This is a genomic window from Streptomyces sp. GSL17-111 (assembly GCF_037911585.1).
Taxonomy (GTDB): domain Bacteria; phylum Actinomycetota; class Actinomycetes; order Streptomycetales; family Streptomycetaceae; genus Streptomyces.
Genome location: NZ_JBAJNS010000001.1, coordinates 2,660,001 through 2,771,075, shown reverse-complemented (window position 1 = coordinate 2,771,075; position 111,075 = coordinate 2,660,001). Strand labels below are relative to the sequence as shown.

Sequence of the window (111,075 nt, the reverse complement as noted above, 5' to 3'; positions counted from 1 at the left end):
ACTCTGATTCGCCGGTATCCCACTCCTGACCAGTGCGTGCGGCCAACCTGCGGCCAGGAATCAGGGCCCCTCCGGGCCGCCCTCGTGCTCCGCCAAACCCTGCTCGATCAGGGCGTTCATCCTGTCCTCCTCACCGTCCAGAACCTTGGCGTAGTAGCGCTGGAGTACGGCGACGCTCTGTCCCGCGCGGCGGGCTGTCTCGGCCAGGCTCACCCCAGAGCGGAGCCAGAAGGACACGCACGCATGCCGCAGGTCGTACGGGATCGCGGCCAGCGGGGAAGCGATCTGCGCGGGTGTGAGCGCCTTCCGGCGGGCCTCCTTCCACACAGCGCCGTACTCCTGCGACCGGACCGGACCACCCCGCACGGCGCTGAACAGTCGCCCGTCGGTCGTGGCCCCGGAGGCTTCCAGGTGATCGCGCAGGATGCCGACCAGCACGGGCGGAATGGGCACCGGGCGGACCGCACGGTGGGCCCGGTGCTTCAATTGCCGCTCCTCGTACGGCTTGCCGTCGTCCGTCCACGCCGACCCGACCTGTGGCCGTGCACCGGCGAGCATGAGTCGGCCCCATCCTTCCTGGGGAAGGTCGCACTGGTCGGCACTGAGCATCGATACCTCCTCGGGTCGCATCGCCGCGTAGTAGATGCACGCGAAGAACGCGACCAGGTGGGCACCCCGGGGCCCCTGCGCGCGGACCGCGTCCAAGAGGGACCGAGCCTGAGCCGGGGTGGCGACGCTCCGCACGTCCAGTTCCTCTGCGGCTTTGGGCGTTTCCCAGTGGACGCGATGCAGCGGGTTTCCGGGCAGAAGCTCGTGCTCGACGGCCAGTCGCAGGCAGTTGCTCAGCACGGCGCGACGCCGTCGGAACGTGTTCGCGGCGGCGGGCTTCCCGTCTTGCCGCTTGGCCAAGTGCTCAAGCACCATGCGCACGCGCTTGGCGCTGTCCAGTTCGGCCACGGTCGGTGCGTTGCGTTCCACCCACGTCAGTGCTTTGGCTTCCTGCTCCGGGGGCTTCTGCTCGTGGCGTCCGGCGTTGAATGCCCACTGGTAGAGGGCCCTGCGCAAGAGGTCGTCCGCAGGGCGGCCCTTCCCCTCCGGACACAGCGCCATCGTGGCGATGGTGAGGCTTTCGGCGATGCTGGCCCGGTGCTTGGCCGCTGCCGCCGGCCACTTCCGGGCCGCGTGCGCACGGGCATGGGCATACCAGCTCGTACGGTTCCGCTCACGCACTTCCGTAACGGGAAGCCCGGATTCGGTGTCGAACGGCTCGCCCTTGCGCGTCGCGGTCAGCAGCTCCGCGCGGCGTGCGTCGGCGAGCGTCTTGGTGGCGAACTTCTCCTGATACTCCTTGCCGTTCACCTGCCATCGCAGTTGGAACGGTGCAGCCTTGCTCTGGCGCTTTCGAATACTCCAAATGCGCACGTCGTAGCTGTGCATAGTTCTCCTCATGAGGGAGAGCCCCCGCCGCAGCGGGGGCTCTCGGAATGGACCAGATTCAGGCGGCGCTTTCGTCGCACTGCCCCCACCAGGCGTCGAGGTCTGCCCGGCTCACGCGGATCTGTCCGTTGGGCAGTTTCCGGAGCCGAGGGGCCTGTCCCCTGGCGCGCATGCGGTAGAAGGCGGCGCGGCTCATGCCGATCTCGTCGAGGACTTCGGGGAGTTTGAGCATCTGCGGACGGGCCATGGGGAGATCCCTTCGGGTGTCGCGGCGCTCTCTTGAGTTGGGTTGTGTGTCCGAGGTGGGGTTTTCTGCGTCACCGCGTCATCTGCGTCACGTGTGGTGTCTGACCTGCAGGTTTGTGGTGACGCAGGGCGTTGGGGTGCGTCATGGGGTGACGCGGGCGTGCGTCACGGGGGTGACGCGGGTGACGCGGGGTGACGCAGCCTGTTGGTGGTGCGTCACCGTTGTTGCGGCTGGTCAGGGGCCGGTTTGGGTGTGTGGGTGACGCGGGTGACGCAGGGTCTCTTCTCTTCGGACAAAAGAAGGGTGGGGTTCTGTTGTGGTGCGTCGTGCGGTGTTGATGAAGGAGCCGCTTCGCGGCGCGTCCATCGCAGGGCGGCGTTGCCGCCGGACAAGCAAGAGGAGCACCTCCCCCGGGTGGCGCCGGGTGCTCTTCTTGCTTGTTCCGTTGGTGCCGGTCAGTGCATCGGGTCCTGCTGGTGCGGCGGCGGCTCGGGCCGTCGGGTCATCTCGATGTAGCGCCCGTGCTTGGTGCGGCCCCAGTCGATGAGGACGCCCCGGGCGCCGAGGGTGGGCTGAAGGCGCTTGAGACGGTCGGAGAGGACCTTGCCCGTGGTCGGCCACCCCTTCGGCAGGGGGCGGCAGTCTTCGCCGGTGTAGAGGCCGCTGAGGAGGTGCAGCCATTCCGAGGACGTCATCCGCACCTCCGCGCCCGGGGCGAGCCCGGTGGCGTGCTTGAGGACGGTCTGAGCGAGGAGGTCGCCTTCAATGACGTCGTCGTTGAGGTCGTCCAGGCTGGCCCGGTAGGCGTCCAGCGCTCGCAGCCCGGTCGCGGCGTCGAGCTGGGCGCACAGGTGCGCGAAGTCGGCCATCCGCAGATCGGTGGGGATGTCCGCCTCGGCGGCCCGGACCTTGACGGTCAGGTCCAGCACTGAGCCCAGGATGACGGGCAGGGCCTCTTGGAACTCCGCCCACAGTTCCGCCTCGGTGCGCCGCACCCGGGGCCGCTCCAACCGCAGGGGCAGGAGCCGTTCCGCGAGGTCGGGGCGGATGACGCCGACGTCGATGCCGGTCAGCAGGAGCGGGCGGCGGTAGCGGGCGCGGACGACGTCGCCGTCGGTGTAGAGGGCGCGTTTGATGGTCTCGGCCCCGGTGACGATGCAGCACATCAGGTCGGAGAGGTCCGGCGCCAGGTGGGACAGGTTGTCCAGGGCGGTGACCCATCCGGCGGCGACGGCCGCGATCAGGTTCTCCTCATCCTTCGGGGCGCGGCGCAGGTCGCCGCTCATGCCCTCGATGATCCGCAGGAGCATCCGCCCGCCGGTGGACTTCCCCGCACCCTGCGGGCCGGTCAGGAACGGGGCGGGGACGGGCACGGACGGGCCCAGGCAGCCGATCAGCCAGGCGATGGCCAGGCACTCGGTCTCGGCGCTGGCGAAGTTGCACAACCTGAGCAGCAGGTCGATGCCCTTGCCGTCGGTGTCCTTCTCCGGCAGGGGGAGTTCGCCGGTGAGCTGGGTGCGCCGCCAGCACACCTCACGCGGGTCCGGGGTGGTGATGTCCCAGCCGGTGGGGTGGATGCGCACCGAGCGTCCGTCGTCGCGCCCCAGGTCCAGCCACGTCGCGCCGTCGAACCCGGGCGCCACCCGGATGTGGACGGGCTGGACGTCCTGGTTGAGGGCGAGTGCTTCGATCAAGTCGAGTGCCTCCTTGAGGGCGGTTCCGTTGAAGACGCCGTGCCCGTCGTGGAAGAGGCCGACCATGAGTTCCTGACGGTGGCTGCCCGTCGTCCCCTGGGAACGGATCGGACGCGCCACCGGGTGGCCGTTGCGCTGGGCGTAGACGGTGCCGTCGGCGGTGCGGAAGTACCGGAAGTGCTGGCGTGCGAAGTCGGTGATGACGTCGCGGGCCGGGGTCTTGTCGTCGTCGGCCATGGCTCACAGCCCCAATCGAGTGCGGGCGTTGGTCCAGGCGTCCGCGCAGTGCCGGGCGCTTTCGCCCTTGACCTGAGCGGCGGTGAACAGCCGCGCGATGTGGCCCTCGGTCAGGCAGCCGCACCGGCCGTGCGCGGACAGCACCGCCAGAAACGTGCGATAGACCGTGGCGTGCACCGCGCTGGACGCGCCGCTGATCCGCTGCTCCGCCATGGCGATGCCGCGCTCAAGGTAGGTCGGCGTGCGGTGCCGGCACTCCCCGCCCGAGCCCGGGGCGGGCACGGTGACCACCGGGCGGGCCGGGGGCGGCTCCTTCACCACCAGCGCACACACGGCCTCGGGCAGCGGCGCCAGGGCGCCGGTTCCGGGCCCCAGCCACCGGGCGTAGGCAGCGGCGGACTTCAGGTCTACCCCGGGCCGCACCCCGTTGGCCGACCGCATCGAGCCCCGGTAGATCCAGTGCTCACCCCGGGTCGTGGCCACCGTCCGGGTCGGCGGGAGGGTGGCGCGGGCCCATGCGATGGCGGCGGCGTCGTCGAGGTCCACGACGGTCACCCCGGCGCCGCCGGGGTGGTAGGCGACGGCGGCGGCCTGCTGCCATGCGGGCGCCCACGCTGGTGAGGTGAGGGTGTCCGGGTCGGTGGTGGCGGCGGCCCAGCCGTGACACGGGGCCGTGCACTGGCAGGGCCCTGCGGCCTTCATGTGCGGCCGGTCCCCGCACCGGCCGCCGGCACAGGACGGGCAGTTGCCTACCGGCAGCTTGCCTGCCCGCAGGGGCAGGACGGGGAGGCCACGCGCGGCCAGGTCCAAGGCTTCGTGTAGGAGCGCGGGGTGGGGATCATGGGGCATGCTGGGTTTCTCCTGTCCCTTCGGGGGTGGGTGGGGCGGCCCGGTCTTTGGTGAGAGTGGGGCCGCCCCGTGTTGTGTCAGGCGGCGTCGTCCAGCCCGTGGGGTTGGGCGGCGCTGTCGGTGTGTTGGGTGAGGGCGTGTAGGGCGGCGGTGGCCTGTTGGGGGACGACGCCGTTGCCCAGGGCTTGGAGTTGCGCGGTGCGGGAGAGTCCGGGGACGTCGGTGACGTGGCCGGCGGGCAGGCCCATGAGCCATTCCACGAAGGGCGGGTTCAGCCGTCCCACAGCGTCAACTGGCCCGGGTGGTCGCCGTCCGACGACGGTGGTCCATCGGGCGATGGCCGGGCTGTAGACGCCCCATTCCGGTGCGTGGGCGGCAGCGCCACATCGGCCCGGTTGTCCCGCTGGTCCGGTCCCGTGTTGCGGTCGTCCGTCGCACGTGAGGTCGGCAGGAGCTTGGCGAAGGACAGGTCGGACAGGGTGGGTGAGGTGCTGCGCGGGTTGCGGGCTGTTGCCTGTCTGGCTCCCTTGGAGTCGCCGACCACGGGTGTGGGCAGCAGGGAGACGGTGTGCCGCAGGTTCATCCCGCCGCGTGCCCGGTGGCCGGTGCCGTTCGCTTCCGACGTCGAGGGGGTGGGCAGCAGGGAGGCCACCACGGGGAGGGAGTCGGTGAAGCCCCGGCCCTTGGCGTCCCGTGCTCTGGGGGTGGGTAGGCCAGGCGAGGACGAACAGGCGCTTGCGCTGGTGTGCGGCGCCGACGTCGGATGCGCGAAGAGTCGTCCAGCGCGCATCGAACCCGAGGCGGGCAAGGTCGGCGAGGACGGTGTCGAATCCCAGGGAAAGGTGTCCTGCGACGTTCTCAAAGACCGCGAGGCGGGGTCGTAGAACGCGAAGGGCATCGGCGATGTGGGGCCAGATGTGCCGGTCATCCTCGGTTCCCTTCCGCTTCCCGGCGGTGCTGAACGGCTGGCACGGGTAGCCCCCGCACAGCACGTCCACCGCCGGGACGCGCCGCCAGTCCACGGTGGTGATGTCGCCCAGGTTGGTCGTGGCGGGGTGGTGGGTTGCGAGGATGCGGGAGGCGCCGGCGTCGTTGTCGGCCACCCAGGCCGTCACCGTGCCGAACGTCTCCTGCACGGCCATGTCCAGACCGCCGTATCCGGTACACACCGAACCCAGCCGCAACCGGGGCCGGGAGTCATGGGGCATGCTGAAAGACCTCCTGTAGTGGGAGAGAGGGCGGCCCCGGTTCTTGGTAGGAGTGGGGGCCGCCCTCGGCGTGTGTCGGGTCGCGAGGTGCCTGCGCAGCAGATGGCGCAGAGCCGTATTCGTGGGGTTCTCGGCGTGGGGCGGGTGGGGTCGAAACCCGATATCGCTGCTGGTCAGGAAGCTGTGGGGGCGATGTCGGGGGCGAAACCGGTTTCGGGTCGGGGTGAAACCTTGATCCCCTGCCGAAACCGGCTCGCGGCCCCCTACTCGGCGTCGTCCACGGCTTCGGGCAGGTCGGCCAGCCGGACGCCCTTGGCGCCGCCGCAGCAGTCCCGGATCGTCAGCTGGCGGGTGGGGACCTTGTGGGGCTTGAGCGCGGCCGACAGGGCGGTGGAGCGGGCGGCGGCGTCTTCCTCGTCGAGCCACGGCCCGTACAGGTCGGGCCGGTAGGCGGCCAGCGCCTCGACCAGGCGGTGGGAGTGGACGGCGTCGGCACCGTCCGGCCACACCCCGCGCAGGTGGTCGACGATGGTGGAGCTGTCCAGCTCCTCGACCTCGTTCCCGGCGGCTTCGCCGGACAGGGTGCCGGCGGCGGTGCGCATGGCCAGGGCGCGGCGGCCGATCTCCTCGGCTTCTGTCTGGCGGATGAACGCGGCCCGCACGGTGGTGCCTTCCCGTCCCCGGGCGAGGATGCCGGTGCCCTGTTCGGTGGCGCTGATCTCCGTGGCGCGCAGGCCCCGTTCGTGGGCGCCGGTGCCCAGCACGTTGTTGTTGGCGCGCCAGTCCATCACCGCGAGGCACAGGCGGGTGCCGACCGAGCTGGACACCGAGGACGGCAGTGAGGGGGCGTCGGGGTTCTGGGTGAGCAGGATGAGGATGATGCCGTAGGCGCGGCCCTTCTTGATGAGCTTGGTGCACAGCTCGGCGGCTTCGTCCTTGTAGTCGGGGTGGGTGAACAGCTCCTGTGCCTCGTCGACGACGACGACGCGGGGGCCGAGGTTCTGCTCGGGGTACTTCTCGGCCAGCTCCCGCGTGACGCGCCGTCCGTCGGGGGTCTCGGAGGAGGGCAGGGACTTGACGAACTTGGCGCGGCGCTTCTGCTCGGCGATGCCGGCGCGCAGGCCGGACAGGGTGGCGGTGAGGTCTTCGTCGTCGTCGCCGGATACGTAGCGGTGGCAGACGGGCTTGACCGAGTTCAGGTCGCCTGAGCCTTTCAGCTCGTACACCCAAAGCTCGGCGGTGGGGTCCAGGGCGACGCCGAGCACGATCGCCAGCGCGCAGGAGGTCTTGCCCGAGCCGGGGATGCCGCCGACGAGGAGGTTGGAGTACATGAGCGTGACCTCGACGAGGTTGCCGCGCGGGTCGAACCCGAAGGGCAGGGGCTTGAAGACGTCGGCGGTGCCGGTCTTCATCAGCGGCCACAGCTTCCGCGGGGCCTTGGCCGGGTCCTGCTGCGCCACCCACAGCACCAGGCGCCCGGGGTGGGCGTCGCGGTCTCCCTCGGGCCACACGGTGGAGATGGGGCGGCGCATGGCGGCCGCGAGTTCGGTGCGCTTCTCCAGCACCTTGGTTGCGGGGATACCGCGCGGCAGGTCGACCTCGGCGCGCCAGCCGGGCCCGTCGCGCTGGATCTCGGCGGCGAACGTGACCTCGGACTTCTTCCGGTCGCCGACACCGATGGCGGAGAGGGCGTCGAAGACTTCGGTGGAGGTGAGCGCCGAGAGCTGGTCGACGTGCACGTATCGGGTCACGAGGGGCTTGTCCTGGTCGCGTCCGGCGACGCCGAGGACGGACAGGAACGCGGGCACCGAGGCGGCCAGCACCCACGGCGGCAGCAGCAGGGCGCCCACACCGGCCGCCAGAGCGGCCGACCCGGCCACGACGGCGGAGGCGACCCGGCGGGGGCGCACCCGGCGGGAGTGCTCGCGGGAGAGGGCGAGCCATGCCTCGACGTCCCCGGAGGCGGCGGCCTTGGTCTCCACGGGCCGCGCTTCGGCGTCGACGACCCACCGCACCCACCGGGCCACCAGGCGGGCCCCGCCGCGCGGGGACCGCACGATGAGGCGCATGAGGTAGACGGGGGCGCGCACGGTGTGGAACGCGGTCAGGTGCGCGTAGTAGTTGGTGGTCCACTTGACCGCGTCGGTGAAGTCGGACGCCTTGCGCAGCCACGCGGGGATGACCGGCGGCGCGGACGCCAGGAACGCCCGACGCTGACCGAGGAACGTGCCGGTATCGGCGGCCACGTCGGGCCGGTCGACGGGGACCGGGGCGGTCAGCTCGGTGGTCATCTCGGTGACCGGCACCGTGACCGGCTCGGTGACCGGGGCGGCCGCCTCGTCGTCGAGGGTGGCCGGGGGTTCGGTGGGGGGCGGCGGGATGGTGGGGGCGCCGGTCATCTCGGCGACCGGCTCGGTGACCGGATCGACGTCGACAACGGTCACGTTGTTGTCCGGCTCGGTGAACTTGATGAGCCGCACCGTGGGTTCGGCGTGACCGTTGACGGGCTTCGGCCCGGTGGCGGGTTCGGTCATGATGGGTGCTCCTTCCGTTCGTCTCTCTGGCGGGTGGTTGGGGCCCGGGGCGACCGGCGTTGCTGCCAGGCTCAGGCGGTCGCCCCGGGGCGGATCTACCTGCCGGTGCGCTCGACGGCGCGCAGGTGCTTCTCGGCCGCGCGGCGCGCTTCCCGCGCGGCGGCCCGCTCACCCCGTCCGGCGGCGCGTTCGGCGACCCGGGCGGTGGCGACGGCGTTGCGGGCCTCGTCTAGGAGGCGGGCGTGGGCGGCGTGCTCCCGGCGGGCCCGGTCGGCGGCCACCTGGTCGATGCGGTCAATGCGCCGCTCGACCGCGCTGGTGTCGCCGTAGGCACCGCGTGCGCCCTTGAGCAGCAGGCGGGCGCGTTCGGCCTTCTCGGCGCGGGTGTAGGTGTACTCGGACATGTCGGCCTCTCGGTTGGTCAGTCGGTGAGGTCGTCGCCGCACTGCGCGCAGCGGGAGCGGCTGCCGGTGACGGCGTCCATCTCGTCGTGGAGCTGGATGAGCAGCACGTCACCGCCACATCCGGCGTGCTCGACGTTCTCGGCCTGGTAGGTGCGCTCCAGACCACCGCCCCAGTCCTCGGTGTTGATCAGGCGCCAGGCGATCTCGTCGACGTTGCTGGGCAAGGTGTCCTCCTTCGGTGCGGGCCGGAACTGTCCCGGCTCCCCACTCGCCCCCGGGGGGTCCGGGGGCGGACAGGCAGCCGTCAGGCGGGCCGCAACTCGTGGCCGTGGCACAGGACGGGGCCGATCAAGGGGCTGACGCGGTGGACGGTCCACCGGCCGCCGGTCAGCGGCCCCGGCTGGACTTCGTCGACGATCCGGCCCGTGCGGCCAGCGGCGCGCGGGTCGTCCTCGCACGACACGATCAGCACCTCGTCACCGGCGTTGAACATCACGACCCCCTCTCAGCGCTTGCGGCGCAGGGTCTTGGCGGCGGCCTGCCCCTCGGTGCCGCCGACGGATTTCACGACGTGCACCACCGCCCAGCAGGTGACCGCCACGGCGAGCGTGACGGCCAGGAGGGTGACGGCCATCGAGGCGAGCGCGCCGACGAGCAGCGGCCCGAAGAACACCCCCGCCGCGACCGTCCCGGCGCCCATGCCGGCGCCGAGGGCGAGCCGCTGCACGGTGCGGTCCGGGGGCGCCTGGTGGACGTGGACGACCTGCGGCATCTGCTGTGCCGGGGACGGCTCGGGGAGCGGCACCGGGCGCGTGTAGCAGCCGCAATCGGCGGTGTGCCGGTGCTCGGGCAGGTTGCTCATGTCGTCTTCCCCTTGGTGACGATCTGGCGCCGCAACTCGGTCGCGTCACGGCGGGACAGGCTGAGTTCTTCGCGCAGCCGGGTGATGGTGACCGGGCGTCCGGTGGCCTTGACGGCGGCGGTGTTCAGGCGGCGTGCGGCTTGCCGAAGCTGGCCCGGGGTCGGTTCGTCGGTGACCGGCTCGGTGACCACCGTCCGAGGCTCGGCGGCCGCCAGCACCGGGCGCGGCACGGGCAGCGCGGGGGGTTCGTCGTCGTGCCAGAACGGGCCCACCACCGGCACCCGCTCCACGTCCACCCGCACCGGAGCGGCAGGAGTGTCCGCAGGGGCGCCACCCTCCGAGGCGGCGGGCAGCTCCTCGACGTCGGGCGTCGAGGGAAGGGCCCCCGCAGCAGGGGACACCCCTACGTCGGTCGGGTTGCCGAGCATGTCGGCAAGGGCGGCGTCCGCGCCCTCGACGAGCCGGGCCCGCTGCACCTCCACCAGCTCGTCGGCCAGGGCCACGTCTCCGTGTCCCACCTTCGCCGCGAGCCGCCATGCCACCCGCTCGGAGCGCCACCGCACGAAGCTCGTCGGGTGCGACTGAGCGCGTGCCCGGTGGTAGGCGAGCCGTTGCACCGTGGCGGCGTTCTTTCGGCGGGCTTCCATGTCGACCCCGGTGCGGTACACCCACACCCGGCGGGCCAGCAGGCCCAGGCCCTCGGCGGCGGCCGACATGGCCAGCGGCGTCATGCCGTAGACGACGGCCTCGGTGAAGCCGTCCGCCACCGCGATGCTCGTCGCCGAGGCGGCCATGGGCGCCAGCCACAGACCGGCCCGCACCGGGGCCGGGGCCGTCTGGCCGAGCATGGTCAGCCCGACCATCACCAGGGCGAGGATCAGCGTCACGCCCTCACCGGCGGCGACCACACCAACGGCGGTCGCCGCACGGCCGAACGCCGTCACGATGTTGGTGTAGGTGCCGATCCCGCCGGCCACACCGGCCGCCACCATCGGCACCCCGGCAGCGACCAGAACGGCCACCTGCCCCCGGGTCAACTCCTTCATGCCGCCACCCCCCGGGTGCCCCTGCGTCCGGCGCGGCGGCCGTTGACGGTCCGCAGGCTGGGGGTGGGTCCGTCGGCGATGTGCCAGCCGCCGCCGTCGCGCTTGGCCGCGTACATGGCCTCATCCGCCCGCCGCAACGCCAGCGGCAGGTGCGGGGTGGGGTGTTCGGCGGTCAGGCTCGCGCCGATCGAAGCACCCACGTGCAGGGTGTGGCCCTGGTAGGCCAGCGGGGCGCACAAGGCGCCGTGCAGGCCCCGCAGGAGCCAGGGCACCGTGTAGTCGTGCGGGGCCGGGACGACGGCGGCGAACTCGTCCCCGCCCAGCCGTCCGGCGATCCCGCCCCGCCCCACCAGCACTTCGGTCAAGGCGCCGGAGGCGGCTGTGAGGGCGTGGTCTCCGGCGGCGTGGCCGTAGGTGTCGTTCACGTGCTTGAAGCCGTCCAGGTCGATGACCAGGACGGCGGCCGGGCCGTGCCGCAGGGTGCGGGTGGCGGCCCGTTCGAACGCGGCGCGGGTTCGGAGCCCGGTGAGGGGGTCGCGGCGGGCGGTGCGGAGCTGGCGGCGCAGCCACAGCCCGTGCACGCCCCACCCGGCCGCCACCGGCGCCGCCGCCACGGCGGCGGGAAGCAGGCTGCTCACGCGATCACCTCACCGTGACCGGTGGTGCGGTTGGCCAGGTCCCGGCGGGCGTCCAGCACCCGGCCCAGGTGGCGGCGCCAGCGCTGCCAGTCCAGCTCGGTGCCCGGCCGGTCCATCAGCGTGATCTCGACGTCCAGCAGCTCGACCTCCGCGCGGATGAGCGGCATCTCGGCCCCGATGGCCGCGAGGTCGGCGGGGGTCGGCTCGATGTCCGGCAGCGGGACTGCCGCCGGTGGGAGGATGGGCTTCATGGGTCGTGACTCCTTAGGTTGGACGGCCCGAACAGCGGCCCCGGTGTTCCAGCACCGGGGCCGCGCGCCGTCTGAAGGGGGAAGCACCCTGTTGTGGGGTGCTTCGGGTGGTCAGAAGTTGCGGGAGATCACGCCGTGGTGGTCGCCCTTGACGACGGTGATGTTGTTGCCGCTGAAGGTCCGGCCGCCGCTGTCCTCGCGGTCGGTGTGGGTCTCGCCCTGGTAGACGTCGCCGTTCAGCGCCACCGGGCCGCTGGTGCCGGAGATGACCTCGCCGACGTCGCCGGTGTGGTCGTCGCTGATGGTGATGCGGTTCTTCCTGGCCATGTCTGCTCCCTTGGGATCTGGGCCCGGCCGGTGGTGGCCGGAGTGCCCCGGGGCTGGATTCGATCCAGCGCCGTCACGGCCCCCGCGCAGGGCGGGGCCGGGGCTGAGCGGTGGTTCAGAAAAGGTCGGATGCCTGCTTCACCAGGTCCTCGACCGCGCTGATAGCGGCCGTGCGCCCGGCTTCCAGCGCCGCCGGGGTGTCGGCGTCGCGCAGGGCGTAGGTGGCGTCAGCGGCGGTGCGGGCAGCGCCGGTCAGGGACGGCGCCAGCAGCACCAGCGCGGTCATCGGCGCGGTGATCGCGGCCCGCGTCTCGTGCGACGCGGCCCGCGCCGCCTCCCAGTCACCGCCCGACAGGCGGGCCTGTTCGCGCAGCCACATCGCCCGGCGGTGATCTGCCAGCGCCGCCGACAGACCCGTGACCGCCTCCAAGCGCTGCTGCCGCAGCTCCCGAACTCGCTGCTCGGTGCGGTCCGCACGGGCGGACCGCTGCTGCATCAAGGACGCGGTCGCCGCACCGCCCAAGGTGCCGATGACCGCGATCAGACTCGTCCAGATGGACATGGGGACCCCTCCCGGGGCCGGACGTTTTCCGGCTCCCCACACCCCGCCCGTACGAGACGGGCGGAGGAGGCAACCGGCCGCAGCCGCTTGGCTGCGGAAGTTGGGATTGCGCTGTACCTCACGTGAACCCGCAGGTCGCGGGCCGCGTGGCCGCCTACTTGGCCGAGGAGAGGCGGCGTGATCCCCATGCAGTTGTCAAAGACCGGGCGCTTCCTTTCGACCCGCTTCCACGGAGCCGTCCGGGCGCAGCAAACAGAACCCAAGAGAGGGGTTCCTCTTGCTCAACTTGTTGGTACAAGTTGATTGAGTTGATGCTGACCTACAAGCAATGCCGGTGTCAAGCAACGGGAGCCCGCATGTACCAACAAGTTGAGCGAGTGGGTGATGATGGGGGTATGAGCAAGCAGCCGAAGTACCAACAGGTGGCGGACGCCCTACGCCGCGAGATCGACGGAGGCACCTACCCGCCTGGGTCGCGGTTGCCCTCGGAGAGTGAGTTGTCGGCCCGCTTCGGGGCTTCACGCAACACGGTCCGCTCCGGACTCGGATTGTTGGTGTCGCAGGGACTCGTGACCTCCAGCCAAGGACTGGGGTACGAGGTGACGAAGCACGAGGTCTTCGAGCTGAACGCCTCGCGCTTCGAGAATCTGAGCTTCCCGCAGAACGGCGACGCCTACAGCACTGACGTCGCAAACGCCGGCCGCAGGCCGCACCAAACCTTCCGCGTCGAGATCCGACCGGCGCCCGAGGACGTGGCGCAGCGGCTCAAGGTGGAATCGGGGTCTCGAACGGTGCTCCGCTTCTGCCACCGCTTCGTGGACGACGTCCCATGGTCCACGCAGGCGACGCACTACCCGTCGTGGTTGGTGGACGAGGCTCCCCGGCTGGCAGAACCGGGCGACATCGCGGAGGGCACGACGAGGTTCCTGGCGGCGCACGGGGTCGAACAAGTCGGGTACTTCGACGAGATCGCGACCCGAATGCCCACTCCGGAGGAAGCGCGGATGCTGGAGATCGGCGCAGGCGTGCCGGTGCTCCTCTGGACGCGCACCGGCTACTCGGAGGAGCGCCCGATCCGGTCCACCATCACCACCTTTCGAGGCGACCTGAACCGCATGAACTATGAGATCGGGAATCTGTCTGCCCGCGAAGGGAACGTTCGGTGATCATTCGACTGGCCCAGCCGCAAGACGTTGCCCAGCTCCTCGCCTTTCGGGAGGAGGCCGCGTCGTGGCTGATCCAGCTCGGCTCAGACCAGTGGCAGCGGCCCTACCCGGCAGACCGACTGCTGGCCACTGTCCAGGCCGGTGCGGTCTTCATGCTGGACGACGGCCCGGTGACGGCCGCCACGATCACTCTGGACGCGATAGCCGAAGAGGGTCTGTGGACCGACCACGAACTTAGCGAGCCGTCCATGTTCGTCACCAAGCTCACCGTGGCACGGAGCCATGCTGGCGCGAACCTAGGCGGAAGGCTGCTCGACTGGGCAGGCGATCGGGCATACCGTGCCGGAGCCAAGTGGCTCAGGCTCGATGCGTGGACCACGAACGAGGGTCTACAGCGGTACTACCTTGAGCGGGGATTCGAGCACGTGCGTACCGTCCGCGAGGGCACGGCCGTCAACGGCGGTCCGCGTGTCTCCGGCTGGTTGGCTCAGCGACTCACTGGGCCAGCCGACCACGGGTTCGTGGACGTGGCACCCGAGCCCGTGCCGGTGGCCGGGTAGTGCTATGGGGAAGAGTCTTGCTGGGCTAGTTGGCCAACCTGTGGCCAAGTCAGCTTGGTTTTGGTGGTCTGGCCCGACAACGTGCCAGGTCACACGGGGTTTCTGCCCTCTACGCGATGCGGTCTTGAAAACCGTCGTGGCAGCGATGTCACCGTGGGTTCAAATCCCACCGCCTCCGCCCTGAGAGCAACGACAACGGCCCCTGATCTGAATGTTCGGTCGGGGGCTGTTGTCGTGTCCGGCTCCTGTGACTGCCTGGTGCTCCCCATGGTTCCGCCGAGCGAATTAACGAAGCCCAGATGGATCCTCAAGCTCCCGCTCCCTGAGCCGGCACGAGAAGCGGCTCGTGGTGATGCCAGATGAGGTACCTGTCCTCCCGGCGGAGCTCCGCAGAGCCCCACTCTGCGCGCACGAGGCCGTGCTCCATCGAGCAGGCGTAGGCCACCAGCACCAAGCTCACGTCCTCAGGTATCACGCTCAGGTCGGGTCGCTCCTCCGGTTCGTCCGGATCGTCGAAGCCCAAGTCCAGCTCCTGCTGCATTGGCTCCGGGCCGTGGCGACGGATCAGGTCAGCGCGTAGCCCGGTGACCCTGCGGAGACGGGCGGCGGTGACGGGGACGTCCCTCTTGGCGTAGCGGATGGGGTAGATGAGGTGATCGCGCACGATGACGAGCGTGCGTCCCTTGAGCCGCACGGGCGCCCCGTAGCTGGCCAGGCCGGTGGACAGCTCTTCGTACTGCACGGCGTACAAGCCGTGGCCGTAGGCTTCGAGTGTCTGCGTATGCACGCCCTCCTGACCGTGGCGTGCCCGGTCATGGGCACGAGTGAGGCAGGCCGGTACGACGTCAACCAGCTCGTCGGCCAGGTCACCAAACGTGTCATGCGCCCATCGACTTGCCGACCCCATAGCCCTCCGCCCTCCCACTGGCAGCCCAACCACCGAGCGACGTTCGGAGTCAAACGGTGATCTATAGAGGCGACTTGGACAAGGGGGCATGGAGGGCGCGAGTGTAGCGCCCCCCGGCATGTTGACCCCGCAAGCAGAGCGTCCAACAAAGCCAGCTCCGCCTCAGCGGGTGTGGGTCATGTGTGGGCAAGGCTCTGGCGTGCGGGATACCCGGGCGTGGGTCAAGCAGGTCAGGTCGCGGTTCTTGCCGTCAGGCGGGTCGGTCTTGAAGATCGTCGTGGCAGCGATGTTCACCGTGGGTTCAAAACCCACCGCCTGCGCCCAGCTCATAAATCTCGTAGTCCAGAGGGGGGTAACCCGCACAGAGGAGCACCCCTTGGAATTCACCTTCTCGTACCCCGACTCGCCGGTATCCCATCTCTGACTGTCTGTGTGGCCACCCTGTGGCCGGCTTTCATCCTCCTGAACGCTCGTAGACTCCGGGCCCTGTGCGACGAGTTCGGTCCTCTGAGCCGTGACCACCGCGTGGCGGAGCTGGGAGCGGAGATCGCCGCTCTGAACACACCGTGACGAGAGGGGTTGGCATGTCGCAGGCCGAGGGCGCGCGGTTCTTCCGGGAGGCGTGGATCGCGGGAGTCCACCAGCACCACCCGGGAGAACCGAAGGCCGGGTACGTCACCCCGTGGGACGAGACCCCGCAGTGGGAGCGTGAGGCCGCCGGTTCGGTGTACGAGCAGGTCCGGCACTTCGTCGAGGTCAGCGGCGGCAGTACGGCGCGGCTGTCCCGTGAGCAGAAGGGGCGCTTCGTCGCGACGTGTTGGACGGCTCAGATGTTCAAGCAGTGGGCGGATCCGAAGCCGGGCTACGTGGCGGACTGGTCTGAACTGCCGTCCTGGCATCAGGAGACCGACGCGGACATCGTCGAGGCGATCGAGAAGTACGTGAGCTGATCGCTCAGCCGGGGTCGGCTCGGGGAGGGGCGGCGGGGTGCGGGTGGTGGTGGCGGGGGTGCGTGACGTGGAGCGGTTGGTGGCCTTTCGGGAGGAGGCCGCCGCGTGGTTGGCGCGGCGGGGGTCCGACCAGTGGCAGCGGCCGTATCCGGTGGAGCGGCTGCTGGCGGCCGTGCGCGCGGGCACGGTGTTCCTGGTCGAGGACGCCGGGGCGACTGCGGCGACGATCACGGTGACCTTCGAGCCGCCCGCCGGGCTGTGGACGGGTGATGAGGTGGTGGAACCGGCTGCCGGGGGTCAATCTCGGCGGACGGCTGCTCGACTGGGCCGGGGACCGCGCCTGGCGCGCGGGGGCCGGCTGGGTGCGGCTGGACGCCTGGACCAGCAACGAGCGGTTGCACCGGTACTACCTGGGCCAGGGCTTCGCGCACGTCCGCACGGTTCTGGAGGGCGCGCCCGACCAGGGCGGAGACGGCGGCCTCGTCACGTTCGTCGGGGACGCCTTCGGCGCGTAACGCACGGCGGCGGTCCATGGTGGCGGTGAGGTACTCCATGGTCGCCTGCTTGCGCCGCCGGTCGTGGTCCATGGCCGTGCCCCGGGCGAGCATGAGCAACTGCCGGGCCAGGGCGGCGAAGGCCACGACGCTCACCAGCAGGGAGCCGGACGTGACGATCAGGGACCATTGCTCGAAGGAGGTCACGCCGGGATTGTAGAAAGCCCGTCCGGTCGGGGGAGCGGCTTTCGGGGGCCGGTGACGGGCGCCGGGGGACGGTCACCGGCCGGTGTCGTGCGGGACGCGACCGGTGGGCGGTTGGCTGGGCGGGGTGCTCCGGCCGCGGTGGGTCGGGGTGCGCCGTGGGGAGGGGGCGCGGATGACGGCCTGGCTGGCCGATCACGTCACGGTGCTGGGCGGTGTCGGCATTCTGGCGGCGGTGCTGGTGCTCCCGGCGTTGGAGGCCGCGCTGCCCGTCGTGGGGGTGGTGGTGCCCGGCCAGACGGCGCTGGTGGCGGGCGGACTGCTGGCCTGGCACGGCCACGTCCCGGTGCTGGCGGCGGTGACGGCGGCGCTGGTGGGCGGCGTCGCGGGGAACGTGGCCGGGTACGCCGCCGGGCGACGGTGGCGGGCCCGGGTGCCGCTGGGGGTGGTGCCGCGCCCGTACGCGTCGCGGCGGCTGCTGACCTGGCAGCGGCGCACGGAGCGCGCGCTGGCGCTGATCGAACGCCGGGGCGGGGGCGCGGTGTTCGTGGGCCGCTTCACCGGGGTGCTGCGGACGCTGGTGCCGACGCTGTGCGGGGTCGCCGGGATGCCGCTGCGGCGCTACGTGGTGTGGTCCGTGCTGAGCAGCGCGGTGTGGGCGCCGACGTTCGTGCTGACGGGGTACGCGCTCGGTCCCGCCGGTCCGCTGTGACGCCCGGCGCCCGCCGCGTGTTCGCCCGCGCGCCGGGTTTGTTCACACATCTTCATACCTTCGGGGGAAGCAGCCCGGTTCGGTGGGTTCGGTGCCGGTGGGCCGGGCAGCGTGGGGGCGCGACGTCGTCCCGCCGGGCGGTCGGCCAGCCGTCCGGCAGCGCAACTTTTCCGTTTCTGGAGGAAACAGCTATGGCACGTGTCCGAACCGCTCGGGTCATCGCCGCTGCCGCCGCTCTGCCGTTCGCGGTGGCGGCGCTCGGCGGCGTGGCGCACGCCGACAACGGCGCCTTCGCGGGGGACGGCTCCAACGCGAGCGTGGTCAGCAGCGTCGGGAGCGGGGTGAGCGGGGACAACGCCGGGAACACGACGACGAACCAGCAGGCCGCGACCGGTCTGGGCGCCTCGAACCAGGCGAACAACGCGAGCGTGAACGGCGCCGACTACGCGGCGATCGAGCAGAACACCGTTTCCATCAACTTCTCCGAGCTGAGGTGAGCCGGTAGGCGCGTCCCGGGGAAGGGCGGCGCCGAGGGAGTCACGTGAGGTACGGGCCGGACGGCCGCACCGGGGTGCGGGCGTCCGGCCCGTCCGTGCGTCCCCGGCCGACCCCGCCGCGTGGGGCCGCACCCCGGCCGTCGAGGCCGGGTCGGGGGCCGGGTCGGGGGCGGCCCTGAGGGGGACGGCACGGCCCTCCACCCCTAGGAGGGTGGACGCCGAAGCCGTCCTACAACTTGAGGCGGAGAGGGCTCGGCACCTCCGGCCGATCCCGGGACGGGCGGCGCGCTCATAGCGTTGAGCCATGACCACGCCTGGGACTTCCGCCGGCAACTCCGCACCCGTCGCGGCGCCTGTCGGCGCCACCGTGACGCGGCTGGTGCCGCGTCGTCCGATGTCCGCCTCGTCCGCCGCCTCCGCAGGCCGGGCCTCCGCAGCTCAGGGCACCGCCGGGAAGAGAGCCACCGGGAAGAACACCGCCGGGCGCGCCGTCCGGACGAGCGCTCCGGAGGACGGCGGTGCGGTGGGCGGCGCGCCGTCCGCGTCGCCGTCGGTCCCGTCGTTCACGTCCTACGTGCGGCAGCGCGGCCCGGTCCTGCTGCGCACCGCGCGCTCCCTCACTTCGGACCCGTGTGACGCCGAGGACCTCCTGCAGACCGCGCTCACCAAGACGTACCTGGCGTGGGAGCGCATCGAGGACCACCGCGCGCTGGACGGCTACGTGCGCCGGGCGCTGATCAACACGCGCACCTCGCAGTGGCGCAAGCGCCGGGTGGACGAGTTCGCCTGCGAGGAGCTGCCCGAGCCGGACCCGGTGCCCGGGCCCGACCCGGCGGAGCACCAGGCCATGCGCGACGCGATGTGGCGCGCGGTGCTGAAGCTGCCGCCCCGGCAGCGTGCGATGGTCGTGCTGCGGTACTACGAGGACCTCAGCGAGGCGCAGACGGCGGCCGTCATGGGCGTCTCCGTGGGCACGGTGAAGAGCGCCGTCTCCCGGGCGCTGACGAAGCTGCGGGAGGACCCGCAGCTGACGGCCGACGCGCTCGACGCCGCAGCCTGACGTGTCGCGGCCCGGCTCGGCCTGACGCGGCCCGGCCGGCCGACGCCGTCGCACGTCGGGGCAGCTCGGCGAGGGGGACGTGTTTCCGTCGCCGTGTCCTGGCGGTGACGGTCACGACACAGGCTCCAGGTAGTGACATACGGTCTAGTACGGCCCGAGAATCAGCCTGTTACCCGCACGTAGCTGGTTCTTCGGGAGGCTGGCCCCATGCTGAGCACGATGCAAGACGTACCCCTGCAGGTCGCGCGGATTCTGGAGCACGGCCGCACCGTCCACGGCAAGGCCGAGGTCATCACCTGGACGGGGGAGGGCGAGCCGCAGCGCCGTTCGTTCGCCGAGGTCGGCGCGCGGGCCGCGCAGCTCGCCCATGGCCTGCGGGACGAGCTCGGCGTCCGGGGTGACGAGCGGGTCGCGACCCTGTGCTGGAACAACGCGGAGCACCTGGAGGCCTACCTGGCGGTCCCCGCCATGGGCGCCGTCCTCCATACCCTGAACCTGCGGCTGCCGCCGACGCAGCTCGCCTGGGTCGTCAACCACGCGGCCGACCGCGTCGTCCTCGTCAACGGCACGCTGCTGCCGCTGCTCGTCCCGCTGCTGCCGCACCTGAGAACGGTGGAGCACGTCGTGGTCACCGGGGTGGGGGAGCGGGCCGCGCTGACCGAGGCGGCGCAGGCGGCGGGCGTCCGGGTGCACGACTACGAGGAGCTGATCGGCGGGCGTCCGACGACCTACGAGTGGCCGGACGTCGACGAGCGGCAGGCCGCGTCCCTCTGCTACACCTCCGGCACGACGGGTGACCCCAAGGGTGTGCTGTTCAGCCACCGCTCGACGTACCTGCACGCGCTCCAGGTCAACTCGGCCGAGGCGTTCGCCCTGTCGCAGGCGGACATCACGATGCCGGTCGTCCCGATGTTCCACGTCAACGCCTGGGGGCTGCCGCACGCCGCCTACATGGCGGGCGCCTCGCTCCTCATGACCGACCGGTTCCTCCAGCCCGCACCGATCGCGGAGATGATCGAGACGGTGCGCCCGACGGTGGGCGCCGCCGTCCCGACCATCTGGCAGGGCCTGCTGGCCGAGCTGGAGACGAACCCGCGCGACATCTCGTCCTTCGGCAGGGTCGTCATCGGGGGGTCGGCCTGCCCGCCGAGCCTCATGCGCGCCTTCGAGGAGCGGCACGGCGTGACGCTCGTCCACGCCTGGGGCATGACGGAGACGTCGCCGCTGGGCACCGTGGCCCGCCCGCCGGCCGGGGTGTCGGAGGACGAGAGCTGGGCGTACCGGCTCACCCAGGGCCGCCTGCCCGCCTCCGTCGAGGCCCGGCTGGCCGCGCCGGACGGGACGTTCGCGCCGTGGGACGGAGAGAGCACCGGCGAGCTGGAGGTGCGCGGCCCGTGGATCGCCGCCGCCTACTACGGCGGTGCGGGCGCCGAGGAGCCGCTGCGCCCGGAGGACAAGTTCAGCCCGGACGGCTGGCTGCGCACCGGCGACGTCGGCACGATCTCGCCGGACGGGTTCCTCACGCTGACGGACCGGGCCAAGGACGTCATCAAGTCCGGCGGCGAGTGGATCTCGTCGGTGGAGCTGGAGGGGCATCTGATGGCGCACCCGGACGTCCTGGAGGCGTGCGTCGTCGCCGTGCCGGACGAGAAGTGGGGCGAGCGGCCGCTGGCCACCGTCGTGCTCCGGGAGGGCTCGGACGCGGACTTCGCGGTGCTGCGCGAGTTCCTCGGTCGGCACGTGGCGAGCTGGCAGCTTCCGGAGCGCTGGTCGGTGATCCAGGAGGTGCCGAAGACGTCGGTGGGGAAGTTCGACAAGAAGGTGCTGCGCAAGCGGCACGCCGACGGCGAGCTGGAGATCACGACGCTCGCGTAGTCGTCTCCCGGCGCGCCCCCGGGTCGGCAGCGACCGATCCGGGGGCGGGCGTCAGTTCGCGCCGATCTTGGCCAGCAGGTCCACGATGCGGCTCTGCACGTCGGGGCTGGTCGAGCGCTCGGCGAGGAACAGCACGGTCTCCCCGGAGGCGAGCAGGCCCAGCTCCGCCGGGTCCATCGCGGCGGACGTGTAGACCACGAACGGGGTGCGGTTCAGTAGGCCGTTGACGCGCAGCCAGTCGATGACCCCGGCCCGGCGGCGGCGGATCTGGCGCAGGTCCATCACGACGAGGTTCGGCCGGACGTGCGCGGCGATCGCCGCCGCCTCGCTGTCGGAGGGGGCGTGCGTCACCTGCATCCCGCGCCGTTCCAGGGTCGCGCCGAACGCCTCCGCGATCACCTGCTGCTCCTCCACGAGGAGAACGCGCGGCGGGTGCTGGTCGCTGTCACGGGGGGCGAGCGCCTTCAGCAGGACGGCCGGGTCGGCCCCGTACGCCGCTTCCCGGCCCGCCTGCCCCAGCCCGGCCGTGACGAGCACGGGCACCTCGGCGGCCACGGCGGCCTGGCGCAGGGACTGCAGGGCGGTCCGCGTGATGGGCCCCGTCAGCGGGTCGACGAACAGGGCCGCCGGGTAGGCCGCCATCTGCGCGTCCACCTCCTCACGCGAGTGGACGATCACCGGACGGTAGCCGCGGTCGGTGAGGGCCTGCTGCGTCGAGACGTCCGGTTCGGGCCAGACGAGGAGGCGGCGCGGGTTGTCCAGCGGCTCGGGCGGCAGCTCGTCGTCGACGTCGATGGGGTGCGGTGGCGTGTGCGCGCCGCCCTCCCGGACCTCCACCGCGCCGTTCGGCCCGTCCAGCGGTTCCGGGCCCTCGTCGGCACCGGCCTCCGGCGCGCTGATGGCGAACTGCCGCGCCGGCGCGGGCAGGTGCGCGGGCGGCGGCGTGCCGGGATGGGGCGGCCCGGGCCGTCCCGGGACCTGGCTCGCGGGGGTGCCCGGCGTGGGGGTGCCCGGTGTGGCTGTACCCGGCGTGGGGGTGCCCGGCGTGGACGCACCCGGTCGGCGTTCCCCCTCGGCGGGCGGCGCCGCGAGTTTGCGACGGCGGCCCGTCCCGGCGGCCGGGGTGGGCGAACCGGCCGGAGCGGCCGGAGCGGCCGGTGCCGTGGGGGGCGCCTCCCCAGCGGCCGGGTTCGGCGCGGCTTCCGGTGCGGCGGGGCGCGACGGGACGCCCGGCGGCACGGGCCCGTCCGGCGGGGTGGGCCGGTCCGGCGGGGTGGGCCCGTCCGGGGGCGTGGGCACGGACGGCTGCGGCGTCGGGGGCACGGCGTGCTCGCCGGAGTCGGGGGCGCGACGGGCGAAGGGCACGCCCTGGCCGAGCGTCCGCACGCTCACCCCCGCGCCCGGAGCGCTCTCCGCGCGCGGCTCCGCGCCGGGCATGGGCTGGGCGGGAGACGCCGCCGGGTCGGGACGGCTCGGCGCGCCGCCGCCCAGTATCGGGCTGCGGGCCACGACGGGCTGACCGGCGCGGGGGTCCTTCCTGGCCGGCTCCAACGCCGCCGCCCCACCGTGCTCGCCCGGTACGGGCCCGGGGTGGCCCGGCCCGGGGCCTGCGGTGGGCCCGGCGCCGTGGCCTGCGGTGGGACCGGCGGCTCCGCCGTCCGGCACCGGCGCCTGACCGGGAGCCGCCGGGGCGGTGGGCTCGTCGGGCGGTGCGGGCTTGCGACGCCGCCCCGTCGGCCGGTCCCCGACCGGCGACTCACCGGGGTGGCCCTCGCCGCCCGGAGGGTCCACGGGCCCGCCCTCCGCCGGATGGTCCGCGGCGGCGGGGGCACGGTCCGCAGCCGCCGGGGGCAGCGCGAAGGGGGCACGCCGTTGCGGCTCCGCGCTCTGCGCCGGGCGTGCCGGAACTCCGCCGGGGTGCGCGACGTCGGGGTGGCCCGGTGCCGGTGCCGGTGCCGGTGCCGGTGCCGGTGCCGGGGGCGGCGTGTCCGTCGGCCCGGGCCGGGCGCGCCGGGCCCGCCGTCCGGTCCCGGGCGGCACGTCGGCGGGCGTCCCCTGCTCCGGAATCAGGCCCGCGACGCCGTGGCCGGCCGTTTCGCCACCCGTCGCGGGAACGGCCTCCGTACCGACACCGTCGGACGGTTCGTCGACGCGCCGCAGGGCGCGCCGCGCCCGTCGCCCCGCCGGCGTCGCGGGCACGGCCTCCGCCGACCCCGCCGCGTCCGCTGCGGGCTTCTCGGCGTCCGGCTCCGGCTCCGGCGCGGGCGGCACCAGGCTCTCGTCCACGTCACCGACCGGCACCTCCAGCACGAAGGCGCTCCCGTTCGCGCCGCCGCCCGGCAGCTCGTGCGTCTGGAGCACACCGCCGTGCCGCGTCACGACGCCGCGCACCACGGGCTGGTGCACCGGGCTTCCGCCGGGGTGCGGGCCGCGCACCTCGATGCGGACGACCGCGTCGGGGCCCTTGCCCCGCTTGGCGGCGGCCACGACGACCGTCGACCCGCCCCCGCCGCCCCCGATGGTGTTGCCCGTCGCGTCCACCCCAGCGACGTCCGCGACCAGGTGCGCGATCGCGAGGCTCAGCAACCGGGGGTCGACGACGGCCTGGATCGGCGGCGCGTGCACCGCGAACTGGACGCGTCCCGGCCCCACCAGCTCCACCGCGTCCTCCACCCCGGCGGAGATCACCGCGTCCAGCGCGACCTGCTCCTTGGCCAGGCTCTCCCGGCCCGTCTCCAGGGCGTGGAAGCTCATGACGTTGTCCATGAGCGTCGTCATGCGCGCGTACCCGGCCGACAGGTAGTGCAGCACCTGGTTCGCCTCGGGCCACAGCTGCCCGGCCGGGTCCGCCGCCAGGCCGCCCAGCTCCCGGCGCAGCTCGTCCAGCGGCCCGCGCAGCGCGTCGTTGACGACGGCGAGCAGCTGCTCGTGCCGGGCCTCCAGGGCGTCGAACGACGAGCGGTCCGTGAACGTCAGTACCGCGCCGACGAGCTGCTCGCCGTCGCGCACCGGCGCCGTCGTCATGTCCACCGGCACCGGACGGCCGTCCTTCGACCACAGCACCTGCCCGCGCACCCGGTGCTTGCGGCCGGACCTCAGGGTGTCCGCGAGCGGCGTCTCCTCGTACGGCAGCGGCGTACCGTCCGCCCGCGAGTGGTGCACCAGCGGATGGAGCGGCTGCCCGCCCAGGTCGCTCGCCCGATGGCCCAGGATCGACGCGGCGGCCGGATTGACCAGCACGACCCGCCCCTCGACGTCCGTCCCCACGACGCCCTCGGCCGCCGCCCGCAGGATCATCTCCGTCTGCCGCTGCTGCCGGGCCAGCTCCGCCTCGGTGTCCAGCGTCCCGGTGAGGTCCCGCACGACGAGCATCAGCAGCTCGTTGCCCGTGTAGCTGTTCCCGTGGTCCGCGTACGCGGCCTCGAAGGACGACTCGTACGGCGTCCGGCCGTCCTCCAGGTTCGCACTCGTGACCTCGACGGGGAACTCCTCACCGTCGGTCCGGCGCGCGATCATGCGCGTCGGGGGCTGCCGCCCCTCCACCTCTTCATCGGGCCGGCGCATCGACCCGGGGATGCGCTTGGAGTCGAACGCGGGCAGCAGGTCGAGCAGCCCGCGCCCGATCAGCGCGGTACCCGGAGTCTCGAAGAACTCCAGGGCGATGCTGTTGGCGTTCACGACGGTGCCGTTGGCGTTGACGAGCAACAACGCGTCGGGCAGGGCGTCGAGTATGGCGGCGAGGCGAGCAGCGCCTCGGGACGGCCTGCTGCTCACGTCGGCGTTCCTCCCGGTCAGTCTGGGCGTGTCACCCCAGGGAGTCTACGGGCACCTGTTGCACACGCCACGGTCGCCGCAGACGCTGTGGGATCCCACAAACACCAACATCCCAACTCCGCCCGAACCGGCGCAGAACCGCTACTCCACCTCGGGCAGTGCGGGCGTCAGGCGGTCCCAGCGCGCGATCTCGCAGCCGTTGGTGCGCTCGAAGGAGGCGTCGATCGTCCGCCCCTGCCACGTCCCCGTGATCCGCGCCGTCTGCGGGCCGCCGTAGATGTACGTGCACATCGCGTCCTGCTCCACCGGCGCGAACGGGCTCGCCGCCCGGTTCCGCGTCTCGCGGTCCACCGCCGCGCACGCCTCCTTCGCCTGCGGGTGGTCACCGCCGGCCGGGTGGCACTCCAGGACGAAGCGCTGGACGTCCGCCGTCCGCCCCTCCTGGTAGGTGATCGTCAGCCGGTCCCCGTGCCCGCCCCCCGGCGACGGGCAGGCCACGGCCGTCCCGCCCATCCCGGCCAGCGCAGCGACACATCCGACGACAACAGCAGCAGTACGGCGCACCATCACAACTCCCTGAGGATGAGGAACCACAACCCGGCCCCACCCTCCTAACGCTCCACCCCGTCCCGCGTTGCGCAACTCGGCCGGACACCCACCCGAACGAGGCACCCCACACCCCGCCGTCCCAGCGCTTTGCCCAGGGTGCCACCGGCCGGGTACTCTGACGGCGATCGGTCACAGCCGCCCGAGGCTGTACCATCATCTGCGCATACCCGCTGGCCGTGGTGTGCCTGGAGGCTTCGCCTAGTCTGGTCTATGGCGCCGCACTGCTAATGCGGTTTGGGGCTATCACCCCATCGAGGGTTCAAATCCCTCAGCCTCCGCTCGATCCCCAAGATCACGAGAAGCCCCTGCCGCCTGCGGCAGGGGCTTTCGCGTACCCTCCGCAGGCTCCTGCGATGACCCCCGCCGCAGGGGTGTTTTCGCAGGTCAGGCCGCCTGTCCGAATCGGATTTCGCCTACCGGCACAGGTCATGTAATGTTGTCCCCGCAAACGCCGAACGGCCGGAAACAGCCGGGAAGCCAAGCGCTCGTAGCTTAACGGATAGAGCATCTGACTACGGATCAGAAGGTTGCAGGTTCGAATCCTGCCGAGCGCGCAGCAGGTCAAAGCCCCCTCGGGATCATCCCGGAGGGGGCTTTTTCGTGCGTGCAAGCAGCGGAGTACAGCAACGCCCAAGCCCTGCTCGCAAGGACGGGAAGCTAACTGCCGTCGGCAGGGTCTCGCCAGTGCGGTGGCACAACCGGTGGAAGCCACGGTTCGCCGGCGGAGCGAGTGAGCACCGGCGGGTCGGCGTGGGCCGGCAACGGTTGCTCATCGATCAGTGCCGCCAGACTGTGCTGCACGTAGCGTAGGTATCCTCTTACGTCACGTATCTGGCGCTTGTAGTCGGGTGCCCCCGCTTCTCGGTATCCGACGTCGTAAGCGAGTCGCACCAACTCACGGTACCGAGTGCGCAGCTCACCGTCGTTGATGCTCATGAGGTCCGTGATCATTCCACGCCAGATCGAGGTGAGAGCGGACCTGCACTGATCGCGAGCATGAACGCTGAGCCGCGGTTGATCTGTGGAGACATCCGGCAGCGATGGCAGCCACGCGTAGAGGTCGGCCAGGCGTTCCAGAAGCATCCGGGCGGCTTCGCTCGACCTCGCGCGATTTCGACTCAGTTCCTCCAGTTGAAGGTTGGCCTGATGTCCAGATGTCACCAGTGTCACCTGTGTCTCGATGGTCCTTTTCGTCTGCCATCGTGCTACGAGCACCGTGATGGTGCCACCGGCCAGCGTGCCTGTCAGGGCACCGAAAGCCTGTAAGGACGCGTCAGCCCAGAAGCTCATGAACTTCTAGTTGTCCGTTGGCGACTTAGCTGAATCGTCCCCTGCGCCAGCATTGTTGGGGTGTGTCAGCCGCCACCGCCCATGACGTCCGACAGGCGGCCGATCGCGTCCCGCACTTCTTCCTCGCTCGCTTCCGCGTAGACCTCCATAGTCATCGCGATCTGCGAGTGCCGCAGGATGCGCTGGGCCACCTTCGGGTGGACCTTGAGCGCGACCAGATCCGCGTGAGGTTCCCCGGCTCAATGGGGGTGCCGTACTTCGTCGTGAAGATCAGGCCGTGCGTGTCCTGCCAGTGGTCGCCCGCGGCCTTCCGGCCTCCGAGCTGCTGGGCCCGGCGCATCCGCAGGGCCTTGAGGCAGAGCGCGGGCAGCGGCAGGAAGTCGTCCGGCTCCTCCGTCTTGGTCTCCCGATGGAGGATCTGCCGACCGGCACGCTGGATCTGGTGATCGACGTACAGTTCCCCCGCCTCCAGGTCGACGGACTTCCACGTCAGCCCCAGCACCTCACCCCTCCGTAGACCCAGGCACAACACGAGCACCCAGGCCGCGAAGAGGTGGTCATCCTGGGCCACCGCGTCGGCGAGGAACCGCCCTGCCTCAGCGACGGACCACGGCTTGATCCGACGCCGCCGGGGCTTGGGCACCTACACCAGCGAGGCGACGTTCTTCCCGATCTCCTCCTCGGTCATCGCGTGGGTGAGCGCGGCCCGCAGGGCGTCGCGGGACGCCTGCACCACCCGGCGGGACGGGTATGACTCGCAGCACTCACCGGCCGCACAGCACGTCCGCCGACCGGGCGACCGCTTCTCGTCCTTCCTCTGCGTGCAGCACTGGCACGTGTCTGACAGCTTCGCCAGCCACTCGCGCACGTCCCGCACGGTCAACTTGTCGAGCCGCTTCGTCCCGAGGAACGGCACGATGTAGAGCCGCGCGTACCCCTCGTACGAGACAACGTCAGTGAGCGACTCTGTCGGGGATCTTGTGCCTGCGGCTCATTTGCCTTGTCGCCACCAGCATTGCCAGGTCAGACCGCGGGCGGTGAGGTACTGCTGGAAGGTCGTGGAGGAGCGAGGGCGGTGGGGGTGTCGGGTAGTGCGTGAGGCGAGGCGTTCGATGTTGATGGCGATGCCGGTCAGGACGTGCTGCACGTGTGTCTTGCGGATGCCGTGGTAGCGGCTGCGTCGGGCCTGGTGTCCGTTGATGAACTCGCAGATGGTGCCTTCGACTCCGGACCGGGTGGCGTAGAGCCGTTTCCACTGGGGGTCTTGCTGGTCTGTGCGGTTTCGAGCCTGGAGCTCGTGGAGGGGTCGGGGGAGGAAGTTCACGGTGCGGGCGGCGGTGCCACGGGTGCAGGCAGACCGGTCGGGGCACGGGTCGCACTGGTGTGGGCGGAACCGGGCCACGGTGTAGGGAGCCATGGCCGGTGGTTCGATCCAGATGTGGCTGGTTTTGCCGTTGGGGCAGGTGACCTGGCGCTGGTCGAAGTCGATAGAGAACTCGTCCCGGGTGAAGCCGGTCTGTTCCTTGCTCTGCCATGCTCCGCTGGCTTTGACGGGTCCGACGAGTTCGACCTCGTGGTCGCGGAGGGAGCGGTGCAGCAGCGAAACGGAGAGGTAGCCGCCGTCGAGAAGGTGCTGCCGGGGCAGCAGTCGGCGGTCACGGAGGCGGGTGTGGATGCCGGGGAGGGCCTCGGTGTCCCGGGTCGGCCTGGTGGTGGCGATGTCCGTGATCAGGTTGGTCCGGGCGCCGGTCTCGCAGGTCTCGGTGATGTGGACCAGATAGCCGCTCCAGCGGGTATTGCCCCGGATGGCCCGGCGGGCTTCGCAGTCGTAGGGCGAGACGATCCGCACAGCTCCTTTGGGCTGTCCGTCCTTCTGGGTGCGAGGACGTAACCCGCCACGGGCGTCGAGGAGGAAGTTCTGCACGATGATCCTCCGTAGCGCTTCCGCGCGAGGACCGCGCTGGTGGGGCGTCAAGCGTTCCAGGAGTTGGCGGGCGTCCGCTCCCGCCTGCTTGAGCCGGGTGACAGGGTGACTCGGCTGACTGGGAAGGCGCACCGGACGCCCGTAGCGGGTGGCCCAATCGCTGTCCACCAGCCCGTCCAGGACCTCAGGTGCCCGCTGAGCGGCTTCCTCCAAGGCCGCGCGTACCGCTTCGAGGACCAGCTCTAGGCGGGTGAGGTCCCGCGCGGCAGCGAGGACCTGAGTGGAGTCGCTGCGCTGCCTCCCGCGCTCGGTGACCATGCCGGCCTCCCGCATCCGCTCCAGCGACAACGAGAGCAGCTGGTCCGCGCGATCGTCCTCGCACAGACGATCACGGAAGTCGGTCAGCACGCTGTGGTGGAATCCCGGGTCGTCCAGCTCCAGGGCCAGGGCGTACTTGAAGTCGATCCGGCACCGGACCGCCTCGGCCGCCTGCCGGTCGGAGAGGTTGAGCAGGAACTGCAGCACACAGACCGTGGCGAGTTGGGCCGGCGAGAGCCCGGGGCGGCCGTCGCGCGGGTACCAGGAGGCGAAGTCCCTGTCGCTCCAGAGTCCGTCGAGGTGATCACGTGCCCACATCGCCGTGGTGCCGCGGGGGTTGCTGGCCCGCGCCATCTGGGCCGTGAGCTTGGGAACTACTGCACCGGACCGGGGACGAACGGACACTGATCACCTCAGGAGGACGGAACTGCGCAGGACTGTCCGAAGCGTTCCAAGCACCGACAGCCCTTGTCCCGAGAACTCCAAGATCCCCGACAGAGTCGCTCAGTGGCGCGAGGTGCGGCTTGACGATCGACTCCAGCCAGTACGCCAGGAGCGCCGCCACGTCCGGTGTCGCGTCGCCACTGGCCCCTTCTTGGCGTCGTTTTGCAGCTTCAGCCACTTCTCGTGCACGACCGACCGCGTCGGCCCGTAGACGTACTTCCGCTTGCGCTTCCCGTCCGGCGTCGTTACCCATACGTAGGCCGCGAAGCCGTTTCGGTACGGGTAGATGGACCCCTCACCGTTCCCGTGCTTGCCGCTTATGCCGCCCACTCCTCAGCCTGAGCGGCGCAGCGCTCCACGTACTCGTCCACCCAGGCTGGCAGGATGCGCCGGTTGCGGCCGACCTTCACCGACCGGATCTCACCGGTGAAGATGAGCATCTTCGTCTTGGACCGGCCGAAGCCGAGCATCGAGGCAACCTCTGCCGTCGTGTGCCACTTCGGCGTGATCGGAGTCGCCGCCATCGTGAGCGCTCTCCTTCCGTGCGTTGTGCTTGCAGGAGGTCGGTGAGCCAGCGTTCGCCGTGGGGGAGGCCGGTTCCGGCGTAGGGCCCAGTGGGCGAGGACGAGGATAGAGTCGGCCGGTGCCTTGGACATCGTTGCCGTCACTATCGGCAAGGGCGGCTTGGAGGGGTCGCCACTCGGCGCGGGCGTTGCGCAGGGTGGTGAGGGTGGTCGAGTAGCGGCGGGTCTTGGTGGAGAAGTGGCCGCGGAAGCCGAGCATGTGGGCCGAGGCGCGGAGCCGCGCCGTGCGCCGAGGTCCCAGCAGGTGCGGATGAGGCGGCGTGCGTGGTCGGTGATTTCTGCGCCCGCCAGCTCGGCCAAGAAGCGGACGCGGCGGTCGAAAGTGCCGGTCGCGGTCTCGGCGCCCTTGGTGGAGTACTTGGCGATGTAGCCCGCTACGGCGCGTTCGGTTAGCTCGGTTCCGCCGTCGAAGTCGGCGGAGCGCATGACGCGGACGTCCAGTTGCCGCCCGAAGGCGAAGGCGTGCTCGCGGCCGTTGATGACCGGGCCGACGACGCGGGCGGCGGCAGCGGCAGTCCAGCGAATCTGAAGATGCTCACACTCTTCTTTCCTGACCATTCGCTCGCGGCGGCGGCAACTCGGACGCTACGCTTGCTGCCAAACACACGGTGATGGCAATCGGCGCTCGCGCTGGGTAGGGGGATGAAGTGCACACGCTCACGGCAAAGCGAGTGGCCAAGTTTGCACGGGATTTTGGCTCCGAGGGGAGCGAGGCGCAGCAGTTCGAGCTGTATGTCGCGGCAAACTACCTCTTCCCATATGTACGGGACGATGTCGAGCAGATTGAGCGTTCTGTTCTGGGCGGTGGGACTGATGAGGGCGTCGACATCGCTGCCGTCGTGGTCAACGGACAGATCGTTTTCGAACCCTCAGAGATCGACGACCTTATTTCAGACTAGGCGACTAACGCAGCGAGGGTAATCTTCATTCAGGCTAAGACGAGCGAGTCCTACGATTCTAAGCTCATCGCGAAGTTCCTCCACGGCGTCGAGGCTGTGACAAAGTACGCGATCAAGGCCAAGAGCGTCAAGCTTCCTCCGTCTCTGGTCGACCTAGCTGCTTTGATTGATCGAATCGCAGAGAACGGTGACAAATTCCAAGACACGCGAATCCCTTGTGAACTCTTCTATGTCACCACCAGCGGCAATTACGGGAAGAGGGCGCAGCAAGAGCTGCAGGTCACAACGGCGATTGATCGTATTCGAGGTCTCGGAATTTATTCAGAATCTTTGCAGCTAAACACTCATGGCCATGAAGCGCTAGCCGCAAAACTAAAAGAGCGTCATGGGCCCCAGAATATCCGGTTTAACTTTGAGAAGCGGCAGACCATCCCTGCGACGGAGCGGGTGGACGAGGCTTACATCGGGCTCTTGTCCGGTACGGAGATGATGAAGTTGCTGACGGATGAATCTGGATCCATCCGGGCAGGCATCTTCGACGACAACGTGCGCCTCGATCTCGGTAGCCATAACCCCGTGAATACCCGGATCGCGGGTACCCTGCAGAGCGATGACCGCGAGCACTTCCCCTTCCTTAACAATGGACTCACGATCATTGCGACATCCCTCCGGGGGTCGGGTGACAGATTCTTCATTTCCGGGTATCAGGTCGTAAACGGCGGCCAGACGAGTCACCAGCTCGTTAGGTGGGCAGCAAGCGAGTCGGTTAAGGCGAGACCGGATCTCCTCTCTGAGCTCTGGATCCCAGTAAAGATTGTCAGCTCAGACGACGTTGGGGTGCGTACGAGCGTGGCGATCGCTACTAACCTACAAACTCCCATCGGCTCAACTGACATCCAGGCGAGTTCCCAGATGGCGAAGGACGTAGAAGAGTATTTCAACCAGTCAGGTGTAGGCGGCCTACGCTATCTGCGGCAGAACCAGCATGCGTCTCTTGACTTCCCGCGGACCCGCATCGTCACGACTCCTGAACTCAACCGAGCGGTCGCTGCAACACTGTTCGGCGAGTCTTTCCGGGCGATCGGTGCTCCGAAAGAACTAGAGGCCGAGAACTCATTCGTTTGGGATGAATACCCCGTTGAGGCCTACTACTATGCGTCCTGGATTTTGTATCGGGTGGACAGATTCTTCGCCCGCACGTCCGACTCGACTACTCTCAAAGCCGCTAAGTACCACATCGCGATGATGGTGTCCGCTCTGATCATGCCGAGACTTGTCCCTATTTTCGAAATTCCTGACATAGAGACCGCGAGGGGGCGACTGAAAGCGGCTAAGAGCGGCTACTGAGGTTGAACTCGTGATGTCGCTGGGTCGCTCAGGTGGGTCTGATGGTCAGGCCGGTCTCGGCGAGGCAGCCGTCTATGAGGTGGCTGCGGTATTGGATGTGGCGTAGGCCGTGTCGGATGCGCTGGACGAGGTGTTCGGGGGTGGAGAAGGCGACGTTGGAGAGCCAGCCGCGTCGCAGAAGGGACCAGATCCCCTCGACGGGGTTGAGGTCGGGTGCGTAGGGCGGCAGGTAGTAGATCGTCAGCCAGTCCCGGGAGTCGGCGAAATCCCGCAGGCCGGCGGCCTTGTGGACGTTGAGGTTGTCCCAGACCAGGACGATCGGGCCGCCGAGCTGCTGGTGGGCGGCGATCAGCAGGTCCCGGTAGTCGCGCCAGGAGAAGCTCTTACGTCCGTCGCGTCGGCCGTCGTCCCGGCGCGGCCGGTAGATCAGCCGGGACCGGTGGCCGGGTTTGTAGCAGGTCAGCGCGGCGATCGATATCCGCCTGCGGGAACGGCCGCGGACCCGCACCACCGGGGTCCGGCCGCGCTGTGACCAGGTCTTCGCCTGCGGCGGCGTCATGGAGAATCCGGCTTCGTCCTCGAAGACGAGCCATGCTCCACTCACCGCCGCGAGTCTTCCGCGCAGGGCCACACCTCCCGGGCCCAACCGGCCACCGCCTCGTCGTCCCGCTCGATGGCGCGGCGGGCCGGGACCTGGCAGGACCAGCCGTTGCGCACCAGGAGCTTGCGCACGCCCTGGATCGTGTAGGTCAGGTGGAAGCGTCGACCGATCACCGTCTTCACCCGGCTCAGGGTCCAGCGCTGGTCCTCCCAGCCGTGAGCGGCCGGCCCCTTGGCCAGCTCCACCTCCAACTGGGCGAACTGCTTCTCGCTCAGCCTCGGCAACGATGCCGGACCCTGTGACCGCAGAGCCCGCGGACCACCCTCATCCCACGTCCGCCGCCACCGCTGCACCGAGCGGACGCTGACCCGCAGGTCCCTGGCGATCACCGAGCTCGCCTCGCCCTGGGCGAACCTCTCGGCGGCCTTCAGCCGTAACTCCTCGCGGAACTGCTGCCGTTCGGCGGTCAGCCCGCCCCCTTGTGGATACCGCATACCCCGGTGATACCGCACCGGCGAGGAGCCGTCAGCCCCTACGACTCCACGAGTTCAACCTCAGTAACACAATGAGCCGAGCTGTCGGTAAGTGATCAGGCAGCAGGCCAGTTTGAGGAAGGCTTCGTGCATGTCGGCGCGGCGTTCCCATCGGATGCGTAGACGTCGGAAGCCGTGGAGCCAGGCGAAGGTTCGCTCGACCACCCATCGGTAGGTGCCCAGGCCGCTGCCGTGGCGGGTGTTGCGGCGGGCGATGGCCGGCACGATGCGGCGGGCGCGGACCTGGTCGCGGTAGATGTCGTGGTCGTAGCCGCGGTCGGCGAAGAGCGCGTCCGGTCTGCGGCGCGGGTGCCCCACGCGTCCGCGGACCGGTGGGATGGCGTCCAGTAGAGGCATGAGCTGGGTGATGTCGTTGCGGTTGCCGCCGGTGAGGATGACGGCGAGCGGGGTGCCGTGTCCGTCGGTGATCAGGTGGTGCTTGGATCCTGCCCGTCCCCGGTCGACCGGCGACGGTCCCGTCTGGAGCCCCCTTTTATGGCCCTGATGTGGCTGGAGTCGACCACGGCCCGGGACCAGTCCAGCCGGGCTGCGGCGTTGAGCTCGGCCAGCAGCACCTCGTGCAGTTCCTCCCAGACGCCTGCCTCGTTCCAGTCCCGCAGCCGGCGCCAGCACGTCATGCCCGACCCGAACCCGAGCTCCTGGGGCAGGTGCTCCCACTGAACGTCGTTGAACAGCACGAACAAGATCCCGCACAGAACCTGCCGGTCGGGGACGGGCTTGCGTCCGGGGTACCGGAAACGACGTTCCCGTCTCGGCAACAGCGGCTCGATCCGCTCCCACAAGTCATCCGACACGATCCACGGCGCAGCTCCCACACACCAACCAACGCCCCAACACCCCCCGTAGACATGGTGGTCAGCGCCGACTCACCTCATTGTGTTAGCCGTTCTAAGAAGCTGAATTTCAAGATCTCAGACTCGGAGAGATTTGAGGTGGCGATCGCTACTGCAGTCAAGCTTGCCACCGATCAGTTTCAGCCTGTCTTGAACGAGGGCAGGAGTTTGCGCAAGGACGATGTGCGCAGCCGTCGTAACCAGGAGGCTCTACTGCTAAAGGTCAAGGAGTTGAGCTCCGACACCTGATTCTCGGCTTTCGCGGCAAGAGTCTGCGTTCGAGTCAGCCAGCCACCCCGCAACTTGATCCCACGTCGCGGTACAACAACGGAACACAGCAACGTCAGGAACCCTCAGCACCCGACGCCGGCACGCGCGCTTCTCCCGGTGACCTCTATGACCGCCGCTGACCGTTCTCTGTAGAGCTACGGATCAGAAGGTTGCAGGTTCGAATCCTGCCGAGCGCGCAGCAGGTCAAAGCCCCCTCGGATCATCCCGTAGGGGGCTTTTTCGTGCCAGGAAGCAGGAAAGTGCATCAACCGCCGTCCGCCGCTGCTACTGAGGCCGTCACGTGCCCTGACGGCCCTCGCGCCCGGCGGCACGGGGGGCGTCAGGGCCCGGTGACGAGGCGACTCGTGTACCCGGCGTCGCATAGCCGCTGGTACGCCGTGCGTACCCGGGCCGGCACCTCCATCTCGATCACGAACCCCTGTTCGGGATAGACGAGCAGCCGCTGCACGGCGCCCACGAGCATGCTGATGACCTTGCGGCTGTCGCCGATGCGCTCCAGGTACTCCTCGAAGCCCACCGCCGCCGAGTGGCACGTCACCTCGACTCCGGGCCAGAGCTTGCGGGCGGTGGCGTAGACGCGTCGTTCCTCATATGGCTTGCTGACGAACACCACCGACTCCACGTCCACACCGCCCCGCTGAGCAACTTCCGTGTGAAGGTGATGTTCTCTCCGGTGTTGCGGCCCTGCGTCTCCGTCAACAGCGCCTCCCCGGGTACTCCCAGTCGCCGTGCCCGCTCGCGGTAGTGCGCAGCCTCCCCCCGAGGCATGACCTCCCGCGTCGTGGAGCTGGTCGCTCCCGTGAACACGATCAACGGCACCAGGCCATGCCGGTACAGCTCCACCGAGGCGTCCGCGACGACAAGGTCGTGACCCCCCAGGCCCACCGCCACGAAGGAGGGCCGCTCGTCGTGCCCCATGAGCTGGAAGTCCCACAACGTCCTCCCGCACCTGCCCTGTCGGCAACACGACCTCTCTCACCGTCCCGAATCCGGAACGTCGAACGCGTACTCCCACGCGAACCGCGAGGCCGCGTGCACCCGACGGCGAACGCCGCGACCCATCCGTTTTCCGTCCGCGCCGCCCGATGGAGCTGCACGACCCACTCACCGGGCGTCAGCCGCAGCGCGCTTCCTCCGTGGTGGCGATGCGTGAGCGTGCCTTCGCGTAGGACATGGTGCCGGTGTACGTCGGGCCGTCTTCATCTCGAATATTTGGAGGTATCAGGAAATCGGAAGATCTGCGAGCATCACCGCGTACACCGGGGAGTCGGGGAACGGCTGGCGCTCGCCGACCTGTCGGTATCCCCAGGATTCGTACAGGGCCTTCACCTTGGGGTGCGTCACGTCCACCAGCAGCGCTGCCAGCTCTGCGTCCTGGCCGTCCATCAGCGCCCGGTGCAGCCGCTCCGCCGCGCCGGTCTTCCGCCACCGCTCGCGCACCATCAGCTCGGAGAAGTGGAACGTGCGGGACTTCTCCGGCGCCGGGTCCAGATGCTCCCGCCACCACTCCCGCCCGTCCTTCGCGGGAGCGCCGTACGCGAAGCCCACCACTTCGTCACCGTCGTAGGCGATCACGCAGGCGAACTCCGAGTGGCCGCCCCAGTGATCCACAAACCAGGGGAACTTCTGCCGAAACTCGTCATCGGCCATGCGGTCGGCGTGCACGTCCGCGTGTACGTCGATCAACGTCTGCCGGATCTCCGACAGGTCGTCGTGGCCGTAGCGGCGCAGCTTCGAAGCGGGCGTCGTCATCGAACCTGGCTCCATTCAGATCGGTATCGGTCCTTCCACTCTCGCGCTGTGATGGAGTCCGGGGCGAGAGTGGTCAAGTCGCGGTAGAAGTCACCGAGGCGGGACCGCATCCGGCCGGGTAGGGCGTTGCCGCGCATCAGCACGAACACCTTCTCCGCCGTGGCGCACGCCTGGTCCACATCCCGCTGGTGAAGCTGCGCCAGAGCGAGTTGCAAGGTGGCGAGGGCGCGGTTCCGGCGGAACTGTTGCGGGATGGCGGCCAGTGCACGGTGGGAAGCCGCCTCCGCGTCCGCCGCATCCCCGATGCGGTCACGGACGATCGCGGTCATGGCCAGCAGCTCGGCGGGGCCGTAGAAGGCCACCCAGGCAGGGCGCGGGTCGCCCAGGGACGCCTTGCCCAGTGCCTCTTCCGCGCGCCCCAGCGACCGCAGGGCGCCCCGCCGGTCTCGAGCGTGGGAGTGTCCGACTGCCGTGCGCGCGTGCGCCAGGGAGGCGTACAGCGGGTCTCGGCGCGTGGCTGCGGTCGTCTGGGCGGCGTGGCCCGCGTCCACGGCGGCGGTCTGGTCCACGACGAGGACGCCGACCGGTGCGCGTGGTCGCCGACGTAGGCGGTGGCACGACGTGGGTGCTGTGGCGCGAGGCAGGGACGGGTCCGTGGACTCGGCTGGAGTTGTCTCAGCCCTGAGACGACGAAGCACCCACGTGAATCGGGAAACGTGAGGTCTGAAATCCGCCGGTCTGTGGGGGCGGGGCGCGTTTGGCTCGGACGGGAGGGTGCGAGACGCGCGCCCCCTACCGGAGTGGAGCAGCGGTGCCGGTCGTCGTCCAGTTCGTCCTGCTGGCCCTGGCCTGGGGGTCGAGTTTCCTGCTGATCAAGGTGGGCCTCGACGGGTTGTCCCCGGCGTACGTGGTCTGGGGCCGGATGGTGTGCGGTGCGGGTGCCCTGTGGGTGGTCGCTCTGGTCACCCGGCGGCGCATTCCGCGCGATCCGGCGGTGTGGGGCCACCTGACCGTCGTGGCCGTGCTGCTCTGCGTCGTGCCGTTCACGTTGTTCGCCTGGGCGGAGCAGCGGATCTCCTCCGGTCTGGCCAGCACGTACAACGCCACGACCCCGCTGATGGCGGTGGCGTGGTCGGCCGTCCTTCTTCCGGCCGAACGCCTCACCCGCCGTGGCGCCCTCGGCCTGCTGCTCGGGTTCGGGGGCGTGCTGGTGGTCCTCGACCCTCTCGGCGCCGGGTTCGGCGGCGGGCTCGGGGCGCAACTGGCCTGCCTGGCCGCTACGGCGTGCTACGGCATCGCCTTCGTCTACCTGCGGCGCTTCGTCTCACCGCGCGGGTTGCCCGGGCTCACCGTCGCCGTCGTGCAGGTGACCGCTGGCGCCCTGGTGATGCTGGCCGCGACGCCCTTCCTCGGTCGGCCCCCGGTGGGGGAGGCGTCCGGTGCCGTCGTTCTGGCCACGTTCGCTCTGGGGGTCTTCGGTACCGGCTTCGCCTACGTCTGGAACACCAACGTCGTCGCGGCCTGGGGCGCGGCCGACGCCGCCGCCGTCACCTACCTGACGCCGGTCGTCGGGGTCACGCTCGGTGTGGTCCTCCTGGGGGAGCCGGTCACCTGGACCCAGGTGTTCGGCGCGCTCCTGGTCGTGCTCGGCGTTCTCGCGACCCACGGCCGTGTTCCCGGGAACGGTCCGCGACGTCCGGCGGCGTACCGGCGGTGGCGGTCAGGTGCCGACGCGGCCGGCGTCGAGGCGGCGGCCGCGGGTGGTGTCGACGACGACGGGCACGCCGTCGGGGACCTGCCCGTCGAGCCGGTCGAGCAGTCCCTCGATCGGGGGCAGCTCGCCCGGTACGCGGACGTGGATGTACAGCGTGCGCGAGACGGCGTCCACGCCGGTGACGGTGGCGTCCCGTTCGTCGGAGAGCCACTGGGTGGCCGCCTGCTTGGCCCGGGCCGTCCAGGTGTCGACCAGCAGGGTGAGGGCCGTGTTGGCGGCCAGCGGTACGAACACGACGGCGAACAGCGTCGCCATGGCGACGTAGGTGCGGCGGGCGAGTCGGCCGGGGCGTCGGTGGCCGGCCGCTTCGGCGTAGCCGAGAGCGGCGAAGATCACCATGCCGCCGAAGACGAGGGCGAAGAGGTTGGAGACGAACAGCACCAGTGCGCCCAGGGCGAGCCAGCCGGACTGGTGGCCCAGGCACACTCCGGCGACGACCAGGGGTGGCACGAGGGAGATGGCGATGGCGACGCCCGGCAGGACGGCGGCGACGTCCCGGCGCGCCAGGGCGACCGCCCCGGCGAAGCCCGTCGCCAGGGCGGCGACGAGGTCCATGATGCCCGGTGAGGTGCGCGAGGCGATCTGGCTGTTGGAGAGCAGGTCGTAGTCGCCGGGGAGCGCGGCGGACAGCAGCGTTCCGAGCACGATGACCAGGAGGCAGGCGAGGAGGACGGTGCGCGCCGCCCCGGTGCGCCGCTGCTGCACCGACCCGAGGGCGATGCCCATGATCGGTGTGGACAGCGGGGCGATGATCATGGCGCCGATGACGGTCGCCGTGGAGTCGGTCACGACGCCGCCCGTGGCGATGACGGCCGAGAGCGTCAGCATCGTCCAGAAGGCGGAGCGCTTGGCGCCGGTGTCTCCGGCGGAGAGGTCCAGGTCCTGGGTGAGGTCGTCCAGGGACCGGCGCTGGGAGGGCGGCAGGACACGGGAACGCAGTCCGCTGATCATGCGCCGAGTATCCGGCGAGGACGTCCGCTCGCCGGGCAGGACACCGGCGGGTGCGCCGTGCGGGGGGAGTCGGGGCGGGTGGTGTGGGTGGTGGGGGCTGTCAAGCCCCGGGGTGTTAGGGCGGGGTGAGGTCGGACGTAGGCGCGGGGCGAACCATCGCAGTCACGACGTGCGGGGCGGTCGGGCCTCGCGCGGCTGCGGAAGGGCGTTCACCATGCGGGAAGACGAGCGGGCGAAGGGGCTGGACCGGCGGCTGTTCCTCGGCGGGGTCGGGGCCGCGGCGGCGGGGGCGGTCGTGGCGGGGGCCACGGGCGGGAGCGCCTGGGCGGCGGAGGACCCGGGGTTCGAGGCGCTGCCCCGGGAGATGCAGGCGCCGGAGGGTGACGTCTCGGCGCAGGCGCTGCGGACCTTCAGCCGGATCGACGGCACGCCGGTGTACTACTGGCGGGGGAACAGAGGCAACACGGTCCTGCGCGACTGGCGTTGCACGCAGGGGTTCTACGACCGGCTGGTGGTGTGGATACGCGATCTGCGGGACCTGTCGTCGGACGGCGGGTTCGGCGGCGTCAAGTTCCTCGTCTCGGCCGGGTTCTACGTCAACAAGTCGGGCCAGCACGGCGCCGGCACGGCGATGGACCTGGACCTGGTGCGGTGGAACGGCGGACGGCAGTCCTCGATGCTGGACGGTCACCACGCCGCGTCGGACCGCACCCTGCGCCGCCGCTACCTGGCGGTGGACGCCACCTGCCGCCGCCGGTTCCGGTACGTGCTCGACGGCTGGTACAACGCGGCCCACCGCGACCACATCCACGCCGACTTCGGCGGGCTGCCCACGCTGTGCCAGAAGGGCAGCTCCAGCGACACCAAGTTCGTCCAGGCGATGTGCAACAACTTCATGGGCTCCGGCCTGGCCGTGGACGGCATCTGGGGGCCGAACACCAACAACGCCTTCGGCCAGGCCAAGAACCGCCTCGGCATCAGCGGCAACCCGCACTCGGACCTCGACGCGTGGCGGAACATGCTGGCGCGCGTCGCCCGGCACGGGTTCCGCGACGAGGCCTTCTGACCGAGTGGTCGCGGCCGGCCCGTCACGTCGTCGCGTCCGCCGGTGGCAGCAGCCGGCGGACGTGGGCGGGCAGTCGCAGACAGGCCGGGCCGAGTGCGTGGCGGAGCAGGATGGCCCGGCACGCGTCGGCGTGCCGGTGCGCCGGTGACGGATCGCCCGCGAGGCGGAGAGCGACGGCGAGTCGGGCGCGGGTGCGGGCGATCTCGACGGGCAGGTCCATGCGGGTGTGGAGGGCGAGCGCGTCGTCGAGGTGGTGCCGGGCGTCGTCCCACTGTCCGGCGCCGAGGGCGGCGTCGCCGAGGCTGCGCAGGACGCCCGCCTCGCCGGAGGTCTCGCGCTGGGTGCGCAGCGTGGACAGGACGCCGGTCAGGCGGTCGCGGGCGTCGTGCCAGCGGCCGTGGGCGAGGTCGACGAGGGCCCGGCCGCGTTCGACGTGGGCAGCGCCGACGTCGTCCCCGATCGCGCGGACGATGGCGGCGGCGGCCGTCAGGAGCTCCAGGGCGCGGGCCCCCTCACCGGCGTCGCTGTGCGCCTCGGCGCAGCGCAGCAGCATCACGACACGCGTGCGGTCGGCCCCGGGGTGGCGCGCCAGGGCCTGCTCGTAGCTCCGGACGGCCTCGGCCGGCTCGCCCAGGTCGGCCAGCACGTTGGCGAGGCCGGTGAGGGCGTAGACGTGGGCGCGGGCGGAGAGCCCGAGGTGTTCGGCGTCCTGGACGGTGCGCCGGTAGTACGCGGCGGCCTCGGTGAGCCGGCCGCGCAGGGCGGTGGCGCGGCCGAGCTGCCAGGCGGCGTCGGCGACGACCTCCGGGTCGCCGAGGTCGCGGGCGACGCGCAGGCCGCGTTCGGCGGCGACGGTGAGTTCGGCGTAGCGGTCCTGCTGGTAGAGGGTCCAGCACAGGGCGAAGTGGAGCCGGGAGAGCCGGCGGTCGGCGGTGGGACGCTCGCCCCAGCTCGCGATGGCGGCCCGGACGACGGCCTCCCGCTCGGCCTCGTAGAAGCGGATGACGAGGTACCCGCTCAGCTGGAGCGCGAGGTCGCCGGCCAGCTCGGGAAGGCGGAGGCGGCAGGCGTGCAGGGCCGCGTTCAACAGGTTGGCCTGCTCGGCGGCGAACCAGCGTTCCGGATGGCGGCGGGCGGCGTCGGCGGCGTCCGGCGGTGCGCCCGGGGCCGGGGCGACGGGGTCGAGGACGCCGCCGTGGCCGAGGCGTCCGGCCGCCTCGGAGGCGAGGGCGAGCCAGGCGCGCAGGACGCGCTCGACGGCGGCGTCCCGCTCCTCCCCGGTGTCCTCGGCGAGGGTGCGTTCGCGCGCGAAGTCGCGGACGAGGGCGTGCAGTTGGTAGCGCGGCTGCCCGGCCTGGTCGCGCCCGCAGGTCTCCAGCAGGTTGCGCTCGACGAGCTGGTCGTGGAGCCACGGTTCGGACGGCCGTCCGGCCAGCGTCCCGACGACCCAGCCGGGCACGCTGTGGGACTCCAGGAGCGCCAGACGGCGCAGGGCCGTGCGCAGGCCGGGGCTCAGGGAGCGGTAGCTGAGGGCGATGCCCGCGCGGACGTCGAGGTCACCGGCGGCGAGCTGGTCGAGCCGGTGGTGCTGCTGGGCGAGCCGGTCCCGGAAGCCCGCCACCGTCCAGTCGGGACGGGCCGCGAGCCGGGCCCCCGCGATGCGCAGGGCCAGCGGGAGGTGGCCGCAGAGCCGGGCGACCTCGGCGGTGGCCGTCCGGTCGGCCCCCGCGCGTTCGGCGCCGACGAGGCCGGCGAGGAGGGCGGCGGCGTCGGCGGGCGTGAGGGTGCCGACGCCGAGGACCCGCGCGTCGGCCAGGGCGGTGAGGCCGGTCAGCCGGTTGCGGGAGGTGGCGAGCACGGCGCAGCCGCCGTCGGCGGGCAGCAGGGGCCGCAGCTGCGTCTCGTCGCGGACGTCGTCGAGCAGGAGGAGCACGCTGCGGCCGGCGAGCCGGCTGCGCAGGTCGGCGACGCGCTCGTCCGCGTCGGCGGGGACGTCCTGGCCGTCGACGCCGAGGGCGCGCAGGAAGCGGGCGGCGGTCTCCGGGGGATCGGCGGGGGAGGAGTGGGAGCCGCGCAGGTCGGCGTAGAGCTGCCCGTCGGGGAACCGGGCGGAGAGGCGGTGGGCGGTGTGCAGCGCGAGGGCCGTCTTGCCGACCCCGCCGGGCCCGGTGAGGACGACGACGGGCGCGCCCGGCGTGCGTGCAGCGGGGAGCGCGGTGGGGTGGTCCGACGGGGGCGCGAGGGCGTCCCGCAGCTCGCGCAGGAGGGCGTCACGGCCGTACAGGCGGGCGGGGGGAGGGGGGAGTTGACGTGGCACCGGGCGGGGGCGCGGCGGCTCCCCGGCGGACGGCTCGCCGACTGCGGGCCCCGGGGCGGACGGCTTCCCGGCGGATGTCGCCCCGGCCGGGCGTGGGCCCGGGAGGCGTGCGGGGTCCGCCGTCGCACCGCTGCGGCGGGCCGACGGCCTTGCGCGCGCCGCGCCGTCGGTCCGGACCGTGCCCTCCGTCCGGTCGGGGAGCGTCGGGGCGGCGCCGCGCAGGAGCTGCTCGTGCAGGTCGCGCAGGGCCGGGCCGGGCTCGACGCCAAGGTCCTCGCCCAGCCGCCGGTAGGCCCGCCGGTAGCTGGCCAGCGCGTCCGCGCGCCGTCCCTGGGCCGCCAGGGCGAGCATCTGCCGCCGGTACAGGTCCTCCCGGTAGGGCTGCTGCTCCAGCCAGGGCCCGACGTCCGCGAGGACGCGTTCGTAGCGGCCCAGCCCGAGGTGGACGTCCAGCAGCGCCTCGACGGTGCTCCAGCGCTCGTCCTCCAGCGCCTGCCGGGCGGCGGCGGCGAACGGTGCCGCGCAGCCGGACAGCGCCTCGCCCCGCCAGTGGCCGAGTGCCTGCGTCAGCAACTCGGCGGCGCGGTGCCGGGCGCCCGACTCGGCCGCGTACCGGCCCTGGGCGGCGGCCGACCGGAAGGCGGCCAGGTCGGTGTGGTGCCGGGCGGGCTCCAGCCGGTAGCCGCCGTCCGCCGTGACGAGCACGTCGGTGCCGGCGGGACGGCCGGGCGCCGGGTGGTGCAGGCGGCGCCGCAGTCCGCTGACGAGGTTGTAGACCTGGGCGCGCGCGGTCTCCGGCGGCTCCTCCCACAGGAGCGTCACGACGTGGTCGGCCGTGAGGAGGCGGCCGGCGTTGAGGACGAGCAGGGCCAGCAGCGAGCGTTCACGGCCGGGTCGCAGGTCGATGCGCACACCGTCGCACCGGGCCTCGACCGGGCCCAGTATTCCGAACCGCACTCGGCACGTCCCTCCGTGCGTCAACGCCGCCACACCGTCGCGGTGTTCGATTCCGCATGTTTGCCCAGCCGGGCGGCGACCATGCGAACGGAGGATGGCGACCTCGCGTGTGCCGCCGCCACGGCGCGCCGGCCGCCACGGGCCGGTGGCCGACGCGCCGAGGGGCACGGAGGTCAGAAGTTGATCATGTGTCCGGCCAGGCCGTGCACCGCCTCCTTGACCGCCTCGCCCAGCGTCGGGTGCGCGTGGACGTTCCGGGCGACCTCGTGCACGGTGAGGTCCCACTGCTGAGCCAGCGTCAGCTCGGGCAGCAGCTCGGTGACGTCGGGCCCGATGAGGTGGGCGCCGAGCAGCTCGCCGTGCCGGGCGTCGGCCAGGACCTTCACGAAGCCCGCCGTCTCCCCGAGCCCGTGCGCCTTGCCGTTCGCCGTGAAGGGGAACGTGGCGACCCGGACGTCGAAGCCCTTCTCCCGCGCCTGCTCCTCCGTCCACCCGAAGCTGGCCACCTGCGGGCGGCAGTAGGTGGCGCGCGGGATCATGACGTAGTCGAGCGCCATCGTCTCGGCTCCGGCCAGGGTCTCGGCGGCCACGACGCCCATGGCCTCGGCGGTGTGGGCCAGCATGAGCTTCGCGGTCACGTCGCCGATGGCGTAGATGTGGGGCTGCGTCGTGCGGCCGTACCCGTCCACCTCGATCGCCCCGCGCTCGGTCACGCCGACGCCGGTGTTCTCCAGGCCGTAGCCCGTGACGTTCGGCGCGAACCCGATGGCCTGGAGCACCTTGTCGGCCTCCAGCACCTTCTGCGCGCCGTCCTTGGCGGTGACCGTGACCCGCACCTGCGGCCCGGACTCGTCGATCGCCTCCACCCGCGTGGACGTCATGACGTCGATGCCGAGCCTGCGGTACTGCTTGGCCAGCTCCTTGGAGACGTCCGCGTCCTCCAGCGGCAGCATGCGGTCCAGGTACTCCACGACGGTGACCTTCACGCCGTAGTGGTGCATCACGTAGGCGAACTCCACGCCGATGGCGCCCGCGCCCGCGATGACGACGGACTGCGGCAGCTCCTCGGTCAGGATCTGCTCCTCGTACGTCACGACGCGCTCGCTGAGGCGCGTGCCGGGCAGCAGCCGCGGCGTCGCGCCGGTGGCGATGACGCAGTTCTCGAAGGTGAGGTCGTGCTGCCGCCGTCGGTGTGCTCGACGCGCAGCGTGTGCGCGTCGACGAAGACCCCCCGCCCGTCGAACTCGGAGATCCCGTTCTTCTTCATCAGGTAATGGACGCCCTTGACCCGTCCGTCCGCCACCTTGCGGCTGCGCTGGAACGCCGCGCCGTAGTCGAGCGTGATCCCGCCCTCGGAGCGGATGCCGTACGTCTTCGCCTCGTGCGTGAGGAGATGGGCCAGCTCGGCGTTGCGCAGCAGGGCCTTGGTGGGGATGCAGCCGACGTTCAGGCAGACGCCGCCCCAGTACTTCTGCTCCACGACGGCGACGCGCTTGCCCAGCTGCGCCGCCCGGATCGCGGCGACGTAGCCGCCGGGCCCAGCGCCGAGCACGACGACGTCGAAGCGCTCATCCATCGGTAGTCCTCTCCACGGTGCGGATGGCCGGATACGCCGATCATGCACCCTCGCCGGTCCGGCGCGGCGGACCCCTCCCGGCGCTCCGCCGCCGTCAGGACTTCTTCGCCGCCCGCTTCATCTCCTGCTTGTACGCCCGCACTTGCTGAAGGGAATCCGGACCGGTGATGTCGGCCACCGACCGGTGCGCTCCCTCCTCGCCGTAGCCGCCCGCCGCCTCCCGCCAGCCGTCCGGCCTGACGCCCAGCTGCTTGCCGAGCAGGGCGAGGAAGATCTGCGCCTTCTGCTTCCCGAAGCCCGGCAGGTCGTTCAGCCGCTTCAGCAGCTCCTTGCCGCTGTCTGCGTCCCGCCAGAGAGCGGTGACGTCGCCGTCGTAGTGCTCCACGAGGTACTGGCAGAGCTTCTGCACCCGCCCGGCCATCGACGCCGGGTAGCGGTGCACGGCGGGCTTGGCGGCGAGCAACTCGGCGAACGTCTCCGGGTCCTGCGCGGCGATCCGGTGCGCGTCGAGGTCGTCGTCGCCCAGCCGCTGGGCGATCGTCCACGGGCCGTTGAACGCCCACTCCATGGGGATCTGCTGGTCGAGCAGCATGCCGACGAGCGCGGCGAGCGGGCTGCGGCTCAGCAGCGCGTCGGCGTCCGGCTGCTGGGCGAGGCGAAGCGACACATCCATCCCCCGATCATCCCCCCGCACCCCCACCCCCCGCACCCGGGGCCCTGCTCGGCGACTGCGAAGTGCTTCCCGACCCTTACGCAGCGTTGATCGGTGACGCTACGCTCTCCGTCACGCAGCGTGCGGGCTGCGTGATCCGATCGTGAACGACACGGGCCTCCGGTGTGCCCCGGGGTAGTCCGCATTCTTGGGGGGCACATTGCGCGAAATGATCAAGGGCGCGAACGTCGGCCTGGAGGAGCTGAGCGAAAGCGTCGACGCCGTGGTCGTCCACCTCGGCTGGAGCAGCGAGTCGGGAGAGGCCGACGCGGACGCTTCCGTGCTGCTCTTGGACGGGAACGGCAAGGTACGCAGCGATGCCGACTTCTACTTCTACAACAACCCCACGGCCCCCGATGGGTCCGTGCAGCTTCTGGGGAAGCGGCCGACGGACGACGGCAGCGAGGACCGGCTCAGTCTGGACCTGACGGCCATGCCCGACGACGTGGAGCGCATCGCCATCGCGGCGAGCCGGTACGGCGAGGAGTGCTTCGGGGACCTGAGCGACCTGCGGCTGACCGTCACCGACCCCTCGGGCGAGGCACTACTGGAATTCTCGATCCCCGACGCCGGGGTGGAGCGGGCGTTCGTCTTCGGCGAGTTCTACCGCCGCAACGGCCAGTGGAAGTTCCGGGCGGTCGCTCAGGGGTACGCCTCAGGCCTTGCGGGGTTGGCCATCGACTTCGGTATCGACGTCGATGAGGCTGAAGAGACCGACGACGAGCCGGCGGACGGCACACACGTTCCCTCTGCGGAACCAGAGGTCGTCGACACCGGGAGCGTGTCGGCTCGGGCCCCGGTGGAAAGCGGTGCGCCCGTACCCCCGCAACGCCGGCCGGAACCGGCACCGGCTTCCGTCGCGGCGGAAGAAGTGGAGGAACGCCCTGCGCGGCGGCGGCCGCGTACCGCGAAGAAGAAGGTGACGCTGCCCAAGGTCGCCAAGAGGTCTCTTGCCGAGAACGACGCTTGGCGGCAGGCGCGGCTGTTTCCCGTGTCGAGCCTGAAGAACGACCGAGAGCGTGAGATGCGCGCCACCTCCGTCCTGCTGTCGGTGATGACGCAGGTGCCCGAGTTCGGCCGTCGGCTCACGGCGGGCTTCGGAGCCCCGGCGGGCCGCATGGAGACCTTCACCGAAGTATCGCTGCCGCACGGCGACACGCCGAAGCGTCCGGACGGCGTCATCCGGGTGGAACGGGCGGGACGGCTGTGGACGGCGCTTGTCGAGACGAAGACGAACGGGAGCCCGCTGAAGGCGGAGCAGGTGCAGGACTACGTGGACGTGGCCGCCCGCAGGGGCTACGAAGCCGTGATCACGCTGTCCAACGATGTCGCTCTCGACGGCGGCCCGCTGGTGGACGTCAAGATCGACCGCAGGCGGAAGCACCGGGTCACGCTCTGGCACCTCTCCTGGGCTGAGGTGACGCACCAGGCCCAGATGTTGATTCGGCACGAGGGCGTGGGCAACGCCGCTCACGCCTGGCTGCTGCAGGAGCTGCTGCACTACCTGCAGCACGACAACTCCGGCTGCCACGGGTTCCAGAACATGGGACCGGCCTGGGTGCCGGTGCGCAACGGCATCGACACGGAGACGCTGTGCCAGGGCGACCAGCGGGCCGTCGAGGTCGTCGAGAGCTGGGAGCGGCTCATCCGCCAGGTGTGCCTGCGGCTGGGCGGAGAGCTGGGACAGCGGGCGCTGCCCGTTCAGCGCGTCCGCCGCAACAGCGACGCGGGGGCCCGTCGCGCCGCCCTCGCGGACCGGCTGTGCGCGGACGGTCGCCTGGAGGCCGAGGTACGGGTGGAGGGTGCTCCGGGGACCTTGGCCATCGTCGCGGACCTGCGCACCGGAAAGTTGCGTACGTCCATGGAGATTCCCCCCGCCGAGAGCGGCTACCCCCTCACCTGGGCGAAGCGCCTCGTCCGCCAACTCTCCGACGCCCCGGCCGACCTGCACGTCGAGACTCTCCTCGAAGGCCGGCCGAACGGTCCGCGGGGAACGCTCGAGCGGCTGCGACCCGAGCCCGGTGACCTTCTGCCCCAGGAGTCCGACGTCCGGATCACGGGCTTCAAGCTGTCTCTCTTCAAGGGGATGGGCAGCTCACGCGGTCATGCCGAGACAGGCTTCATCCGCAGTGTGTACGACTCGGTGGACCGCTTCTGGAGCTCGGTGGTCGTGCCGCTGGAGCGCCGTCCGGGACGGCGGGCCGCCGCAGGGGCCCGCGAGGCCTGAAGCCGTCTACCGAGGAGTGGGGAGGGGGGTGGGTTTGCCGACGAGGGCGGTGGAGAGGACGCGGTCGGCGCCGGGCAGGGAGGAGGCGTGCAGGAGGAGGCGTCGGACGCGGAGTCGCCAGGCGGACTCGGGGAGGAACCAGCGGGCGGCCGTGCGGGCGACGCGCTGCCTCTCCGTCACCACGGGACGCCAGGTCCGCTCGTAGCGGGCCAGCGCGTCGGCGAGGGAGGGGGTGCGGCCCAGCTCCTCCGCGAGGAGGTACGCGCCCGCGATGCCGAGGGAGGCGCCCTGGCCGGCGAGGAGGGAGACGGCGCCGCAGGCGTCGCCGACGAGGGTGACGCGGCCGTGCGTCCAGCGGTCCATCTCGATCTGGGCCACCTGGTCGTAGTACACCTCGTCGCCCGGCGGACAGCGGTCGAGGGCGCGCGGCGCCCACCAGCCGAGGGTGCCGTAGGCGCGACGGAGGGCGGCGCGCGGGTCGTCGGGGAGGGCGTCGGTGCCGGTGGAGTCGGTGCGGTGGACGGCGAAGGCGGCGGTGCGGCCGTCACGCAGGGAGTAGAAGCCCATCTGACGTCCGGTGGTGTCGGTGAGCGCGAAGCGGTCGCGGACCCGGGCCCGCAGCTCCGGGTCGGTGAAGAGGAACGCGGCGGTGTGGAAGCCCAGGTGGCGCAGGTAGCGGTCCTCTTCGCCGAAGACCAGGCGGCGGACGGTGGAGTGGACGCCGTCCGCGCCGACGAGGAGGTCCGCGTTGAGCGCCGTCCCGTCGGTGAGGGTGAGGTGGACGCCGTCGGGGTGGGCGTCGACGCTTGCGGGGCCGGTGCCGTGGCGGAGGTCGACGGCGGGGGAGAGGTGCTCGCGCAGGGCCGTCTCCAGGTCGGGCCGCATGATGCTGAGCAGCCGTCCGCCGAGGGCGTCGGCGAAGCGCCGGTAGTCGAGCCCGGCGCGGCGGCGGCCGGTCTCGTCGAAGTAGGCGGCCTCCCGGACGCGGTATCCGAGCTCGCGGATGCGGGGCAGGACGCCCATCGCGTCGGCGGCGTCGTAGCCGGGACCGAAGAAGTCGATCATGTAGCCCTGGCTGCGTGGACCGGGCGCCTTCTCCAGGACGACGACGTCCCAGCCGTGCCGCTCCAGCCGCCCCGCGAGGGCGAGTCCGGAGATCCCGGCGCCGCAGATGACTGCCTTCATGTGACCGCCTTCATGTCTGGCCGTTCCTTTCGCCGGTCCGGCCGGCGGGTGGGGTTCGGGGGTGCAGGGCGCGCCGGAGCACCGGGGCGACGTGCGCGGAGGTCAGGTGCGCGTCGAGCGGCCGGTGCAGCATGACGCCGTCGAGTGCGGCGGTGAGGACGGCGGCGGTGTCCTCGGGCGTGGGGGCGTCGTGTGCGGCCAGCCAGCGGGCGATGCGGCTCCGGGTGGCGGCGAGGACGTCGGCGAGGGAGGCGCCCAGCTCCGCGTCGCGGGCGGCGGCCAGGTACACCTCGCTGAACAGCAGGGACGTGGCGTCCCGGCCGTCGTAGTGGTCCAGCGCGGCGAGGAGGGCCGTCAGGCCGTCGTCGAGTCCGTCCGCGCGGTCGAGGAGGGCCCCCAGCTCATCGGCCAGCGCGCGGACGGTCCCGAGCGCCGCTTCGGACAGCAGCGCCTGGAGGGAGGGGAAGTGGTAGTGGACGAGACCGGGCCCCACGCCGGCCCGGTCGGCCAGGAGGCGGGTGCTGACGGCGTTCCAGCCGCGTTCCGCGATGAGTTCGGCGGCGGCCGTCCGCAGGCGCTCCCGCACCTCACGGCCGCGCCGGGCGGATGGTGACGCGTTCATTCCCGCTCCCGGCTCCTGGTTCCGGACGCCCTGGACAGCTTCTTGGGCAATCGCATTGGGCGACTGCCCAAACCATAGGCGTCCGGTACCGGGGAGGGCAAGCGCGGGCGTCCGGCCCCGCGGTGGGCCCGGCCTGCGGCGGGCTCAGTAGGCGGCGGTGAACCGGACCCGCCGGTGCCGGGGGTTCTCGGCCTCGTCCAGCAGCGCCACGGCCAGGTCCTCCATGGAGATCCTGGAGTGGCCGTCGGCGTCGATGAGGAGCTCGTCGGTGCCCAGCCGGTAGCGGCCCGTCCGCTCACCGGGCTCCAGCAGGGAGGCCGGGCTCAGGTAGGTCCAGTCGACGCGGGTCTCGGCGCGGCAGACGGCGAGCTGCTCGTTGCAGGCCCGTGCGATGGGGACGAGGAAGGGCGGGAAGTCGGGCTGGTCGAGGACGGTGCCGCCCGTCCCGGGCACGGTCAGCCCGCCGGCGCCGCCGACCACGAGGAGCCGCACGCCCGTCCCCGACGGACCGGGCACCTCTGCGAGGGCGGACATCAACGCGGCCGTGGTGCGGGGGAGTTCGTGCTCCTGGCCGGGGGCGGGACGCGTCGCGGTGATGACGACGTCCTGGTCGGCCGCGAGCGCCGCGACGTCCTCGGGCCGGGCGGCGTCGCCCGTCCGGTGGATGGCGCCCGGGTGCAGGGAGGGGAAGCGGGTGGTGTCGCGGACGACGGCGGTGACGTCGTGGCCCCGGGACACGGCCTCGGCGACGACCCGGCTTCCCACGCCTCCGGCGGCTCCGAACACGGTGATGCGCATGGTGGTCAGCTCTTTCTGTCGATGACGGACGTCTCGGGTGGTGCGGGTGGTGCGGGTGGCACGGATGGTGCGGATGGTGCGGTGGCGCGGCCGTCAGCGGGTCAGCGGGTCAGCGTGGCCCGCCGGGCCCGGTCGGCCCGCTCGTCCGGGGACGCGGGCGGCCGCACCGACGTCGCGACCACACGCTCCCCGCCCCGGCGCCGGGGCCGGGCCTGGGCGGCGACGAGCGCCGCGAGGACGACCAGCCCGCCGAGCACCTGCGGCGCGGTGAGCCGCTGGTCGAGCACGGCCCAGCCGAGCGTCGTCGCGACGAGCGGGCTGAGCAGTCCGAGGAAGGTGACGTTGGTGGTCGACAGGGCACGAATACCCCGGAACCACAGCGCGTAGGCCAGTGCGGAGCCGATGATCGCGAGGTAGGCGTATCCGGCCAGGTTCTCCCCGGTCAGCGTGGCCGGGGGCGGGCCCTCCACGAGGAGGGCGAGCGGCAGCAGGACGACGCCGCCCGCGACGAGCTGCCAGCCGGTGACGGCCAGCAGGGGCGCGGGGGAGGTCCACTTCTTGCTGAGGGCGACGCCGAGGGCCATGACCGCCGCGCCCCCGAGGGCGGCCGCGACGCCGAGCGGGTCGAGCCGGGCGTCGGCGCGCAGGACGAGCAGGCTCACGCCCGCGACCCCGGCCAGGCCCGCGAGGAGGACGCGCGGCGAGAGCCGCTCCCCGAGCAGTCCGGCCGCGAGCCCGGCGGCGATGAGCGGCTGCACGGCGCCCACCGTCGCCGCGACGCCGCCGGGGAGCCGGTAGGCGGCGATGAAGAGCAGGGCGAAGAAGACGCCGATGTTGAGCGAGCCCAGGACGAGGGCCCGCCACCACCAGGATCCCCGCGGGAGGCGCCGGGTGAGGGCGACGAGCAGCAGACCGGCGGGCAGTGCGCGCAGGACGGCGGCGAGGAGGGGGCGGTCCGGGGGTAGCAGCTCGGTGGTCACGAGGTAGGTGCTGCCCCACAGGGCGGGTGCGAGGGCCGTCACGAGCAGGAGCGCCAGTCGATTGCTTAGCATTAAGCTAATGTAGCTTAGTGCTAAGATAAATGTCCACGGGGAGGCCCGGAACGCCTCTCCGGACGGGCGGAGACTCGAGTCCATGGACGCGTCCATGGGGAAGCGGAGGGCCGATGACCGGGGCATACGCTGGCGTGGTGACCGATCACGTGGACCGGGTGCTCGCGCAGTGGCGGGCCCAGCGGCCGGACCTGGACGTCTCGTCGATGGCCGTCGTCGGACGGCTGTCGCGGCTGTCGCAGCTGTTCGGCGCCGAGATGCGGCGGACGTTCGCCGAACACGGCCTGGACGGCGCGTCCTTCGACGTCCTCGCCACCCTGCGGCGCAGTGACCCGCCGCACCGGCTGACACCGGCCGAGCTGATGCGGTCCGGCATGGTGACGTCGGGTGCCATCACCCAGCGGCTCGACCGGCTGGAGGGACGAGGCCTGGTGGCCCGCGCCCGCAGCGCGTCGGACGGCCGCAGCGTCGTCGTCGCCCTCACCGACGCGGGGCGGGAGCTCATCGACCGGGTCCTGCCGGACCACGTCGCCACCCAGCGGCGGCTGCTCTCGGCGCTCGGCCCGGACCAGCGGGAGGCCCTGGCCGAGACCCTGCGCGTGCTGACCGAGTCCCTGGACGAGAAGCCCGGCTGACGCGCCCGGTTCACGCCGTCGGGCGGACTTTCCACGCGGGTTCATGACGCGTCACAACGCGCGTGCGGGAGAGGCGGTGGCGCGGCCGGCCAGAGGTGCCGGTCAGCGGTACCGGTCGGCGTCGTAGGCCGCCAGCGCCGCCTGCACCCGGGCCAGGTCCCCGGGGCGGGTGGCGTCCAGCCCCGTCAGCGCCGTGACGCGCCGCAGCCGGTAGTCGAGGGTGTTCGGGTGGACGCCCAGCCGCTCGGCCGTGCCGCGCCGGTCCATGCCGCCCGCCAGGTACGTCCGCAACGTCTCCAGGAGCTCCGGCCTGCCGACCAGGGGGGCCAGCAGGGCGGACAGCTGCGCCCGGGCCGGCCCCGGCCGCGTCAGCTGGTACTCCAGCAGCACGTCGGCCAGCCGGTACAGCCCCGGCGGACGTCCCGACGCCTGCGCGACCTTCCGGACGTCCCCGGCCAGCCGCGCCCCCTCCCGGACGTGGTCCGGGGCCGCCACGACGAGACCCGCCGTGATCGTCGCGCCCGACACCCGCGCCATGTGGCCGAGCACCCCGGCCGCCCACGCTCCGGCGGTCTCCGGGACGTCGCCGGGAGCCGTCTCGCCCGGCTCACCGGCCGGTTCACGTTCCCAGGGCAGCAGGGCCAGGCCACCGTCCGCCGACAGGGCCGACAGCGCCACCCCGCGCACGTGCCGCTCCAGCTCCACCCGCAGCCGGCGCACCTTGCGGCGGCCCGCGACGACCGGATCCACGCCGGGTGCCCGCTCGTCCCGGTGGCCGCCCACCGCCAGGCTCAGGACCAGGTAGCGGGCGGGCAGCCGGACGCCGGCCCGGTCGGCGGCGTCCTGCGCGGAGTCGCCGCCGAGCAGCGCGTCCAGCAGTGCCTGCCGCGCCGAGTGCTCCACGCCGGAGGCCGCCTGCCGCTCCTGCACGTACCCGCCCACCCCGGCCGCCGTCACCCGCTGGAGGTACTGCATGAGCAACCGGTTGAGCGCGAGGACCGCTTGGACGTCCTGCGGTCCCGCCTTCGGCGCCACCGCGTCCAGGCAGACCTGCGCACCGAGGTGGTAGGCGCTGATCACGGAGTCCATGTGCAGCCCCTCCTCGGCGCGGCGCACCGCCGACTCGCGGATCCGGTCGAGCTGCTCGGGGTCCGGCAGACGCCCGGTGCGCAGCACGTCCACGAACCCCTGGACGCACTGGTGCGCCACGCGCAGGATCTCGTTGCGCAGCTCCTCCGGTGGCAGCGACGCGTAGGCCGGCAACTGCGCGGCGAGCTCGTCCACGACCTGTGCGGCGAGTTCCTGGGCCCGCGCCGCGAGGTACTGGTGCACGGGCACCCCGCCGAGGGCGATCTCCGCCGGTTTGGCATCAGTCACAGAGGCACTGTGGCACGCGGTGACCGTGCCATGGCGGAGATGAGGGCACGGTCACAGGGCCGGGCCCGCACCGGCCCCGCCGACACGGCACCCGGCCGGGGCGGCCCCTGCGGAGTCCGCGCCGCCCGGCTCCCTACGATGGCCGGGTGCACGGCAGCGGACCTTCGGTGTCGCCCTCCCCCTCACGGGTGCGGGCGCTGCTGGTGCTGGCCCTCCTCGCGGGGCTCCTGGGGATGCACGGACTGAACACGGCGCCGCCCGTCTCCGCCCCGGCGGAACACCCGGCGCACGCCGAGCACCCGGCGGACGCCGAGGGCACGGGGTCGCACGAGGACGTGACGCGTCACGCCGCCGCGCCCGGTCCCGGGGATCGCGCCGCCGACCCGCGCCGGACGAGCGCCGCCCCGGTGGAGGCCTGCCACCATCGGGCCGGCGGACCCGCCCGGCACGTCCAGCACGCCGACGGCACCTGCGCGGCGGCCGGCACCGCCTCGGCGCCGCCGCTCCCGCTGCCCCCACCCGGCCGGGCCGACGCCGCCGCGACCGCCGGGCCCGCCCCGGCTCCGCCCGACGGCGCCGTCACGGCCCGCGCGCCGCCGTCCCTCAGCGCGCTGCAACTCCTGCGCATATAGGCGACCCCGCACGGCCCGGTCCGCGTCAGCGGCCGGGGCCGCGCTCCGGCACGTCTCGAATCCCTTTCGCAGCACAGGAGTTCCCCATGACCGCACGTACCTCGGCACGCCGCGTCGCCGCCCGTCGCACGGCGGGCGGCGTGGCCGCCCTCGTCGCCGCCCTGGCGCTCACCGCCTGCGGCTCCGACGGCGACGGCACCACCACGAACGACCGTTCGCCGGGCACCGAGCAGGAGGCGGAGCAGCACAACGCGGCGGACGTCGCCTTCGCGCAGGAAATGATCCCGCATCACCGGCAGGCCATCGAGATGGCCGAACTCGCCCCGGAACGTGCCGGTTCCCCGGAGGTCCGCGCCCTCGCCGCCGAGATCGAGGAGGCCCAGGCCCCGGAGATCGAGACGATGTCCGGCTGGCTGCGCGGCTGGGGCGAGCCCGTCCCCGGGGCGTCCGGGGGCATGGACCACGGCCCGCACGACGGCGACGGCGACGGCGGTGACGGGGACGGCGACGGCGACGGCGACCGCGGTGACATGGACGGCGACCACGGCGACGGCCACGACGGCGGCTCCATGCCCGGCATGATGACCGGGGAGCAGATGAAGGAGCTGGCGGAGGCCGAGGGCGCGGCCTTCGACACCCTCTTCCTGCGCATGATGATCGAACACCACGAGGGCGCCGTCGAGATGGCCGAGGACGTCAGGGCCGAGGGCAGCCACGGGCCGACCCGGACGCTGGCGGACGACGTCATCAAGGTCCAGTCGGAGGAGATCGCGACCATGCGCGAGCTGCTCGACGCCGACGGCGGCTGAGGGCGGCCGACGACGGAGCCCGTCCCCCGCACGTCTAGGATCGCGGGCGGACGTAAGGGGGATGGGCCCGTGTTGCTCATGACGAGCGGTGACTGAACTCGGTGACATAGCCGTCGCCACGCTGGTGATGCTCTGCGTCGCCGCCGCGCTGGCCGGCTGGGTGGACGCCGTCGTCGGGGGCGGGGGCCTGCTCCAGGTCCCCGCCCTGCTCATCGGCTTCCCGCAGCTGCCGCCCGCGTACGCGCTCGGCACCAACAAGGCGGTGGCGGTCGTCGGCACGGGGGCGGCGGCCGTCACGTACGCGCGCCGCGCGCCGGTGGACGTCCGGCTGGCGGCGAAGCTCGGCGGCGTCGCGGCGCTGGCGTCCGTCGGCGGGGCGTTCTTCGCGGCGGGCGTCGACAGCGCCGTGCTGCGTCCGCTGATCATGGTGCTGCTGCTGGCCGTCGCCGCGTTCGTCGTCCTGCGGCCGCAGTTCGGCAGCGCGCCGTCGAAAGGCCCGGTGACGCGGCGGCGCGTCCTGCTGACGCTGCTCGTCGCGGGCGTGGGGATCGGCTTCTACGACGGGCTGCTCGGGCCGGGCACCGGGACGTTCCTCGTCATCGCCTTCGTCGCCCTGCTCAACATGGACATGGTGACGAGCTCGGCCACGGCGAAGGTCGTCAACGTCGGGACGAACCTGGGTGCCCTGGCCATGTTCTCCGCCCAGGGCACCGTCCTGTGGCAGGTCGCGCCGCTCCTGGCCGTGTTCAACCTGGCCGGTGCCGCGCTCGGGGCGCGCATGGCGCTCCGGCGCGGCAGCGGCTTCGTCCGGGTGGTGCTGCTGGTCGTCGTCGTGACCCTCGTCGCGAAGCTCGCGTACGACCAGTGGTGGGCCTGACACGCCCACCGGCGCGCGTCAGCGCAGCTTGTGCGCCGCCGTGCGCAGGGTGTCCCGGAAGTCGCCCACCGGCGCGGACTCCAGCGGTCCCATCTGGCCCCACCGCACGACGGTGACGAACTTCCCGCTCCGGGCGACGCCGACGAGGTTCACGTCCCGGCTCGACTCGGGCATGTCGGTCTGGATGGCGTGGAACCGGCCGTGGTCGCGCTCGCGGACCGTGGCCCCGGGGTACTGCTCGGCCAGCCGCTCCGCGCAGTGTTCCACGGCGTCGCGCAGTTCGGTCGTCAGCCGCTTGGCGTCCCGGACGGTCGCGGCCTCGTGCACCGTCTGGTCGGCGGAGGTGTCCAGCTCGGTGAAGAAGTCGCGGTGCACCGAGCCGGTGTCGGGGACGCGGGTGCCCACGCAGAAGCGCTCGCCCCCGCTACCGTCGCCGACCGGGCCCGCCGTCCACGGCGTCGGTGCCGGCGGGAGGTCCCCGGCGTCCAGCAGCGTGTACGGCTCGCCGCCCTCCTGGGCCTGCTGGGCCTCCTCGGCCCGCTGCGAGACGCGGACTCCGGTGTCGTCGGCCTGGGCGGCCCCGATCGCCGTCATCGTCAGTGCGGCGGCACCTGCCACGGCGGCGGTGGCGGCGGCGCGCAGGGAACGGGTCGTCAGTCTCATCGGCTCTCCTCGGTCGTGCCTGGTCATCGGGTGGGGCCCCGCCGAAGAGTCTGGGGGCGTTCGACCGCGTTCGGGGCATGCCCCGGGACATCCGGGACGCCGGAACGCCGAGAGGTACGCTGAGCTGCGGGAACGACACCGTTCCGGAACGGTCGGCGGGGGTGTTCAGTGGCCGGGCAACCGAGGGAGACGGCTGAGTTCGCGGCGGTGCTGCGCGAGCTGAAGGAGCGGTCGGGGCACAGCTACGGCTTCCTGGCCAAGCGGCTCCACATGAGCACGTCGACCCTGCACCGCTACTGCCACGGCGTCGCCGCCCCGGCGGACTACGCGCCCGTCGAGCGACTGGCCCGGCTGTGCGGCGCGACGACGGAGGAGTCGGCGCGGCTGTACCGGTGCTGGCAGGCGGCGGACGCCGCCCGCTCGACCCCGGCCGCTCCGGACGCCGACGCTCCGCACGCCGGCCCCGTACCGGCGGCCGACCCCGCGCCCTCGGACGCCGCCCTGCCCGCCGACGCATCGCCGGACGCCGCCCCGGACGCCGTGCCGCCCGGTGCCGAGGCCCGCCCCGCCCGCCGGCCCCGACGACGCGCCGCCTGGCTGGCCGTCTTCGTCGCGCTGGCCGTGGTGGTGGCCTCCGCGCTGGTGGCCCTGATCCGTAGCGCGGACTCCGGCGCGGCGGACGCCGGAGCGCCCGGCGCCGCGTCGGGACCGACGGGGACGCCGGACGACAGCGCGAGGGCCCCGGGCGACCGGCCCGGCGGTGCGCCCGAGAGCGGCACCCCCACCACGGACGCCACCCGCCCGGCGCCCACGGAGCCGGGCGGGACCGCCTCGCCGCACCGCTCCGGCGGCGCGGCGTCGCCGTCGCGGCCGGACGGTGGCGGTCCGCAGGAGGGCGGTGGTCCCACGCCGCTGACGGTCACCACCCGTTCCCACGTCTGGGCGGGCCGCTGCGATCACCGGTACCTCGTCGACCCGGGGGTGACGCCGCCGGCGGACGTTCCGGCGCCGCCGGTGGAGCAGGACGCCGCCGCGTGGGCGGCCGGGGTGGCCGCCGTGCACGGCGGCCGGACGAACGTGGAGGTCACCGTGCAGGGCGTGGGGGACGCGACGGTCGTCCTCCGGGACCTGCATGTGCGTGTCGTGGACCGCCGGGCGCCGCTGCCGTGGTCGGTGTACGCGATGTCGCCCGGGTGCGGCGGCTCCCTCACCCCCGCCCGGTTCACCGTGGATCTCGACGCCGACCGGCCGCTGGCGGAGCCCGCCGACGGCTACGACGCGGACGGGCCGGGGCGCACACTGCCCGCCACCCGCTTCCCGGTGACGGTCTCGGCCGCCGACCCGCAGGTCCTGCGGGTGGAGGCGAGCGCGTCGCGCTGCGACTGCGACTGGTATCTGGAGTTGGAGTGGTCGGCCGGGGGCCGGGAGGGCGTCCTGCGCGTCGACGCCGCCGGGCGGCCGTTCCGCACGAGCGGCGTGGCGGGGCGCCCGGTGTACTTCCACGAGGAGGGCCGGAGTTGGGCCCGCGCGGACTGACCGCCGCCGGGGCCCGGCCGCACGGCTGAACCGGGGGCGGCCACGGAGAGCGGGGGAGTCCTCCGGGCCGCCCCCGGGTGGCGTCCCGCCGCGGGGAGGCTGTGCGGGACGTTTCGGGGGTGCGTGCGCGCGTCAGAAGGCGAAGACGGTGTGGTCCTCGGCGCTCAGCACGCAGGTGTTGCCGTAGGTGCGCTCGAAGGAGACGCGCTGTCCCTTCCAGACGCCCTCGGCGGTGACGACGACCGGGTCGTAGACCATCGGGCAGAACCGGTCGGGGTGGGTGGGCAGGGCCGTGAAGTCGCCGTTCGCGGCGGCCAGCTGGGCGCAGGCCGAGGCGACGTCGGGGTGGGTGCCGGCGTCGGGCGTGCAGGACAGGGTCACCGCCCGTTCCGGCGCCGTGGTGGCGGCACTGTCGCCGTGGGCGATCGTCAGCGTCAGGGCCGACGGAGCGGGCAGCGAGGTGGGCTGCGAGGGCTGCGGGACGGGGGTGGCATGGGCGATGCCGCCCCCGAACGGCACGAGCACGGCCGCTGTTATCAGCGTGCCCGTAGCCGCCAGCTTCGCGGGGATCCGCATGGTGTGCTTCCTTCCGCATGGGTGGTGCATCCGGTTTTGTCACCGGATGCCGGTGTGACGGATTGCGCTCCGGAGTCTGCCGATTACTCCCGCCCTTCGCACGTCGACCCATCATTTTTGGAAACGTTGCGTACTCAATCAGTGGCCCGATGTGACGAAGCGTCAAGGTCTTGGCCTGGCGTGCAGAAGGGGCGGGCGGCGGGCAGGGCTGTGATCGACCGGTTACGCTCCGCTCGGTAATCGGCTGGAAACAGCCCGCCGGGCCGGGTTTCCGACGACGCAGCGGCTCAGCGGTCCTGCGTCGCGGCGTCTCCGCTCCCGCCGTCGCCGTGCCGACGGGGGTGTTCCCGGGGCTCGGTGACGCCGTAGGGTCGGTTCCGTGTGCGATACACCGACGGTCGCCGGGGCGGCCCGCCCCGCTGCCGGGGACCCGGCGGCGGGCCCGGCGGAGGCCGAGCGCGTCACCGCGTTCTGGCGGGCCCTCGGCCTGCCCGGGCTCGTCGACGTGCACACCCACTTCATGCCGCAGCGGGTGCTCGACAAGGTGTGGGCGTACTTCGACGCCGTCGGCCCGCTGACATCGCTGCGGTGGCCGATCACCTACCGCTTCCCGGAGGACGAGCGGCTCGCGGTCCTGCGCGGTTTCGGTGTGCGCGCGTTCACCGCCATGATCTACCCGCACAAGCCCGGCATGGCCGCCTGGCTCAACGCCTGGGGCGCGCGGTTCGCCGCCCGGAACGCGGACTGCCTGCACACCGCGACGTTCTTCCCCGAGCCGGACGCGCCCCGCTACGTCGCGCAGGCCCTCGACGACGGCGCGCGGGTGTGCAAGGCGCACGTCCAGGTCGGCGACTACGACCCGAGCGACCCGCGCCTGGACGCCGTCTGGGGCCTGCTGGCCGACGCCGGCGTCCCGACCGTGATCCACTGCGGCTCCGGTCCGGCACCGGGCACGTACACCGGGCCCGGCCCGGTGGCGGCCGTCCTGGCCCGGCACCCCCGGCTGCGGCTGATCGTCGCGCACATGGGCATGCCCGAGTTCGCGGAGTTCCTCGACCTGGCCGAGGCCCACCCCGGCGTCCACCTGGACACCACGATGGCGTTCACGGACTTCGCCGAGGCGATGATGCCGTTCCCCGTCGCGCTCCGCCCCCGCCTCGCCGACGCGGGGGAGCGCATCCTCTTCGGCAGCGACTACCCCAACATCCCCTACGGCTACGCGCACGCCCTGGACGCGCTGACCCGGCTCGACCAGGACGACGCCTGGCTGCGCGCCGTCGTGCACGACAACGCGGCCCGCCTCTTCTCCCTCCCGCCCGCCTGACGCACCGTCCGGGGGCCTTCGGCGTTCAGTCCGCCTCGTGCGGGCCCGCGTAGCGCGTGGCCAGCGCGGCGGCGCGGCTGGCGGCGGCGCCGCCGCTCCGGCGAGCGGCTTCCCGCCGCGGCCGTGGCGCTGCTCGACGCCGCCGGCCCCGACGCGTTCTCGATGCGACGCCTCGCCGCCGAGCTGGGTGTCACGGCCATGTCCCTGTACTGGTACGTAGACTCCAAGGACGACCTGCTGGAGCTCGCCCTCGACGCCGTGCAGGGCGAGCTGCCGCTGCCCGCGCCGGAGGACGACTGGCGGTCGCGGCTGCGGGCGCTGGCCACCGCCTACCGCTCCGTGCTCGTCGCGCACCCCTGGATGGCCGGGCTGGTCGGCCAGTACCTCAACGTGGGCCCGAACGCGATGGACTTCGCCCGCGCGGCCCAGTCCGTCATGACCGGCGCCGGACTGCCTCCCGAGCGGCTGCCCGGCGCGCTCGGCCCCGTCTTCCACTTCGCCTACGGCTTCAGTTCCATCGAGGCCAACTGGAACGCCCGCTGTGCCTCCACGGGGCTGAGCCCGGACGCCTTCTACCAATACGTCCTGGGCAAGGTCGCGGGGCGGCCCGAGTACGCCGAGTCCCTCCAGCTGCGCGACGCCGCCGGGAGCGGCAGCGTGGACGCCATGCGGGAGCAGGACTTCGACACCGCCCTGACGTTGCTCGTCGCGGGCATCGAGGCGCTGCGCCCCGCAGCGCCCGGCACCTGAGCGGGGGCGTCACGACGAGGTCTTCAGCGGCACCTCGCGCACGCACACCACCAGCACCAGGGCCACCAGCGCGAACGGGGCGGCGGCCAGGTAGATGTCGCCGATGCCGTGGCCGTAGGCGTTCTCGATGACCGCCCGCACCGGCGCGGGCAGCGCGTCCAGGTCCGGGATGGCGCTGCCGTCGCCCCCGGTGGGCCCGCCGTGCGTCATGCCGGCCCGGGCCATGCCGTCGCGGACGTAGACCGAGATGCGCTCGGAGAGGACCGCGCCGAGGACGGAGACGCCCACCGCGCCGCCCAGCGAGCGGAAGAAGGTGATGGTGGAGCTCGCCGTGCCCAGATCGGCGAGCGAGACCTGGTTCTGCGTCGCGAGCACGAGGTTCTGCATCATCATGCCCACGCCGAGACCGAGCAGGGCCATGAACACCCCGACCTGCCAGTACGGGGTGTCCTGGCGCATGCCGCCGAGCAGGCCGAGCCCGGCGGTGGTGAGCGTGGCACCCGTCACCAGCCACCGCTTCCAGCGGCCGGTGCGCGTGATGACCAGGCCGGAGACCGTCGAGGAGAGGAAGAGGCCGCCGATCATCGGGATCGTCAGGACGCCGGACATCGTCGGCGACTCGCCGCGCGCGAGCTGGAAGTACTGGCTCAGGAAGACGGTCGCGCCGAACATGGCGACGCCGACGAACAGCGACGCGAGGGCGGTCAGCGTGATCGTCCGGTTGCGGAAGAGGCGCAGCGGGATGATCGGCTCGGCCGCGCGCGACTCGACGTACACGAACGCCACCGCGAGGACCAGTGAGCCACCGGTCATCAGGGCCGACTGCCATGACAGCCAAGGGTAGTTCGTGCCCGCCAGCGTCACCCAGATCAGCAGCAGCGAGACGGCGGCGCTGACGAGGAGGGCACCCAGCCAGTCGATCCGGGCGCCCTCGCGGCGCACGACGGGCAGCTTCAGCGTCTTCTGCAGCACGACGAGGGCGATGACGGCGAAGGGCACGCTCACGTAGAAGCACCAGCGCCAGCCGAGCCCGGGAGCGTCGGTGATCACGCCGCCCAGCAGCGGCCCGCCGACCGTCGCGACTGCGAACGTCGCGCCGAAGTAACCGCTGTAGCGGCCGCGCTCGCGCGGGGAGACCATCGCGGCGAGGATCGTCTGGGCGAGGGCGACCAGCCCGCCCATGCCGAGGCCCTGCACCGCGCGGAAGGCGATGAGCTGACCGGTGCTCTGGGAGAGCCCGGCGCCCGCCGAGGCGAGCACGAAGATCACGATCGCGGTCTGCACGAGCGCCTTCTTGCTCGCGAGGTCCGCGAGCTTGCCCCACAGCGGGGTGGAGGCGGTCATGGTCAGCAGGGAGGCCGTGACCACCCAGGTGTAGGCGCTCTGGCCGCCGCCGAGGTCGGAGACGATGCGCGGCAGGGCGTTGGAGACGACCGTCGAGGACAGGATGGCCACGAACATGCCGAGCAGCAGGCCCGACAGGGCCTCCATGACCTGCCGGTGGGTCATCGCCGGAGCGCCGCCGCCCGGCGTCCCGTCCCGGGCCTCCTCCGCCGCGCCCGCCGGCCCGGTGGCTATGCCGCCCTCGGCCGTCCCCGTCCTCGCCATACACCCTCCACTATTCGTTGCTCTAAGCAACTATAGGAGCGGGGTCGCCGAACCCCAAACGCAATCCGGGCAGGGGAGGCAAACAATCCTTAAAGCTCCGGTCAATGACAGCCGGAGGCGCTGGCCGGGTGCGCGGACTCACCGCCGTTCGCTAAGGTCGCGCGTATGGCTCATCACCCCCAGTCGCCGGGCGGTTCCCCGGGCAACCAGGACCCGGCCGGCAGCACGCAGATGTTCCGCGCCTTCGTCGACGAGGGCGGTCCGCAGAGAGCGGCCGCCACCCAGCCCTCCGGCGGCAACCGCACCGCGCTGATCGTGGGCGTCGTCGTGGCGCTCGCCGTCGTGGCCGCCGTCCTGTGGGTCGTCCTCGGCTGAGACGCGGCCCGGCCCCGACCCGACACGCCGGGCCGGTGAGCGGCCCGCCCGCCGTCGCGTCGTCGCGCGGCGGGCTGCTCCCGGCCTCCGGCTCCCGTCCCTCCCGGTCCTGCCGCGCCCTGGCGTGCCCTGGCCGGTCCTGCCGGATCACTCCTCGGCGATCAGCCCGTCCCGCAGCTGCGCCAGCGTCCGCGTCAGCAGCCGGGAGACGTGCATCTGCGAGATGCCGACCTCCTCGCCGATCTGCGACTGCGTCATGTTCCCGAAGAACCGCAGCATGATGATCTGCCGCTCCCGGGCGGGCAGCCGGGCCAGCAGCGGCTTCAGCGACTCGCGGTACTCCACGCCCTCCAGCGCGGCGTCCTCGTAGCCCAGCCGGTCCGCGAGCGAGCCCTCGCCGCCGTCCTCCTCCAGCGCGGGGGAGTCGAGCGAGCTGGCGGTGTAGGCGTTGCCCACGGCCAGGCCGTCGACGACGTCCTCCTCGGAGACACCGAGGCACACGGCCAGCTCGGCGACCGTGGGCGACCGGTCGAGCTTCTGGGACAGCTCGTCGCTCGCCTTCGTGAGCGCCAGCCGCAGCTCCTGGAGGCGCCGGGGCACCCGCACGGACCAGGACGTGTCGCGGAAGAACCGCTTGATCTCGCCGACGACCGTCGGCATCGCGAACGTCGGGAACTCCACGCCCCGTTCGCTGTCGAACCGGTCGATCGCCTTGATCAGCCCGATCGTGCCGACCTGGACGATGTCCTCCATCGGCTCGTTGCGGCTGCGGAACCGCGCCGCCGCGTACCGCACCAGCGGCAGGTTCAGCTCGATCAGGGTGTCGCGCACGTAGGCCCGCTCCGGGCTGTCCTGCGGGAGCGACGCCAGCCGCAGGAACAGGGAGCGGGACAGGGTACGGGTGTCGAGTGCGGTGACGTCGGGCGGCGGTGGCTCGGCCACGGCGCCGGACGTCTCGGACAACGCGGTGTGCTCCGCGTCGGTGCCGATCTCCTCGGTGTCCTCGGTGAGCACCTTGGAGCTGCCCAGTTCTACGGACATGCCACCCCCTTGGGTCGCGGACGGGTCGCAGCGGCCCCTCGCACGCGAGGGCTGCACCTCAAGCTCAATACCGGTGGTGCCGCCACGGCAAACGCAGTTCTTGCAGAATGTCACAAGTCAGCAACACGACGTAGCGCCATGTCGATAAAACAGCACAGCTCCATGAGTGCGCAACCCAGTCGTGTGTCGCTCGAACTGATTAGGCGTCGATGGTGTTTGCGGCACGCAGACGGGCGAAGCTCCGCGAGAGCAGGCGGGACACGTGCATCTGGGACACCCCGAGCTCCGCGCTGATCTGCGACTGCGTCAGATTGTTGTAGTACCGCAGCAGCAGAATCCGCTGCTCCCGCTCGGGCAGCTGCACGAGGAGGTGGCGGACGAGATCGCGGTGCTCCACCCCGGCGAGCGCCGGATCCTCGTAGCCGAGCCGGTCGATCAGCCCCGGCAGCCCGTCGTCCCGCTCCTGGGCGGCCTCCAGGGACGTCGCCCGGTAGGCGCGGCCCGCCTCCATGCAGGCCAGCACCTCGTCCTCCGTGACGCCCAGCCGCTCGGCGATCTCGGGCGTCGTCGGGTTGCGTCCGTGGAGCACCGTCAGGTCCTCCGCCGCCGTGCTCACCTGCGCCCACATCTCGTGCAGCCGGCGCGGCACGTGCACGGTCCGCACGTTGTCCCGGAAGTACCGGCGGATCTCCCCGATGATCGTCGGCATCGCGAACGTCGGGAACTGCACGCCGCGCTCCGGGTCGAACCGGTCGATCGCGTTGATCAGGCCGATCGTGCCGACCTGGACGACGTCCTCCATCGGCTCGTTCCGGTGCCGGAACCGGGAGGCCACGTAGCGGACGAGCGGGATGTTGGCCTCGATCAGGGCCCCCCGCACCCGGTCGTGCTCGGCGGTGCCCGGTTCCTGCCCGGCCAGCTGTTCGAAGAGCATCTGTGTCAGCGCCCGAGTCCTCGCGCTGCGGCTCCCGCCGGCCTGAGTCCCCGCCACCTCCGACCACCCCTTCACGGTTCACATCCGGCAAAAGCGGTCATAGCATCACCATCAGGGTGAGCTGTGTGCAAGCACCGGGAAAATCCGTGTTGGTGGCCGTGCAACCGAACGGCCCCCTCGGCGGTCAGCCGCCCGCAGGGCCGTTCGGACCAGCGTCAGTTGACAAGCTGCGTCATGAACTCGCCGACGCCCTTGGCGGCGTCCGAGATCCCCGTGAACCCGACGCCGACCAGCTCGGCGGCCCGGTCCGGCGACTGGATGATCGTGTACAGCACGAACACCAGGAGGACGCTCAGGACGACCTTCTTGATATCCACCGTGCGCCGCCCCTCCCAGGCCCGTGACGCGCCCGCCGCGAGCGCCTCGCGTCCCCTGAGCGCAGTCGCGAGAGTCTAACCGCCACCCCGTTCGAACAGCGCCCCGCGCTCGAAGGTGCGCACGGTCCCCGGGCCCGCGCCCGTGCCGTCCGCCGGCCCGCCCCACCTCGGTTCGCGCGCCCGGAACCGTTGCTCCGGCAACCCCGGCCCCCCCGGGCCACCCGCCGGGCGGCAACGACGAAGGGCCGGACCCTTGCGGGTCCGGCCCTTCGTTCGTCCTGCTCACGAGCGGTAGCGGTGGGATTTGAACCCACGGAGGAGTTGCCCCCTCACTCGCTTTCGAGGTCTGCTCCCGCAGCCTTGAGCCCTGTACGCCACCGTTCAGGGACGTTCTTGACGGGGCTTCACCACGGTTGGTGGTGCTCGCCCGTTCAGTGGTGAACCCCGCTGTACACGTATGAATGAGACGGAAACTGAGACGGGGCGGCGAGTCGTCTGAGAAGAGGAGCCGGTCGGCATCACCCGACTGATTCGACCTGCTGCGCGGCAAGGGTGGCCGTCGTGACCGGCTGATCCGTGGGTAGCCGGGTGCCCTGGGCCCCGTCTAGGAACACGCACTTCTCAGGCGGACGGCGTGACGCTATTCACTCTGTCCTCTCCAGTCGCAAGATCTCGTGCGTGTGCCAACCTGGAGAGGAACCACCCTAGGGAAATGAGGCTTCATGGCGGAGACCGCGAGGGAGATCGCCGACGAACTGCGGGAGCGTATTCGGTCTGGCTCGCTGGCCCCCGGAGATCGGCTGCCCGGCGAGCCTGCCCTTGTGCGAGAGCACGGGGTCGCAAAGGAGACCGCGCGCCGGGCCCTGACCCTGCTCGTCACCGAGGGGTTGGCTGTTCGTCGCAAGGGCAGTGGCACGTACGTCCGCGAGTTCCAGCCGATCCGGCGGGTGGCTAATAGGAGGCTTTCCGAGGAGCGATGGGGTGAAGGCCGGTCCATCTGGAGTGCTGACGTCGGACAGCGTCCGATGTCGGTAACCGGGCTGCGGGTCTATGAGACGCCAGCCCCGGATGACGTGGCCCGACTCCTCGACCTGGAGGAAGGCGCGCCCGTGGTCGTTCGTGACCGCTTGTTCACCGTGGAGGGCGAGCCGGTGCAGGCCGCCGTCTCGTATCTCCCCGCCGACCTTGTTCGGCAGTCGGCGATCGCCCAGGAAGAAACCGGCCCCGGCGGCACCTATGCCCGCCTGGCGGAGCTGGGTTCCAAGCCGGTTCGGTTCGTGGAGGAAGTGCGGGCCCGTATGCCCAGCCAGGACGAGTCCGAGCGTCTCCATCTGGCGGAAGGGACTCCCGTGGTGGAGATCTACCGCACCGCCCTCACGGTTGAGGGCCGAGCGGTCGAAGTGAACCGGATGCTGCTGGACGCCGGCGCGTACGTCATGGAGTACCACATCACGGGCTGACCAGCAGAAACACCAATCGAAGGGGCTCGCCACCGGCGGGCCCCTTTTTGGGTTGCCCGCGAAAGAGGTTGACCTCCCTAGGGATCTATGTTTTCAATATCCCTAGGGAGGTCAACTCGGGTCTGATCCGAGTTGGCCCAGCCACGCCCCCTGGGTTGCGGCTGCTGGTTGGCGTCCGGAACGCCCTGTGACAGGGGCGCGAAGGCAGCGCTTGTGCCTTGAGAACTGAACAGTTGAAGCAGTGGCTGAAGCCGGGAGCTCCGCATGGGCCCGGCAGAGCCCCAGGTAGGTCCCTGGCTAGCTCGCACTGCACCGGTCTCGGTGCCTGTAGGCCACTGCCCGCGCCGCCGCACGTTCAAGGTCGCTCTGACCTGTGTCTAGGCGCGGCTCATCGCGTCCGCAGCGCTCAGTTCACTGCGGCCGGTTGCCTCCCCTGTCCGTCTCGTACGGGCGGGGTGTGGGGAGCCGGAGTGTGTCCGGCCCCGGGAGGGGTCCTCATGTCCATTTGGACGAGTCTGATCGCGGTCATCGGCACCTTGGGTGGTGCGGTGACCGCGTCCTTGATGCAGCAGCGTTCCGCCCGTGCGGACCGCACCGAGCAGCGGGTTCGGGAGCTGCGGCAGCAGCGCTTGGAGGCGGTGACGGGTCTGTCGGCGGCGCTGGCGGATCACCGCCGGGCGATGTGGCTGCGGGAACAGGCCCGCCTGTCGGGCGGTGACTGGGGGTCGGCGCGGGCCGCGTCGCACGAGACGCGGGCCGCGATCACCGCGCCGATGACCGCTCTGGTGCTGCTGGCGCCGTCCCTGGCCGGCGCTGCCCGCACCGCCGCTGACGCCACCTACGCCCTGCGCGACGCCGACACCCCGGCGGCGCTGGAAGCCGGGCGCACGGCCGCAATCGACGCGGTCGAGGACCTGGTGAAGCAGGCGTCCGACCTGTTCTGAATCACCACTGAGCCCCGGGCCCGCTCTGTGCGGGGGCCGTGACGGCGCTGGATCGAATCCAGCCCCGGGGCACTCCGGCCACTACCGGCCGGGCGCAAACCCCCAAGGGAGCAGCAGACATGGCAAGGAAGAACCGCATCACCATCAGCGGCGACCACACCGGCGACGTCGGAGAGGTCATCTCCGGCACCAGCGGCCCGGTGGCGCTGAACGGCGAGGTCTACCAGGGCGAGACGCACACCGACCGCGAGAACGGCGGCGGCCGGACCTTCAGCAGCAACAACATCACCGTCGTCAAGGGCGACCACCACGGCGTGATCTCCCGCAACTTCTGACCGCCCGAAGCACCCCACCGCAGGGTGCTTCCCCCTCAGACGGCGCGCGGCCCCGGTGGTGCAACACCGGGGCCGCTTTCGGGCCGTCCAGACCTTAGGAGTCACGACCCGTGAAACCCATCCTCCCACCGGCGGCGGTCCCGCTGCCGGACATGGAGCCGAACCCCGCCGACCTCGCGGCCATCGAGGCCGAGATGCCGCTCATCCGCGCTGAGGTCGAGCTGTTGGACGTGGAGATCGCGTTGTTGGACCGGTCGGGTACCGAGCTGGACTGGCAGCGCTGGCGCCGCCACCTGGGGCGGGTGCTGGACGCCCGCCGGGGCCTGGCCAACCGCACTACCGGTCACGGTGAGGTGATCGCGTGAGCAGCCTGCTTCCCGCCGCTGTGGCGGCGGCGCCGGTGGCGGCCGGGTGGGGTGTGCACGGGCTGTGGCTGCGCCGTCAGCTCCGCACCGCCCGCCGAGACCCCCTCACCGGGCTCCGCACCCGGGCCGCGTTCGAGCGGGCCGCCGCCCGCGCCCTGCGGCGTGGTCCGGCCGCTGTCCTGGTCATCGACCTGGATGGCTTCAAGCACGTGAACGACACCTTCGGTCACGCCGCCGGAGACCACGCCCTGACCGTCGCCGCTGGCGCCCTGACCGAGGTGCTGGAGGGGCGGGGCGGGATCGCCGGGCGGCTGGGCGGGGATGAGTTCGCCGCCGTCGTCCCGGCCCCGCAGGACTACGCGGTGCCGTGGCTCCTGCGGGCCCTGCACGGCGCCTTGTGCGCGCCACTGGCCTACCAGGGCCACACCGTGCACGTGGGTGCTTCGATCGGCGCGAGCCTGACGGCCGAACACCCCACCCCGTGCCTGTCGCTGGCGTTGCGGCGGGCGGATGAGGCGATGTACGCGGCCAAGCGGGACGGCGGTGGCTGGCGCATCGCCGACGGACCCACCCCCACCGCGCGGACGGTCAACGGCCGCCGTGCCGGCCGCAGGGGCACGCGGGGGGTGGCGGCATGAACCGGACCGCTAAGACGCTGCTCGTCCTGGCGTTGGTCGTCGTGGTGGCGATGGCGTTTCGGGTGTCGTGGAACGCGCTGCGGGACGTGGCCAAGACGGTCGGGGCCGACCCGACCGCCGCTCTGCTCTACCCCTTCGTGGTGGACGGACTCATGGCCCTTGCCCTGGTCGCCACGCTCACCCTGACGGGACGGGATCGGCGGTTCGCGCTGCGGGTGCTGGCCGGATACACGCTGGCCTCGCTGGTGCTCAACTACGTGCACGGGCTGGTGCCCGCGATGCACGACGGCGGGCAGACCGACGGTCTGGCCGACTGGGGTCCGGCGAACTGGGCGCTGGTTCTGCTGGCGACCAGTCTGCCGGTCGGGGCCATCTTCTTCGGCTCGGACCTGGTGGCCAAGGTGCTGCACCACCGCCCCACCCCCGCTGAGGCGAATGCGGAGGAATCCACCGAGACGACCGTAAAGCGGTCGCCCGTTGACCTGCGCAAGTCGGTCCCGCAGCCGGTGGCCGAGTCGCCCGCCCCGAAGGCGGTCGAGTCGCCCCCGATGCCGGTGGCGGTCGCCCCGGCCGACCCGGTTCCGGTGCGGGCGGTGGCGGCTGCCGGGTCGGGGCCGCGTCGGGCGACGGGTCGGGTGCCGCAGTCGGCCCGCACCCCCAACCGACCCGCCCGCACCCGCGACCAACTCCTCACCGAAGCGCGTGAGGCGACGGAGGGATGGTCGGACGGGGAGCTGACCGCGAACGCGATCCGGCAGGCGGTCCGAACCTCCGCCGCCAACGCCCGGATGCTGCGGGACGCGCTGAAGTCCGAGCGGTCGGCGCAGGTGCCGGCATGAGGGCCCGGCCGTGGAACGGGATGCGGGTGCTGGACCTGTGCTGCGGTGCCGGTGGAATGTCGATGGGCTACCACCTGGCGGGCTTCGAAGTGGTGGGGGTGGACATCGCCCCGCAGCCGAACTACCCCTTCACCTTCCACCAGGCCGACGCGCTGACCTTCCCGCTGGAGGGCTTCGACCTGGTCCACGCCTCCTGGCCGTGCCAGGCGTTCGCCCCGGTCACCGCCTGGCGCGGCGACCGGGGCGCTCACCCCGACCTCCTCACCCCCGGGCGCGCCCGCCTGCAAGCGTCGGGGCTGCCGTGGGTGGTCGAGAACGTGCCCCAGGCGCCGTTGCGTCCGGACTACCTGCTGTGCGGTACGCAGTTCGGTCTCAACGTCCGCCGCCATCGTGCCTTTGAGACCTCCTGGGGCGGGGGCGGGGAGCTGTTGCCGCCCTGCTGGCACCGCCCCGGGCTCCTGGCCTTCGCGCACAAGGGTGAGCGGGCCTACGCCGACGCCATGGGCTGCGCCTGGATGACCAACCGCGAAGCGCGCCAAGCCGTACCCCCCGCCTACACCCACTGGATCGCCAGCCAGTACCTCACCCACCACGACACCACGCGGGTAGCGGCATGAACCGCCTCACCCGCACCGACTGCCACGACCCCACCGGGGCCCGCTTCGGCCTGCCCACCTACCCCTGGCGTCTCGCGCCCGAGGGGCTGGCTACCCGCCGTCAGCTCCGCGCCGCCGGGCTTAGGCCCGGCGGTCAGGAGGTGGCAGCCCAGGTGCTCCGCCCACGACGGCGGGGGCGTGAGCCGCTGGTCGCCTACCTCTACCGCATCGACGCCGCCAAACCGGTGCGCCCGATGACGGCGGCGCGGTGGGCGGCGGTGCGTCGGGCGGTTGCCGCTCGCCGCGTCTGCCCCGCCTGCCGCCTGGACCGGGGCTACTGCATCCCGACCTCGGTGGGTGTCTGCAACACGTGCTCGATGACGTCGGCCGCGCTCGCGGCCTGAAAGGAGCAACCCCGTGGAACACCTTCCCGACCGGCGCCCGGATTCGGCGCCGCCGGTCCCGCAGGTGGTGCGGCTGCCGGACGGCACCCACACCTACGCCGACCCCGCCACCCTCACCCCGCAGGTCGTGCACGTCCACCAGGCCCCGCCGGACCGCACCGTTGCCCGGCTCGCCCTCGGTGCCGGTACCGGCGCCGGGGCGGTGGCGGCCGGGGTCTACTTCGGGCCGCTGCTGGTCGGCGCGCTCGCGTCCATGGCGGTCAGCCTGCTGGCCGTGACGCTCGCGGTCGCGGTGACCTGCTGGGCCGTGGTGCACGTCGTGCGCTCCGTCGGCGGCGCCGAGGGACAGGCCGCCGCCAAGACCCTGCGCCGCAAGCGCTGAGAAGGGGGGCCGTGATGTTCAACGCCGGTGACCGGGTGCTGATCGTGTCGTGCGAGGACGACCCGCGCGCCGCTGGCCGGACGGGCCGGATCGTCGACGAAGTCCAGCCGGGGCCGCTGACCGGCGGCCGGTGGACGGTCCACCGCATCAGCCCCTTGGTCGGCCCCGTCCTGTGCCACGGCCACGAGTTGCGGCCCGCCTGACGGCTGCCTGTCCGCCCCCGGACCCCGGGGGCGGGCGGGGAGCCGGGACAGACCCGGCCCGCGCCGAAGGAGGACACCTTGCCCAGCAACGCCGACGAGATCGCCTGGCGCCTGATCAACACCGAGGACTGGGGCGGCGGTCTGGAGCGCACCTACCAGGCCGAGAACGTCGAGCACGCCGGATGTGGCGGTGACGTGCTGCTCATCCAGCTCCACGACGAGATGGACGCCGTCACCGGCAGCCGCTCCCGCTGCGCGCAGTGCGGCGACGACCTCACCGACTGACCACCCGGGAGGCCGACATGCCCCAGTACACCTACACCCGCGCCGAGAAGGCCGAACGCGCCCGCCTGCTGATCAAGGGCGCCCGGGGTGCCTACGGCGACACCACGGCCGTCGAGCGGCGCATCGACCGCATCGACCAGGCCGCCGCCGACCGGGCCCGCCGTGAGCACGCCGCCCACGCCCGGCTGCTGGACGAGGCCCGTAACGCGCTGGCCGCCGCCCGAGTGGCCGAGCGGGCCGCCGGGCGGGGTGAGCGGGCCGCCGCGCGGGAAGCGCGCCGCGCGGCCGAGAAGCGCCTGCGCGCCGTCGAGCGCACCGGCAGGTGACGCCCCGGGGCGGCCGTCAGGCGCCAACCAAGACCGGCCGCCCCGGGCCCCACCGCCGCCACGTAGACGAACGGAAGGAGCATCCATCATGACCGAACCCGCCGCCGGGCCGAAGCCCGTCAACGGTCACGCCGAACCCACGGTGCGGCTCATCAGGTTCACCGAGCCGGAGAACAACGTGACCGTTGTCGACGTTGATCCGGGCACCGAGCCGGTCGCCGAGATGACCGGCGCCCCCACCATCCCGCCGCCCCCCACCGAGCCCCCGGCCACCCTCGTTGACGGGGTGACCGAAGCCGCCGCCCCGGGCGCCGAGATGGCCACCGAGCTGACCGCGCCGGTGCCCGTGGACCGGCCGGACGTGGTCGCCGATACGGGTACGTTCCTCGGTCAGCGTCGGGCGTTCCTGGCGTCGGCGCCGCCGGTCATCCCGGCGTGGCTGCGCAAGGCGTCCGACTTCACCGACGCGGTGAAGTGGACCACCAACTACTACGCGCACCTGACCGCGTTCCACGCCGTGCGCGCCCCCGTCTACCTCATGCGCCTCATCGTGCGGTCTCCGCGCGGCGGGGCTCGCTTGGTGGCCCGGTGGGTGCGGTGGGTCGTTGACGCCGAGGCGCGGCCCGTGGAGACCAAGGCCGCCGCCTCGGGCGACGTTGAGGCGTGGCTCGCGCTCTCCCGTGAGCACTCCCGCCGGGTGCGGCCCCGCCGGGTCGCCTCCGCCGTGGTGGCCGGGTCGGCCGCTCTGGCGGCCGGTGTGGGCGCCCTGCTGCTGCCGCCGTGGGTGCTGGCCGCTTCGGTGCCCGCGTTCCTGTCCGCCTTGGGTGTGGCCGGGCGCGACCGGGACAAGCCGCTGGTGACCCGGTACGTGCACGTCGACCACCTCTCGGCGCTCACCTCCACCGAAGTGTTCGACGCCCTCTCCGCCATCGGTGTCGGTGACAAGAAGAAGTCGGAAGTCTCCTTCGCCGCTGAGATTCAGCGCGACGGGCCCGGCTGGCGCGCCGAGGTCGACCTGCCCCGTGGTGTGGAAGCCGCCCGGGTCTTGGAGAAGCGGGCCGCTTTGGCCGCTGCGATGCGTCGCCCGATCTCCACGGTGTGGCCCGAGGGGGACGGCAACGCCCACCCCGGGCGGCTCGTGCTGTGGGTGGCGCAGCAGGACCCGGCCAAGGCGCCGCGCAAGCTGTGGCCGCTGATGAAGACTGGCACCGCCGACGTCTTCAAGCCCCTGCCCTTCGGGTTCGACCCGCGCGGCAACCTCGTTGAGATCACCCTCATGTACTCCAACCTCCTCGTGGGCGGCATCCCCGGATCGGGTAAGACGTCCTGCGCGCTGGCGATCGTGCTCGGTGTCGCGCTGGACCCGACCGCTGAGCTGTGGGTGTATGAGCTGAAGGGCTCGGGGGACTTGAACTCGGTCAAGCCCGTCTGCCACCGCTACGTCTCCGGCGACGACGACGAGGACATCGAAGCCACCGTGGCCGGGCTCCGCGCCGGTATCGCCGAGCAGCAGCGGCGGGCGAAGTTCATCAAGTCCCTGCCCTCCTCCGAGACCCCCGACGGACGGCGCGTCACGCGGGAGCTTGCCGAGAAGTACCCCGAGCAGAACCTCGGGCCGCGCGTCATCGTCGTCGACGAGGCACAGGAGCTGTTCACGCACGACGAGTACGGCGACGAGGCCGAGAAGCTGTGCACCAAGCTCATCAAGAAGGGCCGCGCCTACGGCGTCATCCTGATCCTGCTCACGCAGAACCCGGACGCCTCCTCACTGCCCACCAAGGTCTCCAGCAGCGTTGGCACCCGCCTGTGCCTGGCGGTGATGGACTGGCGGGCCAACAACAACGTGCTGGGCACCGGCGCCCACGAGCGGGGCCTGCGCGCCACGGAGATCAGCGTCACCGAGCAGGGCACCGGCATTCTCGCCCGGGGCCGCGAAGGCAGCACCGTCCGCGCGGCGTTCATCAAGCAGACCGAAGCCGAGGAGATCGGCAAGCGCGCCTTGGCCCTGCGGCACGCGGCCGGAACCCTGTCGGGTGAAGCCGCGGGGCAGGAGGTCGAGCACGCCGACACCGCAACCGTCGTCGACCACCTGCGTGATGTGTGGCCCACCGGAGCCGACGCCGTCCACTCCCACCGGCTCGTCGAAGCACTGGCCGCCTACCGCCCCGACCTCTACGGGCCCTGGCTCGACGAGAACGCCGCCGCCCGCTCCACCCTCCTGTCGGCCACGCTCAAAACCCACAAGGTCCCCACCCGCCAGCTGACGATCCGGGACTGCTGCGGCGGCGCCAAAGGCGTCCGGCTCGCCGACCTCCCCGAGACGGCCGACGACACCGACTAGCCACCGCCGGGCCGGTTTCGGCAAGGGATCAAGGTTTCACCCCCACCCGAAACCGGTTTCGCCCCCGACATCGCCCCCACAGCGTCCTGACCAGCAGCGATATCGGGTTTCGACCACACCCGCCCCACCCCGATAACCCCACGAAAACAGCCCTGCGGCACCCACCACGCAGACACCTCACGACCCGACACGCACCAAGGGCGGCCCCCACTCCTACCAAGAACCGGGGCCGCCCTCTCTCCCACTACAGGAGGTCCTTCAGCATGCCTCATGACCCCCGGCCCGCGCTCCTGCGCGCGGCCCTGGACGCCGCTGAGCACGGCTGGCCCGTCTTCCCCCTGCGGCCCGGCACCAAGCGCCCGGCGTTGCACGCCGAGCACGCCTGCCCCCGCACCGGCGAGTGCGCGGGCGGGCACGTGAAGTGGGAGCGGCGCGCCAGCATCGACCCCGCCCGCATCCACGCCGCCTGGACCCACCGCCCCTACAACATCGGCATCGCCACCGGCCCGGCCGACCTGGTCGTCATCGACCTCGACCAGCCGAAGAACCAGACGGACGCGCCGTGCGGCGCGACGACCTTTCAGGCGCTCTGCGAGCGCGCCGGGCAGGCCGTCCCCACCACCCGCCGCGTGCGGACTGCCAGCGGCGGAGAGCACCTGTACTTCACCGCCCCGCCCGGCGTCCGGCTGGCCAACACCGCCGGTCGGCTCGGGCCGCTGGTGGACACCCGGGCATGGGGCGGCTACGTCGTCGCCCCCGGCAGCACCCTCCCCCACGGCCCCTACGAGATCACCGACCCGGCCCCGGTCGCGCGGCTGCCCCGGTGGCTGCTGGGCGCCCTCACCCCGCCGCCCCCGCCCCGCCCGGACTCGGGGGCGGCGGTGGTGTCGGGTGCGGTGCCCGGGTACGTCGCCGCCGCGCTGCGCAACGAGACCGCGAACGTGGCCGGGGCCCCGGAAGGCGTGCGGAACTGGACGCTCACCCGGGCCGCCCGCGCGCTGGGGCGCTTCGTCGCATCCGGCGACCTGCCCCGGTACGTGGTTGAGCAGGCTCTTAAGGAGGCGGGGGAAGCGGCCGGCCTGCGCGAGTCCGAGTGCACCCCGGTCATCACCAGCGCCCTGAACTGGTCCATCGCCAACAACCCGAGCACCGGGCACAGGAGGGCCGCATGACCCCCGGATCCCCCCGCCTTAAGAGCCTCACCACCACGCCCGACACCCCGCGCGCCGCCGAACCGTCCGGCCCCTCGCGAGCCGTGGGCGCCGGGAAGGTCGTCGGCCGCAAGGCCGTCCGATCAGCCTTCGGCACCGACCAGCAGCCGGACGGCGGCCGGTTCCCCCGCGCGTGGCTGCGCATCACCGCACCCTCCGGCGCCGCCCCCTCGGCCCGCTTCGGGTGCGCCTGCGGGCACCGGCAGTCGGCCATCGGCCGCACCCGCGTACTCGCCCTCATCGACGCCCACACCGCGCACCGCGCCACCTGCCCGCTGCGCAACCACACCGAACGGAGGACGGCCGCATGAGCGCGATCAACGGCGCCGCGCTGCTGGACGACGTCGAAGCCTTCCACCGCCGCTTCAACGCCTTCCCCACCGAAGCGGCCTACGTGGCCGTGGCCCTGTGGGACGCCCACGCGCACCTGCTCGACTGCTTCGACTCCACCCCCCGCATCGCCTTCCTCAGCCCCGAACCGGGGTCGGGCAAGTCCCGCGCGCTGGAGATCGTAGAGACCCTGGTTCCGCAACCGATGGTGGCGGTCAACGCGTCCGCCGCCGCCCTCTTCCGCGCCGTGTCCGGGCCCGAGGGGCGGCCGACGATCCTGTTCGATGAGATCGACACCGTCTTTGGGCCCAAGGCGGGGGACAACGAGGAACTGCGCGGGTTCCTCAACGCCGGACACCGCCGCTCCGGCGTCACCTACCGGTGCGTGGGCGACGGCTCCACACAGTCGGTCGTGCCCTTCCCGTCCTACTGCGCCGTGGCGGTGGCCGGACTGGGCAACCTCCCGGACACGATCATGACCCGCTCCATCGTCATCCGCATGCGCCGCCGTGCCCGGAACGAGACCGTGGAGCCGTTCCGGGCCCGCATCCACACCCCGCAGGGCAACAAGCTCCGCGACCGGTTGGCGAACTGGGCCGAAGCGGCCCGGCCGATGGTCGACGGTGTCTTCCCCGAGATGCCCGACGGCGTGACCGACCGGCCCGCCGATGTGTGGGAACCGCTCATCGCCGTGGCGGACGCGGCAGGCGGGCACTGGCCGAAGCGGGCCCGCGCGGCGTGCGTGGAGCTGGTCAACGCTTCCAAGGTGGACGACAAGGGCAGCGTCGGCATCCGCCTGCTGACCGACCTGCGCGACCAGGTCCTCAACGGCATCGACCGCCTTCCCACCGTCGCCGTCCTCGAACGGCTCCACAGCCTGGACGAAGCCCCCTGGGCCGACATGGGCGGCAAGCCCCTGGACGCACGCGGCCTGTCCAAGCTCCTGCGCCAGTACATGACGGCCGACAACACCCCCATCGCCGCCCGCAACATCAAGACCGGCGGCGGAGTCCTCAAGGGCTACTACGCGGCCGACCTCACGGACGCCTGGGCCCGGTACTGCCCCCCACCCCCCGGAAGTCCGCTACTTCCGCTACCGCCGCTACCGGCCAGCTCACAGCCCTACGACGGGTAGCGGCAAGCCCGGATTCCTCCGCTACCCCACCACCCACACCCGCTACCGGCCCGACCCCGACCACGTCGGGCCGGTAGCGGACCCATCCGCTACCGCTACCCCCATCCGCTACCACGATCACGCCCCTGACCAGGGCGGTAGCGGAGGTAGCGGAAGTAGCGGACCTCAGAGAGAGGCAGCGCACATGGCCGTGCAGGACAAGCCCGTTGATCACAAGCTCGCCCTTCTGACCGTCGAGGAAGCCGCTCGGCGTCTCGGCATCGGGCGGACCGTCTGCTACCGCCTCATCGGCTCCGGCGATCTGGAGTCGGTCACCGTCGGGCGGCTCCGCAGGGTGCCCGCCGAAGCCATCCCCGAGTACGTCGCCCGCCTCCGTACCGCCCACCGCTCGGCCGCTCACGCTGCCGCCGTCTGAGAGGACGCCCATCAGTGGCAGAGCAGAAGCCCCGCACACGTCAGCCAAACGGCCGGTCATCCGTCTATCTCGGCAATGACGGGAAGTGGCATGGCCGAGTGACCGTCGGAATCCGCGACGACGGGCGGCCGGACCGTCGCCACGTCGAGAGGAAGACCAAGGCTGAGGTCACCAAGGCGGTCCGAGAGCTGGAACGCCAGAGGGACGCCGGGAAGCTCCGGAAGCCGGGCAAGCGGTGGACGGTGGCCGACTGGCTGACCCACTGGGTGGAGACCATCGCACCGCTCGCCGTCAACGAGAACACGATGGTGGGCTACGGCGTAGCTGTACGGAAGCACATCATCCCCGCCCTCGGTGCTCACCGGCTCGACCGCTTGGAGCCGGAGCACATCGAGCGGTTCTACGCGCGGATGCAGGAACAGGGGAGCGCGGCCGCCACGGCTCACCAGGCGCACCGGACGTTCCGGACGGCTCTCAACGAAGCCGTCCGGCGCGGGCACATCGCCGAGAACCCCGTGCGGTTGGCCAAGGCCCCACGTGTTAGTGAAGAGGAAGTCGAGCCGTACACGGTGGAGGAAGTGCGGCGACTCCTCACCGCAGCGCAGCGCCGTCGGAACCCGGCTCGGTGGGCTGTCGCCTTGGCACTGGGGCTCCGGCAGGGCGAAGCGCTCGGGTTGAAGTGGACGGACGTCGACCTGGACGGTGGCGTCCTCTTCGTCCGGCGTAGCAGGCGGCGGCCCCGGTACGCCCACGGATGCGGAGATACCTGCGGCCGGAAGGCCGGGTACTGCCCGGAGCGGCGCCGGACGAATCCCGAGACAGCCGAGACGAAATCGCGTGCCGGCCGTCGAGCCGTGGGGCTCCCGCCCCAGCTTGCGGACCTCTTGCGGCGGCACCGCGTCGAGCAGGACCGCGAGCGACAGGCCGCAGGGGAGCACTGGCACGACGACGGTTGGCTCTTCGCCACATCGACCGGTCGGGGCACGTCTCCCCGCGTTGACTACGACGAGTGGAAGGAGCTGCTGAGGGACGCGAAAGTCCGAGACGGCCGTCTCCACGACGCCCGACACACCGCCGCAACAGTCCTGCTCATCCTGGGAGTGTCGGAACGGGCTGTCATGGGCCTCATGGGCTGGTCGTCGACGTCCATGACCGCGCGGTATCAGCACATGGTCGATTCCGTCCGCACTGATGTAGCCCGACAGGTCGACGGACTGATCTGGAAGCCTGACAGCAACGGGTCCGACGACGGCACTGCCGGGGCGCTCCATTCCTTGCGCTGAGGCTGTGGGGGGCAGACTCTGCTCTGCCCCCACAGCGCTACGTCACTACATTGCACGCGTGGATCAGTCGCGCCAGCACACTGAACGTGGCCAACTGTTCCAGAGCCTCTTGCTCGGTCAGGTCACGAGTCTCATGGGCGGCAGGGTTCCGAAGCGCAGAGTAGGCGCCTTGTCCGAGTTGCAGTGCACCGCGTTGCCGTGTCTGTACTCCGGTGTCCTTTTGATCGCCTGGTATCCGGAGCCGGGGCTTGCCCGGCTCCGGATCTTTGTCGCTCAAGGCTTCTTGAATGAGCTTGGCATCCGACAGGTCACGACGGCCTAGCTTGTCCTGAAGGTGTGCGTTGATCGATGTTGCTGCGGCGTGGACGGAGGCGCGGTAGTGCTTGGACTCCCAAAAAGTGCGAGCCGCATCCCACACCCACGGGTGGAACTGATCGGCCGTAAGGGAAGGAGCGTCGGGGGCCAATCGGACTGCCCACTCGTCCATGTCGGTCAGGACGCCGATTGCGCGCTGGATCTGGTTGGAGTGGATGGCGAGCCCAGCCCACTCATCGTCTGTGAGCACCTCTGCTTCGGAGAACAGAGGATCCAAGCGGCGCAAGATCTTCAATACCGTGGGCTCGGATTCAAAGAGTCGCTTCCTCAGTTCTGAGGTGTCGCCCTTGCCCAACCTGACACTCCAGTACTCCCCTGTCAGCTGATCAAACTCATCGAGGCGCTGCCGCATCCAGTCACGATCCACACGCGGAGCGTAGAGGGCGAAGCGCCGAGGGTGTCAGAGTTTTCGTACGGTCGACCGGCAACTGAGACGGAAACTGAGACGGGCCGACGACGAAGGGCCGGACCCGCACGGGTCCGGCCCTTCGTTCGTCCTGCTCACGAGCGGTAGCGGTGGGATTTGAACCCACGGAGGAGTTGCCCCCTCACTCGCTTTCGAGGCGAGCTCCTTCGGCCGCTCGGACACGCTACCGGGAGAGAGCTTAGCCCACGCCCGGGCCCGCGCCGAAATCGGTTCCGGACCGGTCCCGGAAGAACGCCGTCAGCACGCCCCCGCACTCCGGCGCGAGGACGCCCGCGATCACCTCGGGGCGGTGGTTGAGCCGGCGGTCGCGGACGGCGTCCCACAGGGAGCCGGCCGCGCCCGCCTTGGCGTCCCGGGCGCCGTAGACGACGCGGTCCACCCGGGCCAGCACCAGCGCGCCCGCACACATCGTGCAGGGTTCGAGCGTGACGACCAGGGTGCAGCCGGTCAGCCGCCACTCGCCGACCGCCCGGGAGGCCGCGCGCAGCGCCAGGACCTCCGCGTGGGCGGTCGGGTCGCCTTCGGCCTCGCGCTCGTTGTGCCCCCGGCCGAGGACCGTCCGGCCGTCCGGCCCGAGGACGACCGCGCCCACCGGGACGTCGCCGCCCGCCGGGGCACGGCGGGCCTCGGCCAGGGCGAGCCGCATCGCGGGGAGCCACGGGTCACGGACGGGGTCTGCGGAAGGGGCTGACATGCCTTCCAGTGTCGCCCTCCACCGCCGCCCCGGCGTACGCGGTGTCGAGCCCCCGGGCTACCGAACGGCCTCCAGCACGTCCGTGCAGCCCAGCGCCTCCGCGATCTGCGCCATCGCCTCGTCGGCCGAGAGCAGGACGACGTCCTCCGCACTCATCCCGAGGTCGGCCAGCAGTTCCGCGTCGCCGACCGGCCCCTCCGGCACCGTCTCGGCGGCGGAGCCCGGCAGGTCCCCGTCGGGCTCCGGCTCGCCGTCCTCCGTGCCGTCGAGATCGGTCAGGCTGTCGAGGTCGTCGACGGCGCGGGGCTCGCGGCCGAGCATCTCGTCGGTGAGCAGGATCTCCCCGTACGCGCTGCGCGCGGCCGCAGCGGCGCCGGACACGAAGATCCGCGGGTCGTCCTCCCCGTCGACGCGGACGACGCCGAACCAGACGTTCTCCTGCTCGATGCAGATCAGGACCGTGTCGTCGTCGACGGACGCCTCGCGGGCGACGTCGGTCAGATCGGCCAGGGTTTCCACATTGTCGAGTTCTGTGTCGCTCGCTTCCCAACCCTCATCGGTACGAGCGAGCAGTGCGGCGAAGTACACCGTGACTCTCCCACTGGTTTCCAACGTTCCCGAGGTTCAAGTGGGGCGACGCCCCGCTCACTCGGAATCGTGACAGAAACAGGGGCCCGGAGAGGAGTCTTCGGGCGTGCGTCGGCGCAGGTGTTTGCCGATCGCCCGAGTGCCCGCACCGCCGCACACCGCACGGTGCCGCCCGCCCGGGCTTCGGTGCCGTCGCGTGGCGGCGCCCGCCTCACCAGCGGAACGTGCGCATCCGCATCTGCTCGCGCATCCGGGCGGCGCGTGCGCGCCGGGGCTGGACGCGGTCCCGCAGGGCCTTGGCCTCGCTCAGCTCCCGCAGGAAGAGGGCGCGCCTGCGCAGCCGCTCGGGGTCGGACACGCGGTCCTCGCCGGTGTGCCGCGCTCCGGTGCGGTCGGCGGGGTGCTGCGCGTCGGATGCGTCGGGCATGGGCCTCACCTCCGGCGTATGCGTCCACTTTCCCCGGAACACCCGTTTCACGCCACCGGTAAGGTCGTGGGCATGCGGACCCACGTCGTCGACCACCCCCTCGTCGCCCACAAGCTCAGCACGCTGCGCGACAGGCGTACCGATTCCCCCACCTTCCGGCGCCTCGCCGACGAGCTCGTGACCCTGCTCGCCTACGAGGCCACGCGCGACGTGCGCACCGAGCGGGTCGGCATCGAGACGCCCGTCACAGCGACCACCGGCGTGCGGCTGTCCCGTCCGCGTCCGCTGGTGGTGCCCATCCTGCGGGCCGGGCTCGGCATGCTGGAGGGCATGGTGCGGCTCCTCCCCACGGCGGAGGTCGGCTTCCTCGGCATGATCCGCGACGAGGAGACCCTGCAGGCGTCCACGTACGCGACCCGGATGCCCGAGGAGCTGTCCGGGCGGCAGGTCTACGTCCTGGACCCCATGCTCGCCACCGGCGGCACGCTCGTCGCGGCCATCCAGGAGCTGATCTCGCGCGGCGCGGACGACGTCACGGCGATCTGCCTCCTCGCCGCCCCCGAGGGCGTGGAGCTGATGGAGCGGGAGCTGGCCGGTACCCCGGTGACCGTGGTGACGGCCGCCGTCGACGAACGGCTCAACGACCAGGGCTACATCGTGCCGGGCCTCGGTGACGCCGGTGACCGGATGTACGGCACGGCCGACTGACCGGAGGCGGGCGGCGCGGCCGCACCGGTGCGGCGGCGGTGCGGCGGCGGTGCGGCGGCGGGCCGGGGCGGGTTGTGACGTCAGCAGCCCGTGGGGGAGGGCTCCGGTGCGGGGCTGGCCAGCGCCGTCAGCGTCTTCGCCGCCGTCTTCGGCGCGGTGAGCGCGCGGAACCCGTCGCCCAGCACCAGGTCCACGCTGTCGGCGGCGGCGCCCTCGCGGGCGGCGTCCGTACGGGGCTCGGCCTTCGCCAGATGGGCGGTCAGCAGCGCCAGGGCCCCGTCGGCCTCCGCCTTCTCCGTGCCGATCAGCAGGCCCGGTGCCTTCACCTTGCCGTCCAGCTCGGGCGGGGCGTTGTCGACCGCCCCGATGGTGAAGCCGCGCTTCTCCAGCTCGTCGGCCGTTCGCTGCGCGAGACCGGTGCGCTGGGTCGCGTTGAGCACGTTGACGGTGACGGCCGCCGGTTCCGCCACCTTCCCGGCCTTCCCCGCTGTTCCCGCCACCGGTTGGACGTCCTGCGCGGAGGCGGACGGGGAGGGCGTGCACCCGGCGGCGTGCGCCGTGTTGAGCGGCGCGGAGTCGCCGGAGAAGACCGAGACGAGCTCCAGCGTGCCCCACGAGAGCAACGCGAGCGCGGTGACGCCGGTGACGGCGCTCAGAACGATCCGGTGCCGGCCGCGGCGGCGCCGCATGCGCGGGTAGCGGTCACCCGTGATGCGGTACTCCCCACCCAGGCCAGGGGGCGTCAGCATGCTCATGGCCGAAGGGTATCGCCGCCGGGCTGAAGTGCGTACAGGCTGACTTACGTACGGACGCCGGTGCGCCCCGAAAGAGTCACAGCGCTACGGGAAAAGGCGCAGTCCGACGCGGCCGGGGCGTCCGGCGGCGCGTGGTTCCCCGACGGCTGCGTCAGTCCAGCTCCAGGACCCGGGCGTGCAGCACCTGACGCTGTTGCAGCGCCGCCCGAACGGCGCGGTGCAGCCCGTCCTCCAGGTAGAGGTCGCCCTGCCACTTCACGACGTGGGCGAAGAGGTCGCCGTAGAACGTCGAGTCCTCCGCGAGGAGCGTCTCCAGGTCGAGCTGGCCCTTGGTCGTGACGAGCTGGTCCAGGCGTACCGGGCGTGGGGCCACGTCCGCCCACTGCCGGGTGCTGTCCCGGCCATGGTCGGGGTACGGCCGACCGTTTCCGATTCGCTTGAAGATCACACGGAAAGCCTACCGGGCGGGCGGCGCGGGGCGCAGCCTCGCGGGCCGGCGCGCGACGCGCTTTTCCACGCATCCGCCCGGGCCCTGTGCCGGGGCGGGGCGGCGGCTCCACACGGCGTGCGGACCCGCCGCACGGCGCGGGCGCCGTACCCGGTCACGACCGGTACGGCGCCCGCAGTGTGAACGATCGGCGGAGGTCAGCTGGTCTCGCCGCCGTGGTGGTGGTCGTGCCCGCCGTCGGAGTCGGCGCCCTCACCGGAGGGCACGAACGGCACGGCGCGGGAGAGGGACGAGGTGTCCCAGGCGTAGCGGCCGACCGCGTCCGCGATCACCCGGACGTTGACGTCGAGCGCGTGCCGGTTGACGTTCTCGATGTCGTCACAGGCCAGGTGGTAGCACGCGTCGTAGGCCGTGCCGGCCTCCCCGCCCCACAGCTCCACCTGCTCCTCGGTCTTGACGCCCTCGGCTCCGGTGAACGTCCCGCCGGAGGGGATGCCGACCGCGATGAACGGCCCGTAGTCGGAGCGGCCCGAGAAGTCCGTGCCACGCGGCTCCTCACCGCGCGACTTGATGAACTCGTTGATGCCGTACTCGATCTGGGCCGAGCCCTCCGGGCCCGCCGGTGCGCCGACGCCGTCGGAGTCGTCACCGTCGTAGACGAACAGGCCGTAGTTGGGCGAGGCGATCATGTCGAAGTTGAGGTACAGCGCGATGTCCTCCTGCGCGTCCTCCGACAGGTCGCCGACGTAGTGCTCAGCGCCCAGCAGCCCCAGCTCCTCGGCGCTCCACAGCGCGAAGCGCACCTTGTTCTCCGGCTGCTTCGGGTGGTCCCGGTGCCACTGCTTGGTCTCCTTGGCGTACTGGAGGGCGGTCTCCAGGACACCGGCCGAGCCCGAGGCGTTGTCGTTGATGCCGGGGCCGTCGGCGACGGAGTCGAGGTGCGCGCCGACCATGACGACGTTGTCCGCGTCGCCGCCGCGCGTCTCGGCGATGACGTTGGCGGTGGTGCGCTCCTCCTGGAACTCGATGACCTCCAGGTTGACGGACACCTCACCGGCCTCGACCGCGTCGGACAGCGCCTCTCCGTCGGCCTGCGTGATGCCGCCCGTCGGAATCACCCCGACGTTCGGGTCGCCGAGGGTGCCGTTCAGCTCCCCCTCGGTGTTGTTGTAGATGACCGCGCCGATCGCTCCGGCCTCGGCCGCGGCCGTCTGCTTGTCGGCGAACGTGCAGCCGCCGCGCTGGATGAGGGCGATCTTGCCGCTGAAGTCGCCGGCCGCGAAGTCGTCCGCGGTGCAGCCCGTGGTGCCGTCGGCGTCGACCGGCACCTCAGCGACGGACCCCTCGATGCCGCCCTCGGGCGTGCTCTCGGTGTACGTCATCAGCTTGATCGGGACGTCCCGCTGCTCGGGTGCGAGCACCGTCAGCTTCTCGGCGACCGTCTCGCGGTAGGTGAACTCGAAGTCCTGGTAGGTCACCTTGTAGCCGGCCGCGCGCAGCAGCGTTCCGGCGTACTTGGCGGACAGGTCGTAGCCCTTGCTACCGGCGGCGCGGTTGTCGTCGCTGATGTCGGCGATGGCCTGGAAGACCTTCATGTGGCGGAAGGCGCCGTCGCCGGTCGTCTTGCGGACGAGCTTCTCGGCGAGCTTGGTTCCCTTGTCCTCCGGGCTCTGCTTGGCCGCGGCGGGGGTGGCGGTGGTGGTGAGGAGCAGGGGGGTCGCCACGGCGACCGCCGCGATCGCGGCCAGAGTGCGTCGTCTGCTCTTGGGCGAAGAAGGCACAGACAGTTCCTTCCGGTGGGGTACGGCAGGTGGCTGTTCGGCGGCGGGGGAGTCTTGTCCGCGATACGGACGCGCGCTGCACGGAAACGTAGCGTCCGAACGCGCGGATGGGAACGCTTGTGGCACGGGTGACTTGACGCCGTTACCCGGACCGCCGCTCCCGGCGCCGTGACGCCCGGGCGACCGTGGCAACGTCGCGCACAGACGTACCCGTCGGCGCCGCTTCTCCCACCCGGAACGCCGGTCCGTTACGCCGTTTCGGCCTCGCCGCCCTCCGGTCGCCCGCGAGCCCGCCGCGAGCACCGCGCGGCAGCGCCCCTCGACCTGGGCCCCTCGACCTGGGGCCCTCAGCAGCCTCGACCTGAAGCTTCCGGCGGGCGTAGGCGCGTATGGTTTCGCGGGGAGTGCTTCCGCAACGCGGTAGGCGCCTGCCCTGCCCGCATCCTGCGGGCCCGCCCGCCTGCCGCGCAACGCGCTCTGACCGAGGACCTGTGCCGTGACCTCACTCGCGCTCGGACCCAGCTGGCTCGACCCGGATCATCTGATCGCGTCGTTCGGGCTCATCGGCATCCTGATCATCGTCTTCGCGGAATCCGGCCTGCTGATCGGCTTCTTCCTGCCCGGGGACTCCCTCCTCTTCACCACCGGCCTGCTCGTCGCCACCGGTCAGTACCTCCACTACCCGCTGTGGCTGGTGTGCACGTTGATCGTCATCGCCGCCGTGGCGGGAGACCAGGTGGGGTACCTGTTCGGCCGCAAGGTCGGCCCGGCGCTCTTCCGCCGACCCGACTCCCGGTTCTTCAAGCAGGAGAACGTGGCGAAGGCCCACGTCTTCTTCGAGAAGCACGGCCCCAAGTCCATCGTCCTGGCCCGCTTCGTGCCGATCGTGCGGACCTTCACTCCGATCATCGCCGGTGTGAGCCACATGCACTACCGCACGTTCGTGACGTACAACGTCGTCGGCGGTGTGCTGTGGGGCGCCGGTGTGACCGTGCTGGGTGCGATGCTCGGCCGGATCGACTTCGTCCGCGCCCACATCGAACCCATCCTTCTCGGCATCGTCTTCCTCTCGGTCATCCCGATCATCGTGGAGGTCTGGCGAGCCCGTCGGCAGAGTCGCCGGGCCGCCAGCGGTACCGCCCGCAGCCTGCCGGAGGGCGCGGCTCCGGTCGTCCCCGACGGCGTCCACGACGGCCAGGGCGGGCCGACGGGAGCCACCACCGGCCCCTAGCCGGCAACCCTTCAGGCGCGAGCGCGGTAGGCGCGCAGCGCCAGCGGGATGAAGACGGCGGCTATGCCCGCCGCCCAGGCCAGCGACCACAGCACCGGCCCCGCGATCTCCCCGCCCACCAGCAGCCCGCGGAAGGCGTCGGACAGGTGGGTGACCGGGTTGATGTCCACCCACGCCTGCAGCCAACCCGGCATCGTCTCGACGCGGACGAACGCGCTGCTGGTGAAGGTGATCGGGAAGATCAGGGTGAAGGCGAAGACCTGCACCTTCTCCGGGTCACCGGCGAGCATGCCGATGAGCACGGCGCTCCAGGACACGGCGAGTGCGAACACCAGGAGCAGCAGGGCTGCGCCCACGAAGCCCTCAAGACCGCCGGTGATCCGGAAGCCCAGCACCGCGCCGAGAGCCAGCATCAGCAACATCGCCCACAGCTGCTTGGCCAGATCGGCGGCGATCCGCCCGAAGAGGGGGGCCGAGCGGGCTATGGGCAGGCTGCGCAGTCGGTCGAAGACGCCCTTGGTCAGATCGCTGTTGAGTGACATGGCCGTGTACATGGTCATGAACAGGGTGTTCTGCACGATGATGCCGGGCAGCGCGTACTGCAGGTATGCCTCCGGCGAACCGGCCATCTGCCCGCCGAACACGTAGGTGAAGAGGAACACGAACATGATCGGCGTGATGCTGTAGTCGACCAGCTCGAGCGGGTTGTGCTTGACGGACACCAGGCTGCGCCACGCCATCGTCCCCGTCTGCCGCAGACCGGCGCCCGGGCGGACCCGGCCCCCCTTCGTGAGGGGCGCGGTGATCGTCGTCGCCGTCATGACCCGCCCCTCGTGCTGCCCACCCGCTCGAACGCCGCGTCGTCCGGCGAGCTCGGCTGCTCCTCCGGCCGCTGCGCGGGCGCCGCCCGGTGCCCGGTCAGGGCGAGGAACACCTCGTCGAGCGAGGAGCGGCGCAGCGCGAGCTCACCGATCGGTATGTCCGCGCGGTCCAGTCGCCGCACGACGGCCGGCATCAGGGCCGGGTCCTTCACGGGCGCGATGATCATCCCGGACTCGATGTGGGTCTCCCCGCCGGCGGCCTCCGTGACCAGCGCGTGCACGGCGTCCAGGTCCTCGGACCGCAGGGGGCGCAGCTGGAGGACCTGGCCGCCCACGGCGGACTTCAGCTCGTCCGGCGTGCCCTCGGCGATGACCCGGCCCTTGTCGATGACGACGACCTCGTCGGCCAGCTTGTCGGCCTCCTCCAGGTACTGGGTGGTGAGCAGCGCCGTGACGCCCTCGGCGACCAGCCCCCGCAGCATGTCCCAGACCTCGCCCCGGCTGTGCGGGTCCAGCCCCGTCGTCGGCTCGTCGAGGAAGAGGATCTGCGGACGGCCGACCAGGCTCGCCGCGAGGTCCAGCCGACGGCGCATCCCGCCGGAGAATCCCTTCACCGCGCGCCCACCGGCCTCGCTGAGCTGGAACCGCTCCAGCAGCTCGGCGGCCCTGCCCTTCGCCGCGCGCCGTGGCATGCCGAGCAGGCGTCCGATCAGCAGCAGGTTCTCGGTGCCGGTCAGGTTCTCGTCGACCGCCGCGTACTGGCCCGTCAGCCCGACGGCCGCCCGCACCCTGCCGGGCTCCCGCGCGACGTCGTGCCCCGCGACCACCGCCCGGCCGCCGTCCGGCCGGATCAACGTGGCGAAGATGCGGACGGCCGTCGTCTTGCCCGCGCCGTTGGGGCCGAGCAGCCCGAGGACGCTGCCCGTCCGCGCCGCCAGGTCCACCCCGTCGAGCGCCTGCGTCTCCTTGAACCGCTTCGTCAGGCCCTCGGCCTGGATCGCGTAACTCATCAGCAAGTCCCTCCGTCCTCCACAACAACTGTGACCCAGGACACCGACATTCCTCCACAGATCGCTTAGAGAAGGCATACTGATTGATTTGGTGAAAAGATGACCCATGCGTGGGGATCCGGGCCGGCCCCACCGAATGGACCGGCCCGCTCGCCCCCACCGGCAGGAATGGTCACAGTGGGGCCCGTGGGTAGGCGACGACGAGGGTCCGGCGCGGGCGGCGCGGCCGACGCGGCCGGCGCCCGCGGGGGCGCGCCGTTCGCGCCGGATCGGACGAGGACGGCGTCCCGGCCGCGGGAGTCGCTCGGCCGTCGTCTGTCCCTGTGGCTGCCCCCCGTGCTCATCGCCGTCGGCTCCGCCGCGCAGGCCCTCACTCCGACCGACTTCGTCTTCGCCGCCCTCTTCGCCGCCGCCCCCCTCGTCGCGGCTCCCCTGTACTCGGCCCGCGCCACCGCCGTCACCGGCGTGGTGTCGACCATCGCCCTCGTCTGGCTGCTGCACATCAACGAGGGCATCGACCTCTTCGAGGGCTCCCTGCGCGTGGCCACGGTGGCCACCGTGTCGGTCCTCGCGGTCGCCTTGAACCGCGTCGTACGGCGCGGTGAGAGACGTCTGGCCTCGGCCCGCGACATCGCCGAGGCCGCCCAGCTCGCCCTCCTCCCGCCGCCCGAGCACGAGCTGGGCCCCCTGGTGATCGCCGCCCGCTACCAGGCGGCCCGCGAGGACGCGAGCATCGGCGGCGACCTCTACGCCGTGCAGGCCACGCCCCACGGCGTCCGGCTCCTCGTCGGGGACGTGCGCGGCAAGGGTCTGGAGGCGGTCGGTTCGGTCGTCATCGTCCTGGGCGCCTTCCGGGAGGCGGCGGACACGGAGCCGGACCTCGCGCAGGTCGCCGTCCGGCTGGACCGGGCTCTGCGCCGGGAGGGCAGACGGCGCGCGGGCAGCGTCGACTCCATGGAGGGGTTCACCACGGCCGTGCTCGTCGAGGTGACGGACGACGGGCGCCTGCGCGTCGTCAACTGCGGGCACCCCACGCCGTGGCTCATCCACCCGGACGGGCGGCTGGAGCGCGTGGAACCCGTCGAACCGGCCCCGCCCCTCGGGCTGGCCGCCCTGCCCGCCGAGGGAGCCGTCCCGCCACCGGTGGGCCGGGTGTCCTTCCCCGTCGGTGCGACGCTGCTCATGAACACCGACGGCCTGACCGAGGCCCGCGATCCCCACGGTGTCTTCTACGACCTCTCCGAGCGCTTCCGGGCGCACGAGTGGACGCGCGGCGGGCCGGACGAGCTCCTGGACGCCGTGCTCGCCGACGTCGCCCGGTACACCGGCGGGCCACCGTCCGACGACCTGGCACTCCTGGCCGTCACCTACCGTGACGGCACGAAACACCTGTGATGACGACTTGGCCACGATCCCCGGCTGTTGGGCAACCTTTTACTCGGCGGTTATGCCCGTTTCTGTCCCGGCGAGCGGTGAAAGTCCTGGCGGGAGCGGCCTCTTGTTGCCGAGAACGCTTGGAATATGTGCCGCGAGTCTATTAACGTTCGATAACGCAGCGCGGTCGTCACTGCCGCCACAGAGGCGGCACCGTGCGCCTTGGCCGAATCCTGACCGTGCATCAACTGGCAACACGGCTGCACCACAACTGCACAACCCGCAGCACCAGATGCACTCAAGGAACCGGGGAACCACTCTTTGGGGTGAATCGGGCATCCGTGCCCGTAGGAGACCTTCCTGCTCCGAACCCGTCAGCTAACCCGGTAGGCGAGAAGGAAGGAAAGGAGAACGCCCCCGTGGCGTCGAGCAGGCATGCCACCGAGACCGCGTACGCAGGCGAAGCCTCGGACGACTATCAGGTCTTCGGCCCGTCCGTTGAGGACAGCACCACGTTCACCGAGTGGAATCCCACCGAGGACACCGTGCGCCCCGTCCGCGGACGCCACCGCGTCGCCCGGCAGCGTTCCGGCATGGCGCGCAGCAGTGCCGTCCTGGGGGTCGGCATGGTCGCCGCCATCGGCGCCGGCGGTATCGCCACGGCCGGTCCCAAGACCAGCGCCCCGCTGACCATGCCCGACCTCTCCGGCCTCACCGACGACATACCCGGAGCCGAAGCCTTCCTGCCGGAGGACGACCTCTCCGAAGCAGCTCCGGTCGCAGCGCCGCTCACCCAGGCCACGCTCACCGCCGCCGACGTCGAGAACGGCCACACCGACGCCGGCGAGGCGCTCCGCGCCCGCATCCTCGCCCAGGCCGACCACCAGCAGTCCGCCGCCGACGCCACGGCCCGTCAGGAAGCCGTCGCCGCCGCCGCGAAGGCCGCCGCCTCCGAGGCCGAGAAGAAGGCGGAAGCCGAGGCGAAGGCCGAGGCCGAAGCGGAGGCCGAGCGTCAGCGCAAGGCCGAGGAGGAGCGCAAGCGCAAGGCCGAGGAGGAGCGGCTGCGCAAGCTCGCCGCCAGCTACGCCCTCCCCCTGGCGAACTTCCAGCTCACCTCGAGCTACGGCGACTCCGGCAGCATGTGGTCCAACAACCACACCGGCCAGGACTTCGCCGCACCGAGCGGCACGCCCGTCAAGGCGGTGCACAGCGGCACCATCAAGGAGGCCGGCTGGGCCGGTTCCTACGGGTACCGCATCGTGCTCGAACTCGAGGACGGCACCGAGATCTGGTACTGCCACCTGTCATCGATGACGCGCACCAGTGGCCAGGTCACCACGGGCGACACCATCGGCCGCGTCGGCTCCACCGGCAACTCCTCCGGCCCCCACCTCCACCTTGAGGTGCGTCCCGGCGGCACCGACACCGTCGACCCGCTGGCCTGGCTGCGCGGCAAGGGCCTGAGCATCTGAGGTTGCACGGCGCGGGTGAACGTCCGGCCCCGCGCGCCCGTACCGCACGACACACCCCCCGGCGACGGGGGCACCCCGCTCCGACGGCCCTGGCGGACCACCCCCCGACGCCAGGGCCGTCGGCCTGTGCCGGGCCCCCGACCGGAGGGGCGCTTCACTGCTCCGGGACGATGACGTCCACGAGTGAGGCGACGAGGTCGTCCAGCGAGCTCTCGGCCGCGTCCAGCACCCCGGGCAGCGTGAGGTACTCGACCAGGAGCCCGGTCATCGCCAGGTAGAGCATCACGACCGTCGACCGGTCGCCGGGGAAACCACCCTCCACGTGGGCCCGGACGTTCTCCTCCAGGTTCGCCCGGTAGTGCTCGGTGAACGCCTCCCGGAGTTCCGGGCGTCGGGTGGCCTCCAGGCGCAGCTCCAGCATGGCCAGGAAGCCGTTGCGGTCCGACCGGGCCCGTTCCACGATGTCGCGCATCAGGACGACGTCCAGCGCCTTGGTGGGCGGACGGCTCATGCGCTCCGCGACGTACTCGGGGTCCGGGGTGAGGCGGACGAAGAGGTACTGCCCCGCCTCCCGCAGCAACGCGTCGCGGCCGGCGAAGTAGTTGGACGCCGTCCCCTTCGGCACGGCGGCCCGCTCGTCCACCGCCCGGAACGTCAGCCCGCGCGCTCCCTCCTCGGCCAGCACGTCGATGGCGGCGTGCAGCAACGCCGCGCGCCGCTCCGGGTTCGTGCGCACCACGGCGGTCCTCCTCGGATATTCCGCTTGCCTGAACCACTACAGGCGTACCACTATAGCTGTAGTGATTAAGGCTGCTCCAGCCGCTTCCCCGAGGAGAACCATGCGCGAACTCACCTACTACGTCGGCCTCTCCCTCGACGGCTTCATCGCCGGGCCCGATGACGAGGTCGACTTCTACCCCCTCGCCGACGACCACATCGCCCACATGGACGCGGAGTACCCGGAAGTGCTCCCGACCCACGTCCGCGCCTCCCTCGGCTCTGCGGACCGCCCGAACCGGCGGTTCGACACCGTCCTCATGGGCCGCCGCACCTACGAGCCCGCCCTCCGGGAGGGCATCACCGATCCCTACGCTCACCTGCGCACCTACGTCTGCAGCCGGACGCTCACCGAGTCCTCCGACCCGGCCGTCACGATCACCGCCGAGGACCCCGTCGCTCTGGTGCGCCGGCTCAAGGCGGAGGACGGCCCGCTGGGCGTCTACCTGGCCGGGGGCGGCCGTCTCGCGGGCATCCTCCTCACGGAGATCGACCGGCTGATCGTGAAGAAGTACCCCGTCGTGGCCGGTGCGGGCATCCCCGCGTTCACCACCGCGTTCAACCCCACGGCGTTCACGCTCACCGACAGCCGCACCTTCTCCAACGGCTGCACCGTCCTCACCCTCGACCGCGCCTGACGTCGTCCCGGGCCGTGCCACGGGAGGCGGGCCCGGACCAGTCACCGGGTGTGGACGACCCTCGGTCACGGCCGGGGGTTTGCCCCATGGTCGCGCCCGCGCGGCCGCGGCTAGCGTCGAACGCGCGTCGGCGTCCGGCAGGGCGGGTCCGACACTCCGCACCCGTACGGTGACCTATCGATCAAGGGGAGTTCCATGCCTCAGCGGCTTCGTGGCCTCGGCGTCCTCATCGCGGCCGGCCTCGCCACCGGTGGCCTGACCGCCTGCGGCCTCGTGCAGGGCGAGACCTTCGAGGACGAGAGTGAGCTGTCCGGAAGGATCACCTCGGTACGGATCGACAACGACGCGGGCAGCGTCACGGTGAACGGCACGGACGACGGCAGACTCACCCTCCACCGCGAGGTCGAGTACCGGGGCGACGAACCGGACGGCGCCACGCATCGGATCGAGGACGGAGAGCTGTACCTCGGCGGGTGCGGAAACCGCTGCTCGGTGCGGTACACCGTCGACGTACCCACCGGCGTGCCCGTGCGCGGCGAGGTGTCCAGCGGCATGATCAGCGTGGCCGACGTGGGCGCCGTGGACGTGACGACCGACTCCGGCCGCGTCGAGATGAACCGGGTGACCGGCCCCGTGCAGGTGCGGACGTCCAACGGGCGCATCACCGGAGAAGACATCGAAGGACCCCGCATCGTGGTGGAAACCTCGAACGGAGAGGTCACGCTGGCCTCCCGCACCGCGTCGGACGTCCGTGCCAAGACGTCCAACGGCGACATCACGGTGACTGTGCCGAAGGCCGACTACCGGGTGACCGCCCGAACGAGCAACGGCGACACGAACATCGAGGTGCCCGACGACCGATCGGGGGCCCACCGGCTCGACCTGAACACCAGCAACGGCGACATCAGCGTGCTCCGGGCCGCGGAGGCGGGGCGATGACGGCCGCTCGGCGGGCGAGCACCCCGAAGGCCAGCCCCGCCTACCGCCCCCGCCTACCTCAGACGCGCGCCAATTCCGCAGCGCCGAAGGACACGTTGAACCGGTCGCACCAGATACTGACGCTGCTGTAGGTGTCCAGGTCGGCATCGGCGGGGAGCGCGTAGTTCTGGTTCCCCTTGTTGCCCTTCAGCTTCCCGAGGTCCAGGTACGCGCCGTCGTCGAACACGCCCCAGCCCTCCTCACCGGGCAGTACCTCGGCATCGGTGATCCACACCTTCAGGTCCGGACCGTTGCTGGTGTCCAGCCCCTCCAGACGCAGGACGCGCTCACCGTCGCCCAGGTCCACGATCTTCACCGTGCCCTCGGTGGCGTGCTCGTGGGTGATGAACCGCCCTTCGGCCAGCGTCATCGGACCCGTCGGTTCCGCCGACTCCTCCGCAGCGCCCGGCTCTTCGGCAGCCCCCGGCTTCTCCGACTCCACGGCCACCGGATCGGAGGACGGCAGCGCCTCGTTCACCGTCTCGTCCGTCCACAGCTTCCACGGCTGGAACAGGTACAGCCCCACCGCCGCCACCGCGAGGCCCAGCACCAGCCCGCCCGCGACGACCGGTCTGCGCAACCACCCCATGTCGCACCCCTCCCTCAAGATGTCCGTGCCCCGGCAACGCCGACCGGGCCCGTGAAGTTCCCCGGTCCTGGTGACGCCCGCCGGCCCGCTAGGCCAGCGGATTGCCCAGCACGAAACCCTCCTCGACGAGCAGAACAGACGCGGCGCCGCACAGCCGGTGATCGGCCGCCACCCGCCGCACCCACTCCTCGGGCGAGGCCCCGAGCACCTCCCGAAGCCGTGGTGAGGCGGCCAGAAGCTCGCCCATCACCCGCCGCTGGTCCCCGGCCTCCCGGGGCGCGCCCCCGGCCCCGGCCAGCAGCCCTCGGGAGGACACGTAGACGTGCACTCCACGGCGGCAGCCCCGCACGGGAAAACGGTCACGGGGCAGCTCCACCCGCCGGTAGTTGACCCGTTCCGAGGCGTCGACGACCCCCAACTGCCCCTCTTCCAACCACAGCAGAACGACGTCCGACACCGTGCCCGCCGCCGGGAACGGAGAGTACGCCACGTACCCGGCCACGCTGACGTGCCCCGAGTGGCCGACCGCCAGACCGCCCACCCGGACCGGCACCATCGGCACCGTCCCGGAGACCCCGCCCAACGCGAACTTGTGCCGCAACTGGGCCGGTGCCGCGTTCGACCCCACCGCCAGCACCGGAACCCGCCCCTCCGCGACGAACGCCGCCTCATCCACCCGCCCGAGCGACAGCAACTCGTCCCCGCACAACACCACCGGCTCCGCCACCGACCGCCCCGGATACACCAGCGGGTCCAACAACGGAACCTCACCGAACCCCAACCCCTCCAACCCCCGCCCCCTCACCCGGGCCCCTGCCCGTAGACCCGCGCAACCCGCAGACGGACCACAAGCCGCCGATCCGCCACCATGGCCGCCCGGTACTCAGCCCAGTCCGGGCGCTCCCCCTGCACGGCCCGGAACGACTCGACCAGCTCCTCCACCACCGCGTCATGCGGCTCCGCCGCCACATCGGACAGCTCCACATCACCCTCGGCGACGGCCCACTCCCGACCGTCCTCCGACATGACGTGGAGGCTCGCGCGCGGATCCCTCCGCAGATTCCGCACCTTCGCCCGCCCCTCGGTAGCGGACACCCGCACGACCTGCTCGTCGCCGCCGAACGCGTAGTTCACGTTCGACAACTGCGGCCGCCCATCCCGCTTGACGGTAGCCAGCACCCCCAGCCGCCCCCGCCGAAGCAACGCCTCCCACGCGACTTCACTCACCCCAGCCGCTCCTCCCGGACGCCGTACACGAACGCGTCCCAGGCCGCATCGCCGAACTGAAGGACCCCCGCCAGGGCACCTTGCTGTCACGCACTGCGGTAACGGCGCAGGCCAGTGCAGCCACTTCGATGCACTCGGTGCCGCTACCGCCGCTGTACGAAGACTTGAACCAGAGGGTGCTGCCCTCGACGGGCTGGGAGTGCCGCATCAAAGCTCCTTGATGGCCGCGTGGATCAGGTCCTCGGTCTTCTCGAGGTCAAGTGCCTGGGCCCGTAGGTACTCGAACGCCAACCTATAGCGCTCAAGCTCCTTGGGCTTCTCCATGAACAGGCTGCCGCCCAGGACGTCGACATAGACGACATCCAGAGACGGCGTTGGGCCACCCAAGATTAGGAAGCTGCCCAGCGCAGCAGCATGGGCGCCCGACGAGAACGGCAGTATCTGCACGGTGACGTGCGGCGAAGTTGTGCACTCCAGCAGGTGACGCAGCTGTTCACGCATAGTGTGGCCACCGCGGACCATGCGGCGGATCACCGCTTCGTCCATGACCGCCCAGATGTGGGGCGGATCGTCGCGTCGCAGTAGGTTCTGCCGCTTCATGCGAATGTCCACCATGTGCCCGACTTCTTGCCCGGTGCACGGCCTCTGCGTACGCCCGGGTTTGGAGCAGGCCAGGCACGTAGACCGCGGCATAGTGATCCTCCCGGACCACCTCGTTCTCCAGCGTCAGCAGCAGGTTCATGGACTCGGGGATCGGGTCGGCCAGTGAATGCCACCAGCCCTGGATCTTCGCGCCCTTGGCCAGGTCCACGAGCGCAGCGCGCTCCTCGTCCGTAGCCCCGTACTCACGGCACAGGGCGTCAACGGCGGGCCATTTCACGGCTCCTTCCTTGGTCTCGTAATAGATGAGCGCTACTCATCGAGTGGGGGCTGCGGAATTTGGAGGGGCCGACGGTGAGGTTCAGGCTGGCCTTCACCTTTTTGCGGCTCAGCGCCAGCCGGTGTGGGGGAGGGGGTAGGGGCGGGGGGAGGCGGTTTGGGTGGGCGGGCTTGAGAGGGAGCGGCGCGTGAGGGCGTGGTGGAGCAGTTCGGCCTCGCGGGACGTGAAGTCGTCCGGGGGTGCCGTGCGCTCGGCGCGGGCGCGGAGGAGGGCGAGGGACGTCAGGGCGGCGTGGTACTCGGAGACGGTGCGGGCTGCGGTGGGGCCGTGGGCGCGCCGGGCGCGGCGGCGGGCCTGGGCGCGGGCGTGCATGGAGCCGAGGGTCCAGGGTTCGGAGGGGTGGAGCCAGCCCTGTTCGGCGTAGGCGTGCAGGGTTTCGCGCACGGTGCGCAGGTCGCGGCCCCGGTACCAGACGGTGAGCCAGATCAGCGTGCCCAGGACCGGCAGCATGAAGAGGGCGTAGACGAGGAGGAAGTGCAGGCCGTTGGTGGAGGCCGAGCCGTTCCACAGGGCGTGCAGCAGCATCGACGTCAGCAGTCCGACGAGCGGGAGGAGGACACGCAGGGTGCGGCGATGGGTGGCGAGGGCGGCCGCGACGCCGAAGCCGAGTCCCGTCAGGGCGGTGAAGAGGGGGTGCGCGAAGGGGGACATGACGATGCGGACGAAGAAGGTCTGGGCGGTGGTGGCGGCGAACCCGTCGTCGGAGTAGAGCTGGTCGCCGGCGTAGGCGGTGCCGAGGTAGAGGATGTTCTCGGTGAACGCGAAGCCGGTGGCGGTGACGCCCGCCGTGACGATGCCGTCGATGACGCCGCTGAAGAACCGGCGGCGGTGGAGGAAGAGCAGGAGGACGGCGGCCGCCTTGGCGAGTTCCTCGACGACGGGGGCGACGACGGTGGCGCCGAGGGTGTCGACGTCGCCGTCCGCGATGACGCTGGTGGCCAGCCATTCGGCCGTGAAGGTGTTGGCGATGACGGCGACGAGGGTGGCGGCGCAGGCGCCCCAGGCGAACGCGAACGCGACGGTGCGCCAGGGCGCTGGGTCGACGCTGTCGACCCAGCGGAACGCCGCGATCAGCAGGGGCACGGGCAGGATCGACAGGAGCATGCCGATGAGGAAACCCTCGCTGCCCGTCTGCTCGCGGACCAGGGCGAGGATGACCAGCCCGCACAGCGCGAGCAGAATGGCGATCGTCACCACGCGCAGGACGCGGCTGTGCCACCACGGTGCGCGGCGCGGGGTGTACTGCCACTCGGTGGGGGCCGCAGGAGCCGCCGGGGACGCGAGGGTCGTCGCGGCCGGGGGCGTGCGCGGGGGTGGCGGGACGTCTCCGGGGGCGTGTGGGTGCACTCGCTCGACCTTAGTCGACCGTTCGGGGGACGCGCGGGGCGTTATCGCCGTCGGAAGAGGAGGTCGCGAACGGTGTGGCCCTTGTCCAGGCCCTGGCCTTCGAAACGGGTCAGGGGCCGGATGGCGGGGCGGGGGGCGTAGCCGCCGTCGGGCCGGGTGTTCTCGAACGCCGGGTGTGCGGTGAGGACGTCGAGCATCTGCTCCGCGTAGGGCTCCCAGTCCGTCGCGCAGTGCAGGAGGGCGCCGGGTGCGAGGGGGACGGCGGCGAGATCGAGGAAGTGGGGCTGGATGATGCGGCGCTTGTGGTGACGCTTCTTGGGCCACGGGTCGGGGAAGTAGACGCGCAGCCCCGCCAGGGAGGCGGGGGGAAGCATCTTCTCCAGCAGGATGACGGCGTCGCCGTTGGCCACCCGGATGTTGCTGAGGCCGTCGCGCTCCGCGAGGCGCAGGAGGTTGCCCTGACCCGGGGTGTGGACGTCGGCGGCGAGCAGGCCCGTCCCGGGCTCGGCGGCCGCCATGCGCGCGGTGGCCTCGCCCATGCCGAAGCCGATCTCGAGGACGATGGGGGCGGCCGGGGGCAGGGTGTCGAAGAGCGTGGGCAGGTCGAGGAGGCGTTGCCCGTCGATGTCCAGACCCCAGCGGGGCCACAGGCGGGTGAGCGCGTCGCGCTGGGCCTGGGTCACGCGGCTGCGGCGGGGCTGGAAGCTGCGGATGCGCCGGTCGTGGTGGGCGCCCGCCGGGTCGGCGGCGGGCCCGGTGCCGGGCTCGAACATGGGGGTCCGGCGGTTGCCGGGCGGGCGGGGTGCGGCGTTCTCGGACACAGTACGGACGATTTTACCGGCGGCTTCGGCCGGCCTGCCGGGCGACGTCACCCGGCGAGCGGGGCGGGCCGGGGGAGACCGGCGGGCCCGGTGAGTCCGGTGAGGACGCGGGAGGCGATCTCCCGTCCGATCGGCAGGGACGCGGTGGCCGCGGGGGAGGGTGCGTTGAGGACGTGCACGGTGTGCGGGGCCTCGTCGATGAGGAATTCGTCGACGAGCGTGCCGTCCCGCAGGACGGCTTGGGCGCGCACGCCGGCGGGTGCGGGCCGCAGGTCCGCCTCGGTGATCTCCGGCAGGAGGCGCCGGACGGCCGTGGTGAAGGCCGCCTTCGACAGGGAGCGGTGCAGCTCGCCCGAGCCGTAGCGCCAGTGGCGGCGGGCGATGCGCCAGGCGCCGGGCCAGGACAGGGTGGCGGCCAGCTCGCGGGGGTGCGCGGTGCGCCAGTCGTACCCCTCGCGGGCGAGCGCGGGCACGGCGTTGGGCCCGATGTGGACGCCGCCGTCGATGCCGCGGGTGAGATGGACGCCGAGGAAGGGGAACGCCGGGTCCGGTACGGGGTAGACGAGGCCGCGCACGAGCTCCGCGCTGGAGGGGACGAGCTCGTAGTACTCGCCGCGGAACGGGACGATGCGGGCCGGTGGGGCGTCACCGGCGAGGCGGGCGACGGAGTCGCTGTGCAGGCCCGCGCAGTTGACCAGGGCCCGTGCGCGCAGGACGGCGCCGGAGGCGGTGCGGACGGCGACGCCGACGCCGTCCCGACGGTCGATCGCCGTCACGCGGGAGGCGTATCGGACCTCCGCGCCGGCGTCGCAGGCGAGCCGGGCCAGGGTGGCGGCGACCGCCGTGTAGTCGCAGATGCCCGTCGTGGCGACGTGGATGGCGGCCTGCCCGGTGACGTGCGGCTCGCGCTCGGTGATCTGCGCCGGACCCAGCTCACGCAGGGGGATGCCGTTCTCCCGGCCGCGCTGGGCGAGGGCGTGCAGACGGGGCAGTTCGTCGCGTTCGGTGGCGACGATCAGCTTCCCCGTCACCTCGTGCGGAATGTCGTGTTCCGAGCAGAATTTGACCATTTCCGCCGCGCCCTGCGCCGCGAACCGCGCCTTGAGTGAACCGGGGCGGTAGTAGATCCCGCTGTGGATCACGCCGCTGTTCCGCCCGGTCTGGTGCAGGGCGGGGCGCGCTTCCTTCTCCAGCACGACGACGCGGACACCGGGCCGGGCGCGCGTGAGGGCGTAGGCCGTGGAGAGGCCGACGATCCCGCCGCCGACCACCAGGACGTCGCAGTCGTACCGGCGGGGGCGGACGGTCGGCTTGTCGTCGTTCTCGGACACCACGTCTTCCATCATGCTGGTCGGCACTGACAGTGTGCAGCGGCACCCGTCACCACCGACCCCACCGCCTGGACGGCGGGGGGCTCGCCGGACGTACGTGCGGGCAGCCGCGTCATGTCGATCCCTTCCCGCTCCGCAGGCGTCTCACGCCGGGGCCGCCAGCAGCGGACGCGCACGCTCGCGGAACTCGACGACGCGCGGGTTGTCGCCGTACGGCTCCATCCGGTGCAGCAGGTCCCGCACGTACTCGGTCGTGCGGGCGGAGGATATGCGGCCGGCGACCTCCACCGCGCGGGTGCCGGCCGCGCAGGCGGCGTCCAGGTTGCCCGACTCCAGCTCGGCGACGGCCGAGACGAGCAGCCGCAGCCCGTGCGAGCGGACGAACTCCTCCGTCGGCCTCGACAGGGCCTGCTCGGTGAAGCGCCGCACCTGGCGCGGCGCGCGCAGGTCGCGGTAGCACTCGGCGGCGTCGGCGGCGAGGCGGTCGGCGGAGTAGAAGTCGAGCCACGACGGGTCGGGGTCGCCGTCGCGGGAGCGCTCCAGTCGGCTCTCGGCGGCGGAGAGGGCGGCGGCGCAGGCCGGGGCGTCGTCGGCCTTGGCGTGGGCGCGGGCCTCGACCAGGTGGAAGAAGCTCATCACACGGGCCGTGGCGACGGACCGGTTGCGTTCGAGCGCGGCCTGCGCCAGGTCCACGCCTTCGTCCGCGAAGCCCCGGTACGTCGCCTGGAGGGACATGGAGGCGAGGACGTAGCCGCCGAGCGGGACGTCGGCGGCGGCGCGGGCGAGACGCAGGGCCTGGATGTAGTAGCGCTGGGCGGCCTCCTGCTGCCCGGTGTCGAAGGCCATCCAGCCGGCCAGCCGGGTCAGCTCGGCCGTCGCCCCGAAGAGGGAGCGCCCGACCTCGTCGGAGTACGCGCCGAGGAGCAGCGGTGTGGCGTCCACCCGCAGGCACTCGGGGACCATCGACGAACGCCAGTCGCCCCCGCCGTACTTGGAGTCCCAACGGCGCGCCTCCTCGGCCGCCTCGCGTAGCTTCGCGACGTCGCTGTGGCCGACCCGGACCAGCTCGGAGCCGGGAAGCCCGCTCAGCCTCGGACCGCTCGGGACGGCCCTGGCCTCCCGGGCGACCGAGCTGTCCGCCGGGTTGATCAGCCAGCGTGAGGCCGGGGTGGCGTAGGCGCTGACCGCGAAGGAACCGGCCAGCGACTGCCAGACGCTGCCGTTGCCCCGTCGACCGGCGAGATCCAGCCGGTAGAGATCCGTCGCCGACTTCACGGCCGCACCGACGTCCCGGGGGAAGGCCAGCCCGATCTCCGGTGCCGGGTCGGCGTCGGCGAGCCCGATCTCGTGCAGCGGCACCGGCCTGCCGAGCTTGCTGCCGATCGCCGCGGCGATGAGGTGGGGTGCGGCGCCCTGCGGCACCATCCCCTTCGACACCCACCGCGCCACGGACGTTTTGTCGTACCGCAGCGACAGACCGCGCTGCGCGCCGAGATCGTTGACCCGGCGCGCGAGTCCGGCGTTGCTGATTCCCGCGAGGGCGAGGACGGTTCCGAGCTTCTCGTTCGGTCCGCGTGGCTCCCTGGACATGCGCGCACCCCTGACACAACGACGCCCGCCCCGCCGCACGCGGAACATGCTCGGGGCATTCGTGAACCCAGAGTAGTTCGCCGGATCCCTACCGTTAAGGGGTGGCATCCCTGTTGGCGGGATTCCTCCCCGTACAGGAGTGCGTTCGTGATATTGACCGTTGCGTGACACGACGTGCGACCGTGACGGCGCCGTCTCGTCGGCCGAGAGCCCCGGCCGTGTGGCCGTGCGCCCGGCCGTGCGCTCTGTGCCGGGCGGGGGCCCGGCGTTTGGATGGGTTCTGCGTGGGTCGGCCTGCTGGACGCGCACCAGTGGGCTGGGGGAATGCCGTCACCTTGCTCCCCGCGGGTGGCGGCCCGGTCCGGGAGGAATCCATGCCTCCCGGACCTTCGGTGTGTTCGGGGCCGTGCGCGCACGCGGACGCCGGGGTGACCCGTCCGGTCCATGTACCTGGCATATACGTTGCGTTGCGTGAAGCGCAAAATCCGGGACAAGTTCCCTCTGAGAGAGTCGAGTTGGCTGGAAATCGCTGTTTGAGGAGACCCTCCGGCGGGATCACGGCAGCTGAACACGTCCACAACCGCGCCCCCCTTACCACCGCTCACGCCGCCCTCACGTGGCAGCATGGGGCCAGGCGAGAGCCGAAACAGGAGGTGCGGGCCAGCAGTTGCGTGCCCGCAGTGCACACGGAGAGGCGTCGGCACGGGGCGATCCGGAACGCCGGCCGTCCCCGGCCGTGCGGGTCGGCGAGCGCCTCCGGGTGGACCGGGCGTGGCCCCCGTGGCAGACGAAACCCATGGGCGAAAGGCGGCGACGATGCGGTGGTTGGTGGGGTGGAGCAGCACCGCAGCGGGCCGGGCGCGCATGCCGGGACTCTCCCCGAGCACCCTCCATCCCGTCGGAGGGCAGGAACTGTGGGGCGGTGACGACCCGCTGTGGGCCGTCGGCGACTGGCGGCCCGACGAGGTCCGCGTCGTCGACGCCGGTTCCGGCACGCGGCTCGCCGTCGTCGGCTGCTGCGGGGCGCGTGACGCCGAGCTGCGCGCCGGCCTGCTGGCCGCGCGCGGCGGCGCACTCCGTCAGCTCACCGCATGGCCCGGCTCCTACACCGCCGTCGTCCGCATCGGCCGCCGCGTGGCCGTCACCACGGACCTCGCCGGCGCCCGGCCCGTCTTCCACACCCCCTTCGCCGGGGGCACCGCCTACGCGACGGCCGCCCTCACCCTCGCCGACCTCGTCGAGGCGCAGCTCGACGTCGACCACCTCGCCGCCCTGCTCGCCGCCCCCGACGCCCCCGAAGCGCTCGGCGACTCGACCCCCTACACCGGCGTCCACCGCGTCCCGCCGGGACACGCGCTGATTCTGCGTGAGGGCGGCAGCCGGGAGGTCACCGGATACGAGCCCGCTGTGCCGACGGTCGTCGCCGCGCTGCCCGTCGACGCCGACGAGGCGGTCGGCGGCGTCCGCGACGCCCTCGTCGAGGCGGTCCGGGTGCGACTGGCCGCGCCGCGCCACGTGCCGGCCACGGCCTTCGACGCCCACGACACCTTCGGCGACGGCGACGGCGCCCGGGGCACAAGCGACGACGGAGCCCAGGCCGGGCCGTACGGCAACGGACGGCGCCCGCACGACGGGCGCGACCCCGGCCCCGTACCCGGCATGGGCCCGGGCGAGCGCCGCACCCGGCGCGGTGGCACCGCACCCGGCCTCGGCGCCGACCTCTCCGGCGGAGCCGCCTCCGCGACGCTGGCCCTCCTCGCCGCAGGGCTTCCCGGCATCCCCGGCACCGTCGCCGGCGCCCCCGGCACCGCAGCCGGCCAACGCCTCCTCGCCGTCACCTTCAACGACCTCACCGCCACCGACGAGGCCACCCGCACCGGCGAGCTCGAACGCGCCCGTGCCGTGGCCGACGACCCCCGGCTGCACCACGTCGTCGTCCCCGGCGCCGAAGAGGCCCTGCCCTACGCCGGACTGCACGACGTCTTCGGACTGCCACTTCCCGACGAGCCGGGCCCTTCCCTCGTCGACCTCGCCCGACACCGCCTCCGACTGGCGTCCGCCAGCGCCGACCAACTCACCGGTTACGGCGCCCGGCAGGTGCTCGACGCCCACCCCGCCCGTCTCGCCGACCTCCTCCTCGACCGCCGCCGACGCCACCTCCTGCGCCCGGCCGCCGCGCTGGCCGTCGCGGAGGGCGCACCGCGCGGCCGTTCGGTCCTCGTGCCGCTCGCCGTCTACCGGGCCGCCCGCCGACTCGCGCGCACCTCCCAGCGGGACGGCGTCCTGACGGCCGCGCGCCGGCTCCGCGAACGGGACATCGCCGTGTACGACACGAACGGCGAACCGGGCGGAGCCCTCCACGCCTCGCTGGCCGCCCTCGCGTGGTGCCGCCCCGGCCCCGCCGCCCGGTGGATGACGGGAGAGGCGCTGGCCGAGGTATCGGTTCGCCTGGAGGCCGCAGCCCTTCGCGCGAGCGGCGCGCCCGGCGGACGCCCCGGCGTCGCCCGGGCCCGGGACGCCCTCGCCCGACAGGCCACCGACTACCGCGTGCTCGAACAGATCGCCGCCGCGACGGGTCAACGCCTGCACGCCCCCTTCCTCGACAACCAGGTCGTCCGCGCCGCCCGGGCGCTCCCCGAAGCCCTGCGCGTCCGCCCGGGAGCCCGGGCCGCCGTCCTGCGCACCGTCCTCGCCGGAGCGGGCGTCGCCGAACTGCCCCCCGGCTGGGGGGCCACGTCCCACACCGCCCAGACCCACGCCGTCCGACGCGGACTGCGCACGCACGCCGACGACCTGCTGGCCCTCTTCGACGACTCCTACCTCGTGCGCGCCGGACTCGTCGACGCCAGGGTCGTCCGGGGTGCGCTGCACTCCGCCGTGCAGGGTGACGAACTGCCCCTGGACGGCATCGCGGAACTCGTCTCCGCCGAACTGTGGCTCAAGCGGCTCATGGAACGTCGCGGCACCACCTGGACCGGCAGCGTCGCACCCCGCCGTCGCGCCGTCTCCCGGGGCGTCCCCTCCCGGCCGCTGGCCGTCTCACCCTGAGCCACACCGGTGGGCGGGCCCCCACCGGTGGCTCGGGCGCCCGTCCGCCTCCCACCAGGGCCGTCAGCGGCAGGAGACCACGGACTGCGCCCAGTCCGCCTGCGCCACGTGACCGTACGGGCCGACCGGCTCCACGGCCAGGCGCAACGTCTCCACCCCGGTCACCGGGACGGCCACGCGTACCGGTGGCTCACCGCCGCTCACCACGCCGGAGCGCCACAGCTCCCGTCCGTCACCGGAGACGACGAACCGCACGGCGCCCAGCCCCATCGTCAGGTCGTCCACCCCGGCCAGCGCCTCGTAGCCGACGCACGCTCCGCCCAGGCCGACCAGGACGGAGGAGGGGGCCTGGACGGTGATGCCGTGGGCGTAACGCTCCTCGGCGATGCGCAGGCCGGAACGCGGCCACACCGGGCTGCTCCGCGCCAGGAGGAGGGCCGGGTACTCCGGGGTGGAGATGCCGTTCAGGACGTCGTACGGCAACTCCGCCAAGGGGTAACCGGCCGGGACGGGCGCCGGAGAGGGCGCTGGGGACGGGCTCCGCCGCGTCGGGACGGGTTGCGGCGCGGGAGGCGGTGACGCCGCCGTGCGGGGCGGCCGAGGGCTGGGCTCGGGGTCGGGGTCGGGCGGTGGTGGCACCGGGACGGCGACGGGGTCCGGCTCCGGCTCCGGGACGACCGGGGGTGCGGCTTCAGGCGTCCGGTGAGGTGTGCTCGGCGCGGCCTGCGGGGGCGGCGGCTCGGCCTGCCGCGGGCTGCCGGCGAGCGCGAGCACCAGGGCGACGGCCGCGGCGGCGGCCGTCAGCGCCCCGGCGGCGATACCGGCCTTCGCCGGAGCGCCCAGCCCCTCGGCCGCGGCACCACCGGCCCCGGCCGAGCCACCCGAGCCCGCGACGCCCCCGGCCGCTGCGGCACTTCCCGCGCCCGCGACGGCTCCCGCACCGCCCAAGGCCCCGGCGGCCGCCTTGACGGCATAGGTCGCGGCGAACCAGCCGATGACGGCCACCGGCAGCAGCGCCCGCAGCCGCGTGTTGACGTCGCCCACCTCCAGCGCGGCCGTACGGCAGCGGGCGCACTCCTCCAGATGCCGGCGCAGCCCCCGCTCGGCCCGGGTGCGCAGACCGCCCCGGGTGTACGCGCCGATCCGTTCGGCGTAGCGGGCGCACTCCGCGTCCGCCGTGAGCGATCGGCTGACGTGCGCCTGGAGGTACGCCTGCTTCAGGCCCTCCCGCGCCCGGTGGGCGAGCACCGCCGTAGCGTTGGCGGACAGCCCGAGCAGCGGTGCCACCTCGCTCGGGGGCGACTCCTCGACCGTGGTGTGCCACAGCACCGTCTGCCAGCGCTCCGGCAGAGTGCGGAACGCCTGCACGACCATGGAGTGTTCGGCCTCGTGCATTGCCTGGACCTCGGCACCGAAAGCGAGCGTCTCGTCCGCCGCCGCGCCCCGGCCGCCGGCCGCCGCCACGGCGAACGCCGCGAAGTCCTCGACGAGCTGCTCGCGCCGCGTCGTGCGGGCCCAGGCCGCCGCAGCGTGCCGGACGGAGGCGAGCAGGTAGGCGCGGAGCGCGGTGCGCGGCCCCTTGCCCCGCCGGACTGCTTGCAGCGTCCGGGCGAAGACCTCGTTGGTGAGGTCGTCCGCCGTGTCCACGTCCCGGCAGCAGCTCCGCGCGTAGCGCCGCACGGCGTCCGCATGGCGTCGGTAGACCTCGTCGTACGCGACGGAGTCTCCCTCGCGCATGCGGATCACCAGCTCGTCGTCCCCCACCGGCTCCGCGAGGGCCCGTCGCACACTCCCTTCCCCGCTCTCGTCGTCCTTGACGGCGCGCCCGCCAGCCGGGCCGCCCGGCGGCCCGGCGCCAGGGGGCGGCCCGGTGCCGGGCGGCGTAGCGGCGGGCGGATCGGCGGCGCTGTCGGACAGCGGGCTTTCGCCGCCGGACACCGGGCCGCTGCGCGTGCGCTGCCGCGGCATCCTGTGGGGCGGCCCGGTGCCGGCGTCCTTGCGGTGCCGGCCTTTCCGGGCTGACGCCCCACCCTGGCCAGGGACCTGCGGGCCCCGGTACCCGCCCGCCTCAGGCGTGGGCTGCCGGCCGTTCCCCTCCTGACCGCCGGAGCCCTGCTCTGTTTCGCCCCGCCCCTCACTGCCCATCGCGGAAGCTCCCGTACGCCCTGACCCAGCTCGACACCGGTCAGCCTGGCACGCCGGACGACTCCGGAGGCTGCTCCGAACGGGGAATCACCCGACCGGGGCCGCCTCGCACAGGGGAGCCTCACCGCCTCACCCGATCAGGTGAGGCGGTGGTGCGACCGTGGTGACGGCGCGTACGTCACGCCGCCCGCCGTTCCGGGCCGTGGACACGGCGACGGACAGCCCACCGCGGCCCCGGCCCCGGATCAGGCCCTCGGACGAGAACGCAGCCCTTCCAGCAGGATGTCCAGCAGCCGGTCGGAGGCCTGCCGCTGCTGCTCGGCGTCCGGCAGGGCGGGCGCGGCCGTGGCGATGACGAGCAGCATGTCGGCCACCGTCACGTCGGCTCGGAGCTCACCCGCTTCCCGGGCCCGGCGCACCAGCTCTCCCACGACGCCGAGCAGTTCCAGAGAACCGCTCGCCCCCGCGATGGGCTCCTCGCCCCCGGGTATGAGCCCGTCGCCCGTGAGGACCACTGACGGCTCGCCGCCCTGGACGGCCGAGAGGTGCCGACGCTGCTGGGGCACGCGCGGCTCGCCCGGTGCCTCGTCCGCACCCGGAGACCGATTCGGCGCGGTGGCGACGTCCGTCCTGCCGCCCCCGTCCACTCCGGCGCCCGTTTCGGCGCCTGCCCCGATGGACCCGCTGACCGGGGTGGAGCCGAGGGCCGGCTCGACCCCGACCCGGAGTATCTCCGGCGGCAGCAGCCGCCCGGCCCCGGACGCCGCCGACGTCCGCAGGAAGCGTGCCAGCGCCGGCCAGGGCTCCCCCTCCTGCCGCAGCGCCGTCCTCGCCTGCTCGGTCAGCCGTGCGGTCTCCTCCTCGGCGATCCGCCGGACCAGGACGTGCTTGCTCGGGAACCGGCGGTAGACCGTGCCCACTCCGACCCGCGCGCGGCGGGCCACGTCCTCCATGGGCGCGCCGTAGCCCAGTTCGCCGAAGACCTCGCGCGCGGCCCGGAGCACGTGCTCCAGATTGCGCCGGGCGTCGACCCGCAAGGGAGCCGCCCTGCCACCCCCCTCGGGGGCCCCGGGCGACGTGTCGGGATCGGGGCCGTCGGTACCGGGCTCCGTCGCGACGCCGTCGAGGTGCCTGGTCCCTCCCATACCGCTCGCCTCGCTCCTGTCCCCGGCCGGCACGACAGCCATCGCTCCTCGCGTCGCGTGTGAGGCGTCAGCGCTTCGGGCGCCCCGCTCCGCGGCCGTGTCGTGGACGCCCTCCGCGCCATCACCGCTGTGCACACCATGGACGCCGTGCACGTCCTGGACGCTGTGCATACCTTGAATACGCATATGTCTTCCCCCCGGAAAAATATGAAAGTCTCCCCCCGGAGACTCCGCGCCTGCTCGCCGGGTTCAGTCACTCCCCGTGGCAGCCCGGCTGTCTAAGAACATAGTTGAGCCCAGGTCAATACAGAAGAGGGCACCTCCCCGCCCACCCGCTCATTCGGATGACCCCCTCCACCCGCCCACGTCGGCTCCCCTCGGAGACCCCTCGAAACCCCCGGTGAGCTGACCTTTTGTCGCCCTCGCGCGGCCGACTGGCGGCGCGGGGTCGATGCGCCCAATCGTCGTACAAATTACGCAGCCCTGTGGACAAACGCAGCTCGCCAGGTGCGTCATGGACGGGTGACGCATGGACAGGGGCCCCAGGTGACGAAGGAACCGGTGCGCATTCTGGTGATCGGCGGCGGTTACGTCGGCATGTACACCGCGCTGCGCCTGCAGAAGAAGTTGAAACTTGAACTGAAAAGGGCGCGGGAGGGGAAGGGCGGCGTCGAGATCGCCGTCGTCAGCCCCGAGCCCTACATGACGTATCAGCCCTTCCTGCCCGAGGCCGGTGCCGGTTCCATCTCCCCCCGCCACGTCGTCGTCCCCCTCCGCCGGGTCCTGCGGGACTGCCGCATCATCGTCGGTGAGGCCCGGCAGGTCGAGCACGCCGCACGCGTCGTGACCGTCGAGACCGCCGCGACCGGCGAGGAAGGAGGCGGCCCGCTCCGCCTGCACTACGACGAGCTCGTTCTCGCCCCCGGCTCCGTCTCCCGCGCGCTGCCCGTCCCCGGCCTGGCGGACGTCGGTATCGGCTTCAAAACCGTCGAAGAGGCGATCGGACTGCGCAACCACGTCCTCGAGCAGCTGGACATCGCTTCCTCGACCCGCGACCCCGAGATCCGGGACGCCGCCCTGACCTTCGTCTTCGTGGGGGGCGGTTACGCCGGTGTGGAGGCGCTGGCCGAGCTGGAGGACATGGCGCGCTACGCCTGCCGGTATTACCACAACCTCCGGCCGGAGGAGCTCAAGTGGATCCTGGTCGAGGCCACCGGCCGCATCCTCCCGGAAGTGGGGGAGGAGATGGGCAAGTACGCCGTGCGGGAACTGCGCGCCCGAGCGGTGGACGTCCGGCTCGACACCCGGCTGGAGAGCTGCGAGAACCGTGTCGCCGTCCTCAGCGACGGCTCCCGTCACCCCTGCCGCACGCTCGTGTGGACGGCGGGCGTCAAACCTCACCCGATCGTGTCAGCCACGGATCTGCCCCGCACCGAGCGCGGACGCCTCAGCTGCAGCGCGACGCTTCAGGTGGAAGGCGCCGAACACGCCTGGGCCGCCGGGGACGCCGCCGCCGTCCCCGACCTCACAGCGGAGGAACCCGGAGTGGAGTGCGCTCCGAACGCCCAGCACGCCGTACGGCAGGCCCGCGTCCTGGCCGACAACATCGTCGCCGTCCTGCACGGCCGGCCGCAGACCGCCTACCGTCACGCCTACGCCGGTTCCGTCGCCTCCCTGGGGCTGCACAAAGGCGTGGCGCGCGTATACGGTCGCAGGCTCAAGGGCTATCCCGCCTGGTTCATGCACCGCGTCTACCACCTCAGCCGCGTACCGACGTTCAACCGGAAGGCGCGCGTCCTGGCCGAATGGACGCTCGCCGGCTTCTTCAAGAGGGAGATCGTCTCCCTCGGCTCTCTGGAACATCCCCGTGCAGAGTTCGAGATCGCCGCTGGTGACGGTCACCGTCCCGGCAAACCGTGACGGATGTCAGTGCCGTCGGCCACACTGGGCATGTGACGATGGGTGGGCCCACGACGTCATTGCGTGATCACGGCGCGCTCCATCGGAGCACTCTGATCACCGGCCCACCCGTACCCGACCCTCATCGAACCCCGCCGCCCCCGTCCGACCGCGGAACGACCCGGACGACCGGCCGTTCGGCCCGTCCCCCAACCGTCCGCACCCGTACGACCCGTCTCAGCAGAATCGGATCTGAACCGCAGTGAACTTCACGCGCTGGAGCGCCCGACTGCCCGGCACGCCGCGACGTTCCGCCGTCGCGCGCGCCGCACGGTCCGCCGACTCCGTGCCCGCGTCCGGCCGCCCCGGCCGCGAGGTGCCGTCCGCCCGCGGCGAGCTCACCGACCACGACCCCGACGCGCGCGCCGACAGCCTGCCCGTGGGCCCTGCCCTCGACGCCCTGTCCGTGCACGACCTCCTGGGCCAGGTGCCCGCTCTCGTCGCCCTCGTCCAGGGCCCCGATCACCGCATCGGCTACGTCAACGCCGCCTACGTGCGGGCCTTCGGCGAGCGGCCTCGCGGTGAGAGGGCCGAGGAGGCGCTGCCCGAGCTCGTCGAGCTCGGCCTGCTGCCCCTGATGGAGCAGGTGTTGCGGAGCGGGAAGCCGCGCACCGTCAAGTCACGGCGTGTTCCGGGGCGCACGGAGAGGCACAGCTACTACACCTTCACCTGTACCCCGGTCGATCTCGCGCACGGAGACGGCGGGCGTGAGGGGCGCGGAGTGCTCGTCTTCGCAACCGATGTCACCGATCAGGTGGAATCCGCAGAGCGGCTGCGTGCCAGCGAGGCCCGGCAGCGCGAGGCGGCCGTCACCCTCCAGCGGAGCCTGCTGCCGCAGGAGCTGGAACAGCCCGACGACCTCCGCGTCGCCGCCACCTACCGCCCCGGCGGCACCGAGGCCGCTGTCGGAGGCGACTGGTACGACGTCATCACCCTCGGCGGCGGCCGTACCGCTCTCGTCATCGGGGACGTGATGGGGCGCGGGGTCCGGGCCGCCGCCGTCATGGGCCAGCTGCGCACGGCGGTCCGCGCCTACGCCCGGCTCGACCTCCCACCTCACGAGGTGCTGCAGCTGCTTGACGGGCTGGCCGCCGAGATCGATGCCGGGCAGATCGCCACCTGCCTCTACGCCGTGCACGATCCGGGCGAGGAGCTCCTCACCTATGCGTCCGCCGGTCACCTGCCCGTTCTCGTCCGCGACGCCGACGGGCACGTCCACAGTGCCGACGAGCCCACAGGCCCGCCGCTCGGCACCGAGGGCTGGCAGCACACCTCGGCCACTGTGCCCTTCCCCTCGGGCGCCACGGCGGTCCTCTACACCGACGGTCTCGTCGAGCGCCGCGACGCCGACATCGACGTCGGCGTCGCGGCGCTCGAACACGCCTTCGCCGGAGCGACCGGATCGCCCGAGATCATCTGCGACCGGCTGCTGCGGGCCCTCGGCATCACGGCCGAGCACGACGACGACGTCGCCCTGCTCGTCTTCCAGAACCCCCGCCGCGACGGCCACCACGCCGAGCTCTTCCACAACGCCGCACTCGACCTGCTCGGCGGTGTGGAGGCGGCACCTCGTGCCCGCGCCTTCGCCTCGGGAGTCCTGACCTCCTGGCGCTTCCCGCGTGAGCTGCACGACCTCGGTGTCCTGGCCGCGAGCGAACTCGTCGCCAACTCCCTGCAGCACGGCGTCCCGCCCATGCGGCTACGCCTGCGGCGCACCGATCGTCGGCTCGTCGTCGAGGTCACCGACGGGGACGACCACCTCCCCCGGCGTCGGCAGGCCGAGCCCGCCGACGAGACGGGTCGCGGCATCTCGATCGTCGCCACGATCGCCGCCTCCTGGGGCGCCCGCCTCACACCCGGGGGCGGGAAGGCGGTCTGGTGCGAGTTCACGCTCCCCACGGTCGAACCGGTGGCCGCCGCGTCCTGACGAGATGCCCGGTCACACGGTGACGCCGACCGGCCGACCGGCGGCGTCCGGTCCTCCGGGCTGCGGGGACTTCAGCACGACCTGCGACACCCGCAGCGCCGGGTCGTCCTGCACGGGAGTCAGTCGTCGGCCCAGGCGGAGTGCCAGCAGGGCGATGCCCAGGGAGCACATCACCAGCAGGGCGATGTAGGCCGTGTAGGCCCCCTGGGCCGCCATGAGCCCGCCGACCGCCGGACCGACCGCCACACCCAGCTGCTTGACCAGGGCGAACGCCGAGTTGTACCGGCCTACCATGCGTTGCGGTGCGAGGTCGGCGAC

108 protein-coding genes, 5 tRNA genes, 9 pseudogenes and 1 riboswitch (1 of these 123 cut by a window edge) are annotated in these 111,075 nt (G+C 72.1%); of the genes and pseudogenes, 51 read left to right on the top strand and 71 right to left on the bottom strand.

What is annotated here, in order from left to right:
* Positions 1-60: 60 nt before the first annotated feature.
* The 17 genes and pseudogenes from V6D49_RS12275 to V6D49_RS12195 form a co-directional block, all read right to left on the bottom strand.
* Entirely contained in the window at positions 61-1,437 is a 1,377-nt protein-coding gene (locus V6D49_RS12275) for a tyrosine-type recombinase/integrase (protein ID WP_340559517.1), read from the bottom strand.
* Positions 1,438-1,495: 58 nt separating this feature from the next.
* Positions 1,496-1,684 carry a helix-turn-helix transcriptional regulator gene (locus V6D49_RS12270; RefSeq protein WP_340559515.1) on the bottom strand — a complete coding sequence of 63 codons (189 nt, stop codon included), beginning with the start codon at positions 1,682-1,684 and terminating at the stop codon, positions 1,496-1,498.
* 455 nt (positions 1,685-2,139) lie between these two features.
* Positions 2,140-3,615 carry an ATP-binding protein gene (locus V6D49_RS12265; RefSeq protein ID WP_340559513.1) on the bottom strand — a complete coding sequence of 492 codons (1,476 nt, stop codon included), beginning with the start codon at positions 3,613-3,615 and terminating at the stop codon, positions 2,140-2,142.
* Between the two features lie 3 nt (positions 3,616-3,618).
* Positions 3,619-4,464 carry a bifunctional DNA primase/polymerase gene (locus tag V6D49_RS12260; protein WP_340559512.1) on the bottom strand — a complete coding sequence of 282 codons (846 nt, stop codon included), beginning with the start codon at positions 4,462-4,464 and terminating at the stop codon, positions 3,619-3,621.
* A gap of 77 nt (positions 4,465-4,541) precedes the next feature.
* A complete protein-coding gene (locus V6D49_RS12255; RefSeq protein ID WP_340564354.1) occupies positions 4,542-4,712 on the bottom strand; it encodes a hypothetical protein in 171 nt (56 codons plus the stop codon).
* Positions 4,713-4,735: 23 nt separating this feature from the next.
* A complete protein-coding gene (locus V6D49_RS12250; protein WP_340564351.1) occupies positions 4,736-5,119 on the bottom strand; it encodes a hypothetical protein in 384 nt (127 codons plus the stop codon).
* Positions 5,120-5,240: 121 nt separating this feature from the next.
* Positions 5,241-5,606, bottom strand: a pseudogene (locus V6D49_RS12245) (DNA cytosine methyltransferase); the annotation flags it as partial.
* A 329-nt stretch (positions 5,607-5,935) separates the two neighbouring features.
* Complete coding sequence (locus tag V6D49_RS12240) at positions 5,936-8,206, bottom strand: cell division protein FtsK (protein ID WP_340559510.1); 2,271 nt, start codon at positions 8,204-8,206, stop codon at positions 5,936-5,938.
* Positions 8,207-8,301: 95 nt separating this feature from the next.
* Positions 8,302-8,610 carry a hypothetical protein gene (locus V6D49_RS12235; RefSeq protein ID WP_340559509.1) on the bottom strand — a complete coding sequence of 103 codons (309 nt, stop codon included), beginning with the start codon at positions 8,608-8,610 and terminating at the stop codon, positions 8,302-8,304.
* Positions 8,611-8,627: 17 nt separating this feature from the next.
* Complete coding sequence (locus V6D49_RS12230; RefSeq protein WP_340559507.1) at positions 8,628-8,834, bottom strand: hypothetical protein; 207 nt, start codon at positions 8,832-8,834, stop codon at positions 8,628-8,630.
* An 80-nt stretch (positions 8,835-8,914) separates the two neighbouring features.
* Positions 8,915-9,103 (bottom strand): hypothetical protein, encoded by a 189-nt coding sequence (locus V6D49_RS12225; protein ID WP_340559505.1) that lies wholly within the window; start codon positions 9,101-9,103, stop codon positions 8,915-8,917.
* 12 nt (positions 9,104-9,115) lie between these two features.
* Positions 9,116-9,472 (bottom strand): DUF6251 family protein, encoded by a 357-nt coding sequence (locus V6D49_RS12220; protein WP_340559503.1) that lies wholly within the window; start codon positions 9,470-9,472, stop codon positions 9,116-9,118.
* A complete protein-coding gene (locus V6D49_RS12215; RefSeq protein ID WP_340559501.1) occupies positions 9,469-10,518 on the bottom strand; it encodes a hypothetical protein in 1,050 nt (349 codons plus the stop codon). The genes V6D49_RS12220 and V6D49_RS12215 overlap by 4 nt, the downstream gene beginning before the upstream one ends.
* Positions 10,515-11,156 (bottom strand): GGDEF domain-containing protein, encoded by a 642-nt coding sequence (locus V6D49_RS12210; protein WP_340559500.1) that lies wholly within the window; start codon positions 11,154-11,156, stop codon positions 10,515-10,517. The genes V6D49_RS12215 and V6D49_RS12210 overlap by 4 nt, the downstream gene beginning before the upstream one ends.
* Positions 11,153-11,407: a DUF6284 family protein gene (locus V6D49_RS12205; protein ID WP_340559498.1), complete on the bottom strand. Its 255-nt coding sequence runs from the start codon at positions 11,405-11,407 to the stop codon at positions 11,153-11,155. Before V6D49_RS12205 ends, V6D49_RS12210 begins: the two co-directional genes overlap by 4 nt.
* Positions 11,408-11,518: 111 nt before the next feature.
* Positions 11,519-11,734, bottom strand: a complete 216-nt coding sequence (locus V6D49_RS12200; RefSeq protein WP_340559496.1) for a hypothetical protein — start codon at positions 11,732-11,734, stop codon at positions 11,519-11,521.
* A gap of 115 nt (positions 11,735-11,849) precedes the next feature.
* Entirely contained in the window at positions 11,850-12,296 is a 447-nt protein-coding gene (locus V6D49_RS12195; protein WP_340559495.1) for a protein kilB, read from the bottom strand.
* A 395-nt stretch (positions 12,297-12,691) separates the two neighbouring features.
* On the opposite strand from V6D49_RS12195, the gene V6D49_RS12190 reads away from it, so the two are divergent.
* From V6D49_RS12190 to V6D49_RS12180, 3 genes are all read left to right on the top strand, one after another.
* The gene (locus V6D49_RS12190; RefSeq protein ID WP_340559493.1) at positions 12,692-13,462 is read left to right on the top strand and encodes a GntR family transcriptional regulator; all 771 of its coding nucleotides are present in this window, start codon (positions 12,692-12,694) and stop codon (positions 13,460-13,462) included.
* On the top strand, positions 13,459-14,022 hold the full coding sequence (locus tag V6D49_RS12185; protein WP_340559491.1) for a GNAT family N-acetyltransferase: 564 nt from the start codon (positions 13,459-13,461) through the stop codon (positions 14,020-14,022). The genes V6D49_RS12190 and V6D49_RS12185 overlap by 4 nt, the downstream gene beginning before the upstream one ends.
* Positions 14,023-14,030: 8 nt before the next feature.
* Positions 14,031-14,200 (top strand) — tRNA-Ser (locus V6D49_RS12180).
* Between the two features lie 129 nt (positions 14,201-14,329).
* Here the strand turns inward: V6D49_RS12180 and V6D49_RS12175 are convergent.
* Complete coding sequence (locus V6D49_RS12175; protein ID WP_340559490.1) at positions 14,330-14,929, bottom strand: hypothetical protein; 600 nt, start codon at positions 14,927-14,929, stop codon at positions 14,330-14,332.
* A gap of 584 nt (positions 14,930-15,513) precedes the next feature.
* Between V6D49_RS12175 and V6D49_RS12170 the strand changes: the two genes are divergently transcribed.
* The 6 genes from V6D49_RS12170 (at position 15,514) to V6D49_RS12145 (ending at position 20,721) form a co-directional block, all read left to right on the top strand.
* On the top strand, positions 15,514-15,879 hold the full coding sequence (locus V6D49_RS12170; protein ID WP_340559489.1) for a hypothetical protein: 366 nt from the start codon (positions 15,514-15,516) through the stop codon (positions 15,877-15,879).
* Positions 15,880-16,148: 269 nt separating this feature from the next.
* A complete protein-coding gene (locus V6D49_RS12165) occupies positions 16,149-16,394 on the top strand; it encodes a hypothetical protein (protein WP_340559487.1) in 246 nt (81 codons plus the stop codon).
* Between the two features lie 358 nt (positions 16,395-16,752).
* A complete protein-coding gene (locus V6D49_RS12160; RefSeq protein WP_340559485.1) occupies positions 16,753-17,289 on the top strand; it encodes a DedA family protein in 537 nt (178 codons plus the stop codon).
* Positions 17,290-17,480: 191 nt separating this feature from the next.
* Complete coding sequence (locus V6D49_RS12155; protein ID WP_340559483.1) at positions 17,481-17,786, top strand: hypothetical protein; 306 nt, start codon at positions 17,481-17,483, stop codon at positions 17,784-17,786.
* A 523-nt stretch (positions 17,787-18,309) separates the two neighbouring features.
* A complete protein-coding gene (locus V6D49_RS12150; protein ID WP_340563921.1) occupies positions 18,310-18,846 on the top strand; it encodes a SigE family RNA polymerase sigma factor in 537 nt (178 codons plus the stop codon).
* 207 nt (positions 18,847-19,053) lie between these two features.
* Positions 19,054-20,721, top strand: a complete 1,668-nt coding sequence (locus tag V6D49_RS12145) for a long-chain fatty acid--CoA ligase (protein WP_340559481.1) — start codon at positions 19,054-19,056, stop codon at positions 20,719-20,721.
* Positions 20,722-20,772: 51 nt separating this feature from the next.
* Here the strand turns inward: V6D49_RS12145 and V6D49_RS12140 are convergent, their stop codons facing one another.
* Together V6D49_RS12140 and V6D49_RS12135 are read right to left on the bottom strand one after the other, a co-directional pair.
* Positions 20,773-24,495 carry a PAS domain-containing protein gene (locus tag V6D49_RS12140; RefSeq protein WP_340559480.1) on the bottom strand — a complete coding sequence of 1,241 codons (3,723 nt, stop codon included), beginning with the start codon at positions 24,493-24,495 and terminating at the stop codon, positions 20,773-20,775.
* A 141-nt stretch (positions 24,496-24,636) separates the two neighbouring features.
* Positions 24,637-25,062, bottom strand: a complete 426-nt coding sequence (locus V6D49_RS12135; protein ID WP_340559479.1) for an SSI family serine proteinase inhibitor — start codon at positions 25,060-25,062, stop codon at positions 24,637-24,639.
* Positions 25,063-25,291: 229 nt separating this feature from the next.
* Here V6D49_RS12135 and V6D49_RS12130 point away from each other — a divergent pair.
* Together V6D49_RS12130 and V6D49_RS12125 are read left to right on the top strand one after the other, a co-directional pair.
* Positions 25,292-25,382: transfer RNA gene (locus V6D49_RS12130), tRNA-Ser, on the top strand.
* Positions 25,383-25,585: 203 nt separating this feature from the next.
* Positions 25,586-25,658 (top strand) — tRNA-Arg (locus V6D49_RS12125).
* A gap of 103 nt (positions 25,659-25,761) precedes the next feature.
* Here V6D49_RS12125 and V6D49_RS12120 read toward each other — a convergent pair.
* The 6 genes and pseudogenes from V6D49_RS12120 to V6D49_RS12095 all read right to left on the bottom strand — a co-directional run bounded on the left by V6D49_RS12120 (position 25,762) and on the right by V6D49_RS12095 (position 30,222).
* Positions 25,762-26,394 carry a hypothetical protein gene (locus tag V6D49_RS12120; protein WP_340559478.1) on the bottom strand — a complete coding sequence of 211 codons (633 nt, stop codon included), beginning with the start codon at positions 26,392-26,394 and terminating at the stop codon, positions 25,762-25,764.
* A 65-nt stretch (positions 26,395-26,459) separates the two neighbouring features.
* Positions 26,460-27,343 (bottom strand): annotated as a pseudogene (locus tag V6D49_RS12115) (site-specific integrase); the annotation flags it as partial.
* 42 nt (positions 27,344-27,385) lie between these two features.
* On the bottom strand, positions 27,386-28,990 hold the full coding sequence (locus V6D49_RS12110) for an IS1182 family transposase (protein ID WP_340559476.1): 1,605 nt from the start codon (positions 28,988-28,990) through the stop codon (positions 27,386-27,388).
* 148 nt (positions 28,991-29,138) lie between these two features.
* Positions 29,139-29,410 (bottom strand): annotated as a pseudogene (locus V6D49_RS12105) (site-specific integrase); the annotation flags it as partial.
* Positions 29,398-29,589, bottom strand: coding sequence for an excisionase family DNA-binding protein (locus tag V6D49_RS12100; RefSeq protein ID WP_445330638.1), 192 nt, complete (start codon positions 29,587-29,589; stop codon positions 29,398-29,400). The pseudogene V6D49_RS12105 and the gene V6D49_RS12100, both read right to left, overlap by 13 nt.
* Positions 29,501-30,222 (bottom strand): annotated as a pseudogene (locus tag V6D49_RS12095) (replication initiator). Before V6D49_RS12095 ends, V6D49_RS12100 begins: the two are co-directional and overlap by 89 nt.
* 89 nt (positions 30,223-30,311) lie before the next feature.
* Here V6D49_RS12095 and V6D49_RS12090 point away from each other — a divergent pair.
* Both V6D49_RS12090 and V6D49_RS12085 read left to right on the top strand, forming a co-directional pair.
* Positions 30,312-30,563: a hypothetical protein gene (locus V6D49_RS12090; protein ID WP_340559472.1), complete on the top strand. Its 252-nt coding sequence runs from the start codon at positions 30,312-30,314 to the stop codon at positions 30,561-30,563.
* 96 nt (positions 30,564-30,659) lie between these two features.
* Complete coding sequence (locus V6D49_RS12085; protein WP_340559471.1) at positions 30,660-31,910, top strand: AIPR family protein; 1,251 nt, start codon at positions 30,660-30,662, stop codon at positions 31,908-31,910.
* Positions 31,911-31,938: 28 nt separating this feature from the next.
* Here the strand turns inward: V6D49_RS12085 and V6D49_RS26230 are convergent.
* The 6 genes and pseudogenes from V6D49_RS26230 to V6D49_RS12055 all read right to left on the bottom strand — a co-directional run bounded on the left by V6D49_RS26230 (position 31,939) and on the right by V6D49_RS12055 (position 36,510).
* Positions 31,939-33,005, bottom strand: a protein-coding gene (locus V6D49_RS26230; protein WP_445330511.1) for an IS630 family transposase whose coding sequence is annotated in 2 segments (ribosomal slippage) — positions 31,939-32,559 and positions 32,562-33,005 — 1,065 coding nt in all. Because the reading frame shifts where the segments join, the coding sequence is not laid out codon by codon here.
* A 60-nt stretch (positions 33,006-33,065) separates the two neighbouring features.
* Positions 33,066-33,880 (bottom strand): IS5 family transposase gene (locus V6D49_RS12070; protein ID WP_340559467.1). Its coding sequence is split into 2 segments (ribosomal slippage): positions 33,066-33,554 and positions 33,557-33,880, totalling 813 coding nucleotides; the frame shifts between segments, so codons are not numbered across the junction.
* Positions 33,881-34,508: 628 nt separating this feature from the next.
* Positions 34,509-35,107 (bottom strand): annotated as a pseudogene (locus V6D49_RS12065) (YdcF family protein).
* A gap of 57 nt (positions 35,108-35,164) precedes the next feature.
* Positions 35,165-35,313: pseudogene (locus tag V6D49_RS26225) on the bottom strand (GntR family transcriptional regulator); the annotation flags it as partial.
* A gap of 97 nt (positions 35,314-35,410) precedes the next feature.
* Positions 35,411-35,941: a GNAT family N-acetyltransferase gene (locus V6D49_RS12060; protein WP_340559465.1), complete on the bottom strand. Its 531-nt coding sequence runs from the start codon at positions 35,939-35,941 to the stop codon at positions 35,411-35,413.
* Positions 35,938-36,510 (bottom strand): hypothetical protein, encoded by a 573-nt coding sequence (locus V6D49_RS12055; protein WP_340559463.1) that lies wholly within the window; start codon positions 36,508-36,510, stop codon positions 35,938-35,940. Before V6D49_RS12055 ends, V6D49_RS12060 begins: the two co-directional genes overlap by 4 nt.
* A 242-nt stretch (positions 36,511-36,752) precedes the next feature.
* Here V6D49_RS12055 and V6D49_RS12050 point away from each other — a divergent pair.
* A pseudogene (locus V6D49_RS12050) lies at positions 36,753-37,586 on the top strand (DMT family transporter); the annotation flags it as partial.
* Between the two features lie 75 nt (positions 37,587-37,661).
* Here the strand turns inward: V6D49_RS12050 and V6D49_RS12045 are convergent.
* Positions 37,662-38,666: a TIGR00341 family protein gene (locus tag V6D49_RS12045; protein WP_340559462.1), complete on the bottom strand. Its 1,005-nt coding sequence runs from the start codon at positions 38,664-38,666 to the stop codon at positions 37,662-37,664.
* Between the two features lie 214 nt (positions 38,667-38,880).
* Here V6D49_RS12045 and V6D49_RS12040 point away from each other — a divergent pair, with 214 nt between their 5' ends.
* Positions 38,881-39,732, top strand: coding sequence for an extensin family protein (locus tag V6D49_RS12040; RefSeq protein ID WP_340559461.1), 852 nt, complete (start codon positions 38,881-38,883; stop codon positions 39,730-39,732).
* 22 nt (positions 39,733-39,754) lie between these two features.
* Here V6D49_RS12040 and V6D49_RS12035 read toward each other — a convergent pair whose 3' ends face one another.
* From V6D49_RS12035 to V6D49_RS12025, 3 genes and pseudogenes are all read right to left on the bottom strand, one after another.
* Positions 39,755-43,006, bottom strand: coding sequence for an AfsR/SARP family transcriptional regulator (locus tag V6D49_RS12035; RefSeq protein ID WP_340559459.1), 3,252 nt, complete (start codon positions 43,004-43,006; stop codon positions 39,755-39,757).
* Between the two features lie 173 nt (positions 43,007-43,179).
* Positions 43,180-44,582: pseudogene (gene lpdA / locus V6D49_RS12030) on the bottom strand (dihydrolipoyl dehydrogenase).
* A gap of 94 nt (positions 44,583-44,676) precedes the next feature.
* A complete protein-coding gene (locus V6D49_RS12025) occupies positions 44,677-45,255 on the bottom strand; it encodes an HhH-GPD-type base excision DNA repair protein (RefSeq protein WP_340559458.1) in 579 nt (192 codons plus the stop codon).
* Positions 45,256-45,463: 208 nt separating this feature from the next.
* Between V6D49_RS12025 and V6D49_RS12020 the strand changes: the two genes are divergently transcribed.
* Positions 45,464-47,521: a TerD family protein gene (locus V6D49_RS12020; RefSeq protein ID WP_340559457.1), complete on the top strand. Its 2,058-nt coding sequence runs from the start codon at positions 45,464-45,466 to the stop codon at positions 47,519-47,521.
* A 6-nt stretch (positions 47,522-47,527) separates the two neighbouring features.
* Here V6D49_RS12020 and V6D49_RS12015 read toward each other — a convergent pair whose 3' ends face one another.
* The 4 genes from V6D49_RS12015 to V6D49_RS12000 form a co-directional block, all read right to left on the bottom strand.
* On the bottom strand, positions 47,528-48,706 hold the full coding sequence (locus tag V6D49_RS12015) for an FAD-dependent monooxygenase (protein ID WP_340559455.1): 1,179 nt from the start codon (positions 48,704-48,706) through the stop codon (positions 47,528-47,530).
* Positions 48,707-48,716: 10 nt separating this feature from the next.
* Positions 48,717-49,328, bottom strand: a complete 612-nt coding sequence (locus V6D49_RS12010; protein ID WP_340559454.1) for a TetR/AcrR family transcriptional regulator — start codon at positions 49,326-49,328, stop codon at positions 48,717-48,719.
* Between the two features lie 144 nt (positions 49,329-49,472).
* A complete protein-coding gene (locus V6D49_RS12005; protein ID WP_340559451.1) occupies positions 49,473-50,126 on the bottom strand; it encodes an NAD(P)-dependent oxidoreductase in 654 nt (217 codons plus the stop codon).
* A 101-nt stretch (positions 50,127-50,227) separates the two neighbouring features.
* On the bottom strand, positions 50,228-51,178 hold the full coding sequence (locus tag V6D49_RS12000; RefSeq protein ID WP_340559449.1) for an EamA family transporter: 951 nt from the start codon (positions 51,176-51,178) through the stop codon (positions 50,228-50,230).
* A 137-nt stretch (positions 51,179-51,315) separates the two neighbouring features.
* Here V6D49_RS12000 and V6D49_RS11995 point away from each other — a divergent pair, with 137 nt between their 5' ends.
* Entirely contained in the window at positions 51,316-51,813 is a 498-nt protein-coding gene (locus V6D49_RS11995; protein ID WP_340559447.1) for a MarR family winged helix-turn-helix transcriptional regulator, read from the top strand.
* Positions 51,814-51,915: 102 nt separating this feature from the next.
* On the opposite strand, the gene V6D49_RS11990 is transcribed toward V6D49_RS11995, so the two are convergent.
* Entirely contained in the window at positions 51,916-53,190 is a 1,275-nt protein-coding gene (locus tag V6D49_RS11990) for a PucR family transcriptional regulator (RefSeq protein WP_340559445.1), read from the bottom strand.
* A 146-nt stretch (positions 53,191-53,336) separates the two neighbouring features.
* On the opposite strand from V6D49_RS11990, the gene V6D49_RS11985 reads away from it, so the two are divergent.
* The 3 genes from V6D49_RS11985 (at position 53,337) to V6D49_RS11975 (ending at position 55,508) form a co-directional block, all read left to right on the top strand.
* Positions 53,337-53,822 carry a DUF6153 family protein gene (locus V6D49_RS11985; protein ID WP_340559443.1) on the top strand — a complete coding sequence of 162 codons (486 nt, stop codon included), beginning with the start codon at positions 53,337-53,339 and terminating at the stop codon, positions 53,820-53,822.
* Positions 53,823-53,908: 86 nt separating this feature from the next.
* Positions 53,909-54,631: a DUF305 domain-containing protein gene (locus tag V6D49_RS11980; protein WP_340559442.1), complete on the top strand. Its 723-nt coding sequence runs from the start codon at positions 53,909-53,911 to the stop codon at positions 54,629-54,631.
* A 127-nt stretch (positions 54,632-54,758) separates the two neighbouring features.
* Positions 54,759-55,508 (top strand): TSUP family transporter, encoded by a 750-nt coding sequence (locus V6D49_RS11975; protein ID WP_340563915.1) that lies wholly within the window; start codon positions 54,759-54,761, stop codon positions 55,506-55,508.
* 18 nt (positions 55,509-55,526) lie between these two features.
* Here V6D49_RS11975 and V6D49_RS11970 read toward each other — a convergent pair whose 3' ends face one another.
* On the bottom strand, positions 55,527-56,171 hold the full coding sequence (locus V6D49_RS11970) for a hypothetical protein (RefSeq protein ID WP_340559440.1): 645 nt from the start codon (positions 56,169-56,171) through the stop codon (positions 55,527-55,529).
* 168 nt (positions 56,172-56,339) lie between these two features.
* On the opposite strand from V6D49_RS11970, the gene V6D49_RS11965 reads away from it, so the two are divergent.
* Entirely contained in the window at positions 56,340-57,707 is a 1,368-nt protein-coding gene (locus V6D49_RS11965; RefSeq protein ID WP_340559439.1) for a helix-turn-helix domain-containing protein, read from the top strand.
* Between the two features lie 132 nt (positions 57,708-57,839).
* Here the strand turns inward: V6D49_RS11965 and V6D49_RS11960 are convergent, their stop codons facing one another.
* On the bottom strand, positions 57,840-58,283 hold the full coding sequence (locus V6D49_RS11960; protein WP_340559437.1) for an SSI family serine proteinase inhibitor: 444 nt from the start codon (positions 58,281-58,283) through the stop codon (positions 57,840-57,842).
* Positions 58,284-58,770: 487 nt separating this feature from the next.
* Between V6D49_RS11960 and V6D49_RS11955 the strand changes: the two genes are divergently transcribed.
* A complete protein-coding gene (locus tag V6D49_RS11955) occupies positions 58,771-59,607 on the top strand; it encodes an amidohydrolase family protein (protein ID WP_340563912.1) in 837 nt (278 codons plus the stop codon).
* 123 nt (positions 59,608-59,730) lie between these two features.
* Positions 59,731-60,357, top strand: a complete 627-nt coding sequence (locus V6D49_RS11950) for a TetR/AcrR family transcriptional regulator (RefSeq protein ID WP_340559435.1) — start codon at positions 59,731-59,733, stop codon at positions 60,355-60,357.
* A gap of 9 nt (positions 60,358-60,366) precedes the next feature.
* On the opposite strand, the gene V6D49_RS11945 is transcribed toward V6D49_RS11950, so the two are convergent.
* Positions 60,367-61,965 carry an MDR family MFS transporter gene (locus V6D49_RS11945; RefSeq protein ID WP_445330510.1) on the bottom strand — a complete coding sequence of 533 codons (1,599 nt, stop codon included), beginning with the start codon at positions 61,963-61,965 and terminating at the stop codon, positions 60,367-60,369.
* Positions 61,966-62,130: 165 nt separating this feature from the next.
* Here V6D49_RS11945 and V6D49_RS11940 point away from each other — a divergent pair, with 165 nt between their 5' ends.
* Complete coding sequence (locus V6D49_RS11940; protein WP_340559434.1) at positions 62,131-62,340, top strand: hypothetical protein; 210 nt, start codon at positions 62,131-62,133, stop codon at positions 62,338-62,340.
* A 147-nt stretch (positions 62,341-62,487) separates the two neighbouring features.
* On the opposite strand, the gene V6D49_RS11935 is transcribed toward V6D49_RS11940, so the two are convergent.
* From V6D49_RS11935 to V6D49_RS11920, 4 genes are all read right to left on the bottom strand, one after another.
* On the bottom strand, positions 62,488-63,381 hold the full coding sequence (locus V6D49_RS11935) for an RNA polymerase sigma factor SigF (protein WP_340559433.1): 894 nt from the start codon (positions 63,379-63,381) through the stop codon (positions 62,488-62,490).
* A gap of 199 nt (positions 63,382-63,580) precedes the next feature.
* Positions 63,581-64,390: an RNA polymerase sigma factor SigF gene (locus V6D49_RS11930; RefSeq protein WP_340559432.1), complete on the bottom strand. Its 810-nt coding sequence runs from the start codon at positions 64,388-64,390 to the stop codon at positions 63,581-63,583.
* Positions 64,391-64,530: 140 nt separating this feature from the next.
* The gene (locus V6D49_RS11925; RefSeq protein WP_340559431.1) at positions 64,531-64,692 is read right to left on the bottom strand and encodes a hypothetical protein; all 162 of its coding nucleotides are present in this window, start codon (positions 64,690-64,692) and stop codon (positions 64,531-64,533) included.
* A 289-nt stretch (positions 64,693-64,981) separates the two neighbouring features.
* Positions 64,982-65,071, bottom strand: a tRNA-Phe gene (locus V6D49_RS11920).
* Between the two features lie 343 nt (positions 65,072-65,414).
* Between V6D49_RS11920 and V6D49_RS11915 the strand changes: the two genes are divergently transcribed.
* From V6D49_RS11915 to V6D49_RS11830, 18 genes are all read left to right on the top strand, one after another.
* Positions 65,415-66,152, top strand: a complete 738-nt coding sequence (locus V6D49_RS11915; RefSeq protein ID WP_340559429.1) for a GntR family transcriptional regulator — start codon at positions 65,415-65,417, stop codon at positions 66,150-66,152.
* A gap of 497 nt (positions 66,153-66,649) precedes the next feature.
* On the top strand, positions 66,650-67,096 hold the full coding sequence (locus tag V6D49_RS11910; protein ID WP_340559427.1) for a protein kilB: 447 nt from the start codon (positions 66,650-66,652) through the stop codon (positions 67,094-67,096).
* A 119-nt stretch (positions 67,097-67,215) separates the two neighbouring features.
* The gene (locus V6D49_RS11905; RefSeq protein ID WP_340559425.1) at positions 67,216-67,431 is read left to right on the top strand and encodes a hypothetical protein; all 216 of its coding nucleotides are present in this window, start codon (positions 67,216-67,218) and stop codon (positions 67,429-67,431) included.
* Between the two features lie 110 nt (positions 67,432-67,541).
* Positions 67,542-67,796 (top strand): DUF6284 family protein, encoded by a 255-nt coding sequence (locus V6D49_RS11900; RefSeq protein WP_445330509.1) that lies wholly within the window; start codon positions 67,542-67,544, stop codon positions 67,794-67,796.
* Positions 67,793-68,434: a GGDEF domain-containing protein gene (locus V6D49_RS11895; RefSeq protein WP_340559424.1), complete on the top strand. Its 642-nt coding sequence runs from the start codon at positions 67,793-67,795 to the stop codon at positions 68,432-68,434. The genes V6D49_RS11900 and V6D49_RS11895 overlap by 4 nt, the downstream gene beginning before the upstream one ends.
* Positions 68,431-69,273, top strand: a complete 843-nt coding sequence (locus V6D49_RS11890; RefSeq protein WP_340559422.1) for a DUF2637 domain-containing protein — start codon at positions 68,431-68,433, stop codon at positions 69,271-69,273. The genes V6D49_RS11895 and V6D49_RS11890 overlap by 4 nt, the downstream gene beginning before the upstream one ends.
* The gene (locus V6D49_RS11885) at positions 69,270-69,890 is read left to right on the top strand and encodes a DNA cytosine methyltransferase (protein ID WP_340559420.1); all 621 of its coding nucleotides are present in this window, start codon (positions 69,270-69,272) and stop codon (positions 69,888-69,890) included. Before V6D49_RS11890 ends, V6D49_RS11885 begins: the two co-directional genes overlap by 4 nt.
* Positions 69,887-70,273: an RRQRL motif-containing zinc-binding protein gene (locus V6D49_RS11880; RefSeq protein WP_340559419.1), complete on the top strand. Its 387-nt coding sequence runs from the start codon at positions 69,887-69,889 to the stop codon at positions 70,271-70,273. The genes V6D49_RS11885 and V6D49_RS11880 overlap by 4 nt, the downstream gene beginning before the upstream one ends.
* 13 nt (positions 70,274-70,286) lie before the next feature.
* Complete coding sequence (locus V6D49_RS11875) at positions 70,287-70,655, top strand: DUF6251 family protein (RefSeq protein WP_340559418.1); 369 nt, start codon at positions 70,287-70,289, stop codon at positions 70,653-70,655.
* 14 nt (positions 70,656-70,669) lie between these two features.
* Entirely contained in the window at positions 70,670-70,858 is a 189-nt protein-coding gene (locus tag V6D49_RS11870) for a hypothetical protein (RefSeq protein WP_340559416.1), read from the top strand.
* A 78-nt stretch (positions 70,859-70,936) separates the two neighbouring features.
* Positions 70,937-71,143, top strand: coding sequence for a hypothetical protein (locus V6D49_RS11865; protein ID WP_340559414.1), 207 nt, complete (start codon positions 70,937-70,939; stop codon positions 71,141-71,143).
* 17 nt (positions 71,144-71,160) lie between these two features.
* Positions 71,161-71,469: a hypothetical protein gene (locus tag V6D49_RS11860; protein ID WP_340559413.1), complete on the top strand. Its 309-nt coding sequence runs from the start codon at positions 71,161-71,163 to the stop codon at positions 71,467-71,469.
* An 88-nt stretch (positions 71,470-71,557) separates the two neighbouring features.
* Positions 71,558-73,810: an AAA family ATPase gene (locus tag V6D49_RS11855; protein ID WP_340559411.1), complete on the top strand. Its 2,253-nt coding sequence runs from the start codon at positions 71,558-71,560 to the stop codon at positions 73,808-73,810.
* Positions 73,811-74,073: 263 nt separating this feature from the next.
* On the top strand, positions 74,074-74,982 hold the full coding sequence (locus V6D49_RS11850) for a bifunctional DNA primase/polymerase (protein ID WP_340559410.1): 909 nt from the start codon (positions 74,074-74,076) through the stop codon (positions 74,980-74,982).
* Positions 74,979-75,332 (top strand): hypothetical protein, encoded by a 354-nt coding sequence (locus V6D49_RS11845; protein ID WP_340559409.1) that lies wholly within the window; start codon positions 74,979-74,981, stop codon positions 75,330-75,332. The genes V6D49_RS11850 and V6D49_RS11845 overlap by 4 nt, the downstream gene beginning before the upstream one ends.
* The gene (locus V6D49_RS11840) at positions 75,329-76,486 is read left to right on the top strand and encodes a DUF3631 domain-containing protein (protein ID WP_340559408.1); all 1,158 of its coding nucleotides are present in this window, start codon (positions 75,329-75,331) and stop codon (positions 76,484-76,486) included. Before V6D49_RS11845 ends, V6D49_RS11840 begins: the two co-directional genes overlap by 4 nt.
* A gap of 184 nt (positions 76,487-76,670) precedes the next feature.
* A complete protein-coding gene (locus V6D49_RS11835) occupies positions 76,671-76,901 on the top strand; it encodes an excisionase family DNA-binding protein (protein ID WP_340559407.1) in 231 nt (76 codons plus the stop codon).
* Positions 76,902-76,915: 14 nt separating this feature from the next.
* Positions 76,916-78,184: a tyrosine-type recombinase/integrase gene (locus V6D49_RS11830; RefSeq protein ID WP_340559406.1), complete on the top strand. Its 1,269-nt coding sequence runs from the start codon at positions 76,916-76,918 to the stop codon at positions 78,182-78,184.
* Positions 78,185-78,221: 37 nt separating this feature from the next.
* On the opposite strand, the gene V6D49_RS11825 is transcribed toward V6D49_RS11830, so the two are convergent.
* The 5 genes from V6D49_RS11825 to V6D49_RS11805 all read right to left on the bottom strand — a co-directional run bounded on the left by V6D49_RS11825 (position 78,222) and on the right by V6D49_RS11805 (position 80,695).
* Complete coding sequence (locus V6D49_RS11825) at positions 78,222-78,926, bottom strand: TIGR02391 family protein (protein WP_340559405.1); 705 nt, start codon at positions 78,924-78,926, stop codon at positions 78,222-78,224.
* Positions 78,927-79,067: 141 nt separating this feature from the next.
* Positions 79,068-79,154 (bottom strand) — tRNA-Ser (locus V6D49_RS11820).
* 10 nt (positions 79,155-79,164) lie between these two features.
* The gene (gene tadA, locus V6D49_RS11815; RefSeq protein WP_340559404.1) at positions 79,165-79,680 is read right to left on the bottom strand and encodes a tRNA adenosine(34) deaminase TadA; all 516 of its coding nucleotides are present in this window, start codon (positions 79,678-79,680) and stop codon (positions 79,165-79,167) included.
* A 57-nt stretch (positions 79,681-79,737) separates the two neighbouring features.
* Positions 79,738-80,268 (bottom strand): tRNA adenosine deaminase-associated protein, encoded by a 531-nt coding sequence (locus V6D49_RS11810; RefSeq protein ID WP_340559403.1) that lies wholly within the window; start codon positions 80,266-80,268, stop codon positions 79,738-79,740.
* A 211-nt stretch (positions 80,269-80,479) separates the two neighbouring features.
* Entirely contained in the window at positions 80,480-80,695 is a 216-nt protein-coding gene (locus V6D49_RS11805) for a hypothetical protein (RefSeq protein ID WP_340559401.1), read from the bottom strand.
* 72 nt (positions 80,696-80,767) lie between these two features.
* Here V6D49_RS11805 and upp point away from each other — a divergent pair, with 72 nt between their 5' ends.
* Positions 80,768-81,403, top strand: coding sequence for a uracil phosphoribosyltransferase (upp, locus tag V6D49_RS11800; protein ID WP_340559399.1), 636 nt, complete (start codon positions 80,768-80,770; stop codon positions 81,401-81,403).
* 80 nt (positions 81,404-81,483) lie between these two features.
* On the opposite strand, the gene V6D49_RS11795 is transcribed toward upp, so the two are convergent.
* The 3 genes from V6D49_RS11795 to V6D49_RS11785 all read right to left on the bottom strand — a co-directional run bounded on the left by V6D49_RS11795 (position 81,484) and on the right by V6D49_RS11785 (position 84,393).
* Positions 81,484-82,158 (bottom strand): LytR C-terminal domain-containing protein, encoded by a 675-nt coding sequence (locus V6D49_RS11795; RefSeq protein ID WP_340559397.1) that lies wholly within the window; start codon positions 82,156-82,158, stop codon positions 81,484-81,486.
* Positions 82,159-82,309: 151 nt separating this feature from the next.
* Positions 82,310-82,606 (bottom strand): type II toxin-antitoxin system VapB family antitoxin, encoded by a 297-nt coding sequence (locus V6D49_RS11790; protein WP_071268372.1) that lies wholly within the window; start codon positions 82,604-82,606, stop codon positions 82,310-82,312.
* A gap of 197 nt (positions 82,607-82,803) precedes the next feature.
* Positions 82,804-84,393, bottom strand: coding sequence for a M28 family metallopeptidase (locus V6D49_RS11785; RefSeq protein WP_340563904.1), 1,590 nt, complete (start codon positions 84,391-84,393; stop codon positions 82,804-82,806).
* 490 nt (positions 84,394-84,883) lie between these two features.
* Between V6D49_RS11785 and V6D49_RS11780 the strand changes: the two genes are divergently transcribed.
* The gene (locus V6D49_RS11780) at positions 84,884-85,618 is read left to right on the top strand and encodes a DedA family protein (RefSeq protein WP_340559395.1); all 735 of its coding nucleotides are present in this window, start codon (positions 84,884-84,886) and stop codon (positions 85,616-85,618) included.
* 11 nt (positions 85,619-85,629) lie between these two features.
* Here the strand turns inward: V6D49_RS11780 and V6D49_RS11775 are convergent, their stop codons facing one another.
* Positions 85,630-86,439, bottom strand: coding sequence for an ABC transporter permease (locus V6D49_RS11775; RefSeq protein ID WP_340559393.1), 810 nt, complete (start codon positions 86,437-86,439; stop codon positions 85,630-85,632).
* Entirely contained in the window at positions 86,436-87,449 is a 1,014-nt protein-coding gene (locus tag V6D49_RS11770; RefSeq protein WP_340559391.1) for an ATP-binding cassette domain-containing protein, read from the bottom strand. Before V6D49_RS11770 ends, V6D49_RS11775 begins: the two co-directional genes overlap by 4 nt.
* 186 nt (positions 87,450-87,635) lie before the next feature.
* On the opposite strand from V6D49_RS11770, the gene V6D49_RS11765 reads away from it, so the two are divergent.
* Positions 87,636-88,844, top strand: a complete 1,209-nt coding sequence (locus tag V6D49_RS11765; RefSeq protein WP_340559389.1) for a PP2C family protein-serine/threonine phosphatase — start codon at positions 87,636-87,638, stop codon at positions 88,842-88,844.
* Positions 88,845-89,099: 255 nt separating this feature from the next.
* A riboswitch (cyclic di-AMP (ydaO/yuaA leader) is annotated at positions 89,100-89,231 on the top strand.
* A gap of 11 nt (positions 89,232-89,242) precedes the next feature.
* Positions 89,243-90,295: a M23 family metallopeptidase gene (locus tag V6D49_RS11760; RefSeq protein ID WP_340559388.1), complete on the top strand. Its 1,053-nt coding sequence runs from the start codon at positions 89,243-89,245 to the stop codon at positions 90,293-90,295.
* 154 nt (positions 90,296-90,449) lie between these two features.
* On the opposite strand, the gene V6D49_RS11755 is transcribed toward V6D49_RS11760, so the two are convergent.
* The gene (locus V6D49_RS11755) at positions 90,450-91,034 is read right to left on the bottom strand and encodes a TetR/AcrR family transcriptional regulator (protein ID WP_340559386.1); all 585 of its coding nucleotides are present in this window, start codon (positions 91,032-91,034) and stop codon (positions 90,450-90,452) included.
* Positions 91,035-91,134: 100 nt separating this feature from the next.
* Here V6D49_RS11755 and V6D49_RS11750 point away from each other — a divergent pair, with 100 nt between their 5' ends.
* Entirely contained in the window at positions 91,135-91,710 is a 576-nt protein-coding gene (locus tag V6D49_RS11750) for a dihydrofolate reductase family protein (protein WP_340559385.1), read from the top strand.
* A 195-nt stretch (positions 91,711-91,905) separates the two neighbouring features.
* Positions 91,906-92,649 (top strand): DUF4097 family beta strand repeat-containing protein, encoded by a 744-nt coding sequence (locus V6D49_RS11745; RefSeq protein ID WP_340559384.1) that lies wholly within the window; start codon positions 91,906-91,908, stop codon positions 92,647-92,649.
* A 58-nt stretch (positions 92,650-92,707) separates the two neighbouring features.
* On the opposite strand, the gene V6D49_RS11740 is transcribed toward V6D49_RS11745, so the two are convergent.
* The 9 genes and pseudogenes from V6D49_RS11740 to V6D49_RS11700 form a co-directional block, all read right to left on the bottom strand.
* A complete protein-coding gene (locus tag V6D49_RS11740; RefSeq protein WP_340559383.1) occupies positions 92,708-93,277 on the bottom strand; it encodes a DM13 domain-containing protein in 570 nt (189 codons plus the stop codon).
* An 88-nt stretch (positions 93,278-93,365) separates the two neighbouring features.
* Positions 93,366-94,034: a hypothetical protein gene (locus V6D49_RS11735; RefSeq protein ID WP_340559382.1), complete on the bottom strand. Its 669-nt coding sequence runs from the start codon at positions 94,032-94,034 to the stop codon at positions 93,366-93,368.
* 44 nt (positions 94,035-94,078) lie between these two features.
* Positions 94,079-94,504 carry a PPOX class F420-dependent oxidoreductase gene (locus V6D49_RS11730; protein ID WP_340559381.1) on the bottom strand — a complete coding sequence of 142 codons (426 nt, stop codon included), beginning with the start codon at positions 94,502-94,504 and terminating at the stop codon, positions 94,079-94,081.
* On the bottom strand, positions 94,497-94,712 hold the full coding sequence (locus V6D49_RS11725) for a DUF397 domain-containing protein (protein ID WP_340559379.1): 216 nt from the start codon (positions 94,710-94,712) through the stop codon (positions 94,497-94,499). The genes V6D49_RS11730 and V6D49_RS11725 overlap by 8 nt, the downstream gene beginning before the upstream one ends.
* A pseudogene (locus V6D49_RS11720) lies at positions 94,712-95,405 on the bottom strand (DUF5753 domain-containing protein); the annotation flags it as partial. The gene V6D49_RS11725 and the pseudogene V6D49_RS11720, both read right to left, overlap by 1 nt.
* Positions 95,406-95,492: 87 nt before the next feature.
* Positions 95,493-96,791 carry a PrsW family intramembrane metalloprotease gene (locus tag V6D49_RS11715; protein WP_340559377.1) on the bottom strand — a complete coding sequence of 433 codons (1,299 nt, stop codon included), beginning with the start codon at positions 96,789-96,791 and terminating at the stop codon, positions 95,493-95,495.
* 41 nt (positions 96,792-96,832) lie between these two features.
* The gene (gene trmB, locus V6D49_RS11710; RefSeq protein ID WP_445330637.1) at positions 96,833-97,624 is read right to left on the bottom strand and encodes a tRNA (guanosine(46)-N7)-methyltransferase TrmB; all 792 of its coding nucleotides are present in this window, start codon (positions 97,622-97,624) and stop codon (positions 96,833-96,835) included.
* A gap of 35 nt (positions 97,625-97,659) precedes the next feature.
* Positions 97,660-98,946 (bottom strand): L-2-hydroxyglutarate oxidase, encoded by a 1,287-nt coding sequence (gene lhgO, locus V6D49_RS11705; protein ID WP_340559376.1) that lies wholly within the window; start codon positions 98,944-98,946, stop codon positions 97,660-97,662.
* A gap of 141 nt (positions 98,947-99,087) precedes the next feature.
* Positions 99,088-100,533, bottom strand: coding sequence for an MFS transporter (locus tag V6D49_RS11700; RefSeq protein WP_340559374.1), 1,446 nt, complete (start codon positions 100,531-100,533; stop codon positions 99,088-99,090).
* 816 nt (positions 100,534-101,349) lie between these two features.
* Here V6D49_RS11700 and V6D49_RS11695 point away from each other — a divergent pair.
* Positions 101,350-103,581, top strand: coding sequence for an asparagine synthase-related protein (locus V6D49_RS11695; protein ID WP_340559372.1), 2,232 nt, complete (start codon positions 101,350-101,352; stop codon positions 103,579-103,581).
* Between the two features lie 63 nt (positions 103,582-103,644).
* Here the strand turns inward: V6D49_RS11695 and V6D49_RS11690 are convergent, their stop codons facing one another.
* Together V6D49_RS11690 and V6D49_RS11685 are read right to left on the bottom strand one after the other, a co-directional pair.
* On the bottom strand, positions 103,645-105,726 hold the full coding sequence (locus V6D49_RS11690) for a sigma-70 family RNA polymerase sigma factor (protein WP_445330508.1): 2,082 nt from the start codon (positions 105,724-105,726) through the stop codon (positions 103,645-103,647).
* A 245-nt stretch (positions 105,727-105,971) separates the two neighbouring features.
* Positions 105,972-106,871, bottom strand: coding sequence for a TetR/AcrR family transcriptional regulator (locus tag V6D49_RS11685; protein WP_340559371.1), 900 nt, complete (start codon positions 106,869-106,871; stop codon positions 105,972-105,974).
* A gap of 561 nt (positions 106,872-107,432) precedes the next feature.
* Here V6D49_RS11685 and V6D49_RS11680 point away from each other — a divergent pair.
* Both V6D49_RS11680 and V6D49_RS11675 read left to right on the top strand, forming a co-directional pair.
* Positions 107,433-108,791, top strand: coding sequence for an NAD(P)/FAD-dependent oxidoreductase (locus V6D49_RS11680; protein WP_340563895.1), 1,359 nt, complete (start codon positions 107,433-107,435; stop codon positions 108,789-108,791).
* Between the two features lie 241 nt (positions 108,792-109,032).
* On the top strand, positions 109,033-110,757 hold the full coding sequence (locus V6D49_RS11675) for an ATP-binding SpoIIE family protein phosphatase (RefSeq protein ID WP_340559369.1): 1,725 nt from the start codon (positions 109,033-109,035) through the stop codon (positions 110,755-110,757).
* 12 nt (positions 110,758-110,769) lie between these two features.
* On the opposite strand, the gene V6D49_RS11670 is transcribed toward V6D49_RS11675, so the two are convergent.
* Positions 110,770-111,075, bottom strand: partial view of an MFS transporter gene (locus V6D49_RS11670; RefSeq protein ID WP_340559367.1) — the 3' end only. 1,014 nt of this gene lie beyond the right edge of the window; the window shows 306 of its 1,320 coding nt (coding positions 1,015-1,320); the start codon falls outside the window, past its right edge — the gene reads right to left on this strand; it ends in the stop codon at positions 110,770-110,772.

Bases quoted from the DNA above. Each gene is read 5' to 3' on its own strand.
- V6D49_RS11945 (WP_445330510.1), bottom strand. From the start codon at position 61,965: ATGGCGAGGACGGGGACGGCCGAGGGCGGCATAGCCACCGGGCCGGCG.
- V6D49_RS11980 (WP_340559442.1), top strand. From the start codon at position 53,909: ATGACCGCACGTACCTCGGCACGCCGCGTCGCCGCCCGTCGCACGGCG.
- V6D49_RS11960 (WP_340559437.1), bottom strand. From the start codon at position 58,283: ATGCGGATCCCCGCGAAGCTGGCGGCTACGGGCACGCTGATAACAGCG.
- V6D49_RS11850 (WP_340559410.1), top strand. From the start codon at position 74,074: ATGCCTCATGACCCCCGGCCCGCGCTCCTGCGCGCGGCCCTGGACGCC.
- V6D49_RS11770 (WP_340559391.1), bottom strand. From the start codon at position 87,449: ATGAGTTACGCGATCCAGGCCGAGGGCCTGACGAAGCGGTTCAAGGAG.
- V6D49_RS11905 (WP_340559425.1), top strand. From the start codon at position 67,216: ATGGCAAGGAAGAACCGCATCACCATCAGCGGCGACCACACCGGCGAC.
- V6D49_RS11880 (WP_340559419.1), top strand. From the start codon at position 69,887: ATGAACCGCCTCACCCGCACCGACTGCCACGACCCCACCGGGGCCCGC.
- V6D49_RS12175 (WP_340559490.1), bottom strand. From the start codon at position 14,929: ATGGGGTCGGCAAGTCGATGGGCGCATGACACGTTTGGTGACCTGGCC.
- V6D49_RS11835 (WP_340559407.1), top strand. From the start codon at position 76,671: ATGGCCGTGCAGGACAAGCCCGTTGATCACAAGCTCGCCCTTCTGACC.
- V6D49_RS11745 (WP_340559384.1), top strand. From the start codon at position 91,906: ATGCCTCAGCGGCTTCGTGGCCTCGGCGTCCTCATCGCGGCCGGCCTC.
- V6D49_RS12220 (WP_340559503.1), bottom strand. From the start codon at position 9,472: ATGAGCAACCTGCCCGAGCACCGGCACACCGCCGATTGCGGCTGCTAC.
- upp (WP_340559399.1), top strand. From the start codon at position 80,768: ATGCGGACCCACGTCGTCGACCACCCCCTCGTCGCCCACAAGCTCAGC.
- V6D49_RS12015 (WP_340559455.1), bottom strand. From the start codon at position 48,706: ATGAAGGCAGTCATCTGCGGCGCCGGGATCTCCGGACTCGCCCTCGCG.
- V6D49_RS11940 (WP_340559434.1), top strand. From the start codon at position 62,131: ATGGCTCATCACCCCCAGTCGCCGGGCGGTTCCCCGGGCAACCAGGAC.
- V6D49_RS11855 (WP_340559411.1), top strand. From the start codon at position 71,558: ATGACCGAACCCGCCGCCGGGCCGAAGCCCGTCAACGGTCACGCCGAA.
- V6D49_RS12170 (WP_340559489.1), top strand. From the start codon at position 15,514: ATGTCGCAGGCCGAGGGCGCGCGGTTCTTCCGGGAGGCGTGGATCGCG.
- V6D49_RS11750 (WP_340559385.1), top strand. From the start codon at position 91,135: ATGCGCGAACTCACCTACTACGTCGGCCTCTCCCTCGACGGCTTCATC.
- V6D49_RS11890 (WP_340559422.1), top strand. From the start codon at position 68,431: ATGAACCGGACCGCTAAGACGCTGCTCGTCCTGGCGTTGGTCGTCGTG.
- V6D49_RS12120 (WP_340559478.1), bottom strand. From the start codon at position 26,394: ATGAGCTTCTGGGCTGACGCGTCCTTACAGGCTTTCGGTGCCCTGACA.
- V6D49_RS11915 (WP_340559429.1), top strand. From the start codon at position 65,415: ATGGCGGAGACCGCGAGGGAGATCGCCGACGAACTGCGGGAGCGTATT.
- V6D49_RS12165 (WP_340559487.1), top strand. From the start codon at position 16,149: ATGAGGTGGTGGAACCGGCTGCCGGGGGTCAATCTCGGCGGACGGCTG.
- V6D49_RS12270 (WP_340559515.1), bottom strand. From the start codon at position 1,684: ATGGCCCGTCCGCAGATGCTCAAACTCCCCGAAGTCCTCGACGAGATC.
- V6D49_RS11870 (WP_340559416.1), top strand. From the start codon at position 70,670: ATGTTCAACGCCGGTGACCGGGTGCTGATCGTGTCGTGCGAGGACGAC.
- V6D49_RS11885 (WP_340559420.1), top strand. From the start codon at position 69,270: ATGAGGGCCCGGCCGTGGAACGGGATGCGGGTGCTGGACCTGTGCTGC.
- V6D49_RS12255 (WP_340564354.1), bottom strand. From the start codon at position 4,712: ATGGGCCTGCCCGCCGGCCACGTCACCGACGTCCCCGGACTCTCCCGC.
- V6D49_RS12205 (WP_340559498.1), bottom strand. From the start codon at position 11,407: ATGAAGCCCATCCTCCCACCGGCGGCAGTCCCGCTGCCGGACATCGAG.
- V6D49_RS12025 (WP_340559458.1), bottom strand. From the start codon at position 45,255: ATGGATGTGTCGCTTCGCCTCGCCCAGCAGCCGGACGCCGACGCGCTG.
- V6D49_RS12275 (WP_340559517.1), bottom strand. From the start codon at position 1,437: ATGCACAGCTACGACGTGCGCATTTGGAGTATTCGAAAGCGCCAGAGC.
- V6D49_RS11795 (WP_340559397.1), bottom strand. From the start codon at position 82,158: ATGAGCATGCTGACGCCCCCTGGCCTGGGTGGGGAGTACCGCATCACG.
- V6D49_RS12060 (WP_340559465.1), bottom strand. From the start codon at position 35,941: ATGACGACGCCCGCTTCGAAGCTGCGCCGCTACGGCCACGACGACCTG.
- V6D49_RS12000 (WP_340559449.1), bottom strand. From the start codon at position 51,178: ATGCTAAGCAATCGACTGGCGCTCCTGCTCGTGACGGCCCTCGCACCC.
- V6D49_RS11775 (WP_340559393.1), bottom strand. From the start codon at position 86,439: ATGACGGCGACGACGATCACCGCGCCCCTCACGAAGGGGGGCCGGGTC.
- V6D49_RS12215 (WP_340559501.1), bottom strand. From the start codon at position 10,518: ATGAAGGAGTTGACCCGGGGGCAGGTGGCCGTTCTGGTCGCTGCCGGG.
- V6D49_RS11975 (WP_340563915.1), top strand. From the start codon at position 54,759: ATGCTCTGCGTCGCCGCCGCGCTGGCCGGCTGGGTGGACGCCGTCGTC.
- V6D49_RS12160 (WP_340559485.1), top strand. From the start codon at position 16,753: ATGACGGCCTGGCTGGCCGATCACGTCACGGTGCTGGGCGGTGTCGGC.
- V6D49_RS12155 (WP_340559483.1), top strand. From the start codon at position 17,481: ATGGCACGTGTCCGAACCGCTCGGGTCATCGCCGCTGCCGCCGCTCTG.
- V6D49_RS11910 (WP_340559427.1), top strand. From the start codon at position 66,650: ATGTCCATTTGGACGAGTCTGATCGCGGTCATCGGCACCTTGGGTGGT.
- V6D49_RS12045 (WP_340559462.1), bottom strand. From the start codon at position 38,666: ATGATCAGCGGACTGCGTTCCCGTGTCCTGCCGCCCTCCCAGCGCCGG.
- V6D49_RS11685 (WP_340559371.1), bottom strand. From the start codon at position 106,871: ATGGGAGGGACCAGGCACCTCGACGGCGTCGCGACGGAGCCCGGTACC.
- V6D49_RS12260 (WP_340559512.1), bottom strand. From the start codon at position 4,464: ATGCCCCATGATCCCCACCCCGCGCTCCTACACGAAGCCTTGGACCTG.
- V6D49_RS12010 (WP_340559454.1), bottom strand. From the start codon at position 49,328: ATGAACGCGTCACCATCCGCCCGGCGCGGCCGTGAGGTGCGGGAGCGC.
- V6D49_RS12200 (WP_340559496.1), bottom strand. From the start codon at position 11,734: ATGGCCAGGAAGAACCGCATCACCATCAGCGACGACCACACCGGCGAC.
- V6D49_RS12145 (WP_340559481.1), top strand. From the start codon at position 19,054: ATGCTGAGCACGATGCAAGACGTACCCCTGCAGGTCGCGCGGATTCTG.
- V6D49_RS11845 (WP_340559409.1), top strand. From the start codon at position 74,979: ATGACCCCCGGATCCCCCCGCCTTAAGAGCCTCACCACCACGCCCGAC.
- V6D49_RS11860 (WP_340559413.1), top strand. From the start codon at position 71,161: ATGCCCCAGTACACCTACACCCGCGCCGAGAAGGCCGAACGCGCCCGC.
- V6D49_RS12005 (WP_340559451.1), bottom strand. From the start codon at position 50,126: ATGCGCATCACCGTGTTCGGAGCCGCCGGAGGCGTGGGAAGCCGGGTC.
- V6D49_RS12225 (WP_340559505.1), bottom strand. From the start codon at position 9,103: ATGTTCAACGCCGGTGACGAGGTGCTGATCGTGTCGTGCGAGGACGAC.
- V6D49_RS12195 (WP_340559495.1), bottom strand. From the start codon at position 12,296: ATGTCCATCTGGACGAGTCTGATCGCGGTCATCGGCACCTTGGGCGGT.
- V6D49_RS11740 (WP_340559383.1), bottom strand. From the start codon at position 93,277: ATGGGGTGGTTGCGCAGACCGGTCGTCGCGGGCGGGCTGGTGCTGGGC.
- V6D49_RS12265 (WP_340559513.1), bottom strand. From the start codon at position 3,615: ATGGCCGACGACGACAAGACCCCGGCCCGCGACGTCATCACCGACTTC.
- V6D49_RS12240 (WP_340559510.1), bottom strand. From the start codon at position 8,206: ATGACCGAACCCGCCACCGGGCCGAAGCCCGTCAACGGTCACGCCGAA.
- V6D49_RS12235 (WP_340559509.1), bottom strand. From the start codon at position 8,610: ATGTCCGAGTACACCTACACCCGCGCCGAGAAGGCCGAACGCGCCCGC.
- V6D49_RS11690 (WP_445330508.1), bottom strand. From the start codon at position 105,726: ATGGGCAGTGAGGGGCGGGGCGAAACAGAGCAGGGCTCCGGCGGTCAG.
- V6D49_RS11840 (WP_340559408.1), top strand. From the start codon at position 75,329: ATGAGCGCGATCAACGGCGCCGCGCTGCTGGACGACGTCGAAGCCTTC.
- V6D49_RS12110 (WP_340559476.1), bottom strand. From the start codon at position 28,990: ATGGCGCGGGCCAGCAACCCCCGCGGCACCACGGCGATGTGGGCACGT.
- tadA (WP_340559404.1), bottom strand. From the start codon at position 79,680: ATGTCAGCCCCTTCCGCAGACCCCGTCCGTGACCCGTGGCTCCCCGCG.
- V6D49_RS11935 (WP_340559433.1), bottom strand. From the start codon at position 63,381: ATGTCCGTAGAACTGGGCAGCTCCAAGGTGCTCACCGAGGACACCGAG.
- V6D49_RS12190 (WP_340559493.1), top strand. From the start codon at position 12,692: ATGAGCAAGCAGCCGAAGTACCAACAGGTGGCGGACGCCCTACGCCGC.
- V6D49_RS12040 (WP_340559461.1), top strand. From the start codon at position 38,881: ATGCGGGAAGACGAGCGGGCGAAGGGGCTGGACCGGCGGCTGTTCCTC.
- V6D49_RS11805 (WP_340559401.1), bottom strand. From the start codon at position 80,695: ATGCCCGACGCATCCGACGCGCAGCACCCCGCCGACCGCACCGGAGCG.
- V6D49_RS11700 (WP_340559374.1), bottom strand. From the start codon at position 100,533: ATGTCCAGGGAGCCACGCGGACCGAACGAGAAGCTCGGAACCGTCCTC.
- V6D49_RS12020 (WP_340559457.1), top strand. From the start codon at position 45,464: ATGATCAAGGGCGCGAACGTCGGCCTGGAGGAGCTGAGCGAAAGCGTC.
- V6D49_RS12135 (WP_340559479.1), bottom strand. From the start codon at position 25,062: ATGGTGCGCCGTACTGCTGCTGTTGTCGTCGGATGTGTCGCTGCGCTG.
- V6D49_RS11695 (WP_340559372.1), top strand. From the start codon at position 101,350: ATGCGGTGGTTGGTGGGGTGGAGCAGCACCGCAGCGGGCCGGGCGCGC.
- V6D49_RS11970 (WP_340559440.1), bottom strand. From the start codon at position 56,171: ATGAGACTGACGACCCGTTCCCTGCGCGCCGCCGCCACCGCCGCCGTG.
- V6D49_RS11725 (WP_340559379.1), bottom strand. From the start codon at position 94,712: ATGCGGCACTCCCAGCCCGTCGAGGGCAGCACCCTCTGGTTCAAGTCT.